99 protein-coding genes and 2 pseudogenes (1 of these 101 running past the window's edge) are annotated in these 115,343 nt (G+C 63.7%); 42 read left to right on the forward strand and 59 right to left on the reverse strand.

All coding sequences use genetic code 11. The features are described from left to right. Nucleotides 1-241: 241 nt before the first annotated feature. The 4 genes from LB528_RS05570 (at nt 242) to LB528_RS05585 (ending at nt 5,223) form a co-directional block, all read left to right on the forward strand. Nucleotides 242-1,540 carry a M24 family metallopeptidase gene (locus LB528_RS05570; RefSeq protein WP_224714112.1) on the forward strand — a complete coding sequence of 433 codons (1,299 nt, stop codon included), beginning with the start codon at nt 242-244 and terminating at the stop codon, nt 1,538-1,540. A gap of 27 nt (nt 1,541-1,567) precedes the next feature. Further along, a complete protein-coding gene (locus tag LB528_RS05575) occupies nt 1,568-2,245 on the forward strand; it encodes an isochorismatase family protein (protein WP_224714113.1) in 678 nt (225 codons plus the stop codon). Further along, nucleotides 2,242-3,219: an alpha/beta hydrolase gene (locus tag LB528_RS05580; RefSeq protein WP_411962114.1), complete on the forward strand. Its 978-nt coding sequence runs from the start codon at nt 2,242-2,244 to the stop codon at nt 3,217-3,219. The genes LB528_RS05575 and LB528_RS05580 overlap by 4 nt, the downstream gene beginning before the upstream one ends. A gap of 363 nt (nt 3,220-3,582) precedes the next feature. Further along, entirely contained in the window at nt 3,583-5,223 is a 1,641-nt protein-coding gene (locus LB528_RS05585; protein ID WP_224714115.1) for an ABC transporter substrate-binding protein, read from the forward strand. A gap of 102 nt (nt 5,224-5,325) precedes the next feature. On the opposite strand, the gene LB528_RS05590 is transcribed toward LB528_RS05585, so the two are convergent. Beyond that, nucleotides 5,326-6,270 (reverse strand): DarT ssDNA thymidine ADP-ribosyltransferase family protein, encoded by a 945-nt coding sequence (locus LB528_RS05590; protein ID WP_224714116.1) that lies wholly within the window; start codon nt 6,268-6,270, stop codon nt 5,326-5,328. Further along, nucleotides 6,255-7,139 carry a macro domain-containing protein gene (locus LB528_RS05595; RefSeq protein WP_224714117.1) on the reverse strand — a complete coding sequence of 295 codons (885 nt, stop codon included), beginning with the start codon at nt 7,137-7,139 and terminating at the stop codon, nt 6,255-6,257. Before LB528_RS05595 ends, LB528_RS05590 begins: the two co-directional genes overlap by 16 nt. Before the next feature lie 220 nt (nt 7,140-7,359). On the opposite strand from LB528_RS05595, the gene LB528_RS05600 reads away from it, so the two are divergent. After that, nucleotides 7,360-7,533 carry a hypothetical protein gene (locus LB528_RS05600; protein WP_318012275.1) on the forward strand — a complete coding sequence of 58 codons (174 nt, stop codon included), beginning with the start codon at nt 7,360-7,362 and terminating at the stop codon, nt 7,531-7,533. Between the two features lie 339 nt (nt 7,534-7,872). Here LB528_RS05600 and LB528_RS05605 read toward each other — a convergent pair whose 3' ends face one another. After that, the gene (locus tag LB528_RS05605) at nt 7,873-8,736 is read right to left on the reverse strand and encodes a hypothetical protein (RefSeq protein WP_224714118.1); all 864 of its coding nucleotides are present in this window, start codon (nt 8,734-8,736) and stop codon (nt 7,873-7,875) included. A 141-nt stretch (nt 8,737-8,877) separates the two neighbouring features. On the opposite strand from LB528_RS05605, the gene LB528_RS05610 reads away from it, so the two are divergent. From LB528_RS05610 to LB528_RS05635, 6 genes are read left to right on the forward strand one after another with little or no spacing between them, the layout of a single operon-like run. Further along, the gene (locus tag LB528_RS05610; protein ID WP_224714119.1) at nt 8,878-9,504 is read left to right on the forward strand and encodes a DUF4129 domain-containing protein; all 627 of its coding nucleotides are present in this window, start codon (nt 8,878-8,880) and stop codon (nt 9,502-9,504) included. After that, nucleotides 9,501-10,715 carry a DUF4350 domain-containing protein gene (locus LB528_RS05615; protein ID WP_224714120.1) on the forward strand — a complete coding sequence of 405 codons (1,215 nt, stop codon included), beginning with the start codon at nt 9,501-9,503 and terminating at the stop codon, nt 10,713-10,715. Before LB528_RS05610 ends, LB528_RS05615 begins: the two co-directional genes overlap by 4 nt. Then, a complete protein-coding gene (locus LB528_RS05620; RefSeq protein WP_224714121.1) occupies nt 10,702-11,658 on the forward strand; it encodes an AAA family ATPase in 957 nt (318 codons plus the stop codon). The genes LB528_RS05615 and LB528_RS05620 overlap by 14 nt, the downstream gene beginning before the upstream one ends. Continuing rightward, entirely contained in the window at nt 11,655-12,959 is a 1,305-nt protein-coding gene (locus tag LB528_RS05625) for a DUF58 domain-containing protein (RefSeq protein WP_224714122.1), read from the forward strand. The genes LB528_RS05620 and LB528_RS05625 overlap by 4 nt, the downstream gene beginning before the upstream one ends. Next, nucleotides 12,956-13,972, forward strand: a complete 1,017-nt coding sequence (locus LB528_RS05630) for a stage II sporulation protein M (RefSeq protein WP_224714123.1) — start codon at nt 12,956-12,958, stop codon at nt 13,970-13,972. Before LB528_RS05625 ends, LB528_RS05630 begins: the two co-directional genes overlap by 4 nt. Next, nucleotides 13,959-14,837, forward strand: a complete 879-nt coding sequence (locus tag LB528_RS05635) for an RDD family protein (protein ID WP_224714124.1) — start codon at nt 13,959-13,961, stop codon at nt 14,835-14,837. Before LB528_RS05630 ends, LB528_RS05635 begins: the two co-directional genes overlap by 14 nt. A gap of 205 nt (nt 14,838-15,042) precedes the next feature. Here LB528_RS05635 and LB528_RS05640 read toward each other — a convergent pair whose 3' ends face one another. Next, complete coding sequence (locus LB528_RS05640) at nt 15,043-16,233, reverse strand: integrase core domain-containing protein (protein ID WP_224714125.1); 1,191 nt, start codon at nt 16,231-16,233, stop codon at nt 15,043-15,045. A 171-nt stretch (nt 16,234-16,404) separates the two neighbouring features. After that, nucleotides 16,405-17,091: a D-lyxose/D-mannose family sugar isomerase gene (locus LB528_RS05645; RefSeq protein ID WP_224714126.1), complete on the reverse strand. Its 687-nt coding sequence runs from the start codon at nt 17,089-17,091 to the stop codon at nt 16,405-16,407. A 202-nt stretch (nt 17,092-17,293) separates the two neighbouring features. Here LB528_RS05645 and LB528_RS05650 point away from each other — a divergent pair, with 202 nt between their 5' ends. Next, on the forward strand, nt 17,294-18,352 hold the full coding sequence (locus LB528_RS05650) for a D-TA family PLP-dependent enzyme (protein ID WP_224714127.1): 1,059 nt from the start codon (nt 17,294-17,296) through the stop codon (nt 18,350-18,352). A gap of 3 nt (nt 18,353-18,355) precedes the next feature. Here LB528_RS05650 and LB528_RS05655 read toward each other — a convergent pair whose 3' ends face one another. From LB528_RS05655 to hutI, 8 genes are all read right to left on the reverse strand, one after another. Next, the gene (locus LB528_RS05655) at nt 18,356-19,114 is read right to left on the reverse strand and encodes a heme ABC transporter permease (protein ID WP_224714128.1); all 759 of its coding nucleotides are present in this window, start codon (nt 19,112-19,114) and stop codon (nt 18,356-18,358) included. A gap of 271 nt (nt 19,115-19,385) precedes the next feature. Continuing rightward, entirely contained in the window at nt 19,386-21,155 is a 1,770-nt protein-coding gene (locus LB528_RS05660; RefSeq protein ID WP_224714129.1) for a glucan ABC transporter ATP-binding protein/ permease, read from the reverse strand. A gap of 372 nt (nt 21,156-21,527) precedes the next feature. Further along, on the reverse strand, nt 21,528-30,107 hold the full coding sequence (locus LB528_RS05665) for a GH36-type glycosyl hydrolase domain-containing protein (RefSeq protein WP_224714130.1): 8,580 nt from the start codon (nt 30,105-30,107) through the stop codon (nt 21,528-21,530). A gap of 270 nt (nt 30,108-30,377) precedes the next feature. Continuing rightward, the gene (locus tag LB528_RS05670; RefSeq protein ID WP_224714131.1) at nt 30,378-30,965 is read right to left on the reverse strand and encodes a HutD family protein; all 588 of its coding nucleotides are present in this window, start codon (nt 30,963-30,965) and stop codon (nt 30,378-30,380) included. Between the two features lie 5 nt (nt 30,966-30,970). Continuing rightward, nucleotides 30,971-32,644, reverse strand: coding sequence for a urocanate hydratase (gene hutU / locus LB528_RS05675; protein ID WP_224714132.1), 1,674 nt, complete (start codon nt 32,642-32,644; stop codon nt 30,971-30,973). Between the two features lie 31 nt (nt 32,645-32,675). After that, nucleotides 32,676-33,497, reverse strand: coding sequence for an N-formylglutamate deformylase (hutG, locus tag LB528_RS05680; protein WP_224714133.1), 822 nt, complete (start codon nt 33,495-33,497; stop codon nt 32,676-32,678). Continuing rightward, complete coding sequence (gene hutH, locus LB528_RS05685) at nt 33,494-35,035, reverse strand: histidine ammonia-lyase (RefSeq protein ID WP_224714134.1); 1,542 nt, start codon at nt 35,033-35,035, stop codon at nt 33,494-33,496. The genes hutG and hutH overlap by 4 nt, the downstream gene beginning before the upstream one ends. Further along, on the reverse strand, nt 35,032-36,261 hold the full coding sequence (gene hutI, locus LB528_RS05690) for an imidazolonepropionase (RefSeq protein ID WP_224518508.1): 1,230 nt from the start codon (nt 36,259-36,261) through the stop codon (nt 35,032-35,034). The genes hutH and hutI overlap by 4 nt, the downstream gene beginning before the upstream one ends. A gap of 97 nt (nt 36,262-36,358) precedes the next feature. On the opposite strand from hutI, the gene LB528_RS05695 reads away from it, so the two are divergent. After that, nucleotides 36,359-37,714, forward strand: a complete 1,356-nt coding sequence (locus tag LB528_RS05695) for a formimidoylglutamate deiminase (protein ID WP_224714135.1) — start codon at nt 36,359-36,361, stop codon at nt 37,712-37,714. 13 nt (nt 37,715-37,727) lie between these two features. Then, nucleotides 37,728-38,474 (forward strand): histidine utilization repressor, encoded by a 747-nt coding sequence (gene hutC / locus LB528_RS05700; protein WP_224714136.1) that lies wholly within the window; start codon nt 37,728-37,730, stop codon nt 38,472-38,474. A gap of 137 nt (nt 38,475-38,611) precedes the next feature. Here the strand turns inward: hutC and LB528_RS05705 are convergent, their stop codons facing one another. Further along, nucleotides 38,612-38,956, reverse strand: a complete 345-nt coding sequence (locus tag LB528_RS05705; protein ID WP_140697768.1) for a RidA family protein — start codon at nt 38,954-38,956, stop codon at nt 38,612-38,614. Between the two features lie 221 nt (nt 38,957-39,177). Here LB528_RS05705 and aztA point away from each other — a divergent pair, with 221 nt between their 5' ends. From aztA to LB528_RS05725, 4 genes are all read left to right on the forward strand, one after another. After that, nucleotides 39,178-40,002 carry a zinc ABC transporter ATP-binding protein AztA gene (gene aztA, locus LB528_RS05710; protein WP_224518505.1) on the forward strand — a complete coding sequence of 275 codons (825 nt, stop codon included), beginning with the start codon at nt 39,178-39,180 and terminating at the stop codon, nt 40,000-40,002. Beyond that, nucleotides 40,002-40,874, forward strand: a complete 873-nt coding sequence (aztB, locus tag LB528_RS05715; protein ID WP_224714280.1) for a zinc ABC transporter permease AztB — start codon at nt 40,002-40,004, stop codon at nt 40,872-40,874. Before aztA ends, aztB begins: the two co-directional genes overlap by 1 nt. A gap of 31 nt (nt 40,875-40,905) precedes the next feature. Then, nucleotides 40,906-41,847: a zinc ABC transporter substrate-binding protein AztC gene (aztC, locus tag LB528_RS05720; protein WP_224714137.1), complete on the forward strand. Its 942-nt coding sequence runs from the start codon at nt 40,906-40,908 to the stop codon at nt 41,845-41,847. A gap of 148 nt (nt 41,848-41,995) precedes the next feature. Further along, entirely contained in the window at nt 41,996-42,334 is a 339-nt protein-coding gene (locus LB528_RS05725) for a TIGR01244 family sulfur transferase (RefSeq protein ID WP_224518503.1), read from the forward strand. A gap of 88 nt (nt 42,335-42,422) precedes the next feature. Here the strand turns inward: LB528_RS05725 and LB528_RS05730 are convergent, their stop codons facing one another. Beyond that, nucleotides 42,423-42,890 carry an Lrp/AsnC family transcriptional regulator gene (locus tag LB528_RS05730; protein ID WP_224714138.1) on the reverse strand — a complete coding sequence of 156 codons (468 nt, stop codon included), beginning with the start codon at nt 42,888-42,890 and terminating at the stop codon, nt 42,423-42,425. A 137-nt stretch (nt 42,891-43,027) separates the two neighbouring features. On the opposite strand from LB528_RS05730, the gene hppD reads away from it, so the two are divergent. The 3 genes from hppD (at nt 43,028) to LB528_RS05745 (ending at nt 44,794) form a co-directional block, all read left to right on the forward strand. Beyond that, nucleotides 43,028-44,143, forward strand: coding sequence for a 4-hydroxyphenylpyruvate dioxygenase (hppD, locus tag LB528_RS05735; RefSeq protein ID WP_224714139.1), 1,116 nt, complete (start codon nt 43,028-43,030; stop codon nt 44,141-44,143). 54 nt (nt 44,144-44,197) lie between these two features. Next, the gene (locus tag LB528_RS05740; protein ID WP_224714140.1) at nt 44,198-44,356 is read left to right on the forward strand and encodes a type II toxin-antitoxin system Phd/YefM family antitoxin; all 159 of its coding nucleotides are present in this window, start codon (nt 44,198-44,200) and stop codon (nt 44,354-44,356) included. A gap of 147 nt (nt 44,357-44,503) precedes the next feature. Then, entirely contained in the window at nt 44,504-44,794 is a 291-nt protein-coding gene (locus tag LB528_RS05745) for a type II toxin-antitoxin system VapC family toxin (RefSeq protein WP_318012278.1), read from the forward strand. A gap of 128 nt (nt 44,795-44,922) precedes the next feature. Here LB528_RS05745 and LB528_RS05750 read toward each other — a convergent pair whose 3' ends face one another. From LB528_RS05750 to hmgA, 6 genes and pseudogenes are all read right to left on the reverse strand, one after another. Beyond that, the gene (locus LB528_RS05750) at nt 44,923-45,249 is read right to left on the reverse strand and encodes a BrnA antitoxin family protein (protein WP_224518500.1); all 327 of its coding nucleotides are present in this window, start codon (nt 45,247-45,249) and stop codon (nt 44,923-44,925) included. Further along, nucleotides 45,236-45,494, reverse strand: a pseudogene (locus tag LB528_RS05755) (BrnT family toxin). Before LB528_RS05755 ends, LB528_RS05750 begins: the two are co-directional and overlap by 14 nt. A 63-nt stretch (nt 45,495-45,557) precedes the next feature. Further along, a complete protein-coding gene (locus tag LB528_RS05760) occupies nt 45,558-46,094 on the reverse strand; it encodes a DinB family protein (protein ID WP_224714141.1) in 537 nt (178 codons plus the stop codon). A 15-nt stretch (nt 46,095-46,109) separates the two neighbouring features. Continuing rightward, nucleotides 46,110-47,123 (reverse strand): fumarylacetoacetate hydrolase family protein, encoded by a 1,014-nt coding sequence (locus LB528_RS05765; RefSeq protein ID WP_224518498.1) that lies wholly within the window; start codon nt 47,121-47,123, stop codon nt 46,110-46,112. Beyond that, nucleotides 47,120-48,006: pseudogene (locus tag LB528_RS05770) on the reverse strand (MBL fold metallo-hydrolase). Before LB528_RS05770 ends, LB528_RS05765 begins: the two are co-directional and overlap by 4 nt. A gap of 10 nt (nt 48,007-48,016) precedes the next feature. Next, nucleotides 48,017-49,330: a homogentisate 1,2-dioxygenase gene (hmgA, locus tag LB528_RS05775; protein WP_224518496.1), complete on the reverse strand. Its 1,314-nt coding sequence runs from the start codon at nt 49,328-49,330 to the stop codon at nt 48,017-48,019. 131 nt (nt 49,331-49,461) lie between these two features. On the opposite strand from hmgA, the gene LB528_RS05780 reads away from it, so the two are divergent. Then, the gene (locus tag LB528_RS05780; RefSeq protein ID WP_224714142.1) at nt 49,462-49,905 is read left to right on the forward strand and encodes a MarR family winged helix-turn-helix transcriptional regulator; all 444 of its coding nucleotides are present in this window, start codon (nt 49,462-49,464) and stop codon (nt 49,903-49,905) included. A 43-nt stretch (nt 49,906-49,948) separates the two neighbouring features. On the opposite strand, the gene tdh is transcribed toward LB528_RS05780, so the two are convergent. From tdh to LB528_RS05795, 3 genes are read right to left on the reverse strand one after another with little or no spacing between them, the layout of a single operon-like run. Then, entirely contained in the window at nt 49,949-50,983 is a 1,035-nt protein-coding gene (tdh, locus tag LB528_RS05785) for an L-threonine 3-dehydrogenase (protein WP_224516572.1), read from the reverse strand. Between the two features lie 46 nt (nt 50,984-51,029). Continuing rightward, on the reverse strand, nt 51,030-51,473 hold the full coding sequence (locus LB528_RS05790) for an SRPBCC family protein (protein ID WP_224714143.1): 444 nt from the start codon (nt 51,471-51,473) through the stop codon (nt 51,030-51,032). A gap of 28 nt (nt 51,474-51,501) precedes the next feature. After that, nucleotides 51,502-52,689: a glycine C-acetyltransferase gene (locus LB528_RS05795; RefSeq protein WP_224714144.1), complete on the reverse strand. Its 1,188-nt coding sequence runs from the start codon at nt 52,687-52,689 to the stop codon at nt 51,502-51,504. Between the two features lie 289 nt (nt 52,690-52,978). Here LB528_RS05795 and LB528_RS05800 point away from each other — a divergent pair, with 289 nt between their 5' ends. Next, nucleotides 52,979-55,048, forward strand: a complete 2,070-nt coding sequence (locus LB528_RS05800) for a putative bifunctional diguanylate cyclase/phosphodiesterase (protein ID WP_224714145.1) — start codon at nt 52,979-52,981, stop codon at nt 55,046-55,048. A gap of 33 nt (nt 55,049-55,081) precedes the next feature. Further along, nucleotides 55,082-55,219, forward strand: coding sequence for a hypothetical protein (locus tag LB528_RS05805; RefSeq protein ID WP_224714146.1), 138 nt, complete (start codon nt 55,082-55,084; stop codon nt 55,217-55,219). Here the strand turns inward: LB528_RS05805 and LB528_RS05810 are convergent. Continuing rightward, a complete protein-coding gene (locus LB528_RS05810) occupies nt 55,210-55,647 on the reverse strand; it encodes a MarR family winged helix-turn-helix transcriptional regulator (protein WP_224714147.1) in 438 nt (145 codons plus the stop codon). The two genes, LB528_RS05805 and LB528_RS05810, sit on opposite strands and share 10 nt — an antisense overlap. A gap of 139 nt (nt 55,648-55,786) precedes the next feature. On the opposite strand from LB528_RS05810, the gene LB528_RS05815 reads away from it, so the two are divergent. Continuing rightward, nucleotides 55,787-56,194: a hypothetical protein gene (locus LB528_RS05815; RefSeq protein ID WP_224714148.1), complete on the forward strand. Its 408-nt coding sequence runs from the start codon at nt 55,787-55,789 to the stop codon at nt 56,192-56,194. A gap of 96 nt (nt 56,195-56,290) precedes the next feature. Here the strand turns inward: LB528_RS05815 and LB528_RS05820 are convergent, their stop codons facing one another. Beyond that, nucleotides 56,291-58,336 carry an FAD-dependent oxidoreductase gene (locus tag LB528_RS05820; RefSeq protein WP_224714149.1) on the reverse strand — a complete coding sequence of 682 codons (2,046 nt, stop codon included), beginning with the start codon at nt 58,334-58,336 and terminating at the stop codon, nt 56,291-56,293. A gap of 217 nt (nt 58,337-58,553) precedes the next feature. Between LB528_RS05820 and queF the strand changes: the two genes are divergently transcribed. Then, on the forward strand, nt 58,554-59,015 hold the full coding sequence (queF, locus tag LB528_RS05825) for a preQ(1) synthase (RefSeq protein WP_224714150.1): 462 nt from the start codon (nt 58,554-58,556) through the stop codon (nt 59,013-59,015). A gap of 221 nt (nt 59,016-59,236) precedes the next feature. Here the strand turns inward: queF and LB528_RS05830 are convergent, their stop codons facing one another. The 4 genes from LB528_RS05830 to LB528_RS05845 form a co-directional block, all read right to left on the reverse strand. Further along, nucleotides 59,237-59,830 carry a hypothetical protein gene (locus LB528_RS05830; RefSeq protein WP_224714151.1) on the reverse strand — a complete coding sequence of 198 codons (594 nt, stop codon included), beginning with the start codon at nt 59,828-59,830 and terminating at the stop codon, nt 59,237-59,239. Nucleotides 59,831-59,834: 4 nt separating this feature from the next. Then, nucleotides 59,835-60,308 (reverse strand): DUF3828 domain-containing protein, encoded by a 474-nt coding sequence (locus LB528_RS05835; protein WP_224714152.1) that lies wholly within the window; start codon nt 60,306-60,308, stop codon nt 59,835-59,837. A gap of 92 nt (nt 60,309-60,400) precedes the next feature. Then, complete coding sequence (locus tag LB528_RS05840) at nt 60,401-62,050, reverse strand: ABC transporter substrate-binding protein (RefSeq protein ID WP_224714153.1); 1,650 nt, start codon at nt 62,048-62,050, stop codon at nt 60,401-60,403. A 58-nt stretch (nt 62,051-62,108) separates the two neighbouring features. Beyond that, nucleotides 62,109-63,659, reverse strand: a complete 1,551-nt coding sequence (locus LB528_RS05845; protein ID WP_224714154.1) for a trimethylamine methyltransferase family protein — start codon at nt 63,657-63,659, stop codon at nt 62,109-62,111. An 89-nt stretch (nt 63,660-63,748) separates the two neighbouring features. Between LB528_RS05845 and LB528_RS05850 the strand changes: the two genes are divergently transcribed. Together LB528_RS05850 and mutL are read left to right on the forward strand one after the other, a co-directional pair. Beyond that, entirely contained in the window at nt 63,749-64,651 is a 903-nt protein-coding gene (locus tag LB528_RS05850) for a LysR substrate-binding domain-containing protein (RefSeq protein ID WP_140634096.1), read from the forward strand. Between the two features lie 45 nt (nt 64,652-64,696). Next, entirely contained in the window at nt 64,697-66,571 is a 1,875-nt protein-coding gene (mutL, locus tag LB528_RS05855) for a DNA mismatch repair endonuclease MutL (protein ID WP_224714155.1), read from the forward strand. Between the two features lie 50 nt (nt 66,572-66,621). On the opposite strand, the gene LB528_RS05860 is transcribed toward mutL, so the two are convergent. Together LB528_RS05860 and LB528_RS05865 are read right to left on the reverse strand one after the other, a co-directional pair. Further along, nucleotides 66,622-67,380 (reverse strand): hypothetical protein, encoded by a 759-nt coding sequence (locus LB528_RS05860; protein WP_224714156.1) that lies wholly within the window; start codon nt 67,378-67,380, stop codon nt 66,622-66,624. Nucleotides 67,381-67,501: 121 nt separating this feature from the next. Further along, entirely contained in the window at nt 67,502-68,395 is an 894-nt protein-coding gene (locus LB528_RS05865) for a DMT family transporter (RefSeq protein WP_224516556.1), read from the reverse strand. Between the two features lie 90 nt (nt 68,396-68,485). Here LB528_RS05865 and LB528_RS05870 point away from each other — a divergent pair, with 90 nt between their 5' ends. Continuing rightward, nucleotides 68,486-69,412: a LysR family transcriptional regulator gene (locus tag LB528_RS05870; RefSeq protein WP_224714157.1), complete on the forward strand. Its 927-nt coding sequence runs from the start codon at nt 68,486-68,488 to the stop codon at nt 69,410-69,412. 6 nt (nt 69,413-69,418) lie between these two features. On the opposite strand, the gene LB528_RS05875 is transcribed toward LB528_RS05870, so the two are convergent. Beyond that, nucleotides 69,419-70,018, reverse strand: coding sequence for a hypothetical protein (locus tag LB528_RS05875; RefSeq protein WP_224714158.1), 600 nt, complete (start codon nt 70,016-70,018; stop codon nt 69,419-69,421). Between the two features lie 114 nt (nt 70,019-70,132). On the opposite strand from LB528_RS05875, the gene LB528_RS05880 reads away from it, so the two are divergent. Together LB528_RS05880 and LB528_RS05885 are read left to right on the forward strand one after the other, a co-directional pair. Next, a complete protein-coding gene (locus LB528_RS05880) occupies nt 70,133-70,366 on the forward strand; it encodes a DUF2093 domain-containing protein (protein WP_040986608.1) in 234 nt (77 codons plus the stop codon). Nucleotides 70,367-70,499: 133 nt separating this feature from the next. Beyond that, complete coding sequence (locus tag LB528_RS05885) at nt 70,500-71,264, forward strand: glycosyltransferase family 92 protein (protein WP_224714159.1); 765 nt, start codon at nt 70,500-70,502, stop codon at nt 71,262-71,264. A gap of 33 nt (nt 71,265-71,297) precedes the next feature. Here the strand turns inward: LB528_RS05885 and lpxK are convergent, their stop codons facing one another. From lpxK to epmA, 7 genes are all read right to left on the reverse strand, one after another. Then, on the reverse strand, nt 71,298-72,326 hold the full coding sequence (gene lpxK, locus LB528_RS05890; RefSeq protein ID WP_224714282.1) for a tetraacyldisaccharide 4'-kinase: 1,029 nt from the start codon (nt 72,324-72,326) through the stop codon (nt 71,298-71,300). A 74-nt stretch (nt 72,327-72,400) separates the two neighbouring features. Next, nucleotides 72,401-73,717 carry a lipid IV(A) 3-deoxy-D-manno-octulosonic acid transferase gene (waaA, locus tag LB528_RS05895; protein WP_224714160.1) on the reverse strand — a complete coding sequence of 439 codons (1,317 nt, stop codon included), beginning with the start codon at nt 73,715-73,717 and terminating at the stop codon, nt 72,401-72,403. After that, on the reverse strand, nt 73,714-74,493 hold the full coding sequence (locus LB528_RS05900) for a lysophospholipid acyltransferase family protein (protein WP_224714161.1): 780 nt from the start codon (nt 74,491-74,493) through the stop codon (nt 73,714-73,716). Before LB528_RS05900 ends, waaA begins: the two co-directional genes overlap by 4 nt. A gap of 5 nt (nt 74,494-74,498) precedes the next feature. Next, the gene (locus LB528_RS05905; RefSeq protein ID WP_041002569.1) at nt 74,499-74,744 is read right to left on the reverse strand and encodes a DUF4170 domain-containing protein; all 246 of its coding nucleotides are present in this window, start codon (nt 74,742-74,744) and stop codon (nt 74,499-74,501) included. 86 nt (nt 74,745-74,830) lie between these two features. Then, the gene (locus LB528_RS05910; RefSeq protein WP_224714162.1) at nt 74,831-75,631 is read right to left on the reverse strand and encodes a 3'(2'),5'-bisphosphate nucleotidase CysQ; all 801 of its coding nucleotides are present in this window, start codon (nt 75,629-75,631) and stop codon (nt 74,831-74,833) included. Beyond that, nucleotides 75,618-76,961, reverse strand: a complete 1,344-nt coding sequence (locus tag LB528_RS05915) for a TldD/PmbA family protein (RefSeq protein ID WP_224714163.1) — start codon at nt 76,959-76,961, stop codon at nt 75,618-75,620. Before LB528_RS05915 ends, LB528_RS05910 begins: the two co-directional genes overlap by 14 nt. A gap of 208 nt (nt 76,962-77,169) precedes the next feature. After that, complete coding sequence (gene epmA, locus LB528_RS05920; protein WP_224714164.1) at nt 77,170-78,213, reverse strand: EF-P lysine aminoacylase EpmA; 1,044 nt, start codon at nt 78,211-78,213, stop codon at nt 77,170-77,172. Between the two features lie 129 nt (nt 78,214-78,342). On the opposite strand from epmA, the gene efp reads away from it, so the two are divergent. After that, the gene (efp, locus tag LB528_RS05925) at nt 78,343-78,912 is read left to right on the forward strand and encodes an elongation factor P (protein WP_224516547.1); all 570 of its coding nucleotides are present in this window, start codon (nt 78,343-78,345) and stop codon (nt 78,910-78,912) included. A 183-nt stretch (nt 78,913-79,095) separates the two neighbouring features. Here the strand turns inward: efp and LB528_RS05930 are convergent, their stop codons facing one another. Together LB528_RS05930 and LB528_RS05935 are read right to left on the reverse strand one after the other, a co-directional pair. Then, nucleotides 79,096-79,932 (reverse strand): class I SAM-dependent methyltransferase, encoded by an 837-nt coding sequence (locus LB528_RS05930; RefSeq protein WP_224714165.1) that lies wholly within the window; start codon nt 79,930-79,932, stop codon nt 79,096-79,098. Between the two features lie 283 nt (nt 79,933-80,215). Then, entirely contained in the window at nt 80,216-80,896 is a 681-nt protein-coding gene (locus LB528_RS05935) for an ArsR/SmtB family transcription factor (RefSeq protein WP_224714166.1), read from the reverse strand. Between the two features lie 107 nt (nt 80,897-81,003). Between LB528_RS05935 and LB528_RS05940 the strand changes: the two genes are divergently transcribed. The 3 genes from LB528_RS05940 (at nt 81,004) to LB528_RS05950 (ending at nt 84,190) form a co-directional block, all read left to right on the forward strand. Next, a complete protein-coding gene (locus tag LB528_RS05940; protein WP_224714167.1) occupies nt 81,004-81,735 on the forward strand; it encodes an MBL fold metallo-hydrolase in 732 nt (243 codons plus the stop codon). Beyond that, nucleotides 81,732-82,994 carry an MFS transporter gene (locus tag LB528_RS05945; RefSeq protein WP_224714168.1) on the forward strand — a complete coding sequence of 421 codons (1,263 nt, stop codon included), beginning with the start codon at nt 81,732-81,734 and terminating at the stop codon, nt 82,992-82,994. The genes LB528_RS05940 and LB528_RS05945 overlap by 4 nt, the downstream gene beginning before the upstream one ends. 107 nt (nt 82,995-83,101) lie before the next feature. After that, the gene (locus tag LB528_RS05950) at nt 83,102-84,190 is read left to right on the forward strand and encodes an acyltransferase family protein (RefSeq protein ID WP_224714169.1); all 1,089 of its coding nucleotides are present in this window, start codon (nt 83,102-83,104) and stop codon (nt 84,188-84,190) included. A gap of 24 nt (nt 84,191-84,214) precedes the next feature. Here LB528_RS05950 and LB528_RS05955 read toward each other — a convergent pair whose 3' ends face one another. Together LB528_RS05955 and LB528_RS05960 are read right to left on the reverse strand one after the other, a co-directional pair. After that, nucleotides 84,215-84,856 (reverse strand): DUF6923 family protein, encoded by a 642-nt coding sequence (locus LB528_RS05955; protein WP_224714170.1) that lies wholly within the window; start codon nt 84,854-84,856, stop codon nt 84,215-84,217. Between the two features lie 31 nt (nt 84,857-84,887). Further along, the gene (locus tag LB528_RS05960; RefSeq protein WP_224714171.1) at nt 84,888-86,108 is read right to left on the reverse strand and encodes a helix-turn-helix domain-containing protein; all 1,221 of its coding nucleotides are present in this window, start codon (nt 86,106-86,108) and stop codon (nt 84,888-84,890) included. 120 nt (nt 86,109-86,228) lie between these two features. Between LB528_RS05960 and LB528_RS05965 the strand changes: the two genes are divergently transcribed. Beyond that, on the forward strand, nt 86,229-86,978 hold the full coding sequence (locus LB528_RS05965; protein ID WP_224714172.1) for a DUF899 domain-containing protein: 750 nt from the start codon (nt 86,229-86,231) through the stop codon (nt 86,976-86,978). A gap of 107 nt (nt 86,979-87,085) precedes the next feature. After that, entirely contained in the window at nt 87,086-87,319 is a 234-nt protein-coding gene (locus LB528_RS05970; RefSeq protein ID WP_224582010.1) for a hypothetical protein, read from the forward strand. Nucleotides 87,320-87,345: 26 nt separating this feature from the next. Here the strand turns inward: LB528_RS05970 and LB528_RS05975 are convergent, their stop codons facing one another. After that, nucleotides 87,346-89,391: a response regulator gene (locus tag LB528_RS05975; RefSeq protein WP_224516536.1), complete on the reverse strand. Its 2,046-nt coding sequence runs from the start codon at nt 89,389-89,391 to the stop codon at nt 87,346-87,348. A gap of 19 nt (nt 89,392-89,410) precedes the next feature. Further along, nucleotides 89,411-95,062 carry a HAMP domain-containing protein gene (locus LB528_RS05980; protein ID WP_318012276.1) on the reverse strand — a complete coding sequence of 1,884 codons (5,652 nt, stop codon included), beginning with the start codon at nt 95,060-95,062 and terminating at the stop codon, nt 89,411-89,413. Between the two features lie 361 nt (nt 95,063-95,423). Here LB528_RS05980 and LB528_RS05985 point away from each other — a divergent pair, with 361 nt between their 5' ends. From LB528_RS05985 to LB528_RS06000, 4 genes are all read left to right on the forward strand, one after another. Then, a complete protein-coding gene (locus LB528_RS05985) occupies nt 95,424-96,464 on the forward strand; it encodes an aminopeptidase (protein ID WP_224714174.1) in 1,041 nt (346 codons plus the stop codon). A gap of 37 nt (nt 96,465-96,501) precedes the next feature. After that, the gene (locus LB528_RS05990; protein ID WP_224714175.1) at nt 96,502-97,149 is read left to right on the forward strand and encodes a class I SAM-dependent methyltransferase; all 648 of its coding nucleotides are present in this window, start codon (nt 96,502-96,504) and stop codon (nt 97,147-97,149) included. A gap of 157 nt (nt 97,150-97,306) precedes the next feature. Then, nucleotides 97,307-98,767 carry a phospholipase D-like domain-containing protein gene (locus LB528_RS05995; RefSeq protein WP_224714176.1) on the forward strand — a complete coding sequence of 487 codons (1,461 nt, stop codon included), beginning with the start codon at nt 97,307-97,309 and terminating at the stop codon, nt 98,765-98,767. 24 nt (nt 98,768-98,791) lie between these two features. After that, nucleotides 98,792-99,598 (forward strand): endonuclease/exonuclease/phosphatase family protein, encoded by an 807-nt coding sequence (locus LB528_RS06000; protein WP_224516531.1) that lies wholly within the window; start codon nt 98,792-98,794, stop codon nt 99,596-99,598. A 12-nt stretch (nt 99,599-99,610) separates the two neighbouring features. Here the strand turns inward: LB528_RS06000 and LB528_RS06005 are convergent, their stop codons facing one another. From LB528_RS06005 to LB528_RS06035, 7 genes are all read right to left on the reverse strand, one after another. After that, the gene (locus LB528_RS06005) at nt 99,611-101,575 is read right to left on the reverse strand and encodes a glycoside hydrolase family 127 protein (RefSeq protein ID WP_224714177.1); all 1,965 of its coding nucleotides are present in this window, start codon (nt 101,573-101,575) and stop codon (nt 99,611-99,613) included. A gap of 18 nt (nt 101,576-101,593) precedes the next feature. Beyond that, a complete protein-coding gene (locus tag LB528_RS06010) occupies nt 101,594-102,451 on the reverse strand; it encodes a carbohydrate ABC transporter permease (RefSeq protein WP_224714178.1) in 858 nt (285 codons plus the stop codon). Then, entirely contained in the window at nt 102,451-103,371 is a 921-nt protein-coding gene (locus LB528_RS06015; protein WP_224714179.1) for a carbohydrate ABC transporter permease, read from the reverse strand. The genes LB528_RS06010 and LB528_RS06015 overlap by 1 nt, the downstream gene beginning before the upstream one ends. Nucleotides 103,372-103,701: 330 nt before the next feature. Next, nucleotides 103,702-104,949 carry an ABC transporter substrate-binding protein gene (locus LB528_RS06020; protein ID WP_224714180.1) on the reverse strand — a complete coding sequence of 416 codons (1,248 nt, stop codon included), beginning with the start codon at nt 104,947-104,949 and terminating at the stop codon, nt 103,702-103,704. A gap of 75 nt (nt 104,950-105,024) precedes the next feature. After that, entirely contained in the window at nt 105,025-106,074 is a 1,050-nt protein-coding gene (locus LB528_RS06025) for a LacI family DNA-binding transcriptional regulator (protein ID WP_224714181.1), read from the reverse strand. A gap of 282 nt (nt 106,075-106,356) precedes the next feature. Further along, nucleotides 106,357-107,214: an alpha/beta fold hydrolase gene (locus LB528_RS06030; RefSeq protein ID WP_224714182.1), complete on the reverse strand. Its 858-nt coding sequence runs from the start codon at nt 107,212-107,214 to the stop codon at nt 106,357-106,359. 18 nt (nt 107,215-107,232) lie between these two features. Next, on the reverse strand, nt 107,233-108,087 hold the full coding sequence (locus tag LB528_RS06035) for an Lpg1974 family pore-forming outer membrane protein (RefSeq protein ID WP_224714183.1): 855 nt from the start codon (nt 108,085-108,087) through the stop codon (nt 107,233-107,235). On the opposite strand from LB528_RS06035, the gene LB528_RS06040 reads away from it, so the two are divergent. Then, nucleotides 108,073-109,542 (forward strand): cytochrome P450, encoded by a 1,470-nt coding sequence (locus LB528_RS06040; protein ID WP_224714184.1) that lies wholly within the window; start codon nt 108,073-108,075, stop codon nt 109,540-109,542. The genes LB528_RS06035 and LB528_RS06040 overlap by 15 nt on opposite strands. A 137-nt stretch (nt 109,543-109,679) precedes the next feature. Here the strand turns inward: LB528_RS06040 and LB528_RS06045 are convergent, their stop codons facing one another. The 6 genes from LB528_RS06045 to rsmD form a co-directional block, all read right to left on the reverse strand. Then, nucleotides 109,680-110,546, reverse strand: coding sequence for an alpha/beta hydrolase (locus tag LB528_RS06045; protein WP_224714185.1), 867 nt, complete (start codon nt 110,544-110,546; stop codon nt 109,680-109,682). Further along, complete coding sequence (locus LB528_RS06050; RefSeq protein ID WP_224714186.1) at nt 110,546-110,977, reverse strand: hypothetical protein; 432 nt, start codon at nt 110,975-110,977, stop codon at nt 110,546-110,548. The genes LB528_RS06045 and LB528_RS06050 overlap by 1 nt, the downstream gene beginning before the upstream one ends. Nucleotides 110,978-111,097: 120 nt before the next feature. Then, entirely contained in the window at nt 111,098-111,961 is an 864-nt protein-coding gene (locus LB528_RS06055; protein ID WP_224714187.1) for a patatin-like phospholipase family protein, read from the reverse strand. Further along, nucleotides 111,958-113,355 carry a M16 family metallopeptidase gene (locus LB528_RS06060; protein WP_411962104.1) on the reverse strand — a complete coding sequence of 466 codons (1,398 nt, stop codon included), beginning with the start codon at nt 113,353-113,355 and terminating at the stop codon, nt 111,958-111,960. The genes LB528_RS06055 and LB528_RS06060 overlap by 4 nt, the downstream gene beginning before the upstream one ends. Next, nucleotides 113,355-114,713 carry a M16 family metallopeptidase gene (locus LB528_RS06065; protein ID WP_224714189.1) on the reverse strand — a complete coding sequence of 453 codons (1,359 nt, stop codon included), beginning with the start codon at nt 114,711-114,713 and terminating at the stop codon, nt 113,355-113,357. Before LB528_RS06065 ends, LB528_RS06060 begins: the two co-directional genes overlap by 1 nt. 128 nt (nt 114,714-114,841) lie before the next feature. Continuing rightward, nucleotides 114,842-115,343 carry the 3' portion of a 16S rRNA (guanine(966)-N(2))-methyltransferase RsmD gene (gene rsmD, locus LB528_RS06070; protein WP_224714190.1) on the reverse strand. 53 nt of this gene lie beyond the right edge of the window, so only the last 502 of its 555 coding nucleotides appear in the window; its start codon lies off the right edge, out of view; its stop codon occupies nt 114,842-114,844.

Consider the following 115,343-nt stretch of genomic DNA (forward strand, 5'->3'; position numbering starts at 1 on the left):
AACAAGCGATTCGTGTGTCATCTCCAGCGTAGAATCACAACCGATTCCGCGCCGCAATACCTATCTTAGCGCCTATGCCCTTGCGGGGGAGATGGCCGGCAGGCCAGAGGGGGGTGCTGTCCCGCCGACGCTGTACCTTGACGACGATTCGAAACTTGCGGCGTCCGGCACGACATTTGCGGGAATCCGCACACACTTTGTGTGGCGTATAGATCATGTTCTCCACAACAGGAGGCCGCGCATGAGCATCGTCGTATTCGACCCCGAAAGCACCGAGGATGTGGACTTCAAGGACCGCATGCGCCACCCAGCCGCGGCCGATCCCGCCGGCGGCATGTGGCTGTCCGACACCGAGCCGTCCTTCATCGACGCTGACGCGCTGCGCAAGGGGCGACTGGCGAAACTGCGCGCCTGGATGCGCGAGGCGGGTTATGGCGGCGTCGTTTTGTTCGATCCCTACAACCAGCGCTACGCCACCGGCTCGCGCAACATGTTCGGCTATTTCCTGCGCAACTCGACCCGCTACTTCTTCGTGCCCACCGAGGGGCCCATCGTGCTGTTCGAATATCCGCAGAGCTATCATGTCTCGATGGTGCTCGACACGATCGACGAGGCGCGGCCATCGAAGCTGGTGTGGTCCTCCGTCTCGGGCCGTGACGACAAGACCGCCGGGCCGTTCGCCGACGAGATCGCCGAGTTGCTCAAGAAGCATGGCGGCGGCTCGATGAAGCTTGGGCTCGACCGCTGCAGCCATCTGCAGGCGCTGGCGCTGGAAAAGCGCGGCTGCGAGGTGAAGGACTGCCAGGGCGAAATCCTCGCCGTGCGTGCGGTGAAGACGCCGGAGGAAGTGAAATGCCTGCTGGCCTCGATGGCGGGGGCCGAGGCCGCAGTGGCGGCCGTGCGCGAGGCGATCAAGCCCGGCGTTTCCGAGAACGAGCTGTTCGCCATAATGTATGGTGAGGTGATCCGGCAAGGCGGCGAGTTCATCGAGACCCGGCTGCTCACTTCGGGACAGCGCACCAATCCATGGTTCAACGAGGCGAGCGGGCGCAAGATCAGGCCGGGCGAGTTGCTGGCGCTCGATACCGATACGATCGGCTGCTACGGCTATTATTCCGACTTCTCGCGCACCTTTCGCTGCGGTCCGGGCAAGCCGACACCCTACCAGAAGTCGCTCTACCGCATGGCGCACGACCAGGTGCAGCACAATATCAGCATCGTGAAGCCGGGCATGGCGTTCCGCGAGATCGCCGAGAAGGCGTGGAAGATCCCGGACCACTTCGTCGACCAGCGCTACACCTCGGTCATGCACGGCGTCGGCATGCATGGCGAAACGCCTTTCATCGCGCATGCGATGGACTACGAGACCTATGGCCGCGACGGCATCATCGTGCCCGGCATGGTGGTGAGTGTGGAAAGCTATATCGGCGAGAAGGGCGGCCGAGAGGGCGTCAAGCTGGAGGATGAGATCCTGATCACCGAGACCGGCACGGAATTGCTTTCGCGCTTCCCGTATGAAGACGAGTTTCTTGACAATTAACGCCGACGCATCGACAGCACATTTCGCATGAAAACGCCCATTTCCATCCGGCGCGGCACGGTGGCCGCTGTGTTCATCGATCTCCAGGAGGAGCATCGCAAGGACAAACGCTATCTGGTCGAGGGCTTTGCCGACATCCTCGCCAATGTGCGGCGCCTGCAGGAGGCGGCGCGGCGCAATTTCGTGCCGCTCTACCACTGGGCCTATATCGTCGATCTCGCCGAGGCGCGGCCTTTCCATCCGGTCGACGAAAGCGGCAAGTCGGCCTTTTCCGACAAGGACGATCCGCTGACCGCGATCTGCCATGAAGTGGCGCCGCAAGATAGCGAAGCCATGCTGGTCAAGCAGGAAGCCAGCGCCTTCGCCAAGAACGATTTTGGCGACATGCTCAAGGCCTCCGGCATCGAATCGCTGGTGATTGCCGGCGTCTGGACCGAGGCCTGCGTCGACGCCACGGTGAAGGACGCGGTGGCGCGCGGTTTTCGCGTGCTTTTGGTCAAGGATGCCTGCGGCAGCGCCAGTGCCGCTATGCACCAGACCGGCATCTTCAACCTCGCCAACCGTCTCTATGGCGGTGCCGTCACCAACACGCTCGACGCCTGCCGGCTGATGGCGGGAGACACCGTGAAGGTGTGGCAGGTCGAGGGTTCGGTGCCGTTGCGTTTCACCTTCGAGAACGCGGCGCAGCTCTACGCCGAGCTCTGACGGCAGTGGCCAGCGCCCCGACCGATCCGGCGATCCGCGGCAAATATGCCGACCGGCTCGATCCGGACTTGTGGAACTATATCGACACGATCAACGGTTGGTATCCGCCGGAGATCGTCGCCGCGCCCATTGCCGAGCAACGCGCGGTCTATGACCGGATGTGCCTCGCGTTTCACCAAGGCCATCCGGAAGGCGTGACGACCGGCGACGGCCTCGTATCGACGACCGCGCATGCGATCCCGATCCGATACTACCGCATGGCCGACAAGACGGCGCCGGCGATCGTCGTCTATTACCATGGCGGCGGTTTTGTTCTTGGCGACCTCGACAGCCACGACGACATTTGCGCCGAGATCTGCGCCGGCACCGGTTTCGAGGTGGTCTCGGCCGATTACCGGCTGGCGCCGGAGCATCTGCATCCAGCCTCCTTCGACGATGCGCTGGCCCTGTTCGAATGGGTCGCGGCGACCAGCACGCTGCCGATCGTGCTTTGCGGCGAAAGCGCCGGCGGCAATCTCGCTGCCGCCGTGGCGCAAGCGACGCGGCGCCGTGAACGGCACGCTGTTGGCCAGATGTTGATCTATCCGGAGCTGGGCGGCGACGAGACCGGGCGCTCTTATGTCGAGCATGCCGAAGCGCCGCTGCTCAGCGTCAGCGACATCGAGTTCTACCGCCGTATCCGGTCCGCGCCCGGGCAAGCTTTGGACGACCCGAAATTCTCGCCGCTCAGGGATAGCGACCTCTCCGGCCTACCGCCGACGATCATCGTCACCGCCGAATGCGATCCGCTGTCCTCCGACGGCGAAGTCTATCGCGACCGCATCCTCGCCGCCGGCGGACAAGCGTGGTGGCGCGAGGAACCGCGGCTGGTGCACAGCTTTCTGCGGGCAAGGCCGACCGTTCCGCGCGCGGCGGAGGCGTTCGCGAGGATTGTTGCTGATGTTCACGCGCTCGGCGCAGCGACGGAGCGCTGATCTTTCCCCCGAAGTCTTGAAGAGATCCTGCAGGGCAGAGGGCCGGTGAAGGATCGCGGCCCCGGAAGATCAAGGTTCCTCGCCCCACGTAAGTGGGGAGAGGTGGCTCGGCGAAGCCGAGACGGAGAGGGCAGCGCCCTACGAAGGCCCCCTCTCCGTCCGCTTCGCGGCCACCTCTCCCCACCTTCGGCGGGGGCGAGGAACCTAAGCTTGGTTACCTGCGGAACAGCGCACAAGAACTGCGGAAACCCAACCATTTCGCTGCGGAAAGCGGACCTATCATTCCCTTGCAGCAACGGCGCTCCGGCGGTCGCATCCGCCCCGCATGGCGGCCCGGAGCGCCCAACAACAGAGGGAACGACGATGAAATTCATGCTGACCGACAGAAAACTGCACCCGCGTGCCAGGCCGATCGCCGACGATTTCAAGAAGGGCGCGATCAACCGGCGCGAATATCTGGCTTTGATGGCCGGCTTTGGCGTTAGCGCCGCCGGCGCGATGGCGCTGGGCGGGATCGCTCCCTCGCCTGCCCGCGCCGCCGAGCCGAAAAAGGGCGGCGTGCTGCGCGTCGCGATGAACGTCAAGGGCTTCAAGGATCCGCGCACTTTCGACGGTGTCGAGATGTCGAATGTCGCGCGCCAGTGCAACGAATATCTGGTGCGCTGGAAAACCGACTTTTCTTTCGAGCCCTGGCTGTTGGAAAGCTGGGAGACCAGCGACGACGCCAAGACGATCACGCTTCACGTGCGCAAGGGCATCACATGGTCGAACGGCGACACTTTCAACGTCGACGACGTGATCCACAACCTCAACCGCTGGTGCGATGCCTCGGTCGCGGGCAATTCTGTCGCGGCGCGCATGGGCGCGCTGGTCAATGCCGACACCAAGAAACCCGTCGACGGCGGCATCCAGAAGATCGACGACTACACCGTCAAGCTCAACCTGCCAAAGCCCGACATCTCGCTGATCGCCGGCATGGCCGACTATCCGGCGCTGATCATGCACCGCTCCTATGAGGGCGATGCCGATCCGAAGAAGGCTTTGGCCATCACCACCGGCCCTTGCGAGCTGGTCAGTTGGGATGCCGAGACGGGCGCCGAGGTGAAGCGCAAGGACAAGCCCTGGTGGAAGGGCGAGTTCTATCTCGACGGCATCAAATGGGTCGACTACGGTTCCGATCCCAACGCCATGCTGTCGGCCTTCGAATCCGGCGAGATCGACACCGACCACGAAACCGCGTCGGATGCCGTGTCGCAGACCGAGCAAATGGGCCTGCAGAATTCCGAGATCGCCACCGGCTCGACGATCGTCGCGCGTTTCAATGTCTCCAACGCGCCCTATGACGACGCCAAGGTGCGCCGCGCCGCCCAGTTTGCCGTCGACAATGCGGCGGTGCTAAAGCTCGGGCTCGACGGCCGCGGCAAGCCCGCCGACAACCACCATGTCGGTCCCATGCATCCGGAATTCGCCGATATCGGCCCGGCCAAGCGCGATGTCGAACAGGCCAAGAAGCTGATTTCGGAAGCCGGCAAGGCCGACCATGAATTTGAGCTGATCTCGGTCGACGTCGAATGGCAGAAGAGCACCGCCGACGCGATCGCAGCGCAAATCCGAGAGGCCGGCCTCAAGATCAAGCGCACCGTGCTGCCGGCCGCGACCTTCTGGAACGACTGGGCCAAGTTCCCTTATTCCTGCACCGAATGGCTCGGCCGCCCGCTCGGCGTGCAGGTGCTGGCTCTGGCCTACAAATCGGGCGGTGCCTGGAACGAAAGCGCCTATGCGAACAAGGAGTTCGACGAGCTTCTCGACAAGGCGCTGGCAACGCCGGACGCCGCCCAGCGCAAGGAGATCATGGCCAAGATCGAGACCAACCTGCGCGACTCCGGCATCATCATCCAGCCCTATTGGCGTTCGGTCTACCGCACCTATCGCAAGGGCGTGCAGGGCTGCGAACAGCACCAGGCGCTCGAGCAGCATTTCGAGAAAGTCTGGCTGGAGTCCTGAAATCAGTCTGCGGTGCCGCACGATTTGCTAGACGAGCACGTCAAGCAAATCGTGGGGCCCGCAATGACGCCGAACCGAGATAGATTGTCGACTGAAACAGAGCTAAGCCACGACTGGGCCAGCAGCTGGGACGACTCCCTCGTATGCCGTGCACCCTTCGATCTCGATCTTCCAAATGGCATTAGGATTTGAATTTACGATGGCTGGAATTCGCCACCTACTTGGCGCTAACTCGTATCGGAAATGCTCGTTACCGCAGGTCACCTTCACTTCATATTGTGGCCTCGGGGCAGAGACAGGTGAGCTGAAATCGAAATGTAGTTCCCCGTTTTGAGTATAAAGCTCACCAACAAACATACCGCGACGAAAGAAGACCGACCCGCCTTTTTCTACCGCAAAATTGTAATTCCAAACTCCCGGTCCAAGCAGCGTCTTCAAATAGCGCTCTTCATGGATAGTTCGGCACACCACATAGTTCAGAGCTCCAAGACTTAACCTCTCAGGAACAATAACCTCAGACATTCGCATATTTTGAATATGCTGCATTTCATCCTGCGAGACAGCCGAGTCGTGATAAATATGTTCAAAGTTAAGCTGATCAAAATGAGCGTCGCCACCTCTCGGCATCTGATTGGAATTCGCAAAGTTTCCGGCCACAAAGCGGCTAGCTGGTTGAGTAAGAACTGATTTTAGGTCGAAGACCAGCATCACGGGAATGCTCATGTGAGGATCCACCCTGTTAGGGTCACCTCGAGCCTTTATGCCTTCCGTCTTCAGATGGAATCTGTTCTTTGGCCTGAAATACAGTCTTACATAGTTATGAGCGGCGGGATTGTTATGTAGGGCGCCCTGATTGGCGACGTCACATAGCAAAGCCGGCACCCCATTGCGGCATAAAACCTCGCCACCACGCAAGATCTCTGCTGCAACCTCGATTTGGCACGCGTGGTAGAGGGACCTGCCCCAACCCTTCCTTGATGCGAACCGATCCAGGCGAGGCCCCCACAATGCGACGTGCTGATCGGCCCTTGCTATTGAAATAGCCATCCTTGCGCCGGCTTCGCCACAGTGTAGGGAGCATATTGGTCGCGATCTAAGAAAAGCGCTTCTGCACGAGATGCGGTCGAAGAGCCTGTTCGAGATTTGACCGAGCAGATGTAAGGCAGCTCGGATAATATCGGAAAAAGGTAACTCTTTAGTCGCTGCGATTTTGCGTCGGAGAAGCTATCTATTGAAAGTATCCTCTCCCGCAATCTGACCCAAGAAGCTTGGAGCAACTCTTCATCAATTCGCTCCTTCTTCCCTGACTGATGTTCTACAACAAGCGAGTTATCGGTTTGCATCTGCACCGTGAATTGAGACTCTTTGGAAGTCGCGAAAATGTGATCTTTGGCCAGCTTCCTAAGATCTTCAGAGAATTCTGCAAAATCCTCAGGAACCCGTGCTTGTTGCTTGTGCTCCGCTACAAAATCCGCTGGAACTTGTACGTCATGGATGTATACGGGGATACTAACTTGAGCTAGATGGCTTTCCATTAGAGGACGAACGTCATCCCAATTCAAATTGCCGTTGCCGCAGCCTAGAGGCGGAAACGAAACCGAGGTGATCCCTAGATCTTTGTAAGTCGCGACAAATTTCCGGAGACCACGTTCGATGTACTCCATCTTCGAAGGCAATTTCCACGTGGTTTTAGTTGGAAAATTCAACACCCATCGCGTATCGGATCGCCAAAGGTGGAGATTGCCAACCTGAAATGCGTGCGCCTCGCAAAGGCCGCGATACTCCCGAAACATTCGCGGGTACCTGCTTTTGAACTCCTTCGCGATTCCCTTACCCATGACGCCCACCGTATTGACGGTGTTCACCAGCGTCTGTGCGGGAGATTCAAACACACTGCTTTCAAGAAAAGTGATCATTCGCTTAGGCGCCCCAGGTCAGAACGAATGAGAACATATACAGAACATTTTGCAAGCTTTCTAGCACGATTCTGCAGCGCTGTCGTTGGCAGCGCGGCATTCGGCTTAATGTTATACACACTTCCAGATCCCTACTAACAACGCACGGCACCCGCCGGCGATCCATAAGTGACCAGCGCTAGCTGGCTCCATGGCATGGAAGTGCATAAGAAATATGCAAATGGACCAGTTCGACCTCGGCACATACCGCCGTCCGATCTCCACCTCCTCCATCGAGACGCAGCGCTGGTTCGATATCGGGCTGAATTGGTGCTACGGCTTCATCCACGAGGAAGGCATCAAATGCTTCGAAAAGGCGCTGGAGAGCGATCCCGGCCGCGCCTTCGTGCATTAGGCATCGCCTATGCCGCCGGGCCATTCTACAATCTGACCTGGAAGGAGCATGGCAAGGCCGAGGCCGACCATGTCGCCAAGCGCTGCTTCGGCGCCGCGAGAAAGAGGAACTGCCGGGACTGCAGGCGAAGCTTGCTGTGGCGCTGGCCAAAGCCGATGTGCCGATCACCTCGTCCTGCCTCTGCCGGACGAGCGTGCGGGCAGACCATTGCTGCTGTCAGTGAGGCAGGAGGTCGGCGCCGCTCGATCGAGCGCGGTGCTGGGCGTTCCTTACGAGTGCCCGGCCGGAATCTTCCGGCCGCGCCAGGATTGCCCAATCCTTGAAGCCGGTCCTGATGGTCTAGGAGAAGATCTCCGCCAGTTCGTCGACACTGGTGCCTTCCTTGACCCGGCGCAGCTCGACATAGGTGACCGCGATAGCCACCGACATCACCGCGGAGAAGATGGTCGACAGTAGACTGCTGCCGACCGCGCCGACGATGATCCCCCTGGTGGTAATTCCGCCGCCCAGCACGGCGGCTTGGAACAGCAAGGTGAAAATCACCTGAAGCGCCATTGCCGCTATGCCGATGACCAGAAACAGGAAGAATATCCGCCAGCGGCTCCCCTTCGTCAGAGTTCTGCTTCGTGAAATCGCGGCGAAGACACCGGGTCTTTCCTGGACCACGACGGGCACAGCGACCGATATGCTGATCAACCACATAGCTATGGGAATCATGGCCAGAAGCGCGATAATTCCGCCAGCGATCGGTATGACCATTGCGACGACACCGAGCACTAACACCGCCAAAACCAATGCAAGAATGATTACGAGGCCAGTTCCAAGCGTGGGAAAGAAACTGCGCAGCGCGATCTGTATGCAGTCGCCAATTGCCGGGCGTTTGCCGTTCAGATCCTCGATTGTGGCTCGCACCAGCGCAGCTTGCGCGAGAAAAGCCAGCGCCAGAAGGACCGGACCAGCGACCAGCGAAACAACACCGTAAGTCCCTATGGTCGACCTTTCGAAGGTGACGATATCGCCACTGCCTGTCATCCTGGCAACCTGCGTGAAGTTCCAGATATTGTATAGCAGCGCAGGCAGCATCGAAAAAAGGCCAACGATAGCCGCTAGCGTAGCGAAGCTGCGACCGATAACCGAAAAAGTATTGCTGAAAGCCCGGCCGATGCTGAATGTCTCCGAGCGGCCGCTCGCTATGGAAGCCATCTTGTATCCCCCGCTAATTCAAATCGAAAAATTGGAAAGTATAAACCACCTACATTGATACTTGCGGTTGGGCCCGCTTGCAATTGTCATGGCGTATTGCCAGTGTCGGCCCGAACCGCAGGTTGCAGGGGGAACGAGCGGGTGACAGCCGCAGGGACGGAAGAGGCCGGACGGCTGGCGCAGTTGCACAAGCAACTGCTGGCCGACGATACGATCCAGTTCGGGCTGCCGGCCTATGTGCAGCCCGAGCCGCCGGAATGGCTGAAGCCGTTTCTGGACGGCTTGGCAAAACTCGGTCCCTATATGATCTATCTGTTCTGGGGCGCGGTGATCATCGGCGTCGCGATCATCGCTTTTCTGCTTTTCCTCGAGGCGAAAGGCGTTGCCTGGCGCCTGCCATGGCGGCGAAAACGCGAAGAGACCGAAGCGAAGAAAGAGTGGCGCCCGGACGCGGGGGCGGCCCAGGTCCTGCTCTCCGAGGCCGATGCGCTCGCCGCGCGCGGCGAGTATGACGAGGCGGTGCATCTACTGTTGCGTCGCAGCGTCGCCGACATCGCCACCCGGCTCCCCGATTTCCTGCGCCCATCGCTCACCGCGCGCGACATCGCCGCCGCCGGTTCGATCCCCACCCGCCCGCGCGCCGCCTTCAGCGAGATCGCCCGCATCGTCGAGGCAGCTTTGTTTGCCCGCCGACCCGTCGGGGTCGAAGGCTGGCGGCAGGCGCGCGGCGCCTATGAGCGTTTCGCCTTTCGGGACGCCTGGGCATGAGCGCGCAACCGACCGAGGCAGCCGCGGAGCCGTTCAGCCGCAAAACCCTGTTCTGGGGCATTTTCGCCAGCCTGCTGGCGGCGGCCGGATTTTTTCTTCTGTCCACCTACGCGCCGGATTTTCGCCAGCCCCAAGGCGGCGCCACGCCGCTTTCGAAAGGCGGCACCGGCTATGCCGGGCTTGTCGAATGGCTGAAGCTGACCAACGGACAGGCGCCGCCGATGGAACGTGGCGAGAAGGACCTTGCCTCCCCACTGGCATCGACTTTCCTGCTTGTCGTCACCATCGCGCCGGGCAGCGACCCGGCCGCGCTCGATCGCCTCATCAAGCTGCGCTCGGGCAAGGATACGCTGTTCGTCCTGCCGAAGTGGCAGACCTTTCCCTTGTTCGGCCATGACGGCTGGGAGACCAAGATCGAGCGGCTGCCCAACCACGTCGTCAACGACTGGCTGGGCCGCATCGCCAAGGCGAAGCTCGGCGAGGCAAAGAGCACGCTCTCGCAAATCAACATCGCCGGCCGCATGGTACCCGCGCCGGGCGAGCTGCAATGGGTGGCGGACGAGCATCCGCTGATCGCGGCGGGCGACGGCAGGGCTATCCTGACCGAACTCGAAAACGAACCCTTCTATATCCTCACCGACCCCGATTTCATCAACAACTTCGCGCTGAAGGACGAGCAGACGGCAGCGGCCGCGCTCGACCTGATCGCCATGCTGGAGCCCGCCAAGGGCGCCGTCATGTTCGACCTGGCGCTGCACGGTATCGGCGGTAACTTCGATCTCGCCAAGCTGCTGATCGAACCGCCCTTCCTGGCTTTGACGCTCTCGGTGCTGGTGGCGGCCGCGCTTGCCTTCCTGCATGGGCTCGGCCGCTTCGGTCCGCCGCGCGCCGAAGAGCGTGCCATCGCCTTCGGCAAGCGGGCGCTGGTCGATACCACGGCGATGCTGTTGAAGCGCGCCGGGCGGCTGCAGGGGCTCGGCGGCCGTTATGCAACGCTGATGCGCCAGCGCGCCGCTGCGCTGCTTGGCGCGCCGCATGGGCTGCAGGGCGAGGCGCTCGACCGCTGGCTCGATTCCCGCGACAGGGGCGAAGCGCAAGGCTTCACCGCGCGGTTCAAGGCAGTTAACGATTCCAACAGTTTGGCCGGAATGCATGAAGCAGCGGAGAAGCTGCATGACTGGACGGCAAGGAGGCTCGGTGAACGTCGATGAAGTGAAGGCCCTGGCGAGCGCGATCAGGGAAGAAGTCGCGAAAGCGATTACCGGACAGCGCGACACGGTCGATTTGATGCTGACGGCGCTGTTTGCTGGCGGGCATATCCTGCTCGAAGGCCCGCCTGGCACGGCCAAGACGATGACGGCGCGCTGCTTCGCCCAGGCTCTCGGCGTCGCCTATGGTCGTATCCAGTTCACGCCCGACCTGATGCCCGGCGATATCGTCGGCGCCAACATCTATAATTTCCAGACCGGGCAGTTCACGCTGACGCGCGGCCCGATCTTCTGCGACTTGCTGCTCGCCGACGAAATCAACCGCACGCCGCCAAAGACCCAGGCAGCCCTGCTCGAGGCCATGCAGGAGCATGCCGTTACCTTCGACGGCACCACCCATTCGCTGGGTCGGAATTTCATGGTGGTGGCGACGCAGAACCCGATCGAGCATCAGGGCGTCTATCCGCTGCCCGAAGCGCAGCTCGACCGCTTCCTGTTCAAGCATCGGGTGAGCTATCCGGACCTGAGGGAAGAGCGCGCCATCATCGTCCATCACGGCGGCAGCTCGGCCTCGCACGATATCGGGCAATACGGCATCAAGGCGCAGACCGACCGCAAGACGCTGGAAGCTGCTCTCGCCACGGTCGGCGACGTCACGCTGGTCGACGATGTCGTCGGCTATATCGCGGCCCTTGTGCGCGGCACGCGCGAAAGCCCCGACCTCGAGGTCGGCGCCAGCCCGCGCGCGGGCGCCATGCTGGCGAGAGCCGCGCGCGCCAGGGCGGCGCTCGACGGCCGCAACTACGTCATCCCGGACGACGTCAAGGCTTTGGCCGTGCCGGCGTTGCGCCACCGCGTCGTGCTTTCGCCGGCCGCGCAGATCGACGGGCGGCTGGTTGAGCAGATCGTGTCCGACCTCGTCGACCATACGGAAGCGCCGCGTTGATCTATCCGAGCGGGCGAGCGGTCTGGGCAGCGGCGGCGGGGGCAATCCCCGCCTTCCTGATCGCGCTCGCTTTGCCGCATGTCTGGTATCTCGGCCTGTTGTGGATCTGCGTGCTTCTCGCCTTCCTGGCGGTGGACGCCGCCGCGGGCAGAGGCCGCGCCTCGCTCAACGCCACACTGACGGCACCGCCGCAGGTGGGTATCGGCGGGCGCTTCACGTTGCACATCGCGGCCGGTCTCGGCGCGAGGCTACGGCGCCTGCAGGCGCGTGTCGGCCATGACCAGCGGCTGCAGCCAGTAGCGGGCACCGGCGGCGCGATGCCGGCCAATGGCGGCACACTTGATCTCGAATTCGAGGCGATCCGCCGCGGCATCGCCAGCTTCGACCGGCTGTGGCTGCGCTGGCAGGGCCCGTTCGGTCTGATGTGGAACCAGGTCATGTTGCGGGTCGACCGCAAGGTTGCGGTGCTGCCCAACGTCAACAGCGCACGCGACGAGGCGATCACGCTCTTGCAGCGCTCGGCCCTTGCCGATGGCCATGCGCAGAAGCGTGCCGGCCAGGGCCGCGAGTTCGAGTCGCTGAAGGATTACCAGCCCGGCATGGGCCGGCGCATGATCGACTGGAAGCGCAGCGCCCGCCACGGCAAGCTGCTGGCGCGCGAGTTCCGGATCGAGGAGAACAACAACATCGTTCTGGCCATCGATAGCGGCCGGCTGATGTGCGAGCCGGTCGATGGCGTGCCGAAGGTCGACCGCGCGGTGACGGCGGCGCTTCTGTCGGCCTTCATCGCGCTAAAAGGCGGCGATCTCGTCAGCCTGTTTTCCTTCGATGCCAGGCCGCGCGTGTCGAGCGGCGCGGTGCGCGGCTCACCGAGCTTCACCATGATCCAGAAGCGCGCCGCCGAGATCGACTATTCGACCGAGGAGACCAACTTCACGCTGGCGCTGACTACGCTGTCGGCGAGGCTCGACCGGCGCTCGCTGGTCATCGTCTTCACCGATTTCGTCGATCCGATCAGCGCCGAACTGATGCTGCGCACCGTGGGCCGGCTGACCGAGCGGCATCTGGTGCTGTTCATGCTGATGAAGGATGTGGAGCTTGAAACGCTGGCCGACATGGCGCCGGCGGCGCCCGAGGATGTCGCCCGCTCGGTCACCGCCGGCGACCTCTTGCGGCAGCGGCAGGTGGTGATCGGGCGCCTCAGGCTGCTTGGCGCGCATGTCATCGAGGCCGACCACCAGCGGCTCGGTCCGGCGCTGGTCGAGCGCTATATCCAGCTCAAGGAGGAGAACCTTCTATGACGCTGTCTGCCGGAACCGACGCGGTTCGCCAGTCGCTGGCAAGCTTCCGCCAGGAGCGCGAGGCCGACTGGAAAGCCTTCGAGGCGCTGCTTGCGCGCGTCGAAAAACGCGCGCCGCGCGCGCTTTCGGAAGACGAATTACTGTCGCTGCCCCTGCTCTACCGCTCGGCCCTGTCCTCGCTCTCGGTGGCGCGCGCGACCTCGCTCGACAGCGCGCTGATCGCCTATCTCGAGGCGCTGTGCCTGCGCGGCTATTTCTATCTCTATGGCGCGCGGCGGAGCTTGAGAACGCGCATCGGCGACTTCTTCCTGCACGATTGGCCGGCTGCGATCCGCGACCTTTGGCGCGAGGTATGGACATCGGTCGGGTTGACGGTGATCGGCGCGATCGCCGGCTATTGGCTGGTCGCCGCCGACAAGCGCTGGTACGACGCCATCATCGCGCCGAGCCTGGCGGGCGGGCGCAACCCGGATTCGTCGGCCGAAACGCTGCGCAGCGTGCTTTATGGCGGCGGCGACCATTTCCTGTCCGGGTTCGCCGCCTATCTCTTCACCCACAACACGCAGGTCTCGATCCTGGCCTTCGCGCTGGGCTTCGCCTTCGCCGTGCCGAGCGTGCTGATCATCCTGATGAATGGCTGCATGCTCGGCGCCATTTTCCAGATCTATGCCGCCAAGGGCCTAGGGTTCGAGCTCGGCGGCTGGCTTTCGATCCACGGCACGACGGAGCTGTTCGCCATCGCCATCGCGGGAGCTGCCGGCATGCGCATCGGCACCAGCATCGCCTTTCCCGGCGAGCTGACCCGCATGGCTGCCGCAGCACAGGCCGGACGCGTCGCGGCGACCGCCATGATCGGCGTCACGGTGATGCTGCTTTTCGCCGGACTGTTGGAAGGCATCGGCCGGCAGACGATCACCAGCGACCTCGCCCGCTATTCGATCGGCGGCGGCATGCTGGCCTTGTGGATCTGCTATTTCTATCTGTTCCGGATGGTGCGGCATGGCGACCGCTAGGACAGCGAAGGTCAAGAACCCGGCAGCGCTCATACGCCCGCTGGTCACGCCGGAAGGCGTCGACCTCAGGGTCAAGCTGGCGGATGCCGGCACCCGGGCTTCGGGCTTCCTGCTCGACGTGGTGATCATCATTGTGGCGGCGGTGGTGGTAAGCCTCATCGCGCTGTTCGGCCTTGGCGGGCTTGGTATACAGGATGCCGAACCGCTGTTCATCGTCTGGATCATCTTCATCTTCTTCCTGCGCAACGTCTATTTCATCGCCTTCGAGGCGGGACGGCGGGCAGCCACACCGGGCAAGCGCATGGTTGGCGTCAGGGTCGCGTCGCGCAGCGGCGCCGGCCTTACGCTCGACCAGGTCATCGCGCGCAACCTGATGCGCGAGATCGAAGTGTTCCTGCCGCTGTCGATCCTCGCCGCGCGCGCCAGCGCCGATGTCGCCGACACGCTGACGACCATCTTCGGCCTCGTCTGGGCGCTGCTGTTCTCGCTGTTCCCGCTGTTCAACCGCGACCGGCTGAGGATCGGCGACCTGCTTGCGGGCACCTGGGTGGTCGAGGCGCCGAAAGTAGCGCTGGTCGAAGACCTTTCGCAGCGCAAGGACCCGATCGCGGCCCGCTTCCAGTTCAGCCCCGCGCAGCTCGACGCCTATGGAATCGCCGAGCTGCAGAAGCTTGAGGAAGTGCTGCGCCGCGACGACTATTCAGCGCTCAAGGCGGTGGCGGAGACCATCGCCCGCAAGATCGGCGCCAAGGTCGAGCCGATAGATTCAAAGGCTTTCCTCACCGCCTATTACGGCGAGCTGCGCGCGCATCTGGAGCGCAAGCTGCTGCTTGGGAATAGGAAGGCGGATAAGTACGCGCGGTAGGCCCGTGGCGATTGCTGAGAAAACGTCGGCGCTGCCCCTCATTGCCCTGCCGGACATTTCTCCCCGTATAGTGACGGGGAGAAAGACGCTGTCGCGGGCGATTTCGCCAATCTCAAATGTTGCAGAGGGCGATGAGATCGCGGCTATTGTCCAGCCGATAGATGGGTAACACTTTGAACCGGATACATAGGTAACAGTTCTCTCCCTATGGGTCCGTCGCAGCGCCAAGCGGATTGGTTGGCGCGGCGCTGCGACGGACAAGCTTCATGCGTCTGGTGTCGATGATGCCGAGCGGATGGGCATGGAAGGAAAGTGCCCATTGACCGTCCTTGGTTTCGGTAGCGGCGGCGGCTTCACCGGCCAGTGATTGTGAGACATAGATAAAGCCGCCATTCCATCTGATCTCGCCATTGTGGCGCACGCGGCGGACCGCGGCCTCGGCCGCATAGTTGGGTTCGGCTGGCGTTCTGGGCATGGTGCGCTGTGAGGGTCGGTAGCGCTGTGCGGGGGTGTCCATGCCCAGCGCCTCATGGGGACGTTCTTCATTGTAGCTGCGCCGAAAGGCCTCGAAGGCCTGGCTCTGGGCCGCTTTGTCGGCCGCCGGTTCCTTGGCCAGCGGCAGCATGGTCAGATGAAAGCGCTCATGACGTCCGTTCTGCTGAGGCTTGCCGGGCGCGATCCGCTCCAGCGTAATGCCGAGCTTGATGAAGCGCACCGCAAGCGGCGTCAGCCCGGTAACGCCGGCCGATGCGAAGGGCACACCATTGTCACTTCTGAACCGATCCGGCAGGCCATGCTCCTCAAACAGCCGTTCGAACACCGGCCAGGCCTCGCTATCGGCTGTCGATCCCGTCGCTTCGAGCGCCAGAAGGTAGCGGCTCGACGCATCCATCACCGTCAACGGTTCGCAACGCCATTTGTCGGCGGTTCGGAACCAGCCTTTGTGGTCGCCAGTCCATACAGCGTTCGGCTCTTGCGGCTCCAGCCACGGTCCGTTGCCGCAGGCCCGCAGGCGTGGTCGCTTGCGCGCGCTGACAAGCCCATGCCGCGCAAGGATGGCACCTACTGTTGAGGCCGACGGCCAGACCAGTTCGGGAGCCATGCGCTTGAGCCGCGCCACGATCTTCTTGGGTCCCCACAGCGGATGCGTTTCCTTCGTCGCGACGATCCGCTCCACCAGATCCAGAGCTGTTGCCCGACCATGATTGAGCGGTGCTCGCGGCAGATCATGCAAACCTTCCGGGCCGAACTCCCGATAGCGACCAAGCCATTTGTAGCCGCACTTGCGCGATATGCCGTAGGTCGCACAAAGCGCGCTCATCGTCTCCTCGCCAGCCAGGCAATCCACTACAAACCGAAGCCGCTCGTCCATGATGCCAGTCTCTCGCCAAACCATCGCCGGTCCTCCGGCGGACGAGAAAACTGTCACCTATGCTATCGGTCCATTCTGTTACCTATCTATCCGGTTCGGACACTATTCCCTTCTCCCCGTCACTATACGGGGAGAAGGTGCCGGCAGGCGGATGAGGGGCGGCGCCAGCTTACGAAATGAGTTTGCGCGAAGCGCCTACCCCACCCACTTCTCGTAATCCGACACCAGAAGGTGCAGCGGGGCGACGTCCTCGTCGATGTTGGAGAAGCGGCCGATCGGATCGCGGAAGACATTGTCGGTGAGGTCGTCATTGACGGTCGAGACCTCGCCGATCAGCACGTCCTTGCCCTCGGCCCAGAAGGCGTGCCAGACGCCGGGCAGCAGCGTCACACTCTGGCCCGGATCGAGCTTCAGCAGCCCGCCCGCCGGCAATCTGGTGATGGTGCCGTCGACCGGCACCGAGACCTCGGCTTTCGGGTCGATGCCGCCGTCGCGGTCGTGCATGAACAGTTCCAGCACCAGCTTGCCGCCGCCGCGGTTGATGATGTCCTCGGCCTTGATGTTGTGGCGGTGCATCGGCGAGAGTTGGTCCTTGCGCGAGATCATGATCTTTTCGGCATAGAGCATGCCCATGCCGAGCTTCATGTCCTCGTAACGGCCGTTGCGCACGGTGAACAGGAACAGGCCCAGTTCGTCGAACTTCTCTTGGCCGTAGTCGGTGATGTCCCAGCCGAGACGCGAGGTGAAGATCGCCGCGGAATCGGCCTTGTGCGCCTTCAGCTCTTCCGGCGACCAATAGGCGAAGGGCGGCATGATATAGCCGAAGGAGCGGATGAAGGCGTCGGCTTCGCGGATGATGTCGTTGATCTTGGAGCGCTTCATGGGTTCTCTTCCTTCCGGCCGCCTGCTGAAATCTGTACTTCCGAATAGCCCAATGCCGGTCCTCTGTCGACGCAAACCGACGGGTCTGGCCCCGTGACATGGGCCGCGTTCGGGGCCATAAACCCAGCTGATTTATTTTAACGCAATGTCTTTGTCCCACAGCGGATCGCCGCTCGGAAGACATGCTCGGACGGGTGATCTCATGGCAAGCATAGACGACCTCGACACACCCGCGATCCTCATCGATGCAGCCCGCGCCGAGGCGAACATCAAGAAAGCGCAGGCCCATGCGGACGCTCACGGTCTGAAGCTCCGCCCGCATATCAAGACGCACAAGCTGCCTTACTGGGCGAAGAAGCAGGTGGCGGCGGGCGCCGTCGGCATTACCTGCCAGAAGATCGGCGAGGCCGAGGTGATGGCCGATGCCGGGCTGACCGACATTTTTCTCCCTTACAACATCCTTGGTCGCGCCAAGCTGGAGCGGCTGAAGGCGCTGCATGGGCGCGTGACGCTATCGGTGACGGCGGACAGCCGTGACACTTTGGAGGGCCTTGCCGCCACATTCACCGACGCCGGCCATCCGCTGCAGGTGTTGGTCGAGTGCGACACCGGCATGGGCCGCTGCGGCGTGCAGAGCGCCGACGAAGCGCTGACGCTGGGGAAAGTGATCGACCAGGCCAACGGCCTCGCCTTCGGCGGGTTGATGACCTATCCGGCGGCCGGGTGCGCCGCCGAGGCGGACGCCTGGCTGAAGACCGCGCGCGGCGCGCTTGCCGCGGCGGGGCTCGAATGCGAACGCATCTCCAGCGGCGGCACGCCGGACATGTGGCGCTCCGGCGAGGACAGCGTCGTCACCGAATACCGGCCCGGCACCTATATCTATCTCGACCGCTACCAGGTCGCCAAAGGCGTCGGCACGCTGGACGACTGCGCGCTGACCGTGCTCGCCACGGTGGTCAGTCATCCTACGCCAATCCGCGCCATCCTCGACAGCGGCAGCAAGGCGCTGTCCTCCGATACGCTCGGCCTGCCGGAATTCGGCGAGCTGCTCGGCGTGCCGGGCGCCCGCGTCACCGGCTTGAGCGAAGAGCACGGCACCGTCACGCTCTCCGACGGCGCCAAGCTGCGCATCGGCGACCGCGTGCGCGTCGTTCCCGATCATTGCTGCGTGGTGACGAATTTGTTCGACCAGGTGCATCTGGTCGACGGTGACAAGGTGCTGGAAACGCTGCCGGTGGCGGCGCGCGGACGAATGGGGTGAGCCCTACTGTCGCTCGGCCTGCCTCGCGGCAACTCTGCGCATAGCGGTCACGCGCCGCCTGAAAATCTCCGTGCGCATGGCCATCAGGTGCAGGGCGAAGAACAGCACCGTGAAGCCGAGCGCCATTACGGCCAATGGCCACAGCATCGAAGGGTCGATGGTCGGGCCGCCGAGGCGGAAGACCGAGGCCGGCTGGTGCAACGTGTTCCACCAGTCGACCGAGAATTTGATGATCGGGATGTTGATGAAGCCGACCAGCGTGATGATGGCGGCGGCCCAGGCGGCGCGGCCGGGATCGTCTAGCGCGCGGGTCAGCGCGATAATGCCGAGATACATCAGGAAAAGCACGAAGACCGAGGTCAGCCGCGCGTCCCACACCCACCAGGTGCCCCACATCGGCTTGCCCCAGATCGAGCCGGTGATCAGCGCCAGCGCGGTGAAGACGGCACCAATGGGCGCCGCCGCTTTCAGGGCGACATCGGCCAGCGGATGACGCCAGACCAGCGTGCCCAGCGCCGAGATCGCCATGATCGTGTAGCACATCATGGCGAGCCAGGCGAAAGGCACGTGGATATACATGATGCGCACCGTGATGCCTTGCTGGAAATCCTCCGGCGCGGTGAAGCTCATATAGAGGCCAACGCCAAGCAGGATCGCTGCGACTGCGGCGAGCCACGGAATGACCTTATCGGCCAGCCCGACGAAGCGCGTCGGGTTGGCGAGATCGGTCCAGCCGGCAAGGCGTGAGGTGGTGTCACTCATGCCGACTTAAATAGACCGGAGATGGGTCTGGGGCAATCGGGGGAAGGCGTCGCAGGAAGAGGCACCCTGCCTTCTCCCCGTGTGGGAGAAGGTGGATCGGCGCGCAGCGCCGAGACGGATGAGGGGTGTTCCAGCGAAATGAGACGCCGAACAGTGCGGCAGCAATGCACCCGGCTGTCGATCGGATGCTAGTACCAAGCTGGAGCACCCCTCATCCGGCCGCTTCGCGGCCACCTTCTCCCACAAGGGGAGAAGGGGGAAGCGTTCTGCCTTACGCTGCTTCGTTCACCGCACGGCTGAGGCGGCGGACCTCTTCGTCGTTGAGCAGGCCGCCGGCGCGCAGCAGGGCGGCGAAACGGCCGTTGCGCAGCGACAGCTCGGTGAAGCCGCCCATCTCGACCACCCTGCCCTTGTCCATGAAGACGACGAGGTCGGCGTCGCGGACCGTGGTCAGGCGGTGAGCGATGATGAAGGTCGTGCGGTTGCGGCGCAGCTCGTCTATAGCCTCCTTGACGCGGTCCTCGGTTTCGACGTCGAGCGCGCTGGTCGCCTCGTCGAGCACCAGGATCGGTGCATCCTTGAGCACAGCGCGGGCGATGGCGATACGCTGGCGCTCGCCGCCCGAGAGCTGGCCGCCGCGCTCGCCGACGACGGTGTCGTAACCGCCGCTCTTAGCGAGGATGAAGTCCTGCGCGGCGGCGGCATTGGCGGCGGCGTGGATTTCGTCATTGCTCGCATCGGCGCGGCCGACGCGGATGTTGTCTTCGATCGAACGGTTGAGCAGGCCGGCGTCCTGGAAGACGGTGGCGATCGAATGGCGCAGCGACTTGCGGGTCACCGAGCGCGTATCGATGCCGTCGATCAGGATGCGGCCGCTGGCCGGCGTGAAGACCCGCTGCAACAGATTGATCAGCGTCGTCTTGCCGGCGCCGGTCGGGCCGACGATGGCGACCGTCTGGCCGGCCTGGACCTCGAAGGAGACGTCCTCGATGCCATGGCCCGAATTGGCGAACTCGAAGCTGACATTCTCGAAGCGGACATGGCCGGTGACATTGGTCAACTCGCGCAATCCGTCCGGCTCGGCGGTCTCGGCAGCCGAGTCCTCGAGATGATAGAAGTCCTCGAGCTTGGCGCGGGCCTCGGAAATCTGCGTGGTGAAGGCCGACATCTGGTCGAGACGGGCGATCAGCATTCCTGCAAAGCCGGTGAACGCCACGACGTCGCCGACGCGGAGCTGACCACGGGTGACGAGATAAGCGCCGATCGAGAGCACGATCATCATCGAGATGGTCGACGACAGGCGGTTCAGCGCATTGGCGATTGCCCACCAATCGAGCACCGGGTTCTGCGCGTCGAGCAAATCCTTCACATAGCGCTTCAGCGTCGCCGTCTCGTGACCGATGCGGTTGTAGCTCTGCAGCACGGCAACGTTGCTGACGCTGTCGGTCACGTGGGCAAACACGGTGTGGTAATGGCGTTCGACGGCAGTCTGCCCCGACTTGGTGCGGCGCATGACGAGGCGGCCGATACCGACATAGAGCACGCCCAGGCCAAGCAGCACGACGGACATGCGGATGTCCATGGATAGCGCGGTCGGAACCAGCAGCACCAGCGCGATAGCGGTCGAGAGATGCACGCGCATGAATTCGAGCCACAGGCTGAACAGGGTCTCGACCGCGCGCAGCAGCGTGTGGAGGGAATTGGATGTGCCGCGCTGATGGTGCCAGGCAAGCGGCATGGTGATGACGCGCTCGAAGGACTGGCACAGCACTTCGGAGCGGCGGGCGTGGGCGAAGCGATCGGCGCCGCGCGCCACCAGCACGAAGGCGACGACGTTGAAGGCACCGAGAGCGGCCCAGACGGCGAGCGTCGAAAACACCGCGCCCTTTTCGGAGATGGCACCGATCACGCGGCCCAGCAGGATGGGCTCGAGGATCGCGATCGCCGCGAGCGCCACGTTGGCGCCGCAAATCAGCGCAACGCGCTTCTTGTCGGACGCCAGATAACCCAGCGCTCTAAAGTAGATCTGCAGAAGTGACACTTCAGCTACTCCGCCAAACTCTTGCTGTGCTCAATGCCCGAATTGTGCACCGCACCATTTTCTGACACGTATCGGTTAACGTGTCGCGAAACAATGCGTCGTCTATCGCTTCCGTTCCCATTTAGCGAACAAAAGATGACGACGGTACGAAATCTGACGTGATCACCTAACGGTTTGAGATAAAAGGTGAAATGTCAGGCTTGCGGCAAAATAATGGCACCTGCCACGCGCTGCCACATTTTTAATCACAAGCCGCTTACTTAGCCAGTCCTAAGGAAGGCGCGCGATCGGACGCGAGAGCTGCGCCAAGTAAAAATGGCGATCGGCCGCGCACCCCGAGGGATGCGCGGCCGACAAGCCAAACCTTTGATTTTACGCAGGTATCCTGACGACGACCTCGGTCTTGTCGCCGGCTTTCGGCTCGAAAGAGGCCGATTTTTTCTTTAAACCATCGACTTCTAGCGAGATCGACTTGGTCTTTTTGTCGCGGATGACGCGAAGCTTGATCTCGCCGTCGAACATCTTGAGCGTCGCGGCGTAGCCGTCCCAGTGTCCGGGCAGCTTCGGCCTAAACGTGATCTCCTTGCCTCGCCGCTCGATACCGAGAATGCCCTCCACCGCGGCGCGGTAAAGCCAGCCGGCCGAGCCCGTGTACCAGGTCCAGCCGCCACGGCCGCCCTTGCCTTCGCCGGCATAGATGTCGGCGGCCACGACATAGGGTTCGACTCGATAGTGCTCGGCCGCCGCCTCGTCCGAAGCGTGGTTGACTGGGTTCAGCATCGAGAAGCAGCGATAAGCCTCGTCGGTGCGGCCCATTTCAGCCAGCGCGATGACGAACCAGGTGGCGGCATGGGTGTATTGACCGCCATTCTCGCGCACGCCCGGCGGATAGCTCTTGATATAGCCGGGATCCTTCTCGCTTTTCGAGAATGGCGGCGTGAACAGCTTGACGATCTTGAGCTCATCATCGACCAGCATATTGGTTGCCTGTTCCATGGCCGTTGTCGAACGGGCAGGATCGCCCTCGCCCGACAGCACGCTCCAGGACTGGGCGATGGAGTCGATCTTGCACTCGTCCGAATTGTGCGAGCCGAGCGGCGTACCGTCGTCGAAGCTGCCGCGCCGGTACCATTGGCCGTCCCAGGCGGTGCTTTCCAGGGCCCGCTTCAGCGCGTCCGCATGCTTGGTCCAGGCCTGTGCCCGCTTGGTGTCGCCCTGCCCCTTGGCGACAGGCCCAAAGTCGGTGAGCGTCTTCAACAGGAACCAGCCCAGCCACACGCTCTCGCCCTTGCCGCCCTCGCCGACACGGTTCATGCCGTCGTTCCAGTCGCCGCCGAGGATCAGCGGCAAGCCGGCAGGGCTGCTGCGCTTGATCGCGAGATCGAGCGCCCGCGCGCAATGGTCATAGAGCGGCGCGGTGTTCTTGGTGATCTCGGGCGTGAAGAAGGCGTCATGCTCGCCGTCGCCGAGCTGCTGGCCGTCGATGAAGGGCAACTGCTCCTTGAGGATGCCGGTATCGCCGGTCACCTCGATGTAGCGGGCCGTCGCATGCGCCAGCCAGACGACGTCGTCCGAGATCATGGTGCGCACCCCGGCATCGGTGCGTGGCAGCCACCAATGCTGCACGTCGCCTTCCGGGAACTGCCGGCGCGCCGCATTGAGGATCTGGTCGCGCGCCAGCTTCGGATCGTGCGCCAGAAGGGAGAGCGTGTCCTGCAACTGGTCGCGGAAGCCGAAAGCGCCGCTCGCCTGGTAGAAAGCCGAGCGCGCGCGGATGCGGCAGGCCAGGCTCTGGTAAGGCAGCCAGTGGTTGACCATGGCGTTCATCGCCACGTCCGGCGTCTCGACCTGGATGGTGTCGAGGAAGCCGCGCCAGGTCTTTTCGTTGTCGGCCAGGCGCTGATCGAAATCCTTGCCGCGATGGGCCTGCACCAGCGCGCTTGCCTCGGCGGACGTGGCCGCGTCGCCAAGCAGCCAGAGCAGCGTGACGTCGCCGCCGGCCGGAATGTCGATATCGCTGGCGACGACCGCGCAAGGATCGTCGCCGGCCTCGACACGGCCGGAAAGCGCAAGCCCGCCAAGCACGGCCTGCGGGTATTCGGTCGTGCCGTGCCTGCCGATGAACTCGCTGCGGTCGGCGGTTACCGAATGGACAGGATGGCTGGCCCCCAGGAAGGCGACACGCTCGCCGAAGTCCAGACCATAGGGGTTCTGCGCCAGCATGGCGCCGGTGGCGGCGTCGCGCGACGGCACGATGGTCGCCGCCGTGCGCGAGCGATGGCCGCCCAGCACCCATTCGGCATAGGCGTAAATGCGCAGCCGCGCCGGCGCCGGGCCGGCATTCTGGATGCGCAGCCGCGTGATCTTCACCGGATCGGTCGGATCGACCACCTGGGTCAGGTCCATCGACAGCGGCCCGCGCTTCGAGCGGAAGGTGGAAAAGCCCTGGCCGTGCCAGGTCTCATAGGTCATCGACGGATCGCGCACCATCGCGGCCATCGGCGAGAAGGCCTTGCCGCTCAACTGGTCGAAAATATAGAAGCCCTCGCCCGGCCGGTTCGACACCGGGTCGTTCGACCATGGCGTCAGCTGGTAGTCGCGGCTGTTGCGGCTCCAGGTGAAACCGGCGCCTTCCGCCGAGACGTGAAAGCCAAAGGAGGCGTTGGAGATGACGTTGATCCAGGGCTGCGGCGTCGATCGCCGCCCGGTCAGCCGCGTCACATAGTGGCGGCCGTCGCCGTCGAAGCCGCCAAAGCCGTTCCACAGGCGCAGACCGCTGCCATCGGCGGCGATATCGCCTCCACCTTGGCTTGCCGGCACCGGCAAGGGCAGCGGCGGAACAGGTTCGCGCGGTGAGCCGCCCTCCGCCTGCAGCAAGGCATCGCGGGCCTGGAGGGCCGCCGTCTCGGCGCGTTCCAGCTGGTCGAAGATCGTGCCGTTGCGGGTATGCAGAACGACACGCGCGACCGACAGCAAGGTCTTGTAGGTCGGCTCGTCCATCAGGTCGCGACGCACGGCGAAGATGTGCTGGCGAGGCCCGAGCTCGCGGCCGCGCAGGCGACTGTTCTCGCACAGCGTCTCCACGGCGCGCTGCAGGTCCTGCACATAGGACGAGGCCTGCTCGTTGACGACGACGAAGTCGATCATCATGCCACGCGCCCGCATATATTCCTGGAAGCGCAGCGCCTGGGCGACGATCTCGAGATCGGCGACGTCGCCGATGCGCACGAGGAAGATCGGGAAATCGCCGGAAATGCTGGTCGGCCACAGGCTCGACTGACGGCCGAGGCCCGACGCGATGGATTCGGCCGGCAGGCGCAGGAACGGATCGGGATAGATCAGATAGCGCGCAAGTTTCTGCACATTCGCGGCGTCGGTGAGGCTTAGCCCCAGATGACGCGTCTGCACCTGGCTGCGCGTCCAGGCCAGCATGGCCTGGCGGGCGAAGCTCTCCTGGTGGTCGAGACGGGCGATCGCCTCATCGAGCTCGCCGCGATGGGCGCCGACGGCGGTCCAGAAGGTCAGCGAGATTTTCTTGTTGGCCGGCACGCGCACCTGGCGGCGCAGCGCCGCCACCGGGTCGAGCGTGAAGCCCTGGCTGCCGGAAAGCCTGGCGCCGGGGTCGAAGGCGATAGCATCGGCGATGGTGCGGCCACGGCCGATGAAGGCGCGCCGGTCGGTCTCGGCCTCGGCGTCGCGCGACGGTCCCGACGGATCGGTGACGAAATGCACCATGGTGAGGTCGGGGTCGTTCTTGTCGCGCTTGCGCCGCGTGGCGAAGATCGCGCCGTTGTTCGGCGCGATCTCGGTCTCGACGAACATCTTGGAAAACGCCGGATGAGCGTTGTCCGAGGCCTCGTTGCCAAGCACCAGCTCGGCGAAGGACGTCACCTCGATATGCCGGTCGGTGGCGCCGTCATTGTAGAGCGTGATGCGGCGGCCTTCGCCATTGCCCTCGGAAATGACGATGCATTCGACCTCGGAACGCAGCGAGCCAACCGATTTGGTGAAGCTCGCCTTGTCGTCGGCAAACAGCGTCTGCACGCGCTCTCCCTCGGCGCGCTTCGGCTCGGCCGTGGCCGACCACCAGTCGCCGGTCGCGGTGTCGCGCAGGAAGATATAGGAGCCGAGACGATCCTCGCTGGGATCCGGCTGCCAGCGGGTCACGGCAAGTTCGCCGAAGCGGCTGTAGCCGGAGCCGGTCGCGGTGACCATGACCGAATAGCGGCCATTGGACATGACGTTGGTCGCCCGCAGCGCCTTGATCGGGTCGAGGATGATGCGGCTGTCCGGGCTCTCCGTCTCGGCCGCGTCCTTGGAGCGCTCGTCGGCTTCCGTCCTGACGGTTGCGGTCGGAATGTCGCGCGGCGCCTTCTCCTGCAAGAGAAGCTCGGCCGACTCGATCACTGGGTCGCTGTGGAAACGCTCGCGCAGCCGGCCCTCGAAAATGGCGTCGGCGACTGCCGCGATCGACATGCCGGAATGGTGCGCCATGTAGTTCTGCACCACCGCGTGGTCGGCGCCTTCGGGCACGCGCTGCGGCGTGAAATCGACCGCGTCATAGAAGCCATGACGGCCAAGCGCGCCGATCGAGCGCAACCGCTGCAGATTCTGCACCGCCTCGCGCGGGCTGAATTGCGCGGCCAGGATCGTCGCGTAAGGCGCAATCACGGTGTTCTGGCCAAGACCACGCTTCAGGCCGAGGCCGGGCACGCCGAAATTGGTGTATTGATAGGTGAGCTCGCGATCGCGGGCATTGTAGGCCGCTTCCGAAATGCCCCACGGCACGTTCTTGGAACGCGCATACTGGATCTGGCGCTTGATGATGAGCTTGCTGGTCTGGTTGAGGATCGAGCCCTGCGGCTCTTTCATCACAAGCGGCGGCATCAGATACTCGAACATCGAGCCCGACCAGGACATCAGCGCGCCCTGGAAGCCGATCTCGACAATCGGGCGTCCCAGACGGAACCAATGCTCGGTCGGCAGGTCGCCCTTGGCGATGGCGAACAGGCTGGTGAGACGCGCCTCGGAGGCGAGAAGGTCATAGCAGCTCTCGTCGAGCTGGCGGTCTTCGACGCGGTAGCCGATCGAGAGCAGCTTGCGCTCCTGGCGCATCAGGAAAGAGAAATCCATCTCGAAGGCATAGCGGCGGCAGCGCTCGCGCAGAGCCAGCAGCTTGGCGCGCAGTGCGGCGACGGCGCTCTCGTCATTGTGCGAATCGTGCACATGCGCCTCGCAGGTTGCCTCCAGCCTGGCCGCCCAGTCGGCGATAACATCGCTTTTCGGCGAAGTTGCCTCGGTGTGGATGGCGGTGGCGAGCTTGCGTATCTCGCCCGCGAGCACGGCAAGATTGATGGTGCGGATCGACGCCATCTCAGGCTGCGCCTTGATGGTCGCCACCGCCCGGCGCATGCCGTCCAGGCGATCGGCCAGGCGCTGGCGCAGCGGCCGCAACTGCCGGCGGTCGTCCGGCAGCTCGTCCAGGCTTTCGTCGAGAATGGTGACGGTGTCGATGATGCCTTCGAAATCGCCCTGCAGATGCACGGAAGGCGCCTCGGCCCATTCGGCGCAGGAAGCCGCCACCGCGACCAGATGTCCGGCGAGATTGCCGCTGTCGACAGCGGAGATGTAGAGGGGATAAAGCGGCTTCAGTGTCGTCGTGTCGTACCAGTTGTAGAGATGACCGCGATCGCGCGGCATGTTCTCGATCGTCGTCATCGTGGCGTCGATGCGGGTGATGGCGTCCGACAGGCTGATCCAGCCGAAATCGCGCGCCGACACCACCGAGAGCAGATAGACGCCGATATTGGTCGGCGAGGTGCGCGGCGCCACCACCGGCGCCGGGCTCTCCTGGAAATTGTCCGGCGGCAGGTGATGCTGCTCGGCCGTCACAAAGGTCTCGAAATAGTGCCAGGTGCGGCGCGCGAAGGTGCGCAGCGCGTGAATGTCGGCGGGCGAGATGCGCAGCCTGTCCTCGGTCTCGGCCGAACGGCTGATCCAGCAGGCGACGGCGGGCGAGGCGATCCAGAAGATGGCGAAGAAGAAGGCGACAAAGGCGCCGGTGGAATCGGCCAGCACGGGAATGGCGAGGCCGACGACGCCGATGATCACCGCGCCGTACATCATGCCGTAATATGCGCCGAGATCGTTGCCGCCCTTGGCGGCTTGCGAGGCGGTGCGCCATTCCAGAAGATTCTGCCGGCTGACGAATAGCCGGTAGAGGGTGCGGATGATGGCATCGCCCATCATCCAGGCGAGATGCGCCATCAGAAGCACCTTGAGCGCCACAAGTGCCGTGCCGAAGACGGTGTCGCGGGCCAAAGCGGAGAAGTGGCCGCGCGGCGTCTGGTCGCCGCTCTTAGGCAGGATGCCGTTCACGATGTCGAAGGTCGGCGCCATGAACAGGCTGAGGATCATAAGAGCCTGCCACTGCGCCGCCTGGGTGAAGGGCAGCAGCGTCCAGCCGGCGACGCAGGCCATGACCCAAAAGATCGGGGTGACCGAGCGGCGCAGATTGTCGACCATCTTCCAGCGCGACAGCGCCGGCACGCCGGAGCGCGGGTCGAAGATATAGCCGAGCAACTGCCAGTCACCTCGCGCCCAGCGATGGTGGCGCGAGGCGTCGACCGAGTAGCGGGTCGGATAATCCTCGACCAGCTCGACATCGGTGACCAGCGCGGCGCGCGCGAGCGCGCCTTCGAGCAGATCGTGGCTGAGGATGGTGTTTTCGTCGATGCGGTTCTTCAGCGCCGCCTCGAAGGCGTCGACATGGTAAAGGCCCTTGCCGGTGAAGGACCCGTCGCCGAAGACGTCCTGATAGACGTCGGAGACGGCGAACACATAGGGGTCGAGCCCGCGATTGGCCGAGAAGACGCGCTGGAAGAAGGATGCATCGTCCCCGCTGGTGAGCGAAGCCGTGATGCGCGGCTGCAGGATGGTGTAGCCGGCTGTGACGACGTGCTTGACCGGATCGAAATGCGGACGGTTGAGCGGATGGGCAAGCTTGCCGACCAGGCTTGAAACCGCATCGCGCGTGGTGCGCGTGTCGGCGTCGAGCGTCATCACATACACGACCTTTTCCGGTAGCGGCACATCGAGCGGCAGGAAGGTGGTGTCGCTGTCGCCACGCAAAAGAAGGTTCAGCTCATGCAGCTTGCCGCGCTTGCGCTCCCACCCCATCCAGCAGCCCTGCGCCTGGTTGTAGAGCCGGCGCCGGTGCAGGAGGTAGAAGCGCGGCGAGCCTTCCGACGGATAGCGCGCATTAAGCCTGGCGATCTCGTCGCGGGCATATTGCAGGATCTCGATATCGGCGGCGTCGATCTCGGTCTTGGAGTCCGGCCAGTCTGACAGCAGCGCGAAATGGATTTCCTCGGCCGTATTGGCGAGGTGATGCACCTCGATGTTGCGGATGTTTTCCTCGACATCGTCGCGCGAGCCGATCAGTGACGGAACCACGACCATCGTGCGCGACTCGGCCGGTATGCCGTGCTTGTTGTAGTCGTAGCCAACAAGCCGGGTCGGCTTGAGGAACAGCGCCACCACGGTGTTGAAGAAGGCCAGCGCGCCCTCGCTGGCGGGCACGGCGAACAGCGCCAGCATCAGCGTGATCGATTCCACCGACAGGCCGAGATTGGCGAGCGCTTTGCCCGACAGCACCAGCAGCAGCACCGTCAACAGGAAGACCGGCACGACGATGCCCAGCCAGCCGGCGCTGGCAAAGCCTCGTTTGAAGCTCACATGGAAAGGCGGCCGGTAGCCGATCGCCTTTTCCAGCTCCTGCCGGCGCGGGCCGACCAGGAAGAAACCGACATCGGTGTGCACGGCGGGGTCCGCCGTTTCCGGCAGGCCGGACGCATCGGTGAGGCCGGGCGTGTGGCCGGCAAGCTCGATCGCCTTTTCGGCGACGCGGTACTCGGAGAGATGCGAGCGGCGCGCCAGCTGTTCGATCGCGGTGCGGTACTGGTCGCGCGAGAAGAAGTCGAGGTTGGCGAAGTCGGTCTTTGCACGCAGCAACGTGTCGATGCGGCTGACGCCCTCGAACCAGACCGTCCAGTCGACGTCGTTGATGAGGCGCAGACCGCGAATGATGTTGCCGGTGGTGACATTGCCCGAGGACAGCGTCTGATGCTCGGAGATGATGATCTCCTCGGCGTCGGAGCCGGTCTTCTCGAGCTCGCCTTCCAGCCATTCCAGCGCGCGGCCGGCGTTCTGCGATCCGTCGCGCAGGCGGTAGAGCAGTTGGGTGGCGAAAGTGGTGTCCTGCGCATGCGCGCTGTAGTTGGACAGAATCCTGGTGCGGTCGGCATTGTCGTCGGTCCCCAGAACCCGGTCGGCGACCTCGTTGGCGGTCTGGCGCATCTGCCTGGTGCGCTCGACGCGCACGGCGATGCGGCGCAGGTTCTCGATCAGCACGAAGCGCAGCAGCGACGGCAGCGCCCAGAGCTCGCCGATCTTCATCGGCTCGACCGACTGGAAGCCCTCGACGATCGCCTTGAACATGCTGGCCGACACGGAGCTGTCGGAATGCTCGACATAGCTCCAGGCGACGACGAAGGCGCGTGGCAGCACCGTGCCGTCGCCGAGCGTGAGCGTCGGCAACTGCCGGTAGAAGCGGCGCGGCAGGTCGCGCTTGACCTGGAAGATGGTCTCCTCGACCAGGTAATTGTTGTCGAGCAGCCATTGTGCGGCCGGCGTGATGGTCTCGCCCTTGGCCTGCGCCGCATTGGTCGAGCGGTAGACTTCGAGAATCTTCTTAGCGCTGTCGCGGATGCGTGCCTGGAACTCGAACGGGGCGAGGCCGAACAATTCCCTGACCTCGCCCTTGGCGAGCGCGACGCCCAAGGCGCGTAGCCGGTCCTCAGGCAGGAAATTGGAGCGTATCGGCGCGTCCGTCGCCGCCGGGAAGCCAGCGCTTGTCTGTTCGATCTTGTTGGGATTGGTCTGAATGTTCATTGAAAATTCCGTAAGCGGGGGCGCAATGCGGCGTCACCGCCACGGCAATGGCCCTAAAACCGGTTCAATTGCAATTGGTTGCATGACTGATCGGCCGAAAGTTTGTTTTGCGCACCACAACCGGGGCGTGCCCTTTCGACAGCTCGTAGGCGAACGCCCCTCGCTCTCCGCCCCCGGTTGGATCAGGGCAAGGATTCGGGCTTTTTCGTGATACATGCAAGGGGCAGGGCGATAATTCGCCCGAGCCGCGATCATGTTTGGCAACAGCCGTTAATGGTTGGCCGCGAGGCGGTGGAGCCCGATCACGAAAAGCAGGCCCTGCCCCTTAGGCTGAAGCCGCATTTCCGGGCTGTCGCGGTCGAGGATCAGCGTGTCGAGCGATCCGAGGCTCGGCGCATCGTCCGTGAAGAGCATGGCGCCGGCGCCGAGGGCAAGAATGAGCGTGGTGTCGGCGCGCGGCGCGATCCGAATCTCGGCGGTGAAAGACCGGCGCTCGACCTCATGGACCATGCGGCCACGGCGCGTCATGATGTTGAGATCGGTGATTGGACCGCCGATCAGCGCCGCGCCGGTGGGTATGTCGCCCGGAAAGGCGAGCGGCGCCGAAGCCGAGGTCAGCCGCACCGGAGGCCGGCCGGCAATGTCGAGGATGATCCCCTCACCTTCCAGTACCGATAATGTCCGGTCTATGCCTGCGAAGCTTGAGAACGGCCCGCTGGTCTCGACGCGGGCCATGGAGATGCGCCAGTCGAAATCGTCGAGCCCGGCGCCGTCGGGCGAAACGGCGATTTCGGTGGTCGTGCCGCCGCCATTCTTCCACGGCATTACGCGGTAATCGGCGGCACGAAGGATGAGCATTCGGCTCAGCCCAGGATGCCCGGCAGGTTGAGCTGGTGCTCCTTGGCGCACTGGATGGCGATGTCGTAGCCGGCATCGGCATGGCGCATGACGCCGGTCGCCGGGTCGTTCCACAGCACGCGCTCCAGGCGCTTTGCCGCCTCGGGCGTGCCGTCGGCAACGATCACCATGCCGGCATGCTGCGAGAAGCCCATGCCGACGCCGCCGCCATGGTGCAGCGACACCCAGGTGGCGCCGGACGCGGTGTTGAGGAGCGCGTTGAGCAGCGGCCAGTCGGAAATGGCGTCGGAGCCGTCCTTCATCGCTTCGGTCTCGCGGTTCGGCGAGGCGACAGAGCCGGAATCGAGATGGTCGCGGCCGATGACGACCGGCGCCTTGAGCTCGCCCTTGGCGACCATCTCGTTGAAGGCGAGACCGAGCCGGTGGCGGTCGCCGAGGCCAACCCAGCAGATGCGCGCCGGCAGGCCCTGGAAGGAGATGCGCTTGCGCGCCATGTCGAGCCAATTGTGCAGATGGGTGTTGCCTGGGGTGAGCTCGCGCACCTTGGCGTCGGTCTTGTAGATATCTTCCGGATCGCCCGAGAGCGCGGCCCAGCGGAACGGACCGATACCACGGCAAAACAGCGGCCGGATATAGGCCGGCACGAAGCCCGGGAAGGCGAAGGCGTTCTCGAAACCCTCGTCCTTGGCGACCTGGCGGATGTTGTTGCCGTAGTCGAGCGTCGGCACGCCGGCGTTCCAGAACGCCACCATCGCCTCGACATGCTCGCGCATCGAGGCCCGGGCGGCCTTTTCGACGGCCTTCGGATCCGAGATGCGCTTCTCGCGCCACTCGGCCGTCGTCCAGCCCTTGGGCAGATAGCCGTTGATCGGGTCGTGCGCCGAAGTCTGGTCGGTGAGGATGTCGGGGCGGATGCCGCGCCTGAACATCTCCGGCACGATCTCGGCGGCGTTGCCGAGCAGTCCGACCGACTTTGCTTCGCCGGCCATGGTCCAGCGATTAATCATCTCCATGGCTTCGTCGAGCGTCTCGGCCTTCTCGTCGAGATAGCGGGTGCGCAGGCGAAAATCGATCGAGTCCGGATTGCACTCGATGGCAAGGCAGGAAGCGCCGGCCATGACGGCTGCCAAGGGCTGGGCGCCACCCATGCCGCCGAGGCCGCCGGTCAGGATCCACTTGCCCTTGAGGTCGCCGTTATAGTGCTGGCGGCCGGCCTCGACGAAGGTCTCGTAGGTGCCCTGCACGATGCCCTGTGTGCCGATATAGATCCAGGAGCCGGCCGTCATCTGGCCGTACATCATCAGGCCCTTCCTATCGAGCTCGTTGAACTTCTCCCAGGTTGCCCAATGCGGTACGATGTTGGAGTTGGCGATGAGCACGCGCGGGGCGTTGGAATGTGTCTTGAAGACGCCGACCGGCTTGCCGGACTGGACGAGCAGCGTCTCGTCCTCGCCCAGCGTCTTCAGCGAAGCGACGATGCGGTCGAAATCGTTCCAGGTGCGCGCCGCCCTGCCGATGCCGCCATAGACGACGAGCTCGTTCGGGTTCTCGGCGACCTCCGGGTCGAGATTGTTCATCAGCATGCGCAGCGGCGCTTCCGTCGTCCAGTAACGGGCGTTGAGCTTGTCGCCGCGCGGGGCGCGCACTTCACGTATGTTGTGACGAGGATCGGTCATCATTGTCCCTTTCAGGCAAGGCGGGCGGCGCGGGTCAGCGCCCGGCCCAGTCAATGGCGGTTTCGAGGATTGTTTTCAGCGTGGCGCGGATCGGCGCGGCATAGGTGGCATCGTAAGGCACCGGCCAATTTTCCGGCGAGCCCTTCCCTGCCGGCTCGCGCATGTAGCCGCGGTTGGAAAGCTCCATCTGGAGAGCGTGGACGCCGTTTTGAGGCTGGCCGAAGCTTCTGGTGATCCAGCCGCCCTTGAAGCGGCCATTGACCACCCAGGTCTCGCCGGTCGCGGCGAGGATGGCGGCCACTTTTTCCTGCAGCACGGGATCGGTGCTCTTGCCGTCATTGGTGCCAAGGTTGAAGACCGGCAGCGTGCCTTCGAACAGGCGCGGCAGCACCGAACGGATCGAATGGCAGTCGTAGAGCACGATTTTGTCGTGCATGCCGCGCAGCCGGTCGATCTCGGCCTGCAGGGCGGCGTGGTAGGGAACGAAATAGGTCTCGCGGCGCTGGTCGATCTCAGCCGGCGTCGGCTCCTCGCCCATGCGGTAGAGCGGGTCGCCGTCAAAGGTGTCCGTCGGGCAAAGGGTTGTCGTCGCCTGGCCGGGATAAAGCGAAACGCCCGATGGATCGCGATTGACGTCGATAACGGTGCGCGAGATGGCGGTGTGGACGACCGTGGCGCCGAGGTCGGCGGCGAAATCATAGAGCTTGTAGATCCACCAGTCGCAGTCGCGCCGGCCGAGCCAAGGCGAAACGAGGCGCGAGTCGAGGCCGGCAAGGTCGATGCCGGTGTGCGGGATCGAGACCAGCAGCGGTGCGGTGCCCTGGGTGACGGTGAGCCAGCTTGGCGAGGCCATCATGCCGCTCCCGCGATCGACGGCAGCTTCACGGCACCCGCCGCCTTCACCGCGGCGCCGCTGCGGACCATGGCGATCGCCTTTTCCATGTCGGGGTGGAAATGGCGGTCATTGTCGAGATGCGGGACTTCGGCTCGCACCAGCTTGCGCACCGCCTCCAGCGCTTCGCTGGACGCAAGCGGCGCGTGAAAATCGCAGCCTTGCGCGGCGGCCAGCAATTCGATGCCGATGACAGCGGTCGCATTCTCGATCATGCCGAGCAGCCGGCGCGCGCCGTGCGCCGCCATCGAGACATGATCTTCCTGGTTGGCCGAGGTCGGAATGGAATCGACGCTCGCCGGATAGGCCTTCTGCTTGTTTTCCGAAACAAGCGCCGCCGCCGTCACCTGCGGGATCATGAAACCGGAGTTCAGACCCGGCTTCGGCGTCAGGAAGGCCGGCATGCCGGACAATGCCGGATCGACCAGCATGGCGATGCGGCGTTCCGACAGCGAGCCGATCTCGCAGACGGCAAGCGCGATCATGTCGGCCGCGAAGGCCACCGGCTCGGCGTGGAAATTGCCGCCCGAAAGCGCGGTGTCGTCCTCGGCGAAGATCAGCGGGTTGTCGGTGACGCCATTGGCTTCCGTCTGAAGCGTGTCCGCCGCCTTGCGCAGCACGTCGAGCGCGGCGCCCATCACCTGCGGCTGGCAGCGCAGGCAATACGGGTCCTGCACGCGCTCGTCGCCGACGCGGTGCGATTCGCGAATGGCGCTGCCGGCCATGAGATTTCGCAGGGCATCAGCCGTCTCGATCTGGCCGCGATGCTTTCTCAAAAGATGGATGCGTGGGTCGAAGGGTGCGTCGGAGCCCTTGGCTGCGTCGGTCGACAGCGCGCCGGCGACCAGCGCCGACTGGTAGAGAATCTCGGCCTCGAACAGGCCGGCCAGCGCGAAGGCGGTCGAGAACTGCGTGCCGTTGAGCAGCGCCAGGCCCTCCTTGGCGCCGAGCGTTACCGGCTCCAGCCCATGCGAGACGAAGGCGACCTTGGCCGGGAACCGGCCATGCGGGGTAAAGCATTCGCCGACGCCGATCATCACGGCGGTCATATGCGAAAGCGGCGCGAGGTCGCCGGAAGCGCCGACCGAACCTTGCGCCGGCACTACCGGAATGACGTCGTTGGCGAGCATTGCTTCCAGAAATTCGATGGTCTGGGACCGCACGCCGGATGCGCCCTGGGCCAGGCTGGCGAGCTTCAGTGCCATCATCAGCCGCACCACGGCGACGGGCATCGGCTCGCCGACGCCGGCGGCATGCGACAGTACGATGTTGCGCTGGAGGGTTTCGAGATCATCAGCCGGGATGCGGACGCTGGCCAATTTGCCGAAGCCGGTGTTGATGCCATAGACCGGCTCGCCCTTGGCGAGGATGCGGGCGACCGCCTCGGCGCTGGCCTTGATCTTCGGCCGGCAGGCATCGTCGAGCTTCGGCACGGCGCCGCGATAGATGGCGCGCCAGTCGGCAAGCGTGACGTTGCCGGGCGTCAGGGTAAGTTCCGTCATTGTCCTCTCCAGATACGGGCATGGAGCGGGTTGAAGCCCATGCGGTAGACGAGTTCGGCCGGGCGCTCGATGTCCCAGATGGCGAGGTCGGCCGATTTGCCGGCTTCCAACGTGCCGGTCTGGCCCAACAGGCCAAGGGCGCGCGCAGCCTCGCGGGTGACGCCAGCCAGGCATTCGTCGACAGTCATGCCGAACAGCGTCGCGGCCATGTTCATGGTGAGCAGCAGCGAGGTGAGCGGTGAGGTGCCGGGATTGGAGTCGGTGGCGACAGCCATCTTCACGCCGTGGCGGCGAAAGAGATCGACCGGCGGCTTCTTCGTCTCGCGGATGAAGTAGTAGGCGCCGGGCAGGATGGTCGCCACGGTGCCGGCCTTGGCCATCGCTTCGGCGCCGGCTTCGTCCGTATATTCAAGATGGTCGGCAGAAAGCGCGCCATAGCGGGCGGCAAGTGCCGCGCCATGCAGGTTGGAAAGCTGGTCGGCGTGGAGTTTTACGGGTAGGCCGAGCGCCTTCGCCTTGTCGAACACGCGCGCCATTTGCTCCGCCGAGAAGGCGATGCCCTCGCAAAAGCCGTCGACCGCGTCGGCGAGTTTTTCAGCGGCAACCTCGGGGAGGATCGTGCCGGCGACGAGATCAATGAAGGCGTCCTTGTCGCCCTTGGCTTCCGGCGGCAGCGCGTGCGCGGCAAGACATGTCGTGCGGACCGTGACGGGGCGCTCATTGGCCAGATGTCGGGCGGCGCGCAACGACTTTTTCTCATTCTCGGCATCGAGGCCGTAGCCGGACTTGACCTCGACGGCGGTGACGCCTTCGGCGATCAGCGCATCGAGCCGCGGCAGCGTCTGGGCAACAAGCTCGTCTTCGCTCGCGGCGCGCAGCGACTTGACCGAGGAGACGATGCCACCGCCGGCGCGCGCCACTTCTTCATAGGTGGCGCCGGCCAGACGCATCTCGAATTCGTTGGCGCGGTTGCCGGCATAGACAAGATGGGTATGGCAGTCGATCAGGCCGGGCGTGATCCAGCGTCCAGAGCAATCGACGGTCTCGGCGCCCTGCCCGACCGAAGCCGGCATGTCGGCCTCGGGACCGGCATAAAGAATAAGCCTGTCGCGCACGGCGATCGCGCCTTTTTCGACGATACCGAGACCGGCCGCACCCTCGGCCATGGTCGCCAGGCGCGCATTGCGCCAGATCCGATGACCGCTCTCCTTATTCGCTCCACCCATCATCTTTTCCGTTTGCTTGGATGGCGATTATGTATATACATATTGGGACGCGACGCAAGTGATAATGTCGCATGGGCATTCAGATTCGGAGATGGACGTGACGGCGATCTTTGCGGAACAGGCGCTTCTGCCCGAGGGCTGGCAAAGGAATGTCAGGCTCGTGTTCGAGAACGGCCGCATCTCGAAGGTCGAGACCGGCGCTGCCGCTCGGGCCGGCGACGAACGGCACGCCATCGTCCTGCCGGGCATGCCCAATTTGCACAGCCACGCCTTCCAGCGCGGCATGGCCGGTTTGGCCGAATTGCGCGGCCCCTCGGCCGACAGTTTTTGGAGCTGGCGCGAGGTGATGTACCGCTTCGCGCTGTCGATGACGCCGGACCAGGTCGAAGCGGTAGCGTCCCAGCTCTATGTCGAAATGCTGGAGGCCGGCTTTTCGCGTGTCGGCGAGTTCCACTATCTCCACCATGATCGCGACGGACAGCCTTACGCCAATATCGCTGAAATGGCAGAGCGGATCGCGGCTGCCGCCGCAGGCACCGGCATTGGCCTGACACTGCTGCCGGTCTTCTATGCCCGTTCTGCCTTCGGGGGCGCTGCTCCCAACGAAGGCCAGCGGCGATTCATCAATGATGTCGATCGCTTCGGACGTCTGCTTGAGAAAAGCCGCGAGGGCGTTCGTTCGCTGGAGCAGGCCGTCCTCGGCGTTGCGCCGCACAGCCTGCGCGCCGCAACACCGGACGAGCTCAATGCGGTCGCCGCGATGGCGCCGGACGGACCGATTCATATCCATGTCGCCGAACAGGTGAAGGAAGTCGAGGACTGCGTCGCATGGTCGGGCAAGCGCCCGGTCGAATTTCTGCTCGCCAACGCCAAGGTGGACAATCGCTGGTGCCTGATCCACGCCACGCATATGACCGACGCGGAAACAGCCGCGATGGCGAAGAGCGGCGCGATTGCCGGGCTCTGTCCGATCACCGAAGCCAATCTCGGCGACGGCACTTTCGCGGCCCCATTCTTCGCCGAGCATGGCGGGCGCTTCGGCATCGGTTCCGATTCCAATGTGCTGATCGGCCTGCCGGACGAGCTGAGGCAGCTCGAATATTCGCAGCGCCTCGCCCACCGCGCCCGCAATGTGCTGGCCCGCGCCGGCGGCTCGACGGGGCGCGCGCTGTTCGACGCCTCGCTCGACGGGGGCAGCCGGGCGCTCGGCGCCGGCCAGTCGCGGATTGCCGCCGGCGGCCCTGCCGATTTGGTCTCGCTCGACGCCGGTCATCCCTCGCTTGCCGGCAAGGCGGGCGACGCGATCCTCGACGCCTGGATCTTTGCCAATGGCACCAAGGTCGATTGCCTCTGGGTACATGGCAAGAAGCAGGTCAGCGGCGGCAGGCATGCGAAGCGCGAGGCGGTCGCCAAGCGGTTCCGCGAAGTCATGACAGCATTGTCGCAGGGCTGAACAGGAACTTCCGATGAGCCTGAGCGAGACAGATGACATCGAAGGCGGCGAGATCCTCTCGCTGCATCAACGCATTCTGTCGGACATCCGCGAGAAGATCCTGTCGGGCGCCTGGGCGCCGGGCCATCGCATCCCCTTCGAGCACGAGTTGACGGCTCACTATAATTGCTCGCGCATGACGGTGAACAAGGCGCTGTCGCAGCTCGCCAAAGCCGGATTGATCGAGCGCCGCCGCCGTTCAGGCAGTTTCGTGCGCCAGCCGCAGTCGCAGGCGGCGGTGCTGGAGCTGCACGACATCAGGATCGAGGTCGAGGCGCTCGGCCTGCCCTATCGCTATGAGCGGCTCGAGCGCCTGAAACGGCGCAGCAGTGCCGAGGATCGCGCGCGGCTCGGGCTTTCCCAATCAGGTCCGGTGCTCGCGCTGGAGGGCATGCATTTTGCCGGCGAACGGCCATTCGCCCTTGAGCAGCGGCTGATCAATCTTTCAGCCGTGGCCGAGGCTGCCGAGGAGGAATTTCTCCAGATCGCGCCGGGGCCCTGGCTGATCGGCCGCGTGCCATGGAGCGAGGCCGAGCACCGCATCCGCGCCATGGCCGCCGACGAGACGATCGCCGATGCGCTCGACATCGACGCGAGCGCGCCCTGCCTGGTGGTCGAACGCCGCACCTGGAGCGCCGAACACTCGGTGACCCATGTACGGTTCATCTACCCGGCGGAGAGCCACACGCTGGTGGCGCGGTTTACGCCTTCGCAGGGGTGACTCCCCTCACCCAGCCCCCGCTTCGCTCGGCTGACCTCTCCCCAAGGGGAGAGGAACGGTCAGCGCCGGCGCAAATCTCTTCTCCCCACCGGGGACAAGGTGGCCGCGAAGCGGCCGGATGAAGGGGGAGTGCCGCCTCAGATCGCCGCAGTCACAATGATCTCGACCAGATATTCCGGAGCGGCGAGCTTGGCTTCGCCGGTGGCGCGCGCCGGGGTGTGGCCCTGCGGCACCCACTTGTCCCATTCCGAATTCATCTCGGCGAAGGTGCCCATGTCAGCCAGCCAGATGATCGCCTGGACGATCTTGGTCTTGTCGGTGCCGGCCTTGGCCAGCAATTCGTCGATGGTCTTGAGGATATCGCGGGTCTGCGAAGCGACGTTGCCGCCGGGCTCGCCGACCTGGCCGGCCAGATAGACGGTGTTGCCGTGGATGACGATCTGGCTCATGCGCGGGCCGACATCGATGCGACGAATGCTCATTGGAGGTTCCTTCATTGTGGGAGTCGCTGCTCTTTAGAGTCCGGGTCGACTTGGGGCAAGGCCGGCAGGCGCGAAACCAATTGAGCCAAATGTCTGGTCTATGCCCATCCGCCTACACGCCGAGTTGACCGGCGCGACACAATTCCGCCTGATCGCCATGTTGACTAATGTAATAACATCACATATCGACGACAAACTCGATTTCGCGGACCGACTGTCTGATGACCAATGCCTGCCTGACCTTCCGCGACCTGACGCTGGGCTACGGCAGCCATCCGGCGATCCATCATCTCAACGGCATCGTCCGCAAAGGCTCGCTGACCGCCGTGGTCGGCGCCAACGGCTCGGGCAAGTCGACGCTGATGAAGGGCATCGTCGGCGTTTTGAAGCCGATGGAAGGCGCGGTGGTCCGCATGCCGGGCGTCCGCACCGCCTATCTACCACAGCAGTCGGAGCTCGACCGCTCCTTTCCGGCGCGGGTGGTCGATCTGGTCTCGCTCGGCCTGTGGCCAAAGCGTGGCATGCTCGGGCGCTACACCAAAGAGGACCGAGAATCCGTCAGCAAGGCGCTGATGGCGGTCGGGCTCGGCGGCTTCGAGAAGCGGCCGATCGACACGCTGTCCGGCGGACAGCTGCAGCGCACGCTGTTTGCCCGCGTGCTTCTGCAGGACGCCGACCTCATCCTGCTCGACGAGCCGTTCAATGCGGTCGACTCCAAGACGGTGGGCGATCTCATCCAGTTGATAAAGCGCTGGCATGGCGAGGAGCGCACGATCATGGTCGTGATTCACGACCTCGACCTGGTGCGGCAGAATTTCCCGGAAACGCTGCTGCTTGCCCGCCAGCCCGTCGCCTGGGGCGACACCAAGGAAACGCTGCGGCCGGAAAATCTGCTCAAGGCAAGGCGCTTCCACGAGGCGTGGGAAGAAAATGCGCCGTGGTGCGAGCCGGACGATAACGACCATGGCCATGATCACGCGCACCCCGATCACGCGCATGATCACCATCATGACCATCAGCATGGCTCCGGACCGAGGGCGGCGTGATGGATCTCTACGGCCTGTTCATCGCGCCCTTTGCCGATTTCGCCTTCATGCAACGGGCGCTGTTCGGCTCGCTGATGCTGTCGCTCGGCGCCTGCCCGGTCGGCGTCTTCCTGATGCTCAGGCGCATGAGCCTGTCCGGCGACGCGATGGCACATGCCATCCTGCCGGGCGCCGCCGCCGGCTTCCTGCTCTATGGGCTCGAAATCCTGCCGATGACCGTCGGCGGGCTGATCGCCGGCATCATCGTTGCTCTCGGCGCTGGCGCCGTCTCTCGCTTCACCATCCAGCGCGAGGACGCCTCGATGGCGGCCTTCTATCTCATCTCGCTTGCCGTCGGCGTGCTGATGGTGTCGATCCGCGGCTCCAGCGTCGATCTCATGCATGTGCTGTTCGGCACGGTGCTGGCGCTAAACAATGATGCGCTTATCCTGATCGGCGGCATCGTGGCGGTGACGCTCGCCTGTCTCGCCATCTTCTGGCGCGCGCTTGTCGCCGAGTGCCTCGACCCGCTGTTTCTGCGCTCGGTGAGCCGCATGGGCAGCCCGGTGCATTTCATCTTCTTAGGCCTTGTCGTGCTCAACCTGGTCGGCGGTTTCCAGGCGCTGGGCACGCTGCTCTCGGTCGGGCTGATGATGCTGCCTGCCGCCGCCGCCCGCTTCTGGACAGTGCGCGTCGAACCGATGTGCGTGCTCGCCGTGCTGATCGGCTTTGCCTCCTGCATTGCCGGGCTGCTTCTGTCCTACCACGCCTCGCTGCCCTCCGGCCCGGCGATCATCCTTTCGGCCGGTGTCGTCTATTTCTGCTCGATCCTGTTCGGCACGCGCGGCGTGCTGCGCGCACGCATCGTTCATCACCGCCACCGCACCGCCTGATCCCAATTCCCAAAGCAAGGAGACCTACCTGATGCTGAAATCCTTCCGTGCCGCGCTGGCGTTGAGCGTTATAACATTAAGCACTTTGGCAACCTCTTCCGCTTTCGCGGCGCCGTTGAAAGTAGTGGCGAGCTTCACCGTCATTGCCGACTTCGCGAAAAATGTCGGCGGCGACCGGGTCAACATCACCACCATCGTCGGGCCGGACGGCGACGCGCATGTCTATGAACCGAGCCCGGCGGACGCAGTGGCGATGGCCAAAGCCGACGTCGTGCTGGTCAACGGCCTGCATTTCGAGGGTTTCCTCCAGCGCCTGGTCGATGCCAGCGCCACAAAGGCCGCGATCGTGACGCTGACCAAGGGCGTGACGCCGATCGACTTCAAGCCGGAATTCGCCGATGCGGATGCCGCCGAAGGCGCAGGCACCGGCGGCGGCAAGACCGTCACCGATCCGCACGCCTTCCAGTCGATCGCCAACGCCAAAATCTATGTGAAGAACATCGCCGACGCGTTCTGCGCCGCCGACAGCGAAGGCTGCGACAGCTACAAGGCCAATGCCGCCGCCTACACCATCAAGCTCGATGCGCTGGAGGGCGAAGTCAAAGCGGCGATCCAGTCAATCCCCGAAGCCAAGCGCGTCGTCATTACCTCGCATGACGCCTTCGGCTATTTCGAGCACGAATACGGCCTGACCTTCCTGGCGCCGCAGGGCATCTCGACCGATTCCGAACCGTCGGCCGCCGATGTCGCCAAGCTGGTTAGCCAAGTCAAGCAGGACAAGGCGGCGGCGATTTTCTTGGAAAACATCACCAATCCGCGGCTGATCGAGCAGATCGCCGGCGAGACCGGCATCAAGGTCGGCGGCACGCTCTATTCGGACGCGCTGTCTCAGCCCGATGGCCCCGCCTCGACCTATATCGACATGATGCACAACAATATCACGCAGATCAAAGGCGCGATCCTCGGAAGCTGAGCGACGCGGCATCCAACCGGGCCGACACCGGCCCGGTTGGATTTTTCGATCGGTCGTCGCTATTTGGCAGAGAATTCTTTCAATGCGGATTGCCGCCTCTCTCCCGGAGTGGCAAGACAGCCGCCAGAGAGTTCGCGAGGACCACATCATGGAATACCGCCAGATCAGCGACGACTATTCGGTCTCCGGCCAGATCCAGCCTGAGGATATCGCCGCCATCAAGGACGCCGGCTTCAAAAGCGTGATCTGCAACCGGCCGGACGACGAACAGCCCGGCCAGCCTTCGGCCGGGAGCGTTCAGGCCGCGGCCGAGGCGGCCGGCCTCGGCTTCCGCTACATTCCGGTCATCAGCGGCCAGATCACGCTGAACAATGTCGAGGAACAGGCCGCCGCGCTGGATGAACTCGAAGGGCCGGTGTTTGCCTACTGCCGCTCAGGCGCGCGTTGCACCAACCTTTATGGGCTGATCCAGCAGCAGCGAGGGTGACGGATTAGTTATGCCGTGCGGACCCCCTCCGGCCTGCCGACCAGAGGGGGGTGCTGTCCCTCCAACATAGCCGGCGAGGTCCGCTGAGCTAAATCGGCAGCGCCGCGGTTTCCTTCAACGTCTCCAGCACGATCGCTGTCTTCACATGCTGCACGGATTCATGCGGCAGGAGCACGCCGTTGACGAACTCGGACAGTGACTTGAGGTCGGGCGTCACCACCTTCAGGATATAGTCCATCTCGCCGGTCAACGCGTGCGCCTCCTGCACCTCGGGCAGGCGGGCCACCAGCTCGCCGAAGCGGCGGGCATTGTCGCGGTTGTGGGTGGCTAAAGTCACCGAGATGACGTTGACCAGCGAAAAGCCAAGACGATCGCGGTCGAGCACAGCGCGGTAGCCTTGGATGTAGCCATCATCCTCCAACCGCTGGCGGCGGCGCGAGCATTGCGAGGGCGAAAGGTTCACACGCTCGGAAAGATCGTTGTTGGTGAAGCGCGCATCCTCCTGCAGAAGCGCCATTATCTTGCGGTCAAAGTGATCGAGACGCGTATCATTCACAAAAAGCCCTCCGTTCATGCACAATTTGCGCACATGATGAGCATTTCAAGTGGTTGAATGCAAGCACCGTGCGGCAGCTCCGCGCTATCATGGTGAAAGATGGCCAAGCTTGGCCGCACAGCTTTCGGAGGACTGCCATGGGCCCCTTCCCGCACGACGCCCCGCCTGCCAGGATCAGCAAGCAAAACCCCGCCGGCACCGACGGCTTCGAATTCGTCGAGTTCGCGCATTCAGAGCCGGCAAAACTCGCCGAGCTCTTTGCCCGCATGGGCTATGTCGCGGTGGCCAAGCATCGCAGCAAGGACATCACCGTCTGGCGCCAGGGCGACATCAACTATGTCGTCAATGCCGAGCCCGGCTCGCATGCGATGAAGTTCGTGGAGAAGCACGGCCCCTGCGCCGCCTCGATGGCGTGGCGCGTGGTCGATGCCAAACATGCCTTCGATCATGCCGTCTCAAAGGGTGCCACGCCCTATGAGGGCACCGACAAAGCGCTCGACGTGCCGGCCATCGTCGGCATCGGCGGCTCGGTGCTTTATTTCATCGAAGCCTATGGCGAGAAAGGCTCGGCCTATGACGCCGAGTTCGAATGGCTGGGCGAGCGCGACCCCAAGCCCGAAGGCGTCGGCTTCTATTATCTCGACCACCTCACCCACAATGTCTATCGCGGCAACATGGACAAGTGGTGGGATTTCTATCGCGACCTCTTCGGTTTCAAGCAGATCCATTTCTTCGACATCGACGGCAAGATCACCGGCCTTGTCAGCCGGGCGATCACCTCCCCCTGCGGCAAGATCCGCATTCCGCTGAACGAGTCCAAGGACGAGACCAGCCAGATCGCCGAATACCTCAAGAAGTATAATGGCGAGGGCATCCAGCATATCGCGGTCGGCACCGACGCCATCTACGAGGCGACCGACAAGCTCGCTGCCAACGGGCTAAAATTCATGCCCGGCCCGCCCGACACCTATTACGAGATGTCGCATGAGCGCGTGCACGGCCATGACGAGCCTATCGAGCGCATGAAGAAGCACGGCATCCTGATCGACGGCGAAGGGGTGGTCGATGGCGGCATGACGAAGATCCTGCTGCAGATATTCTCCAAGACTGTGATCGGGCCGATCTTCTTCGAGTTCATCCAGCGCAAGGGCGACGAGGGCTTTGGCGAGGGCAATTTCCGGGCGCTGTTCGAATCGATCGAGCAGGATCAGATCAAGCGCGGCGTCATCAAGCTGGACGGCAAGGCGGCGTAAGCCGGTTGCGGCTTTGACCTCTTATGACCTAAATTCTGGTGATAGGAGGTCGATATGAATATACCGATAGCCAAAGCGAAGGCCCAGCTCTCTGAGTTGGTGAAGCGTGCCCAGGCAGGTGAAGAGATCAACCTGACCCGGCAGGGGGAGATTGTGGCAACCTTAAGCGCCCCTGCTCGGCCCGGCGGAAGCAAAGGCCTTTTGGGGCCTTGAAAGGCCAAATTTGCGTATCGGACGATTTTGATGAACTCGGTCCCGAACGGGACGAGTAGATTAAATGAGCCGTAAATATCTGGTCGATACCTTATTTTACTCTGGGTACTCAACGCGGACTCACGACTTTCTGGCCACCATCGCGACATCTTTCTTGCGGGCGCGGATGTGGTCGTCAGCGCAATCTCGCTAGCAGAGATCGCCATCAAGAAGTCGCTCGGCAAAGTCACGCTCATAGGCAATATCGTCGAAATCTTGCGGTCGAACGGTATTCCGATCCTCGGCGTCAATGAATTGCACGCCGCGAGGCTTGAGCATCTGCCGCTTCATCATCGTGATCCATTCGACCGTCTGCTCATCGCGCAGGCTCAAATTGGAGGTCTGACGATGGTCACTGCGGATCGGCACTTCGCAGCCTACGACGTTTCGTTGGTCTAAGCATCCAGTGCAGCCCGACCTCAGCCTTCCTCGGCTTAGCTTAATATCGTAGTCGAGCGGGAATCGTCCTTGGGGCGCCATGACCAAAGCAAGTAGCGCCGCACCATCTGGCGTCGATGCTGGGCGAGCTACTTTTGGAGGCCGGCGGCTTTGCGCAGGATATCGTTGATCCGGCTCTGCCAGCCGGGCCCGCCGGCGCGGAAGCGGGCAATCACGTCGCTATCGAGGCGCAGCGTCACCTGCTTCTTCGGGTTGTCGAGTGCCGGCCGACCGCGTGAGCGGCGAATGCTTTCGGCAAAATCGGGGAAGACCTCGGTGAAGGGACGAGCGTTTCGAAAATCTTCCTCGGTCCACTCGGGATTGTCGGAAACGGCATCCCAATCTTCCTTCGTGAAGCCCTTGCCTGGCTGGAATTCCTTGTCTGGTTTCGTGATGCTCAGCTTAGACTTCGCCATCGAACAATCTCCTTTCCGCCTGGTTGGCCGGCCGCATCGAAATTATCGAAATGCCCTCAGAGCCAAGCCGGGCAAAGATCACCGCTACGACTCCGCCAACAAGCCGACCGATCGCCATGAAGCGCCCGGCCTTGGCCCTCCGGGATTGTCGACGCGAGAAAGAAGCCGTCATCCAGAGCGGCAAAATCCAGCCCGTGCTTCTCGATATTGGCCAGCCGCTTCGGCTCATCCCAAATGATCTTCACAATTTATGTACCTACAATAATTAAGTCAATAATTTTGTAACTACAATTTTCAGGTCGTCTCGTTCACAACCCCAGTTGCTCGACTTCATTCTTCCTGAGCTTCAGGTCGTAGTCGAGCAGGAACTCATCCAGTTGCGGCGGCGGAACGGAAGTGCCGGAAAGCATGGCGTGCACCTGGCCACGATGATGGATGTCGTGCAGGAAGAGATGGGCGAGGATATCGCCGATGCGCTCGGGGATCATGCCGTCCTCGCGCCTGTCGGTGATGACACGGCGGTCGAGATCGGCTTCGGACAAGTAATCGCAGAAGGCAATCAGCCGGCGGTCGAAATCGGCTTGTGCCTCCGCCAAGGTCGCCGCATCGTCGAACGGCACGTAGTCGTCGTAGGCTGCGGCACCACGGCCTCCATCCGTCAGGAAGTCGAGATAGAGAAGGTCGACCGCGAGGATGTGGTTGAGAGTCTCCCTGATCGAGGGAAAGAAACTTGTGCGTTCGGCCGCGAACTCGCCGGGCTGAAGCGCAAGCACCGCGCGGTAGAGCCGGTCATTCGACCAGAGGTTGTTGCGGGCCATGCGGCGCAGGTGATCGAGCAGGGTCACCGTTCGGGTTCTCCCTCACCTCTCGTATTTCTCGACCTTCTGCTCGATGGCGCCGAAGATCGAGTGGCCGGTTCTGTCCTTCATCTCGATGCGCACCGTGTCGCCGAAACGCAGGAAGGGAGTCTTCGGCTCTCCTGACTCGATGGTCTCGATCATGCGCAACTCGGCGATGCAGGAATAGCCGGCGCCGCCGGCCGAGACGGGCTTGCCCGGCCCGCCATCGAGCTTGTTGGAGACCGTGCCCGAGCCGATGATGGTGCCTGCGGCGAGCGGTCGGGTTTTAGTGGCATGCGCGATCAGGGCGGGAAAATCGAAGGTCATGTCGACGCCGGCATTGGCGCGGCCAAACGGCTTGCCGTTGACGTCGACCAACAGCGCGAGACTGACCTTGCCGCCGTCCCAGGCATCGCCCAGTTCATCCGTCGTGACCGCGACCGGCGAGAAAGCGGAAGACGGCTTCGATTGGAAGAAACCGAAACCTTTTGCCAGTTCCGGCCCGGTGACGGCGCGCAGCGTGACGTCGTTGACCAGCATAATTAGGCGGATTGCCTCCTTCGCTTCTTCCAGGCTGGCGCCCATCGGCACATCGTCGACGATGACCGCGACCTCCGCCTCCAGGTCGATGCCGAAGGCCTCGTCGGCCATCCGGATCGGATCGCGTGGGGCAACAAAGGAATCGGAACCGCCCTGGTAGATCAGCGGGTCGGTCCAGAAGCTCGCCGGCATCTCGGCGCCGCGCGCTTTGCGCACCAGCTCGACATGGTTCACATAGGCCGAGCCGTCCGCCCATTGATAGGCGCGCGGCAGCGGCGAATGCGCGTCATGCTCATGAAAGCGCGCCGAAGGCACCGCGTTGGCCTCCAGCGATTCCGCCATGGCCGCCAGATGCGGCGCGATGCGCCGCCAGTCGTCCAGCGCGGCCTGCAGCGTCGGCACCAGGAAGGAGGCATCCGTGAACCGCGTCAGATCGCGCGAGACCACGACCAGCTTCCCGTCGCGCGTCCCGTTCTTCAGTGTGGCAAGCTTCATGCGGTTTCCTCTCCTGACGCGGCGTGTTCGCCGCTTAGCGGTACAACAAGGCCGTCGCGGGCAATCGTCAAGTCGCCGGCCCAAGTTTTCCTGACGGCGTCGATCCAGTCGGCTTCGCCGATCGCCGGGTCGTCGGCTGGAATGAGATGGTTGAGCACAAGCCGCTTCACCCCGGCATCGCTAGCGATGCGGCCTGCTTCCCCGGCCAGGCTGTGGCTGGCGAAGAGATGCTCGCGCAGCCGCGCGCCGTTGCCGGTCCGGGCGACCAGCCTTTCCACGCCGGCCTCCAGCATGGCTTCATGGACGAGGATGTTGGCGCCGCGCGCAAACTCGGCCAGTGGCGGAAAAAAGGCGGTATCGGCGGAGAACACCACGCTCCTGTCGCCATGCTCGAAACGCAGCGCAAAACAGTCGGTGACCGGCGGATGATCGACACGCAATGCCGTTACCGTCAGGCCCCGCTCGTCCAGAACAGACCCCTCGCCGAACTCCTCGACCGTGATCAGGTCGCGGATGTCCGGCCTGCCTTCGTCGACGATGCGGATCTCGATGTCGAATCCATCGCCTGGCAGAAGCGTTGCCAGTAATGGCTGGTGCCAGGTGGGCCGAAAATGGTCACCGGCGTCGCCAGCCCCGCCGTCCAGGCGGTGTGGGTAAGCGGCCCGAGTTCCAGAACGTGGTCCGAATGAAGGTGCGTGATGAAGATCAGGTCGAGCGCCTTCAGGCTTATGCCGGCATCGACCAGGCCGCGCGTGACGCCAAGCCCGCAATCGACAACAATGGTTCGTCCACCGAGTTCCAGCAGGGAGGAGGTCGGCCAGGGACCGCCCGGCCGCAACGCCGGGCCGCCCTTGGAGCCCAGAAGTACCAGCCGGTCATTCATCGGGCGTGCCTCAAGACCAATCGCCTTCCGGGGTGCCGTTGAAGCGCTTCTTCAGGTCTGCCCAGCAGTCGATATAGTTCTCCTGCAAGGTGCCGGTCTCGGCGGCGTAGCGCGTCAGCATCTGCGGAAAGCGCGTCTCGAACATGAAGGCCATGGTGTTGTCGAGCTTGACCGGCTTCAGGTCGGCGCGCGTCGCCTTCTCGAAGCCGGACGCGTCCGGCCCATGCGCCAGCATCTGATTGTGCAGGCTGATGCCGCCAGGAACAAAACCCTCTTCTTTGGCGTCGTACTGGCCGTGGATCAGGCCCATGAACTCACTCATGATATTGCGGTGGTACCAGGGCGGCCGAAAGGTGTTTTCCGCCACCAGCCAGCGCGGCGGGAAGATGACGAAATCGACATTGGCCGTGCCCTCCTCGCCGCTCGGCGCCGTCAGCACGGTAAAGATCGACGGGTCCGGGTGGTCGAACAGGATGGCGCCGACCGGGGAAAACGTCGCCAGATCATATTTGTAGGGCGCGTAGTTGCCATGCCAGGCGACGACGTCGAGCGGTGAATGGCCGAGTTCGGTGACATGGAAGGTGCCGCACCATTTGACGATCAGCCGGCAGGGCGTCTCCTTCTCCTCGAACCAGGCGCAGGGCGTCTTGAAGTCGCGTGGATTGGCCAGGCAATTGGCGCCGATCGGGCCGCGGTCGGGCATGGTGAACTTGGCGCCATAGTTCTCGCAGACATAGCCGCGCGCCTCCTTGTCGGCGAGCTCGACCTTGAAGACGAGACCGCGCGGCAGCACCGCGATCTCGCCGGGCCGAAGCTCGATCACCCCCATCTCGGTGACGAAGCGCAGCGCGCCGAGCTGCGGCACAACCAGCAATTCGCCGTCGGCGTTGAAGAAATGGTCATCCACCATCGAGCGATTGGCGACATAGACATGCGCGGCCATGCCGGATTGGCCGACCGCGTCGCCGGCCGTGGTGAAGGTACGCATGCCGGAGATGAAGTCGGTCGGCTCTGTCGGCATCGGCGTCGGGTTCCAGCGGTATTGGCCGAGCGCCAGCTCGTGGTCGCCGATATTGGGGCCTGTCTTCCACAAAGGGTAGCTGGCGCCCTTGAAGCGGCCGGTGTGCTTTACGCTCGGGCGGATGCGGTAGAGCCAGGAGCGCTCGTTGGTGCCGCGCGGCGCGGTGAAGGGCGAGCCAGACAGCTGCTCGGCGTAAAGCCCGTAGGCGGGCCGCTGCGGCGAGTTGCGGCCCTGCGGCAGCGATCCGGGCAGCGTCTCGGTCTCGAAGTCATTGCCGAAGCCCGGCATGTAGGAAAAGCCCATCCGATCCTCCCTGATCCCGGCTTACAAGCGTCCCAAGACGCGGCCTGCCGGCGATGTTGACCAAACTGGTTTCATTTGTAACCATCGAAAATGTAACTATCAACGGCCGCGATGCGGCCCGGGAGCGCTTCATGGAACCGGATATCCTTGAGCTGGAAAGCTTCCTGCCCTACCGGCTCTATCGGCTTGCCGACACCGTCAGTCGCGAGTTCTCGCGCATCTACAAGGAGCGCCACGGCCTGACGCGGCCGGAATGGCGCACGCTTTCCGGGCTGGGTGAACGCGGAACGATGACGGCGACGGAACTCGGCGAGCAATCGGCCATGCACAAGACGAAGGTGTCGCGGGCGGTGGCGGAGTTGGAACGGCGGCGTTGGCTGACGCGCACGCCGGATGAGAGCGATCGGCGTGTCGAGCATCTGGCGCTGACCAGGGCGGGGCTCGCCGCCTATCGCGAGATGGTGCCGCTGGCGAAGGCGTTTGAGAGGGAGTTGCTGGGGAAGCTGAGTGTGGAGGAGCGGGCGGCGATCGTCAGGGGGGTGGCGGCGCTGGAGGGGGCGTTATCCGCAACGTAGCGATCCTTCACACCCCCCTCTGTCCCGCCGACATTCTAATCAGCTACCAATCCATCACCACCTTGCCCGAGCTGCCGCTGCGCATCGCGTCGAATCCGACCTGGAAATTGTCGATCCCGATCCGATGCGTGATCAGCCCGGAAACATCCAGTGGCCCCTGCACCAAAGCGATCATCTTGTACCAGGTCTCGAACATCTCGCGGCCGTAGATGCCCTTCAGATGCAGCATCTTGAAGATGACCTTGTTCCAGTCGATCTCGAAGCCGGTGGGCGCGATGCCGAGGATGGCGATCTTGCCGCCATTGTTCATGGTGTCGATCATGTCGCGGAAGGCGGGGGCGGCGCCCGACATCTCCAACCCGACATCGAAACCTTCGGTCATGCCGATCGACGGCATGACGTCGCGCAGCTTTTCCTTCGAGGCGTCGACGACATGCTGGACGCCGAGTTTTCGCGCCAGATCCAACCGCACCGGGTTGATATCGGTGATGACGACCTTTCGCGCGCCGACGCATTGCGCCACGAGCGCGCCCATGATGCCGATCGGGCCGGCGCCGGTGACCAGCACGTCCTCGCCGACGAGATCAAAGGACAAGGCCGTGTGCACGGCATTGCCGAGTGGATCGAAGATCGCCGCGATCTCGTCCGGCACGTCATCGGGGATCGGCACGACATTGTGCTGCGGGATGGCCACATACTCGCCGAAGGCGCCGGGGCGGTTAACGCCGACGCCGAGCGTATTACGGCAGAGATGCCCCCTGCCCGCGCGGCAGTTGCGGCAATGGCCGCAGACGATATGGCCTTCGCCCGAGACGCGCTGGCCGACCTTGTATTCGGTGACCGCGGCGCCGTAGTCGGCGACGGTGCCGACGAATTCGTGGCCCGTCACCATCGGCACCGGCACGGTCTTCTGCGCCCACTGATCCCAATTGTAGATATGGACGTCGGTGCCGCAGATCGCGGTCTTCTTGACCTTGATCAGCACATCGTTGGGGCCGATCTCCGGCACCGGCACCTCTTCCATCCAGATGCCCGGCTCGGCCTTGGCTTTCACCAGCGCCTTCATCATGTTCGACATCAGACGCTCCTCAAAAGTCTTACCTGTCTTGATGGGATCGGTTTCATCAGTGCGCCGCCTCCAGAATGTTCTTCAGCCGGAGCAAGTCTCGATCGGTCGAACGCCGAACGGCCAGGGCGATAAACGGTGCCACGAGACGGGAAAAGCCTGTCGGGGTGCCGCGGTTCCGGAGCGCCATATGGGTAGCGCCTTCTTGGGTATCGCGCCATGCATAAGTCGTTTCCATGGGAAACGGTCCTTCGGCGGTTCGCATCACCAGCCGCTCGCCCTGCACGAGATCGACAATTTCGTAGGTGTAAACAAGCCGCCGTCCGAGGAACTGCGCTACGAATGCAATTCTCGATCCTACCTGGGCCGGTCGGGGCGTCTTCCATTCGACCGATTTGATATTGACGTACCAGCGGGGCACGTTGTCCGGATCGGCGGAAAAGGCGGCGACGACGGCGCGTGGCCTGGCGATCTCGATCCTGCTCGTGACATCGATCGTCATGGCCGACTTCTGTTTTCCACGGCGTGGGTCAAGCGATTACACCCAGTTCTTTTCCCACGTCGCCGAACGCTTCGACCGCCCTGTCGATATCGGGGCTGGAATGGGCGGCAGACATCTGCGTGCGGATCCGGGCCCGGCCCTTCGGCACCACCGGAAAGGAGAAGCCGATGACATAAATGCCGCGCTTCAGCATGCGCGCGGCCATCTCCTGCGCCAGCGCCGCGTCGCCCAGCATCACCGGGATGATCGGATGATCGGCGCCAGCCAGCGTGAAGCCGAGCTTGCCCATCTTGGAGCGGAACCGGTCCGCATTGGCATATAGGCGCTGGCGCAGCGCGTCGCCATGACGGATCAGGTCGAATACCTTGATCGAGGCGCCGGCGATCGCCGGCATCAGAGTGTTGGAGAAGAGATAGGGCCGCGAGCGCTGGCGCAGCCAGTCAACCACCTGGCTTTTGCCCGACGTATAGCCGCCCGAGGCACCGCCCAGCGCCTTGCCAAGCGTGCCGGTGATGATGTCAACCCTGCCCTCGACGCCGCAATGCTCGGCCGAGCCGCGGCCGTTCTTGCCGACGAAGCCGACCGCATGGCTGTCGTCGACCATGACCATGGCATCGTATTTCTCGGCGAGATCGCAGACGCCCTTGAGATTGGCGATGATGCCGTCCATCGAGAACACGCCGTCGGTGGCAATCAGCCGGAAGCGGCAGTCCTTCGCCTCCTTCAGACGGGCTTCGAGATCGGCCATGTCGTTGTTGACGTAGCGGAAGCGCTTGGCCTTGGAAAGCCTAACACCGTCGATGATCGAGGCGTGGTTGAGCGCATCGGAGATGATGGCGTCCTGCTCGCCGAGCAGCGTTTCGAACAGGCCGCCATTGGCGTCGAAGCATGAAGAATAGAGGATAGTGTCCTCCATGCCGAGGAAGGAGGAGATCGTCGCCTCGAGTTCCTTATGCTCCTCCTGCGTGCCGCAAATGAAGCGCACCGAGGCCATGCCGTAGCCGTAGCGGTCGAGCGCGTGCTTTGCCGCGTCGCGCAGATCCGGGCTGTCGGCGAGACCGAGATAGTTGTTGGCGCAAAAATTCAGCACCCTCTCGCCGCCGACCTCGATCTCGGCGGACTGCATGGAGGAAATGACCCGCTCGGACTTGTAGAGCCCGGCCGATTTCAGGCCCTGGAGCTCGCTGTCGATGTGGGAAAGGAATGCTTTGCTCATGGTCCGGCCCTGTTCGGTTCGAGGCCGGACTGTCGCGCCATGGCTGCAAAAAATCCATCGCAAAAGCGACCGCTTCGGTGGCGTCGCGAAAGCTCGATCGCAATCCTTTGCGATGGTGCGACGGCAATGCGGTCAAAAATGGGGTGTGCGGGAAAGGACGTGATAACCATCTTGCGAGCTTTGCCGCGTTGCCGCGATCGCCCTTGCCGGCCTGTTAACCCTTTCAACGTAATCGTTTTCCCGTCACGAAATCCCTGGCAGGATCCGTCGACCGGAGGGTCAGTAAGTTATGTCGCAGCAGCCCGTGCAGAGCGTTTCGCGCAAGCTGATCCTGCTCATCAAGACCGGCTACTGGCTGGCGCTGACGATCATTGCCGCCATGGTGATCGCCTCCTTCATCCTTCTGCAGCAGTTGATGGCGCAGCAACAGCACAATGACGCGCTGCTCGACATCGTCCAGACGCAGAAGGCGCTGTCGCAGCGCATCGTCTTCCTGGCCAGCGCCACGGGTGCTGCCGCGCGCGACAAGCAGCCGGCGCTGGTCACTGCGCTCAAGCAGGCGACGGGCGAGTTCGAGACCAATTACGACCGGTTGCTCAAGAAGACCGGCGCCGATCCGCTCTCGCCGGCGCGCAACGACCCGAAGTCGATCGAATATGTGCTGTTCAGCAAGCCTTTTCACCTCGACTACTTCTCGGTCGGCCTCGTCGCCAATGGCGACAGGCTGGTCTCGTCTTTTGCGTCGCAGCTCGGCATGCAAAGCGACGGCTATAAGGGCGGCGGCGACCGCGTCGGCCTCGACGCTTCCGTCGCCAACGCCACCATGTCCGGCTATGCCGCTCTCGGCCAGCGCATCAGCGCCTTCGCCGATGAAAAATCCAGCAACATCCTCGACTTGCACCGCAAGCTGTTTTTTGCCACGCTCAGCGTCATCGTGCTGGTGGCGCTGTTCATCTTCCGGCCGATGTCCAACGCTATCCTGCGCAAGACGCGCGAGCTGGTCGACGCGCGCAACTCGATGGCTTTCATCGCGGTGCATGACGGCCTGACGGGGCTGCACAACCGCACCTTCCTCACCGACCATTTCGACACGCTGATCAAGGGAGCGCACCGCCGCCGCGAGCGCCTGGCGGTGATCCAGCTCGATCTCGACCGCTTCAAGCAGATCAACGATACGCTTGGCCATGCCGCCGGCGACTATGTGCTGGTGGTGACCGCCCAGCGCATGCGCGATTCCTGCCGGGCCTCGGATCTCTGCGCGCGGCTCGGCGGCGACGAGTTCGTCATGATCCTCAATGGCGCCGGCACGACCGAGGACATCCATGCGCTCGCCAAGCGCATCCTCGACGAGATCAACGAGCCGATCACCTTCCAGGGCACGACCATCATGCCCGGCGCCAGCGCCGGCATCGCGGTCTATCCGGTCGACGCCGACAATGCGCAGGACCTGCTCGTCCATGCCGACCTGGCGCTCTATTCGGCCAAGAAGCTCGGTGGCGGCAATTTCTCCTTCTTCTCCGAGGAACTGCGGCGCGAGCTCGACTATCGCAAGCAGCTCGAACAGGACATCCGCACGGCGATCGCCGATCGGAGCTTCGAGGTCTATTTCCAGCCGCAAGTGTCGCTGACCAGCGGCAAGATCAGCGGCATCGAGGCGCTGGTGCGCTGGAAGCACGCGACACGCGGCATGATCTCGCCCGGCGAGTTCATTCCCGTCGCCGAGAAATGCGGCTTCATGCCGGATATCGGCCGCATCGTCATCGGCAAGGCGATCAACGAGGCCGCCGAATGGGACCGCGCCGGCATCGATTTCGGACGCATCGCCGTCAACGTCTCGGGCACGGAGCTGCGCGAGCCCGATTTCGACAGCTTCCTGTTCGGCACGCTGGAGCGCGCCGGACTGCCGCCGCAGAAGCTTGCCCTGGAGATCGTCGAATCCGTCATCCTCGACGACGAGAAGACCGGGATCGCCGCGAAGCTCCGCCATATCCGCGCCGCGGGCGTGCATCTCGAACTCGACGATTTCGGCACCGGCTATGCCTCGCTCAGCCACGTCAACCCGAACGAGATCGACCGGCTGAAGATCGACCGCCGCTTCGTCCAGAACATCAACGAGAATGGCGACAACAGCAAGATCGTGCGCGCCATCACCGAGCTTGCCCGCGGGCTCGGCATCTCGATCGTCGCCGAGGGCGCCGAAACCGAGGCCGAGCTCGACTCGCTGATGGCGATCGGCTGCGACCAGGTGCAGGGCTATTCCATCGCCTTCCCGATGCCGCAGGACAGGGCACGCGAATGGCTGACGGCACGCAGCCCGAAGAAGGCGAAGCTGAAGGTGCTGCAGGGCAACTTGGCTTGAGATGCGCCGATATTCAGGTGAGGCCGGCCTGCAATGGCGAACAGGCTGATCCTGCTCATGCATGACGAGATGTTCCAGGACGCCTTCGACGGCAAGGCGAAACTGTCGGCGTTGATCGCGGCGCTCAGGCTGCGCCATTACGCCTTCGGCGCAATCCCCGGTTACGACTGAGGCGGCTCAGCGTTCCGCCTAAGTGCCGCAAGCACCTCGGCGAATTCGGCCAGCCTGTCGTGGGGAATGCCGGCCCGCAGCCGCTTGTCGAAGGCGATGGCCGCGAGGCGCAATTTCTCGAACAGCGCTTCGCCGGCCTCGGTCAGCGCCACCTGATGGACCCTGCGGTTTTCCGGATCGCGGCGGCGCGTCAGCAAGCCTTGCGCTTCCATGGCGTTGAGGTGATGGGTGAGCGTCGCGCCCTGGATGCCGATCATGCCGGCAAGCTCGCGCTGGTTCGCGAGTTCCTTCGACTTGACTGACAGCAAGGTCAGCCAGACCGGCAGCGTGCCGCCGGCCTCGGCCATGGCGGCATCGAAAGCCTGCGCCACCACTTTCGAGGTGCGGGCGAGATTCATGCCGACGGGCGGGCGATCAAACGGTGTCATGACCTGACAGTAGAGCAAAGCGATTGGAACATGAAACTTGGCTTCATGATTGACATCTAACCGTTAGATATCTAACTTTGTCTTATTGATGGCGTCGCCATGCTGCGGCGCGCGGCGGGCGGCAGAGAGGAATGCGGTCATGCAATTCGTCTATATCGTCACCATCGGCCTGCACGTCATGGCCGGCGTGTTCTGGGCCGGCACGACCATTGCGGTTGCCCGCGATCCGGAGATCAGGGCGGAGCGGTTCATCCGACCGCAGCTTGGCGCCTCCGGCCTGGCGTTCCTGACCGGCATACTGCTCTGGTATTTCTTCCACGAGGGTGCTTTCGGGTCGATGGAGAAGGTGTTGGCGCTGGGCATTTTGACGGCGCTGATCGCCGCCGGCGTGCAGGGCGCGCTTGTCGCCTCGGCCAGCAGGCGGCTGGCTGGCGCCGACGCTGCGACTCAGACCCAGTTGCGGGCGAAGATGACCAGAGGCGAACGCATCGCGGGCGGGCTGCTAGTCATCACCGTATTTTGCATGGCGACAGCCAAGCTGTTTTGACATCGCACGGCCGGCGAAGCCGACCGGGCGCGGCGCGCAACGGACCGAAGCGGCAGGTGGCTCTCCTTGCAAAGGTCCGTTGCGCGTCACCAACCCTCAAATCCTGATCCCGAACCGGATGCCGTCATAGATGGCGGCGTGGATGTTGCGCGACGCGACCGCGTCGCCGATGCGAAACAGCACGAAGCCACCTTCGGGATGGCGTGCGGGGAAGATGTCGCCGCCACTCACCAGCCGCTCATAGTCGACCGCGCCGCCATTCTTCGACAAAGGCTTAAGCGCAAGGTAGAGATCGTCGAGCGGCGCAGTGCCGTGCTCGACCACCACCTGGTCGACGCGCCGCTCGCCGCGCCAGCCATCGGCGAAGTCCGATGCCAGCTCGGCAATGAGCTGATTGCCCTCGCGCCGCACCGAGCGCAGGCGAGTGTTGATAGTGACGGTGACGCCCTTTTCGTGGAAGGCGCGCATATAGGGCACGTGGTTCATGCCGCCCATTTCGGGCGCGAAGAAACGCTCCGGCGAGACCAACTCCAGCCTGGAGCCGCTGTTGGCGATGAGTTCGGCGGCGCCCATGCCCTGATGGCCGCCATTGTCGTCGTAGAGCAGCACGTTCTCGGCCGGCTTGACGCTGCCGGCCATGATATCCCAGCTCGAGGTGACAAGATTGTCGCCAGCGGTCAGCGGCGGGTTCTGCGGCATGCCGCCGGTGGCCACGATCACCACATCCGGCGACAGCGCCAGTACATCGTCCTTCTCGGCCCAGGTGTCGTAACGGATCTCGACGCCGAGCCGGTCGAGCTCGGCCAACCGCCAGTCGATGATGCCGATCAGTTCCTTGCGGCGCGGATTCTGGGTCGCCAAGCGCACCTGTCCTCCGGCCTGGCTGGAGGCTTCGAGCACCGTCACCTGATGGCCACGCTCGGCCGCGACGCGGGCGGCCTCCAGGCCGCCGGCGCCCGCGCCCACCACCACGACTTTCTTCTTCGGTCCCTCGCTCTTGGCGATGACGTGCGGAATGGTCGCCTCGCGGCCGGTCGCGGCGTTGTGGACGCACAGCGCCTCACCGCCTTCATAGATGCGGTCAAGGCAATAGGTGGCGCCGACGCAGGGGCGGATCTCGTGCTCGCGGCCCTCCATCACTTTGCGGATGATATGCGGATCGGCGATATGGGCGCGGGTCATGCCGACCATGTCGAGCTTGCCGGTGGCGATGGCGTGGCGGGCGGTGGCGACATCGGAAATGCGCGCCGCATGGAAGGTCGGGAATTTCGTCGCCGCCCTCACCTCGCCGGCGAAATCGAGATGCGGCGAGGAGCGCATGCCGGTCACCGGGATGACCTTGGTCAGCGACGCATCGGTCTCAATCGTGCCGCGGATGATGTTCAGGAAATCGACCTTGCCGGAATTGGCGAGCCGCCTAGCGATCTCGACGCCCGCTTCCTTCGAGATGCCGTTTTCGATGTCCTCGTCGGCGACCATGCGGATGCCGACGATGAATTTCTCGCCGACGGCGGCGCCCACCGCATCCAGCACCATGTCGGTGAAGCGCAGCCGGTTGTCGAGCGAGCCGCCATACTCGTCGTCGCGGTGGTTGGTCAAAGGCGACCAGAAGCCATCCATCAGATGGCCGTAGGATTCGAACTCGATGCCATCGAGGCCGGCTGCCTGGCAGCGCTGCGCGGCCGACGCATAGTCGGCGACGATGCGCTCGATGTCCCATTCCTCGATCGCCTTCGGGAAGGCGCGATGCGCCGGCTCGCGCACCGGCGAGGCCGAAAGCACCGGCAGCCAGTCGGCCTTGTTCCAGCCCGTGCGGCGGCCGAGATGGGTGATCTGGATCATAACCTTGCAGTCATGCTCATGACAGGCGTCCGCCAGTTCGGCCAGCCACGGAACGATGCGGTCGTCATAGACATGCAGATTGCCGAAGGCGGCCGGGCTGTCGCGCGAGACGATCGCCGAGCCGGCCGTCATGGTCAGCGCCATGCCGCCCTTGGCCTTCTCGGCATGGTAGAGCCGGTAGCGCTCCTTCGGCATGCCGTCCTCCGAATAGGCCGGCTCATGGCTGGTCGACATCACCCGGTTCTTCAGCGTCAGGTGCTTGAGCTGATAGGGTTGGAGAAGCGGGTCGTTGCTGGTCATTGTCTTCCTGCCGTTTCAAATTGTGCGGGAGCAGAGCGCTCCCGCTTCCATTTCACGCATCGGATTCATCCGAAAACCGCTGCGCACTTTTCGGTCCGATGCTAATGAGCGGTCAAACGCGCTGCGCCCGTGAGGACTGCAACGCTTCTTTCAACCTTCGTTTCGCGCCCGCCGCATTGAACTGCGCTTCCAACGGCCGGGAGCAAGGAGCCCGCCTATGACCGACGCCAAAAACCTCACCCAGCTCGGCAAGCACGTCGAGACGCCACAGAGCCCCGAACAGGCGGTCCTGGAAACCGTGCCTTTCAATCGCGGCGACGGCCCGCCGGCGATCGTGCGCTTCACCTGCCCGGAATTCACCTCGCTGTGTCCGGTCACCGGCCAGCCGGATTTCGCCCACATCGTCATCGACTACGCGCCCGACAAGACGCTGGTGGAATCGAAGTCGCTGAAGCTGTTCATGACCTCGTTCCGCAACCACGGCGCCTTCCATGAGGAGTGCACGGTGATGATCGGCCGCCGTATCGTGGAGTCCACGAAACCGCTCTGGCTGCGCGTCGGCGGCTACTGGTTCCCGCGCGGCGGCATCCCGATCGACGTCTTCTGGCAGACCGGCGCGCCGCCCAAGGAGGTATGGCTGCCGGATACCGGCGTTGCGCCTTATCGCGGTAGGGGTTGAGATTTGTTGCGAAAGGCCGGCGGGACAGCGCCCCGCTCTGTCCTGCCGGACATCTCCCCTGCAAGGGGGGAGATTGGCAGCTTCGGCGCCCCGCTTATCCTGCGACATCGGAGATTGGCGAAAGCCGGCGCGGCATCTGATCTCCCCCCAAGCGGGGGAGATGGCCGGCAAGCCAGAGGGGGGCGCGAAGGATCGCCAGCCCTGGTCTTCAATCACCACCATCACTCGCACTGGTACTGGCTGAGCGCCCACTCGCCGGTGACCGACAGAAGATCGGAGACCTTCCAAGCGCCACCGACCTTCCTCAGCTTCCATTCGAGGCGGTGCTGGTGGCCCTCGACGACGAAGGCGACGACTACCTTGGCCTCGTCGCCATTGACCGCCGCGATGGTGCGCAAGCTCCGGTCGATGGCGAGCTTGTCGTAATCCGCATTGTCGAGCGCCATGTTGGGGTCGAGGCATTCCCCCTGCCCCGAAGCGCGCAACGCGTCGCTCTTGTCGAGCACAGTTTTCGCCGGATCGATGAAGTTCTTCCGCTGGGCGGGATCGAGCTCGAGCCCAACATGCTCGTAAAACGGCCTGACCACCGCCGTCGGCGATCCGGGTAGGACGGGCGCGGCAGGCGCCGGTTCGGCCGGCGTGGTTTGCGGCGCCGGGGTTGTGGCAGGCGGCGCCGCACCATACGCCGGCGCTTTCTCGTCGGGTGAGACTTTTGGCGGCGGCGAGCCGAAGAGCCCCTGCGCCGAGGCTCCGCCGCTCAGCCCCGCGGCCAGCATCGACAAGCTCGACAGCGCGAGGACGAGAGGGCGAAGCACGGTATCACTCCGTCGAGGCGCCGCATTCCAGCGCGCTGAGCTTCCAGTCGCTGGTCTTGGAGCTGATGTCGGCGATCTTCCACTTTCCGTCCACTTTCTTCAGCGACCACACCATTTCGCGTTTGGAGTCATCGCCTTCCGGGAAAAGATTGAAGCTTGCCGTCACCTCGGCAGTGTCGCCATTGACGGCCTCGGTGAGCTTCAGCGTCTTCGACAGGGTCTTCTGGTCGAAATCCTGGGCGTCGAGCCCGGGATCGAAGTCGATGCAGGACACCTCGTCGGGCTTCTCCTTCTGCGCCTTGTCGTTGGCTTCGAACAGCCTGGTTACCGGCTCGGTGAAACGGTCGCGGTATTTGGCGTCCGCCTCGAACTTCACCGCAGGCACATAGAAGAACTTCACGGCGTTGGACGCGGGCCCGGCAAGCGCGGCGCCGGGCAAGGCAATCGAAAGGACAGCGGCAAGCACTATCGGCTTCATGCAGGATCTCCGGAGTTCGGTGCGTGGCGGCAAGCTCGCCGCCACGCATCCTGCATATCGCCTTTTTTGCGGCTCATGAAGTCCAGGCGCGCTCAGGCATCCAGCCAGACGTTCTGGAAGTCCATTTCGTAGGTCTGGTGCATCGAATAGTTCTTCACCTTCTTGTTCATGTGGCAGTAGAGCTTCTGCCAGAAGGGCTGGATGATGACGCCGGAATCCTGCAGGATCGCCTCGACATCCTTCATCACCTCCTTGCGCTTGGCGACGTCGATCTGCGACAGCGCCTCCTTGAGCTTGGCGTCGAACTCCGGATTGGAATAGGCCGTCTCGTTCCAGGCCTCGCCGGTGCGGTAGCCGAGCGCCAGCACCTGCACGCCAAGCGGGCGCATGTACCAGATGGTCATGGAATAGGGATATTTCGTCCAGTCGTTCCAGAAGGTCGAGCCCGGTAGCACCGTGCGCTTCACCTTGATACCGGCGTCGCGCAACTGGCCGGCAATCGCATCGCCGGTGTTCTTCTGCCATTCGTCCTCGACCGTGATCAGCTCATGCTCGAAGTCAGCTTGGCCTGCCTCCGCCATCAGCTTCTTGGCGCCGGCGGCATCGCGCTGCTTCTTGGGCAGCGGGTAGTATTCGGGATGGATCGGGGCGACATGATGATTCTCGCCGACCGTGCCGCGGCCATTATAGCCGAGCTGCATCACCTGGTTGTTGTCGACCGCCATCTGCAGCGCGTTGCGCACCCGCTTGTCGTCATAGGGTTTATGCGTGATGTTGGTGCGTGCAACTAGCGTGGTCGCGGTCGCCACCTCGGATTTCACTAAGTCCATCTTGTCCAGCGGGTCGATGAAGTCGGCCGGCGTTTCGAAGTCGAGGTCGATCTCGCCGGAATCGAAGGCATTCAGCGTGGCGTTGAAGTCGGTGCCGTAGTCGATGAACTCCACCCCGTCGAGCGGCGCTTCGCCGCCCCACCACTTGCCGTTCTCGCGTCGCTTGACGACCGCCTTCTGACCAACCGAATAGGACACCAGCTCGAAAGCTCCGGTGCCGATCGGCTTCTTGATCGGATCGGCGCCATCCTTGTCGAAGTCGCGGTGCACGACCAGGGCCGGATAGTCGGTGAAGCCGGGGATGATGGCGATATCGGCTTGGTTGAGCTTCAGCTTGACCGTGTGGTCGTCGACCTTGGTGATCGCGCCGTCCTTGGCCTTGCCGGTTTTTGTGTCGATCAGCGCGCCGACACGGGCGGCCATGGAGTTGCCGGAAGCACCCTTCTCGCACCAGCGGTTCAGATTGGCGACCACATCATCGGCGTTGAAGGCGTCGCCATTGTTCCAGGTGACGCCCTTGCGCAGATGCAGCGTGTATTCGGTGGCGTCGTCATTGACGTCCCAGCTTTCGAGCAGGACCGGCTCGAAGGTGAACTGGTGCGTGTAGCGCACCAGCGGCTCCAACCACGTGCGGGTGACGTTCGCCATCTCCGTCCAGTCATAAGTGCGCGGATCCTTCTGCGCCTTGACCGACATCGCGACATGCAGCGTTCCGCCCTTCTTGGGCTCCTCGGCGAGCGCCTTGGTCGGCGCGGCAAGGCCGAGCATGCCATAGGCGAAAGCCGTCGATGCGCCGAAGGCGCTTGCCAGGGCCAGGAATTCGCGCCGGTCGACACGCCCCGCGCGCGCCTCCTCGGCCATCGCTTCGATAGCGGCCGGGACCCGGTCACCATTGCTTCTGAACAGTGTCATTCTCGTTCTCCCATTGGTTTGAGCGGGTCTTTTGCCCTTTTGCTTGAACTATCCTCTATCAACTAACGCTGTCCGGCAGCTTTTCCTCACGCCGGGCGATCAAATCCCTGAGACCTTCGGCGATGCCCTCGTCGAGCTTCGGCTCCTGGTAGTCGGCGAGCATGGCGCGCGCCTTTTCGAGGCCGCGCGTATCGTGGTCCTTGGCGCCTTCGGCGCTCCACTGCTCGAAGGAATTGAAGTCCATGATGTTGGGCATGAAGAAGGCGCTCTCGAAATGCTCGAGCGTATGCTGCGTGCCGAGGAAATGCCCTTGCGGGCCGACCTCGCGGATTGCCGCCATCGCTTCCTTGAAATCGTCGAAGGGAACGCCGCCGGCATATTTGTACCAGCCGACCAGCTGTTCGCTGTCGGTGGCGAATTTCGAATAGCCGCAGGTGAGGCCCGCCTCCAGCCAGCCGGCAGAATGCCAGATGTAGTTGGCTCCGGAAAGGATCGCGGCATGCATCAGCATGTTCGCCTCATATCCCGCCTGGGCGTCGTTGAGCTTGGAGCCGACATGGAAGCCGGAGGTGCGCCACGGCAGCTTGTATTTCCTGGCCAGCGCGCCCATCAGATACATCATCTGCGCCGCCTCGGGCGTGCCGCCCATCGGCGCGCCGGTCTTCATGTCGACGGTCACCATGAACTGGCCGTAGAGCTGCGGCGAGCCTGGCCGGATGAGCTGGGTCAAAGCCACGCCGGCGAGCGCCTCGGCGTTGACCTGCGCCACCGCGCCGACGGCGGAGGCCGAGGTCGAGGCGCCGCACAGCGCGAAAGGCGCCAGAATCAGCGGCTGATTGTGGCTCGCATAGACCCGCATGGCGTCGATCATGGTGGCATCCCACACCAGCGGCGAATTACAGTTGGTGATCGCCACCAGCACAGGGTTGTCGCGCACGAACTCCTCGCCGAAGACGATTGCAGCCATCGCCATCGTGTCCTCGGCGCGCTCCTTCGACGTCACGATGCCCATGAACGGCTTGTCTGAATGTTTCAGCGCCGAATGGATGATGTGCAGGTGCCGCTTCGGCACCGCGATTTCCATCGGCTCGCAGATGACGGAGCTCGACGAATGCAGCGCCGGCGCCATGTAGGCCATCTTGTGGAAATTGTTGAGGTCGGCGAGCGTGCCGTAACGCCGCTTGTTGTCGAGGTCGCGGACATAGGGCGCGCCATACATCGGCACGAAAATCGAGTTCTTGCCGCCGACCCGCACGGTGCGCTGCGGATTGCGCGCGTTGAGCGTGAACTCCGCCGGAACCTTCGAGACCAGCTCCATCAACAGCGCGCGGTCGATGCGGACACGCGTTTGCCTGACATCGGCGCCGGCCGCTTTCCAGAGCTCGATGGCCCCGTCGTCGCGGAATTCGCAACCCACTTCTTCGAGGATCTTGAGCGATTCCTCGTGGATCAGCTCCACCGCCTCGTCGGGGACGATCTCGTAGGCGGGGATCTTGCGCACAAGGGTCGGGAAGGACGCGATCGGCGCGCTTCTCAGCGCCTTGCGGCCAAGACGGCCGCCGCCGCGGCGGTGGGTCTGTTCGGTCAATTCAACGGCCGGTGCGTTCATGGAGGCTCCTTCTTCCCGCCACTCACGTTAGCGGGGCAAAATATGGCTGTGACGCTGGAAAATCCTGATCTTCTGTATAAGTTCACCTTATGCGAAGCCTGCGCCACCTCCTGCCCTCGGCCGGCAGCCTCATCGTCTTCGAAGCCGCTGGCCGGCTGTCGAGCTTCACCGCCGCCGGGCGCGAGCTCGGCATGACGCAGGCCGCCGTTTCCTATGCCGTGCGCGGACTGGAGGAGCAGCTCGGCGCCAAGCTTTTCCAGCGGCGCCATCGCCAGGTGCTTCTGACGGAAGCCGGCGAGCGCTTCCATGCCGATGTCTCGCTCGGCCTGTCGCACATCCGCAAGTCGGCGGAGGACCTGCGTCTGCAGGCGACCGGCGGGCACGTGACGTTAGCCGCCTCGACGGCGTTCGGCTCGTTCTGGATGATGCCGCGCCTGCAGCAGTTCCGCGACGAACTGCCGGGCATCGACCTGCGCATCCAGACCGCCGACCGCGACCTCGACATCATCGCCGAGGGGATTCCGCTCGGGGTGCGCGGCGGCGTACCGCGCGACTGGCCGGACTATCACTCGCTGTCACTCTCCGATGAAGAGATCTTCCCGGTCGCCGGCCCGAGCTATCTCGCCAAATTCGGCAAGCCGAAGACGGTCGAGGAACTAGCCACGCACCGGCTGATCCATCTCGAGGAGCCCTATCGCGAGGCGCCGAACTGGGACGAATGGTTCGCTTCGGCCGGAACCAGCCTGCGCAATGCCGAACGTGGCCTGCGCATCAACGATTACGCCCTGGTCATCCAGGCGGTGATGGAGGGACAAGGCATCTCGCTTGGATGGCGGCACCTGGTCGAGCGTCTGGTGGCATCAGGACTGCTGGTGCCGGTGACCGATCATGTCATGCGGACCGGCATCGGCTTCCACGTCATCTGGCCGAAAAACCGCGACCTCAGCGAGAATGCCCGCAGGGTGAGGGACTGGCTTGTGGCGCAGGCATGAACTGACCCCTCCCCCACAAGGCTCGAATCCGCCTATAATCGCCTGATGCCCATCCGCCAGCTTTCCGAAACGATGATCAACCAGATCGCTGCGGGCGAGGTCATCGAGCGTCCGGCGAGCGTGGTGAAGGAGCTGGTCGAGAACGCGCTTGATGCCGGCGCATCGCGCATCGAGGTCGTTACGGCGGGCGGCGGGCTCAATCTCATCCGCGTCACCGATGACGGCTCGGGCATTCCCGAGCAGGAACTGGCGCTGGCGGTCGCGCGGCACTGCACCTCCAAGCTGTCCGACAGCATCCACGACATCCGCTCGCTCGGCTTCCGCGGCGAGGCGCTGCCCTCGATCGGCTCGGTGGCGCGGCTGTCGATCCGCTCGCGCACGGCCGGCGGCGACAGCGCGGCCGAGATCGGCATCGACGGCGGGCGTGTCTCGGCGGTGAAGCCGGCGGCGGCGAACCGGGGCACCACGGTCGAGGTGCGTGACCTCTTCTTCGCCACGCCGGCCAGGCTGAAATTCATGAAAGGCGAGCGCGCCGAAAGCTCGGCCACCAGCGACGTGGTGAAACGCATTGCCATCGCATTTCCCGCTGTCCGCTTCACGCTGGCCGGCGCCGACCGTTCGACGCTGGAACTGCCGGCAACCAGCGACACGCCGGAGGGCCGGCTTGCCCGCGTCGCGCAGGTGATGGGCAAGGATTTCCCGGACAACGCCATCGCCATCGATGCCCTGCGCGACGGCGTGCATCTTGCCGGTCACGTCTCGATTCCGTCCTACACGCGCGCCAACGCGCTGCAGCAATACGCCTATGTCAATGGACGGCCGGTGCGCGACAAGCTGATCGCCGGCGCGATCCGCGGCGCCTTCGCCGACGTGCTGCCGCGAGACCGGCATGCGGTGACGGTGCTCTTCCTGTCGCTCGATCCCTCGACGGTCGACGTCAACGTCCATCCCGCCAAGGCCGATGTGCGATTCCGGGACCCAGGCCTGGTGCGCGGGCTGATCGTCGGCGCCATCCGCGAGGCGCTGGCCGGCGCCGGCATCCGTGCGGCGACGACGGGCGCCGCCGGCATGATGGCGGCATTCCGGCCGGGCGCGGCGCCCCACTCGCATGCCGGCCCGGCCAACGGCCGTCGCAGCTACGAGGCCGCTTATCACGCTTCCGTGTCCGGAGGCTTCGACCCGTTGCGCTCGGCGCAGCGGCCGCTCGACATGGGCTATGGCGAAGCGAAGCATCAACGCAACGGCTTTGCGGAGAACGACCAGGCGGCCTTCGACACCGGGCCAATGGCCAGCGCTGATGTCCGCGCCGGCATGGCCGAGCCGACTGAGGCGCTGCTCGGCATGGTGCTGGGCGCGGCGCGCGCGCAGGTGCATGAGAACTATATCGTCGCCCAGACGCGGGATTCGCTCGTCATCGTCGACCAGCATGCCGCGCATGAGCGGCTGGTCTACGAGGCGCTGAAGAATGCGCTGCATTCGCGCGCGGTGCCGTCGCAGATGCTGCTTTTGCCCGAGATCGTCGACCTGCCGGAAGAGGATGCAGAGCGGCTGGCGATGCATTCCGAGACGCTCGCCAAATTCGGCCTCGGCCTCGAACGTTTCGGCCCGGGCGCGGTGGCGGTGCGCGAGACGCCGTCTATGCTGGGCGAGACCAATGTGCCGCAGCTGGTGCGCGACCTTGCCGACGAGATTGCCGACAACGATACGGTCGAGACGTTGAAGGAGCGGCTGGACAAGATCGCCGCGACCATGGCCTGCCACGGTTCGGTGCGGTCAGGGCGGCTGCTCAAGGCCGAGGAGATGAACGCGCTGCTGCGCCAGATGGAGGCGACGCCCGGCTCCGGCACCTGCAATCACGGCCGCCCGACCTATATCGAGCTCAAGCTCGCCGATATCGAAAGGCTGTTCGGGCGGCGGTGAGCGTCCCCTGGCTCGTTGCAACAGCAAGGGTCGGCGCCATACGCTAAATATCATTTCTTGAGGTGGTATTTTCCTGTCTTCGGATTGAGAACATAGTCGTTCGCGCCTGCGAATTTGCCGCCTCCAAATTCCACCGAAATGATGTCCTTGCCTGCCTCCACCCATTTTTGCACGTTCATATAAATGGGCGTCGTCGAAATACCGGCGTTGCAGTCCTCATCGTCGAAGCCGATCTCCTGAACGGCCGTCTTTTTCTTCTTGTTGATCACCAGCATTTTCGTCATGCAGATGCCGGCGTCGGACTTCGTGTAAATCCCCGCAAATCTGTCGCGGGTCGTCTCAGCCCAAAAGGGAATTTCGACGGTCCCGTCGATCTTCAGGTCGCCTGTATCGTCAAGACTCGCGACCTTCCTGAGCGTAACGGGAAATTTGTCCACGCCTTTGCTCCAGCTTCCCGCCGCGCCGCTTTCACTGATCTGGATAGAGAAAGGACATCCGGTGGTGTCGACGGGTGTTTTCGACCCCATGACGAGGACGCGTTGAAATTCCTGGTCATCCGCGATCTCGCACAGCGTGAGCTTTGAACCCTCCGCCTTGCCATAGATCGCGATTGGGCTTTGCTTGGCGTCGTAGAAATAGCTTCCCTTGACACTGATGCCGCTGCCGAAGCTGGCATAGCGCTGCAGGGAGACGTGAACCGAGTTCGGTCCGATGGAGCCTTCGTAGTTTTCCACCTGGTACCAGCCCGCGAAGGCTTTCCCGCTTAGCATCAGCAGGCAGAAAACCGTGGCAATGAAGCCTCTTCCCATCCCGATCCCCTCCATCAAAGGCGGATCAGGATAGCTTGCCTCACGTCCGCATCACAGGGGGCGCCCGGTTACCGAGTCCAACTTGTGAATTTGAGTCTGGAAACGATCGCAACCCGTTGATTTACCGCTTCAAATTCACAACGATCACGCCGCCCAGCGCCAGCGCGCCGCCGAGGATGCCGAGCAGCGACGGCACTTCGCCCAGCCAGAAGAAGCCGATCAGAGCGGAGGTCGGTGAGACGAGATAGAGAAAGTTCGAGGCGCGCGCGGCAGGCAGGCGGGACAGTGCGGTCGCCCAGGCGGCATAGGCGATCAACGAGGGCACGATGCCGAGATAGATGACGGCGCCGAGACCGGCGCTGTCGGCGACCGCTGCCTGCGAAAAAGCCTCCGGCAGGAAGGGCGACAGGCAGAGCGCGCCGAGCACCATGTTGGAAGCGGATATCGTCAGCGGATGATGACGGGCAAAGAGCGGCTTTTGCACGATGGTGTTGACGGCGGAACAAAGTGCTGAGCCCAGCACCAGCAGCGCGCCGGCGTTGAAATGCAGGCCGTGCCCGTCGGCAACCGCGATGATGCCGATGCCGGCGAAGGAAATGACCGTGCCCAGCCAGGCAAGCACCGAGAAGCGCTCGCCAAGCAGGGCCATGGCCATGATGGCGGTGAAGATCGGGCTGACATTGATGATGAAGCCAGCCGCACCCGCCGAAACGGTAAGCTCGCCGAAATTGAGCATGGCGGTGTAGAGCGCGACGAAGATGGCGCCACCGAAGGCGAAGCGCCACAGCTCGCCGATCCTGGGCAGCGCCGGGCGCTTCACCGCGAGGAAAATGGCGGCCGGGACCGCCGCGATGGCAAAGCGTAGCGCACCTAACTCCAGCGGCTGGAAGGCGGCAAGACCGGCGCGGATCGCCGGGAAAGCCGAGGCCCAGCCGATGACCGTCAGCGTCACCGCGACCGCAGCGGTCGTGTCCATGCGCTGTGTCTCATTCAACGTGCCGGTGTAAGCGCTCATCGCCGTAGCCTCGTCTTTCTGCGTCATGGATGCAGAAAACGCCATTCCCGGCCAATTGACAAACGACCAATTCGAGGGTCAGCTGTGAGCATGGATCACAGCTCTGACCAGATACTGCCGCTCGAAACCCTGCGCGCCTTCGATGCGGCGGCGCGCACGGGGAGCTTTTCCGCGGCGGCCGAAAAACTCAACCTCACCCATGGCGCGGTGAGCCGCCAGATCGCCAAGCTGGAGGACTGGCTTGGCTTGAAAGTGTTCGAGCGCAACGCGCGCGGCGTGACGCTGACGATCGAGGGCAACCGCCTGCATTTGAGGACCGCCGAGGCCTTCGCGCTGATCTCGTTCAACTCCGACCGCTGGGTCGAGCCGCGCGGCACCGCCGTAGTGCGGCTGGCTTCGATCCCGTCGGTGAGCGGGCTATGGCTGATGCCGCGCATGGCCGTGCTGGAGAACCATCCGACCAAGCTGTGCATCGTGCTCGACGTCGACAACCGCCAGGCCGATCTCGCCGACGAAGGTATCGACCTTTCGGTGCGCTGCGGGCGCGGCCGCATTCCGGGCCGGGTGTCGGTACAGCTTTTCGAGGAGCATATTTTCCCGATCGCCTCGCCGGAGCTGGCGAAGGAGATCGGACGAGGCGATCCAGCACGGCTGCTGAAGTTCCCGCTGATCAACGATTCCGACGCGTCCGCATGGCGCGCGTGGTTCGCAGCGCAGGACATGGACTACCGTCCCCGGCCGCAGGACAGGCGTTTCGAAGACTATAATCTGGTGCTGGACGCAGCGGCGCACGGGCTGGGCATCGCGCTGGCGCGGCCGCCGCTGACGGCAGACCAGCTCCAATCCGGCCGTATCGTTGGCGTCGATGAGCGGACTGCGCTCAATCCGGTGTCTTACTGGATGGACCGCCCGGTCGGCCGGCTGCGCGCGGCGGCGGCTGACCTTGCCAGGCGCATCGCCGAACAGGCTGGGCTTGCTCCGGAAAAGCTTGAGGCTTTCCTTCAGGACGACGGCTGAGCGGGCTTATCGAAGCAACAGCAGTATGATCGTCGCGGTCACGGCCGAGACGATCGCCGTGACGACCGAAATCGTCCAGAGCGACACCGCGACGGAATCGGAGCGCGGCGCGTGACCAGCCGGACGGACCGCGGCACCGCGAGGCTGCGGCGCATTGGCGTTGGCCGCGACCAGCATCGCGGCGGAAGCGACGGCTGGCGAAAATGTGGATAATGCCGGCGCAACCGCGGGCCTGGGCGTATTGTCGGCGACCGCTGCTTGCGGCGAGGCGAAGCCGCGCTGAGCCTGATCGGTATCCATCGCCGCCCTGCCCGTCGAGGGTCTTGCCGGCGCATCGTCGGTGGCGGCATCGGGCTCCATGACGGCGCGGTAGGCATCCTCGACCTCGGAGGACAGGCGTTGCGATGCCTGCGCGGCAGGGCGCGGCTGCGCGCTTTGCAGCGACTGGGCCGCGATTTGCGCCGCCTGCCCGGTCGAGGGCGCCGGCGGCTGGACCTGCGTCCTGATCAAAGCCGCCGTCGCCGGATCGGCCTTGGGCAACGGCACCGCCTGCGGCGTGAGCGCCTGATTGATTAGAGTATTCAAGCGGGTCGTGGTGATGTCCATGCCGGTTTCCGGAAACCATTTTACCGCTCAGCCATACTGCATGAGCATTGCGTCAAGCTTGACGTTGCTTGCGATTTGTGGCGATTGAAACCCGATGAACGCAAGCGCCCTTTCATGATGAACCGTTTCGAAGGCCCGGGCGGCAGGGAAGCCCGGATCCGCTATCTCGACGGCGACTTCCAGGTCACCAGTCCCGGCTCTTTCGTGCGCTGCGCGGTGACGGGCGAGAACATTCCCCTCGACGAGCTCAAATATTGGAGCGTCGCCCGGCAGGAGCCCTATGTGAACGCGGCGGTCTCGCTTGCCCGCGAGATCGAGATGCATCCGGAATTGCGCAAGCGGGGATAGGCCTGGCGAGCCCATGGCGCCGTGGCGGCCAAGCTCGACCGCTTAGGGTACTGCATTGAAAAACTTCAAGAAATCTCTCAAGACCCTTGTTCGCATGCCGCTTATCATACGCGCAAGATGGCGCGATCGGGCGGTGTCGAGGGCGCCCCGATTCAAGCTGACGGCCTGCGCCATCTTCCGCGAGGAAGCGCCGTTCCTGGCAGAATGGATCAGGTTCCACCAGAATGTGGGATTTGAGCATTTCTATCTCTACAACAACTTCTCGACCGACGACTTCAAAGCGGTGTTGGAGCCGTTCATCCAGGAGGGGCTGGTTACGCTGGTGGACTGGCCGCGGCCGGTGGGGCAGCTGTCGGCTTATAGGGACTGCATCCGCAGGCGCTGGCGTGAAGCGTTGTGGATCGGATTCTTCGACATCGACGAGTTTCTTTTCGCGCCCGACGGACGTGACGTACCTTCGGTTCTGAGTGAGTATCGCGATCTGCCAGGCGTTTGCGTCTGGCAAGCCTTCTATGGCTCGTCCGGCCATGTCCAGCGACCGGAACGGCCGGTGGTCGAGGCCTATATGATGCGAACCGGGCCGGACATCACGACGGTCAAGACAGTCCTCAATCCGCGCATGGTCTACAGGGTGGGCGTCCATCAGTCGAAATTCCTGTCCGGTGAAGGGATGGATACCCGTCGACGGACCATCAGCCCCGGCATGCCTCCGCAGTTCGACATCCTGAGGATCAACCACTATTGGTCGCGATCGCTCGCCGACCTCGACCAGAAAATCCGGCGCGGCGACGCCTCGACTTCCGCGCTGCGCGACAGGGATCGGCATTTCGACTTCGAAAGCAAGCTCAATGTCGAGCGCGACGAGACGATCCTGAAGGCTATGCAACGCGCAGGGTAGCCGCGGCCACCCCTTCGCTTCCCCTCATCATGCTCAGCCCCGCATCTTGCGCTGGCGCCAGGCGTCGAGCGTCTCGTCAACGATGCGTTCGGGCACATGACCGAGCTCGAAGACGGCCTCGATATCGAGCACATCCAGTCGATCGAGGAAACCGGCGGGCGTGTCGCCGTGGCGCAGCCGTGCTGCGTCCTTGGCCGTGGTGACAAGCCGCAGCCCCTGCTGCCGGGCAAGCGTCAGGAGATCGGCTAGCTCGTCCTGGGCGTAGAAATGATGGTCCGGAAAGGCGCGCGACTGAGCCACTTCGCCGCCCGCCCCGCGCACGGTGTCGAAGAATTTCTCCGGATGGCCGATGCCGGCGAAGGCAAGGAAGCGGCCACCCGCGAAGCGCGACGGGTTCGCCGGCTCGACATGCGCCAGGAAAATCGGCCGCCCGGCACGCGCCGCCTGGCGCACGACGCCGTCGGCGGCTGTCCCCTCGCCCATCTTCAGCAAGCCGCTGGTGAACACCAATTGGTCGACGACCTTGGCGCGCAGCGGCCCGCCCGGGATGACGCGGCCGTTGCCGATGCCGAAGCGGGCCTCGACCACCACCAGCGCGTAGTCGATATGGACGCGCGCCGACTGGAAGCCGTCATCCATGATCAGAAAGTCGCAGCCATGTTTTTCGATGAGCAGCTTCGCGCCGGCAGCGCGGTTCGCCGTCACCGCGACCGGGGCATGTTCGGCCAGAAGCAGCGGCTCGTCGCCGACATGCTTGGCGGCATCGTGATGCGCGTCGACGACATGCGGCTTCGCAAACGAGCCGCCATGGCCGCGCGACAGGAAGCCTGGCGTGAGCTGCATGCGCTTGGCCTGCTTGGCCAAAGCGATGGCGACCGGCGTCTTGCCGCTGCCGCCGACGGTAAGGTTGCCGACGCAAAGCACCGGTGCTGCGACCTTCTCGCGCGGAGCATGGCGCATGCGGCGGCCGGCGACCAGCCCATAGATCGCCGATGCGGGCGACAGCGCAAGCACCCGCCAGTCCGGCTTTTCCCACCAGAAGGGTGGCGCTTCGCTGGTCATCGCGCCTGCCCCATGCGTCGCGGCCTCGCGCATGGACTTTTCCAAAAACCGGTCCCGATTTTTGGCATCATGATCTAGCGCCCGTTTGCGCCTTTCAGGCGCGCCTTGACGACCAGCGGCTGGATGTATGGCTCCAGCGATTTCAGCGTGCGTGCGAGCGCGCCGCGCATCTCGTCGACGGTGGCGGCACCCGCCGCCATCATTTCGTGGCGCGCCGCTTCGTTGGTCAAAAGGAAATTGACGGCGCCGGTCAGCATGTCGCGGTCGCGCACCAGCTTTGCGCCGCCGCTGTCGAGCAGGCGCTGATAGGCCTCGCGGAAATTCTGCACGTTACGGCCGGCCAGCACAGCGGTTTCGAGCATCGCCGGCTCGAGCGGGTTCTGGCCGCCTTGCGAAGTCAACGAGCGGCCGACGAAAGCGATCTCGGTCAGCCTCAGGTAAAGACCCATTTCGCCGATCGTGTCGCCGAGAAGGATGTCGGTATCGTGGGAGATGCGGTCGCCCTTGCTGCGCCTTGCCACGGACAGGCCCATGCCGGAAATCTGCGCAGCCAGCGCATCGGCGCGATCGGGGTGACGCGGCACGACGATGGTCAAGAGCCCGTGATGACGCCTGTGCAGGCTAGCATGGACCTCCGCGGCCACGACCTCCTCGCCATCATGGGTCGAGATCGCAGCCCAGGTCGGACGGCCGCCGATCTGGCGCTGCAGGGTGGCTAAGGCCCGCTCGTCGACCGGCGGCGGGTTGGTGTCCACCTTGAGGTTGCCGGAAACGGTGACCGGCCGGGCCCCCAGCGCGCGGAACCGTTCGCCGTCGATATCCGACTGGGCGATGACATGGGCGAGGTTTTCGAACAGCGCCTCGGCAACGCCGGCGCGCTTCTTCCAGGACATGAAAGAGCGGTCCGACAGCCGGCCGTTGACCAGAACCTGGGGCACATTGCGGGCGCCAAGTTCCAGGATGGTCATCGGCCAGATTTCCGATTCGGCGATGATCGCCAGTTCCGGCCGCCAGTGATCAAGAAAACGGCTTACCGCCGGCTTGAGATCGAGCGGCACATATTGGTGGATGATGCGGCTGCCGAGGCGCTCTTCGGCGACCTTGGCCGAGGTCACGGTGCCGGTGGTCAAAACGATGTTGACGCCATGGTCGAGGATGCTCTCGACCAGCGGCACCACCGCGATCGTCTCGCCGACGCTTGCCGCATGGATCCAGATCACCGGCCCTTCCGGCCGCGGACGGCCGGCAACGCCGTAGCGCTCGCGCCGGCGGGCGCGGTCCTCCTTGCCGCGCGAGGCGCGCCAGGCGACATAGGGGCCGATGAGCGGATAGGCGACCGCCCCCGCATAGCGATAGGCCGTGAGGGCAGCGCGCGCCCAACGCTCGCTCATTTGCCGCCATCCACGAGGCGATAAGCCTCGGCCGTCGCGGCATTAAGGGAGGCCGTGACCTCCTGCCGCTTGCGCTCCATCTCGGCATCATCGGCGTCGGCAGGCACGAAGACAGGCTGGCCTACGATGACCGCCGAGCGGCCGAAAGGCAGGTTGATGGTGGTCTTGTCCCAGCTCTTCTCCAACACCTTGCGGCGGCTTGTGGCGATAGCCGAGGGCAGGATCGGCCGGCCGGAAAGCCTTGCCAGAAGAACGATGCCGAGCCCGGCATCGCGCGGCGTGCTGTTCGGAATGTCAGCGATCATGGCGACGTTCTTGCCCGCGACGAGCGACCTCTTCAGCGCGATCAGGGCCTTGGCGCCGCCTTTGTCGAGATGCCTCGAGCTGTTGCGGCCGCCGGAACCGCGTACTGCCTCGATGCCGAATTTCTCGATCATCAGCGCCTGGAGCTCCGCATCGGCGCTGCGCGAGACCATGGCAACCAGCGGCCGGCCCTTGGGATAATAGGCAGGGGTGAGAAGATGCTGGCCGTGCCAGAGCGCGATGATGCCGGGCTCGAGATGCGCATGAGCCCCGCCCGCAACCTGGGTCGAGCCCTCGACCAACGGGCTGGTGACGCGAATCAGACGAACGAACCAGGCGAACAGGCTGGCGATGAAGTTCTTGACGAAACTCGACTGCGCCAACGGCTCGCGGATGCGCCTCCACAGCGTGCGCGTTCCGCCGCGCCTGGCGGCGCGCCGCCTAGTCGCCCCTTTCACCGCTTCATGCTCCATCGACGTCAACCGCCGACCTTCGATTCTGGATCGAGCAAACGGTGCAGATGAACAACGAAGTAACGCATGTGGGCATTGTCGACACTGGCTTGCGCCTTCGCCTTCCAAGCGGCGTGGGCCGATTGATAGTCGGGGTAGATGCCGACGATGTCGAGCGCGTCCAGGTCGCGAAACTCGGTTCCACCCAGCTTTTTCAGCTCGCCACCGAACACCAGGTGCAAAAGCTGCTTCTTTCCGTCTTCCACGGCCATGCCGATCCTTCGCAGATTCATGAGTTTTGTGAAACGTTTAGCCCAAAGCAGCCGATTTTGGAACTGCGGGGCCGACTCACCCTTGGTCAATCCCCTGCGATGACCCTGGCGAGCACGCCGAGCAGTTCGCCGCTGCCCGCGGCAAGCGCACCATGGTTGATCACCTCGCCGGCATAGCGCGGCGGCTTGCCGCGGCGGTCCAGCAATGCGCCGCCGGCCTCGGTGAGGATGAGATCGGCGGCGGCGATGTCCCAGTCATGCGCGTTAGGCTTGACGAAGGTCGCGTCGAGCTTGCCGGCGGCGATCATCGCCAGCCGATAGGCAAGCGAGGGAATGTAGGCTGTCCGCCGCAGCCTGTCGTGCCAGGCTTGCGGCATCAGGTCGACCAGCGGCTTGGGTCCACCGATATCGGCGCTTTCGCCCAGCGGACGCACGTGGATCCGCTTGTCGTTGAGATAGGCGCCCTCGCCCGGCAGCGCCCAATAGGTCTCGCGCTTGGCCGGGCATTCGAGGACGCCGGCGAGCGAGCGCCCGTCCTCCACCACGGCGACGCTGACGCACCAGGAATGCAGGCCATCGAGAAAGCCGCGCGTGCCGTCGATCGGGTCGACGACGAAGGTGCGGCGAGCCGACAGCCTGGCATGATCGTCGGCGGTCTCCTCCGACAACCAGCCGTAATCCGGCCGCGCCTTGAGCAGGGTCTCGCGCAGATAGGCGTCCGCCGCATGGTCGGCCTCACTGACCGGCGAGGTGCCGCCCTTCATCCACACCTGCGGGTTGTTGCCGAAATAGCGCATGGCGATGGCGCCGGCCTCGCGCGCGGCCTCGCGCAGCAAAGCGAGATCGTCGCGGGCGGCGCTCGATGTCAATTGGTCAAGCGCCGGCAAGGGTCATCCCTTCAATCAGGAGCGTCGGCGCCGCCGTGCCGAAATTGCGGTCGAGATCGTTCGCCGGCACCATGTTGAGGAACATGGTCTTCAGGTTCGACGCGATCGTCACCTCGGCCACCGGATAGGCCAGCGCGCCGTTCTCGATCCAGTAGCCGGAGGCGCCGCGGCTGTATTCGCCGGTCACCATGTCGACGCCCTGGCCGACGACCTCGGTGACATAGAAGCCGCGCTTCAACGAGGAGATCAAATCTTCCGGCGAACGCTCGCCGGGCTCGATGGCAAGGTTGGTCGAGGACGGTGAAACGGACGAGCCGCTGCGCGAGCCGCGCCCATTGGTGACAAGGCCGAGCTCGCGCGCGGCCGAGGTCGACAGGAACCAGTGGTTCAAGATGCCCTTCTCGACCATCAGCAGTTTCTCACCCTCGACGCCTTCGCCGTCAAAGGGACGCGAGGCCTGGCCGCGCCGACGCAAGGGCTCGTCGGTGACGGTGATTGCGGCCGAGGCCACCTGCTTGCCCATCATGTCGCGCAGGAAGCTGGTCTTGCGGGCGACCGCGGCACCGTTGATGGCGCCGGCGAGATGGCCGGCTATGCCACGCGCCACGCGCGGATCGAACACCACGTCGACCGGGCCGGTCGCCGCCTTGCGGGCGCCGATGCGGCGCACCGCGCGTTCGCCCGCCTTGCGGCCGATCTCTTCCGGCGCGTCGAGGTCGGCGAAATGTTGGCGCGACGAAAACTCGTAGTCGCGCTCCATCGCGGTTCCCTCACCGGCAATGACGCTGGTCGAGCGCGAGAAACGCGAGGCGACATACTGGCCGACAAAGCCATGCGAGGTGGCGAGAACCATACCGCCAAAGCCGGCACTGGCGCTGCTGCCCGAGGAATTGGTGACGCCCTTGACGGCCAATGCGGCCGCTTCGGCGGCAAGCGCTGCCTCCTTCAACTGATCCGCCGACACCTCGGTCGGGTCGAAAAGATCGAGATCGCGCAAATTGCGGGCGAGTAGCGCGGGATCGGCAAGACCTTGGAATGGATCCTCGGGCGAGACCTTCGCCATCGCCACCGCGCGTTCGGCGAGCGCCTTCGGATCGGACGCGGCGGTGGCCGAGACGCTCGCCACGCGCTGGCCGACGAAGACGCGCAGCGAGACATCCTCGCTCTCCGACGATTCGGTTCCTTCGACCTTGCCCAACCGAACCGAGACGCCGGTCGAGCGGCCGCGAACCGCCACCGCGTCGGCGGCATCAGCGCCGGCGCGCTTGGCCGCCTCGACGAGCGCCGCGACGCGATCGGTCAATTTCGCTGCGTGGAGCTTATCGGTCATAAGCTTGTTCCTGTTTGTTCAAGCAATCCGTCAGGTGGACCCTGCCGGCTAATGGATGCTGACGGACCCCGATAGACGCTGCGCCCCAACATGGACGCTTTCGCACCATCTATTGTTCCACCGACGCTTGTGCAATGGCGGATGCGGCAATCTCAAGGCAATCGCTGTGGTTCACGCGGGATGCTTTCCCGCAGCGTCGCGAAGAGCATCAGTTGGCCACCGGCGCCCAGATCACGTCATCGATCCTCGTTGCCCCCGTCGCCAGCATTACCAGCCGGTCGAAGCCCAGTGCCGAGCCGCTCGCTTGCGGCATGACGGCCAAAGCCGCGAGGAAATCCTCGTCCAGCGGATAGCGCTCGCCATAGACGCGTTCTTTCTCGTCCATCTCGGCGGCGAAGCGGCGGCGCTGCTCGGCCGCGTCGGTGAGCTCGCCAAAGGCGTTGGCAAGCTCGACGCCGCAGCAATAGAGCTCGAAGCGCTCGGCGACGCGCGGATCGTCAGCGCTCGGCCGGGCGAGCGCCGCCTCCGAGATCGGATAGCCGTAAAGGATGGTGGCCCGGCCCTGCCCCAGCGCCGGCTCGATCTTTTCCACCATCACCCGGCTGAACAGGTCGGCCCAATTGTCGTCGGGCGCAGTGCGCAGGCCGGCTCCGGCCAGCGCCTCGTAAAGCGCGTCTCGGTCGGTGCTGCCGTCGACTGAGACGGTCGCGAGCAGATCGATGCCGGCACGGCGCGTGAAAGCCTCCGCCACGCTCAGCCGCTCGGGCTCGGCGAACGGATCGGCCTCGCGGCCGCGAAAACGGAAACTCTTGGCGCCGGCCTTTTCCGCGGCGAGCGCCAGGAATTCGGCGCAGTCGTCCATCAGGCATTCATAGCTCTCGCCGACGCGATACCATTCGAGCATCGTGAATTCAGGATGATGCAGCGGCCCGCGCTCGCGGTTGCGCCAGACGGGGCCGAGGCTGAAGATGCGCTCCTCGCCGGCGGCAAGCAGCTTCTTGCAGGCGAATTCCGGCGAGGTGTGGAGATAGAGGGGCCGGCGCGACGCGTCGGGCCCGATGGCCTCGGTGGCGAAGGCGGCGAGATGCGCCTCGTTGCCGGGCGAAACCTGCAGCGCCGAGGTCGTCACCTCGATAAAATCGCGTTGCGCGAACCAGCCGCGAAGCGCCGCGGCGATGCCGTTGCGCGCCATCAGCCGGGGCCGGCGATCGGCATGGATATCAGGCGTCCACCAGGGCGAAGCGGCTGTCATGGGCAGGAAAATCGCTGGGAAGGCTGGCGGTTCGGCGCAAGATGCGCTAGGGCGCACGCGATGGCCGCCGTCGCCGCTTCTCGGAAATCGACGCCCGCAGGCCGAAAAACTCGAACGGGATCGAATATCGTGGTCAAGGTCATCGCCAGTTCCTTACGCAAAGGCAACGTCGTCGATAAGGACGGCAAGCTCTATGTCATCCTCTTTGCCGAAAACATCCACCCTGGCAAGGGCACGCCGGTGACCCAACTCGACATGCGCCGCATCGGCGACGGGGTGAAAATCTCGGAGCGCTACCGCACGACCGAAATGGTCGAGCGCGCCTATGTCGAGGAACGCGAGCACACCTTCCTCTATTCCGACGGCGAAGGTTTCCATTTCATGAACCCGGAAAGCTACGATCAGGTCGTGGCTTCCGAAGCCGTGGTCGGCGACATGGCGCCCTATCTGCAGGAAGGCATGGCCGTGCAGCTCGCGCAGTTCAACGGCGTGCCGATCTCGCTGACGCTGCCGCAGCGCGCCACCTTCGAGGTTGTGGAGACCGAGCCGGTCACCAAGGGCCAGACCGCATCGTCCTCCTACAAGCCCGCCGTGCTCTCCAACGGCGTGCGCACCGCTGTGCCGCCGCACATCTCCGCCGGCACGCGCGTGGTGGTGATGACTGCCGACGGCTCCTATGTAGAGCGCGCCAAGGACTAGACCAGAGTCCGGGTCTGCGCGGCCATCCAATTACCTGATCCGCCTGTGACCAGCGGCGGCCGTTGAGGTCAGCGCTGCTGCTTACCAAAAGCGGGCGTGCACGGCGGTCGCGTTGGTTCGAGTCCTGACCCGGAGCAGACGTTGCGTTTCCTGCCAGAGCCAGATCGAACTCGAACGCAGGAATCACCGCCTTCGGGCAATAATCTCGATCGGTGCAAGCTGGCCCGCTGAAATACTCTCGATCATATTTCGGACCATCTGGGGTCGCCGCGCTCCCATGAGTGTCTGGACCCCCAGTGCTGCCTGCCCTGTGGCCGCCTGGGCGCGCTGCCGCGCGAAATGGTCAAGCGCAACATCGCGCCGCTCGCGTTCCGACAATATCTCGAACCCTGCCGCGGAAAGCGCGTCGCGGTACTGCTCCGGCGCGGCGAGCGCGTTCGTATCTGCAGTACTCGCCCATGGCAGTGGATAAGACAGCTCGCCGGCTCCAGTGCGCATGACGTCGAAGACACCGAAACGCGCATCCGCGCGCAGGACCCGCGCAATCTCCGAAAATAGTGCGCTCTTGTCGGCAACGTTCATTCCAACGTGCAGCATGTAAGCGGCGGTGAACGATCCATCCGTGAAGGGCAGCGCCAAAGCATCGCCTTGCCGCAAAGAGACGCGCTCCTCGAGATGCAGCCAACTGGAAAGCACATTGCCGGCTTCGACGTAGTCGCGAGTGAGATCGATGCCGGTCACCTGGCAGCCGTACCGCGCAGCGATCTGCCGCGCCGGTCCGCCGAGGCCGCAGCCGATGTCGAGCACTCGATCCTTGGCAGTAAGCGCAAGTTGCCCTGCCAACTCTCCCGTGGCGGCGCGGCCGCCAATGTGAAACTCGTCCACCGGCGAGAGGTCCTCGGCGGTGACCGTGCTTTCGGTCTTCCCCATGGCGGCAAGACCATCACGAATATCTGCGATCAGGGTGCCTCGCGCGTAGTGGTCAGCAACCTGTGAACGCGGCGCCGCTTCCATGATCATCGCCCCTTTGGTGCAAGCTCGCGGATCATCACCGTCCTACAATCGCTCGACAGCGCCACCGGACATTCCCCGGCTCAGTCGATGCGCCTGTCATAGCATTTGAACCGTATTCGAGCCACCATGTGGCAGGCGTCCACGTCATAAACTTCATTCGCTTGTGGCAGCTTTTCCGCCGCTTGGCCTGAAAGGCAGCTTGTCAGAAGCCGGCCCACTCAAGGCATTCGCCATTGTAATCAAGCGTCACGATTGACTCTCAGTGGGCTTCGGATCGCGCGCATTCCGATCAATCAGCCGCAATATCGGCCACCGCTTCCACCGGCAAACCTGCGGCCTGCCACTCTGGCATGCCGTCCTCCAGCCGGCGCGCGGCATGCCCGAGCGAGCGCAGCGCGGCCACCGCCTCGAAGGACATCACGCACCACGGTCCACGGCAATAGGCGACGATTTCGCGGCCGACAGTGGCGTCGGCTGACCAGGCCTTGACCTCCCCCAGCGGGACGTTGATGGCGCCCGGCACATGGCCGAGCGCGAACTCGTCCGCCGGGCGGACGTCGATCAGCGTCACCAGCCCATCGCGCATCAGCGTCTGGAGCTCCTCGCGCGTGACCGGTCGCATGTCGTCGCGCGCGTCGAAATAGCCGCGCACGATGCGGTCGACCTCGGCAAGCTGCCGCTCGGCGACGCCGCGCACGGCGGCGAAGGCGGAAAGCACGCTTGCATCGGCGAGCGAATAGTGCACGAATTTTCCATCCCGGTCGGCCGAGACGATGCCGGCGCGGCGCAGCGCCTGCAGATGTTGGGAGATGTTGGCGACCGGCTGGCCTAGCTTCGCGGCGAGCGCCTCGACGCTGCGCGCACCTTGCGCGATGTGCTCGATCAACTCCAGGCGCAGCGGGTGGCCGAGCGCCTTGGCGACGATCGCGAACTGTTCGTAGAGCGCCTGTTTCGGATTGCGGATTGACATCGACCTTTCTGCCGTCATTCAATGTAATAATTGAATGACGGTTTCGACCATTGCTGTCAAGCGGAGCGGCTTGCCCGCGGCGCAGTTGCTCGTTCGGAGGGGAAGCGATGATTCTCAGGCAGTTCCTGCACACCGACCCGGTGGCCGCTTCCTATCTGTTCGGCTGCGGCGGCAAGGCTTCGGCAGCGGTCGTCGACCCGGTCGGCGGTATCGGGCCCTACATCGAGGCGGCGAATGCCGCGGGCATGCGCATCCTCTATGTCGTCGACACGCACATCCATGCCGACCATATCTCGGTGGGACGCGCGCTAGCCGAGACGACCGGCGCCGAATACGTGCTGTTCGAAGGTGCTGCAGCCGACTTCCCGTTCCGGCGGGTCAAGGATGGCGAGGTGCTGGAGCTCGGCAATGTGACGGCGACGGTGATGCACACGCCTGGCCACACGCCGGAGCATCTGAGCCTTCTGGTCACCGACCGGACGCGATCGAGCGAACCCTGGTTCGTGCTCACCGGGCACACGCTGATGGTCGGCGATCTCGGCCGCACCGAGCTTGCTTCAAGCGTGGAGGACGGGGCGCGTGCGCTCTATACCAGCGTGCGGCGGCTAAAAGAACTGGCGGATCACATCGAGGTGCTGCCCGGCGCCTATTCGGGCTCGGTCTGCGGTCGTTCGCTGAGCGGCAAGCCGACATCGACCATCGGCTTCGAGCGGCGCTTCAACAAGGTCTTCCGGATCGAGGACGAGGGTGAGTTCGTCGCCGCCATGACCGCCGACATCCCTCCCCCGCCGCCGGAGGCTGCCCGGACCCGGGCCGTCAACGCCGGAGCGAAACCTTGAGCACAGCGGCGTCCGCCGTCGCGCTCGGCCTCAAGGCCAACTGGAAGCAGTTTTCGCTCCTGGTGCTGATCAACGCCTTTGTCGGCGGCATGGTCGGCATCGAACGAACCGTCGTGCCGCTGATCGGCGCGGAGGAATTCGGCGTCGCTTCCACCACGCTGGTCGTCTCCTTCATCGTCAGCTTCGGTGTGGTCAAGGCCTGCGCCAACCTCGTCTCCGGCCAGCTTGCCGACAAATGGGGCCGCAAGCGCGTGCTGATCCTCGGCTGGCTATTCGGCCTGCCGGTGCCGTTCATCATCATCTGGGCGCCGCGCTGGGGCTGGATCGTCGCCGCCAACGCGCTGCTCGGCATCAACCAGGGCTTCGCCTGGTCGATGACCGTGATCATGAAGGTCGACTTGGTCGGGCCGAAATCGCGTGGGCTCGCCGTCGGCCTCAACGAGTTCGCCGGCTACCTCGCGGTCGGGGTCACCGCTTTCCTCACCGGCTATCTGGCGAGCCGCTACGGGCTGCGTCCGGTGCCGATCTATCTCGGCGTCGGCTATGCGATCCTGGGTGCGGCGCTGTCGATCCTGCTCGTGCGTGACACGCGCGAGCATGTGCGGCTGGAGCTGGCGAACCACCCGAAAGCAGCTTCGCCGCTGAGCTTCCGAGAGATCTTCATGCTGACCTCGTTCGGCGACCGCAATTTGTTCGCCGCCTCGCAGGCCGGCCTGGTCAACAACCTGAACGACGGCATGAGTTGGGGGCTGTTTCCGCTCTTCTTCGCCGCCAATGGGCTGGGCATCGAGCGCATCGGCATCCTCAAGGCGATCTATCCGGCGGTGTGGGGCATCCTTCAGGTTGCGACCGGGCCATTGAGCGACCGCTGGGGCCGTAAGGGGCTGATCGTCGCCGGCATGTGGGTGCAGGCGGCAGGGCTTCTCACCACCGCACTGACGCGCGATTTCGGCTGGTGGCTGCTTGCCAGCCTTTTGCTCGGCCTCGGCACGGCGATGGTTTATCCGAGCCTGATCGCGGCCGTGTCGGACGCGTCGCATCCCTCCTGGCGGGCACGCTCGCTCAGCGTCTATCGCTTCTGGCGCGACCTGGGCTATGCGATCGGGGCGCTGTCCGCCGGCCTGATCGCCGACTTCTTCGGCTTCGTCGCAGCGATCGCGGCCATTGCCGCACTGACCTTCCTGTCGGGCGCGATCGTCGCGGTGACGATGCGTGGGCCGCGTTCCGCCGCCGCGGTTCCGACATCGCGCGATAGTTGAGATCGCCTGCGAAACGAGGGCCGCGTTTACGTTAATGGAAGCTTGATGCTGCGCGGGACGTACCTGTCCGCTACAATCTGGACAGGTAAATTTCCTCGAGATCGTTCATGAGCAATCCGAACCGCATGCCGTGGGTGGACACGGCAAAGGGCCTTTCCATCATCCTGGTGGTGATGATGTATTCGGCCTACAACACCGGCGAATATACCGGCGGCGTCGGATTCCTGCATTATGTCATCGGCTTCGCCACGCCCTTCCGCATGCCGGAATTCTTCCTGATCTCGGGCCTGTTCCTGTCGCAGGTGATCGACCGGCCGTGGCGGCGCTATGTCGACCGCCGCGTCATCCACTACCTCTATTTCTACGTGCTGTGGGCGATCATCTCGATCGGACTGAAGATCGGCATCTTCAGCCGCGATCCGGCCGGCATGCTGCACGACCTTGCGATGGCGGTCATCCAACCCTATGGCGTCTTGTGGTTCATCTACATGCTTGCGGTCTTCGGGATCGCCATCCGCGTGCTGCGCGAGCTTCGCGTGCCGCACTGGATCGTCATCCCGCTCGCCGCCGCGCTGCAGATGTGGGCGCCGAAGCCGGACAGCTACGCGCTCGAGCAGTTCGCGGCGTATTTCGTGTTCTTCTATCTCGGCTTCGTGCTGGCGCCGGTGATCTTCCGGCTGGTGGAGTGGACGCAGGCGCGGCCGGCGATCGCCGTTGCGGGCCTGCTCGCCTGGGCCCTCGTCAACGGCCTGCTCGTCTATTCGCCGGGCTATGCGATGCAACCGGTCGGCATGCAGATGGGCCTGGCGGCATGGCCGCCGCTGCATCTGGCGCTGGCTGTCGCCGGCGCCGTGGCGCTCTGCGTTGCCGGCGGTTTCCTGTCGAGATTCGCCTCGATGGAATGGCTGCGCTGGCTGGGCGAGCATTCGCTGGTCGTCTATGTCGCCTTCACCATCCCGATGTCGATCTTTCGCGGGCTCATGCTGGCGAGCGGCCTTCTGACCGACACCGGCGTGCTGAGCCTGGCGGTGCTGCTCGTCTCGGTCATCAGCCCGGTGGTGCTCTACTTCATCGTCAAGCGCGTCGGCTTCGGCACCTTCCTGTTCGAGCGGCCGGCCTGGGCGCATGTCGACGGGCCGAACGCCGCGAAGGCCTCCAGCAAGCCTATGACGCGGCCGGCACGCGAGGCGGCCTGATCGGGCCACGCCTCCAGCAGTCCGTTACTTGCCGCCGCCGTGTTCCGGACGCCGCGCGGCCTTGATCTTGCCGCTGCTCCCGCCGCCGCAGAAAAAGCAGCCGCCGCCGTCGGATTCCAGCCCCGACACGCCTGAGGGCATCGCCAATTCCTGCAGCACATCGCCTGTTTCGGGATCGACGCGCACCAGATCGCCCTCCTCGCCCTCCCAGGTGGCATGCCAGAGCTCGCCATCGACCCACGTGACCCCGGTAACGACGCGCTTCGATTCGATCGTGCGGATCACCTTGCCCGTTTCGGGATCGATCTGATGGATCTTATGCGCCCGGTATTCGCCCACCCAGAGCGAACCCTCGGCCCAGGCGAGCCCCGAGTCACCCCCGTTGCCGGGAGCGGGAATGGTTGCAACGACCTTGCCGATCTTCGGGTCCACCTTGTGGATGCGATCCTCGGCAATCTGGTAGAGATACTCGCCGTCAAAGGCGGTGCCGGCATGCGAGGCGACATCGATCGTACGCACGATCATGCCGCTGTCGGGATCGAGCGCGTTCAGCTTGTCGCCACTCGCGAACCAGACATTTTCGCCGTCATAAGTAACGCCGTTGACGCGCTCGACGCCGGGGAACGGCCCGTATTCACGCAGGATCTCGGCGGCGGCTCTTTTCATTTTCGATCTCCATTCGAACAATGGCCGCAGACTAGTCGCTCGGCAGCGGACCCGGGAGTAACAAGACAGTCGGGAATCCGGTCATCGGCGGCATCATCCAGCGGCGCGCCCGGCCGCGGCCGACCGCCTGCACTTTGTGCTCGGCCGACAACTGCTCCAGCGCCCGCTGCACGGTCCGCGCGCTGGCGCCAAGCGCGATCGCCAGCGCCGAGCTCGACCAGGCCTCGCCATCGGTCAGGAAGGCGAGCACAGCGCCATGTTCGTCCTCGACCGGCGGCGCCAGCACGACGACTTCGGCAGCGTTGAGCGGCGTCAACGCGAAGCCGCCGGCGGTCGCATTGATCTCGGCAAGCTCGGCGAGCTCGGCGCGCAGCCGACCCATTTCGACCCTGAGCCGCGCACGATGCGATTCATCGGCGTGCTTCGCCCGGAAGGCGCGCTTAAGCAGCGTCTCGCGCGATGCGTCGGCCGGCCATGCCTCGGCAAGCGTGCGCGCCAGCGCGAACAGCACCGGCCGGGTCGCCAGCGAAACGACCGCATCGGTTTCGCGCACGACGTTGCGGCAAGCATCGATGACCAGCGCGCCCGAGTTCAGCAACGCCTCGACTTCGTCGAGCAGCAGTTCCTTCTCGGTGCCGCGCGCGATCAGCCGGCCGACCGGCGTGTTCAACACCAGGGACGCCGCTTCGACTTCGGCCTTCAACGCCGGGATGTTGGCTTCATAAGCGGCAAGCGACGCCCGGCCGAAGGCCGAGCGCGCCGCCTTTGTCCTCAGTCGCCTGACCGCAATGCCGGCCGCGGCGAGTTCATGTGCGACGCGCGCCACCGGCGGCAGCGGCGCCGGATCGAAGTCCGACAGCAGGCGCTCGGCCTCGTCGAGCCGGCCGATCAGGATGAGGCGGCGCGCCTCGAGGCTGCCCGCATAAGCGGCGTTCAAGCGGTCCCCACGCGATTGAAGCGTCGCCCTTGCGGCACGCAGCGCCTTCTCCGGCCAGCCGAGGTCGCGCGAGACCAGCGCGATCTCTGCCTCGGCGACGACGCAGCGCGCACGCGCCACTGCTTCCCTAGGGCTGAAGGCGCGGGCGGCGTCCTTCAGCAGCGCCTTGGCCTTGGCGAAATCACCGAGCTGCGCCATCGCGATGCCGCGGAGCGCCAGCGCCGGCGCGTCGTCACGCAGCGCGACGCGTTTCAAGGCGCCGAGCGGATCGCCCGCGGCAAGCGCGCGGCCGGCGGCCTTGATCAGCGAATCCATGCCACCGTCTCAGCGCCCGCCGTAGCAAATCGCGTCACACTTGTAACTCTCACCATTGCAGGGCGCTGTCCTATGTCTGTCCTCGTCACCCCAACCAAACCCAAGAACGGGACAAGAGCAATGACCCAACACATGAAGACACCGCCGGTCGTTTCGCAGGAAGCGTGGGAAGGCGCCTATGAAGAGATGCTGGTGAAGGAAAAGGCGCTCACCCGCGCCCGCGACGCTTTGGCCGCCGAACGCCGCCGCATGCCGTGGATGGAAGTCAAGAAGGACTATGTGTTCGAAGGCCCGAACGGCAAGATGAGCCTGCTCGACCTCTTCGAAGGCCGCCGCCAGTTGGTCATCTACCGCGCCTTTTTCGAGCCCGGCGTCTATGGCTGGCCCGAACATGCCTGCCGCGGCTGCTCGCTCGGCGCCGACCAGGTCGGCAACCTCGCCCATCTCAATGCCCGCGACACCACGCTTGCCTATGCCTCCCGCGCGCCGCAGGCCGATATCCAGCGGCTGAAGCAGCGGATGGACTGGAAAATGCCCTGGTACACCATCACCGACAGCTGGGATAAGGATTTCGGCGTCGACGAATGGCACGGCCACAACGTCTTCATCCATGACGGCCAACGCATCTTCCGCACCTATTTCGTCAACAACCGCGGCGACGAGGCGTTCGGCACCGTCTGGAGCTATCTCGACGTCACACCGCTCGGCCGCCAGGAGGTGTGGGAGGATTCGCCCGAGGGCTATCCGCAGACCCAGACCTACAAATGGTGGAACTGGCACGACAATTACGATGAAGGCGCCGCGCCCGACCAGAGATGGGTCGAGGTGTCGGATGTCGGCGAAGCGGCTTTCCGCAACAAGAACGCCTGAACGTGAAGCGACTCCGGTGGCGCTACCCGCCCCGCCGGAGCCGATCTCGCCAAGCCCTTCCCTCTCTCCTGCGCTTGCAAACCTGACCGCTTCAGAAGGTGGACACCATGAGCATCGACAATCCCGCCCCTCGCCTGAGCGGCTTCGGCCTCGCCGACTGGCTTTGCCTCGCCGCGGCGCCGACCTTCGCAGCAATGGCCCTGCTGACAGTTGCCTATGACGGCCACGACATGATGTGCATGCCGGGCGCCTCGGTGCTCAGCGGCATGGCGCCGATGTATCTCCTGATGGCGGCTTTCCATCTTGCGCCATGGCTGCGGCTGGTGGCGAGGCGGGGGTGAAATCGACGATATCGCCGGTCTCCATCTCAGCTCCGGCCAAACGTCTGTTTCGCCAGCAGGATAGAGTTGACCAGCTCCTGGTCTTTGTAGGGTTTCGCGAGCAAAGGAACATCCGCCGGCAGATCGCCGATTGCCTTGGTGTCGGCGTATCCGGTGATGATGACCGCAGGCCAATCCGCCTTGAGGTTGCGCGCAAATCGGATCACGTCCAGACCTGAAACGAGCGGCATGGCAAAATCGGTGACGATCACGTCGAAATCCTGCGGCGCCTTCTCGATCCTGGCCAGCGCCTCGGCGCCGCCGGCTGCGCATGTTACATCGAAGCCGCTTTGCCTCAACGACGCCGCCGTCAACTCGCGCAAGGCATCGCTGTCGTCGACCAACAGGATCGACGGCTGGGCGCCGTTGCCGTTCATGCGAGGTTGGCTGACCTGGCGCTGCTCGACCGACCGGGCCGGTTGCTTCAATGATCGCGGCAGCCACAGGTGCATCGCCGTGCCTCGCCCGACAACGCTCTCGATCCGAAGCGTGCCGCCCGACTGCTTCGCAAACCCGTAGACCGTACTCAGGCCCAGGCCGGTGCCCTTGCCGACGGCTTTCGTCGTGAAGAAGGGCTCAATGACTTTCGCCACGAGATCGGCCGGAATGCCCGAGCCGGTATCGATGACCGAGATGACGACATAGTCGCCCGCCCCCAGTTCGTCGGAGCGACCGTCGGTCGTGCGATTTTCAGCGCATATCGTGATCGAACCGCCTGTGGGCATTGCGTCGCGCGCGTTGAAAACCAGGTTCATGAGGGCGAGTTCGAGCTGGCCTGCGTCCACCAGCACCGGCCAAACCGAATTGTCGATTTGCCATTCGAAACGAACCAGGCCTCCGAGCACCGGCCCGACGAGCCCGTAGAGCGGCTCCACCAGCGTCGCCAGTTGCAAAGGTTCGGGCTTCAGATGCTGACGCCGGGAGAAGGCGAGCATGCGATTAACCAGGTCGGCGCCTTGTTTGGCCGAGCGCCTTGTAAGGTCGAGCACTTTTTTTCCCTGCTCGTCGAGCGCGGTGCTGCGCTCGAGCAGCCCGAGCCCGCTGAGGATTGCCGCAAGCAGGTTGTTGAAATCATGGGCAAGTCCGCCGGTAAGCTTGCCGATGGCGTCAAGACGCTGCGCCTTGAGCAGCCTGTCTTCCAGCTCGCGCCGCTCGGTGATGTCGAGCAGCGTGCCAACAATTTCGTCCGTATTTTCCAGGGGATTATGCAGGATGATGCCCTGGTCCAGGAAACTTCGGTATTTGCCATCCGCGCACTGCCATCGGAATTCGCAGCTATAGGAGCCGGCCGCTTTGGCGCCACGCAGCGCGGCCTCGACATCGGGCAAGTCGTCCGGATGCACACGACTAAGGCCAAAGCCGGGTTCCGATGTTAGCCGCTCGGGAGAAAATCCCGTCAATCGCTCGATCCCGCTGGTGACGAAGCTGGCGTCAAAAGGCGGTTCGAGGGATCGCGCATGAAAACATACCGGCACCGATTGCAGGATGGCCTCCTGGCGCTGCTCGGCGGCACGCAAGGCTCGTTCCGCCTCGAGCCTCGACTTTTGCGACTCCAGGGCCCGCTCCAGCAGTTTCTGCTCCACAATCGCCTTGCGCTGGATTTCCAGGGTCTTCTCGTGCAACTCGACGAACACGGCCACCTTCGAGCGCAGCATGACCGAATCGAAGGGCTTGAAGACGAAGTCGACCGCGCCGGCACCATAACCGCGCAGCATGTGCGCTTCTTCCTTGTTGATCGCGGTCAGGAAGATGATGGGGGTGCGTCTCGACTGCTCGCGTTGGCGGATCAATGAGGCGGTCTCGTATCCGTCCAGCCCCGGCATCAGCACATCCAGCAGGATGACGGCGAAGTCTTCTTTCAGAAGGAACCGCAGCGCCTCCTCGCCAGTGTGCGCACAAACGACTTCGCCCACTCCGGCCAAGACTTCGCTGATCGCCATGAGATTTCGATCGTCATCGTCAACGGCGAGGATCCGGGCGCCTTCTGTGACCTCCGGCAAGGCTGGCTGATGCTCGGGCTTGGTCTTCAGCATTCTTTGCATCGACGAACCGTCACATGACCGCCAGGAGCTTTTCCGATGGCTGCGCGTGTTGTCTCGACCGCCCGATCCAGACCCGGAGCAGCGCGAGCAGAAGGTCGAGATCCACGGGCTTGGCTATGTAATCTGAAGCACCCGCATCAAGGCACTTTTGCCGGTCGCCTTTCATGGCCTTGGCGGTCACCGAGATCAGAGGGACGTGCGCGATTGGCGGCATGCCCCGTATCTGCCGCATGGTCTCATAACCGTCCATCTCAGGCATCATGATGTCGATGAGCGCGACGTCCATGTCTGGATTTTGCTCGAGCAGCGCTATGCCGTCGCGACCCCGCTCGGCATGCAAAACCTGGATGCCATATGTTTCGAGCACGCTGGTCAGCGAATAGATGTTGCGAATGTCGTCGTCGACGATGAGAACTTTGGCGCCGGCAAGATCGGACCTATCCGATCGTGGGGAGGCTGCAGCCCCGTTGGTACGACTATCCCGCGGCAGGGTTGCCGACATCAGCAGCGCCAACTGGCTAAAATTCTCGGCACGGGCAACATCCGCCAACTCCGGTCTCAGCCCGATCAGTTGCTCGAGGGCTTCCGGATACGGTGCGAAGAACACAAGCTTGGATGACAGGCTCTCGAGCGAGGCCGCGATTCCCTCGATCATCTTGGCGTTGTCCTTGCCCGACCTCCCGAAGCCCAGCACGATCGCGTCATAGGTGTCGAAGTCTATTCCCCGGCCATTTGCGGCGATCCGGCCGACAGGCGTGACGGACGTGACGCCATCGCGGATCGCTTCGACCAAGGCAAGCCGCCGCTCGGGATCGGCATCCACGATCAGGACATTGCGCTGCAGGCGCAATTTGCTCGAATGAATGTCCTCGAACACCTTCATGAGGTCGTCCGATGATGCCGGCTTTGTCGAGACGCTGGCGGCGCCATTGCGCAACAGGCCCGCCGTATCTTCCGCACCCGAGATGACGTGTATCGGGATGCCTGCGGTCTTGGGGTCGTGCCGCAGAAGATCGAACAGCACCCAGCCATCTATATCCGAAAGGCCGAGGTCCAGAGTGATTGCATCCGGCACCAGCTTCCTCGCCAGCGCCACCGTCCCGGAGCCCGCGGTGGACAAGACGCCCTTGAGGCCTGCCGAGCGCGCCATGCCCAGTAACAGTCCCGCAAAGGTGGGATCGTCCTCGACGATCAGCACGACCCGGTCTTCAGGAGAAAGCGCATCCCGGTCGTCGATCAGTTCGGGAACCGAAACACTGCCCGTGGGAACCATCACGTCCTGTTCGACGATCACGGGTTGCGGAACCGCCCGCGGACCTTCGATGGGGATGACGAGCGTGAATGTCGAACCCTTGCCGGGGGTGCTCTCAACCCTCAGTTCGCCTCCCAGCAGCCGCGCGATCTCACGGCTGATAGACAGGCCAAGCCCGGTGCCGCCATATTTTCGGCTGGTGGTGCCGTCGGCTTGCTGGAAAGCCTCGAAAATCAGCTTCTGCTTGTCCTCGGGAATGCCGATGCCGGTATCCGTGACCGCGATGGCCACCGCCTTGGGCGCCTGGACACCGTTGCGCCGCCCGGTCTTCTCGGGCCTGAAGGTGAGGCTGACCTCGCCCATCGACGTGAATTTGAATGCATTCGACAACAGGTTGAGCACGATTTGCTGCAGCCGCTTCTCGTCGGTGCGCACCGTCTCCGGAAGGCCCGGATCAAGTTCTATGGTGAAGCCCAGTCCCTTGTCGGCGGCCAACTGACGGAATGTACGTTCCATGTGCTGACGAAGATGCGCCAGCGGCATATCATTGATCTCGACGGAAACAGTACCGGACTCGATCTTCGACAGATCGAGAATGTCGTTGATGAGGCTAAGCAGGTCAGTTCCGGCCGAATTGATGGTCCGGGCAAACTCGACTTGCTTGTCGTTAAGATTGCCCTGCTGATTGCTGGCCAGCAGATTCGAGAGGATGAGCAGCGAGTTCAGCGGTGTGCGCAGCTCGTGGCTCATATTGGCCAGAAATTCGGATTTGTACTTGGAGGTCAGCGCGAGCTGTTCGGCTTTCTCCTCGAGCGCCCGCCGAGCCATTTCGATTTCCAGATTCTTGTTCTCCACCTGCTTCTTTTCGTTTTCGAGCAGCTGGGCCTTTTCCTGGAGTTCTTCGTTGGTGGCGTGCAGTTCCTCCTGCTTCTTCGTCAGTTCCGTCTGGCGCGCCTGCAATTCAGAGGTCAGAAGCTGCGACTGTTTGAGCAGACCTTCGGTGCGCATCGTCGCCGCGATCGTGTTGAGCACGATGCCGACCGATTCCATCAGCTGATTGAGGAACGACTGGTGCGTATCGCGAAATTCGCTGAAGGAGGCGAGCTCGATCACCGCCTTGACCTCGTCTTCGAAGAGCGCGGGCAGGATGATGACATTGGCCGGCGCGGCGTTGCCGAGGCCGGTTGTGATGCGCAGGAAGTCGGGCGGCACATTGTCGAGGACGATCGCACGCTTGTCGGCAGCGCTTTGGCCGATGAGGCCCTCGCGCAGGTCAAGCCGCTGTTTCATTGAGGCCTTGCTCTCGGCGCCATAGGACGCCGCGAGCTCGAGATAGGACTCGTCCTCTTCCCGGTTGGTCACGTAGAACACGCCGTATTGCGCGTTCACCAGTGGCGCCAGCTCAGACATGATCAGGCGCGACACCGTCGCCAGATCGCGCTCGCCCTGCAGCATGCGCGAGAACCGCGCCAGATTGGTCTTCAGCCAGTCCTGTTCGGCATTCTTGAGCGTCTGATCCTTGAGGTTGCGGATCATCTCGTTGATGTTGTCCTTGAGTGCCGCCACCTCGCCTGACGCCTGGACGCTGATCGAGCGCGTCAGATCACCCTTGGTCACCGCGGTCGACACTTCAGCGATGGCGCGCACCTGGGTCGTGAGATTGGCTGCGAGCTGATTGACATTGTCCGTCAGGTCGCGCCAGAGCCCGGCCGCGCCCGGCACGCGAGCCTGGCCGCCAAGCTTGCCTTCGATGCCGACCTCACGCGCGACGTTGGTGACCTGGTCGGCAAAGGTAGCGAGCGTCTCGATCATGCCGTTTATGGTATCGGCCAGTGAGGCGATCTCGCCCTTGGCATCGACAGTGAGCTTGCGGCGCAGATTTCCCTGCGCCACCGCGGTCACGACATCGGCGATGCCGCGCACCTGGTTCGTGAGGTTGGTGGCCATCAGGTTGACGTTGTCGGTAAGGTCCTTCCAGGTGCCGGCAACGCCCTCGACGCGAGCCTGGCCGCCGAGCTTGCCCTCGGTGCCGACCTCGCGCGCCACGCGCGTCACCTCCCCGGCAAAAGAGTTCAGCTGATCGACCATGGTGTTGATCGTCGATTTCAGCTCCAAAATCTCGCCCTTGACGTCCACGGTGATCTTTTTCGACAGATCGCCGCGTGCGACGGCGGTGGTCACTTCGGCGATGTTACGCACCTGGCCGGTGAGGTTTTCGGCCATGGAATTCACGTTATCGGTGAGGTCCTTCCAGGTGCCGGCGACGCCGCGGACCTGGGCCTGGCCGCCCAATTTGCCCTCGGTGCCGACCTCTCGGGCGACTCGGGTCACCTCTCCGGCAAATGAGTTCAACTGGTCGACCATGGTGTTGATCGTCGACTTCAGCTCCAGAATCTCACCCTTGACGTCGACGGTGATCTTCTTCGACAGATCGCCAAGGGCGACGGCGGTGGTCACCTCTGCGATGTTGCGCACCTGACCGGTCAAATTCGCGGCCATGGCATTCACATTGTCGGTCAGATCCTTCCATGTGCCGGCTACGCCGCGGACCTGCGCTTGCCCACCCAGCTTGCCATCCGAGCCGACCTCGCGCGCAACACGCGTCACTTCCGACGCGAACGAGTTGAGCTGGTCGACCATCGTGTTGATAACGTCCTTGATCTGCAGGATCTCGCCCAGCGCATCGACCGTGATCTTCTGGGTCAGGTCGCCGGTGGCAATCGCGGTCGCGACCTTGGAGACGTCACGCAGCTGGACCGTGAGATTGCCGGCCATTGCGTTCACATTGTCGGTCAAATCCTTCCAGGTGCCGCCGACGCCTTCGACGTGGGCCTGTCCGCCAAGCTTGCCTTCCGAGCCGACTTCGCGCGCCACGCGCGTCACTTCCGAGGCGAAGGAGTTGAGCTGATCCACCATCGTATTGACGGTGTCTTTCAATTCCAGAATTTCGCCCTTGACGTCGACAGTGATCTTCTTCGACAGGTCGCCGCGCGCGACGGCCGTGGTGACTTCGGCGATATTGCGCACCTGGCCTGTAAGATTGGCAGCCATCAGGTTGACGCTGTCGGTCAGGTCCTTCCAGGTGCCGCCGACGCCTTTCACGTCGGCTTGGCCGCCAAGCTTGCCTTCGGTGCCAACTTCGCGGGCAACGCGCGTCACCTCCGATGCGAAAGAATTGAGCTGATCTACCATGGTGTTGATGGTGTCCTTGAGCTCCAGGATCTCGCCCTGGACCGCCACCGTGATCTTCTTCGACAAATCGCCAGACGCGACCGCCGTCGTCACTTCGGCGATGTTGCGAACCTGCCCGGTCAGGTTTTCGGCCATCGAGTTCACATTGTCAGTCAGATCCTTCCACGTGCCGGCGACACCACGTACCTGGGCCTGGCCGCCCAGCTTGCCCTCGGAACCGACCTCGCGCGCCACGCGCGTCACTTCCGAAGCAAACGAGTTGAGCTGGTCCACCATCGTGTTGATGGTGTTCTTCAGTTCGAGAATTTCACCCTTCACGTCGACGGTGATCTTCTTCGACAGGTCGCCGAGCGCGACGGCCGTTGTCACTTCGGCGATGTTGCGAACCTGCCCGGTCAGATTTTCGGCCATCGAATTGACGTTGTCGGTAAGGTCCTTCCAGGTGCCACCGACACCCTCCACGCGGGCCTGACCGCCGAGCTTGCCTTCGGTGCCGACCTCGCGCGCCACGCGCGTCACTTCCGAGGCGAATGAATTGAGCTGGTCCACCATCGTGTTGATGGTGTTCTTGAGCTCCAGGATCTCGCCCTTCACGTCGACGGTGATTTTCTTCGACAAATCGCCCGAGGCGACGGCCGTGGTGACCTCGGCGATATTGCGGACCTGCCCTGTGAGATTGGTCGCCATGGCATTGACGTTGTCCGTCAGGTCTTTCCAGGTGCCGGCCACGCCCTTCACCCGCGCCTGGCCACCCAGCTTGCCTTCGGTGCCCACCTCGCGGGCAACGCGCGTAACCTCCGAAGCGAAGGACCCCAACTGCCCGACCATCGTGTTGACGACCTTGCCGATACGGAGAAACTCGCCTCGCAGAGGCCGACCGTCGATCTCCACCATCATGGTTTGTGACAGATCGCCCTTGGCAACCGCACCAATGACGCGAGCCACCTCCGTGGTCGGTTGGACCATGTCCTCGATCAGATCGTTGACGGAGCGGACGCTTTTTTCCCAGCTGCCTGTGGCATTGCGCACATGGCCGCGCTCACCGATCCGCCCATCCTTGCCGACCATCCTGCTCAGCCGCTCGAACTCGCGCGTGACCTGATCGTTGATCTCCACGATCTGGTTGAAGGTCTCTGCGATATCGGAATCGAGCCCTTCATAGACATTGTCGATGCGCACAGAGAAGTCGCCCCGCCGGAAGGCTTTGAGGGCGTTCAAAATCTGGCGGCGGTCCAACTGCGGTTTGGATCTCAGCGTACTCACAGCGCCCCCTCACAGCCCTGGCGGATAACGATCAAGACTTGTCGTGAATGAAAAATTCCCCTCGCGGACACACTCCCGCGAGGGCCACAACGCCCGAACCGTATTTCGGTTCCATTTTATGAGCGGCGACATCTTCGTTGAGCGCCGCGTGGCGAATAGACGGACGCCGATCCTGCCAAAATCGAAAATCGGGCCGCTGCTCCCTCCAGGTCTTGACGAAAATAGGCGCGCCTGTTGAGACATTGGAGCAAATGGAGACATTGGCTCCATCGGAGATGAGCAGGCGGGTGGGCAGGCTTTGAATGGCGTTTTTCGATTGCTTGCCGCGGCGATCCTGGCCTCCGCCGCGACCGGATGCACGAGCATTTCCTATTATGCGCAGTCGTTGGAGGGCCAGGTTGAGATCATGGCGGCGCGCAAGAATGTTGCGAAGCTAATCCGTGACCCCTCGACGCCGGAACCGTTGCGCGCCAAGTTGACGTCGGCCAGCGCCATACGCCGCTTTGCCACGGAAGAACTGGCGCTGCCCGATAACAATAGCTACCGCAGTTATGTCGACGTCGGTCGGAACGATGTGACGTTGGCGGTCTTCGCCGCGCCGCAATTCTCGCTTGCGCCGGTAACATGGTGCTTTCCGGTATTCGGCTGCGTTCCCTACAAGGGTTATTTTTCGCGGAAAGACGCGCTCGAAAATGCTGCTGAGCTGCAGCGACAGGGGCTGGACGTCTATGTGACAGGTATCACGGCGTACTCCACGCTGGGCTGGTTCAGTGATCCGCTGCTGAGCACCATGCTGCGTCAGAACGACACCTACCTGGCAAGTCTTATCTTCCACGAGCTGGCGCATCAGAAAATCTATGTGAACGGCGACTCCGCGTTCAACGAGGCTTTCGCGGTTTCCGTCGAAACCACCGGTACGAGGAAATGGCTCCGTGCCACCGGCAATCGCGCCGGATTGCGCAGCTACGAAGCCGATCGCAAGCGCAAGGCAGATTTTCTCGAACTGATATCGAAAACGCAGGACGAGCTGAGGCAGGTCTACGGGAGCCCGCGTAGTAAGGAGCAGATGGCCGCAGCCAAGGCAGCCACGATCGACAGGCTGCGGGCGCGCTACCGGCAAATGCGCGACAGGCGATGGGCCGGATACCGCGGATACGACGCCTGGTTCGACAGCCCCATCAACAACGCGAAGCTTGCCGCGACGGCCGTCTACGGCGAAGAGGTTCCGGCGTTTCTCCGCTTGTTCGACTTGTGCTCCGGCGATTATCCAAGATTCTATGCTTCCGTTCGGCGGATTGGGAATTTGCCTGCACCTTCCCGAGCCGAAGCGCTTAGGACCGTGGCTGCGTGTCATTGATCATGTAAGGGATCGGCATTCGGAGGCCGCGCGGGCAATGTTGGACAATTATGAGGTGGACAGGTTCGGCGTGATCCACCAGATCGATTTCACACCGATCAAATACGACAAGAAATACATCTCCTATTACGAGGACCTGAGCGACCGCACCATCAAGCTCGGCTATCAGCGGCTTGGCTGGGTGCTCGGCATCACCGGCGAGATTCCTCGCTCGGTGCTGGAAATCGGATATGGCACGGGCACGTTCATCGAAGCCGCGAAGATAACCGGAGTCGCCGACTGCGCCGGCTGCGATATCGCCGAGTTTCCCCTGCCCAAGGGTGTCCGCTTTGTCGATTGGCATGAGGCGCTCGCCGGCACCTGGGACCTCGTCGCCATGTTCGACGTGCTGGAGCATATCCCGGATCTCGGTTTCCTTTCCCGCCTTCAGACCCGCCACCTGGCTGTCGCCGTCCCTTATTGCCGCTGGCGCGAGCTCGGCGCCGACGGCGACGCGTGGTTCCGGACGTGGCGCATGCGCCTGCCCAACGAGCATCTGCACCATTTCGACCGTGACTCGCTGGTAGCGCTCCTAGCGCATAGCGGCTTCGAATGCGTGACGCTGAACTGTTTCGAGGACGGGATTAGGCTGCGGCTGGGAGAAGCGGGTCCGAACATTTTGTCGGGCTTCTTCAGGAAGTCGTAGGCCGGCGGCCCTGCCGATATATCTTCTGATGAACCCGGTCGCGGAACTGGCCGAGCGGATAACGGCGGTTCTTGCCGTCCGGTTTCAACCATCCGAATGAGCGCGGGATGACCTATCCGCATTGCCTTCCGCGCCGGCTCGCACAATAGTCGGGCCGATGTTCGAGGCGATTGCGAGTCACTGGTCGACGCTTATCCTGATCCTGTCGCTGGCGATGGCGGCGGTGGGCAGCGTGCATGCCATCATGACGAAGGAAGACGTGCGCGCGGCCACCGGCTGGGTGGGCGTGATGCTTTTGTCGCCTTTCCTCGGCGCGATCATCTACGCCATTGCCGGCATCAACCGCATCCGCCGCGCGACGATCAGCGCCATGCGGCCAGTCTCGCCGGAGGCCGCCGCCGCCAGGCACGACCGCGACGTTGCGCTGGAAGCCTTGATCAACGCCGAATTCGGCCAGCGTTTCACCGGGCTGAAGACGCTGGGCGACAGGGTCGCGCGGCGCCCGCTCACCTCGGGAAACACCATTGCGGTGCTCAAGACCGGCGACGAGGCCTATACGGCGATGTGCCGTGCGATCGACGCGGCGCAACGGAGCGTGCTTCTGGAAACCTATATCTTCGACAATGACGCGGTCGGGGCGCTTTTCGTCCAGTCGCTCGGCAACGCCGTCAAGCGCGGCGTCACTGTGCGCGTGCTGATCGACGCCGTCGGCGTGCGCTACTCGGTGCCCAGCATCCTAAAGCAGCTCAGGGAGGCCGATGTCACCGTCGACCTCTTCAACGGCAACATCGTCATGGGCCTGAGACTTCCCTATGCCAATCTCAGGACCCACAGGAAAATCCTGGTCGTCGACGGCAGGGTGGCGTTCACGGGAGGCATGAACATCCGCAAGGGATTCTCGGCCGAATTGGCCGGTTCCGACAGTTCGCGCGACACCCATTTCGAGGTCACCGGGCCGGTGGTGGCCGATCTGTTCTCGGTTACCGCCGAGGACTGGCGCTTCGCCGGCAACGAGGCGTTGAAAGACGGACCCTGGCAGGTCGAGCGCGCCGTGCCGCCACCGGGGCAGCCGATGCTGGTGCGCGCGGTGGCGACCGGGCCAGACGCGTCCAACGAAACCAACCTGAAGCTGCTGATGGGCGCGTTCTCGGTCGCCCGCAAGTCGATCCGCATCATGTCGCCCTATTTCCTGCCGGACCGGGAGTTCATCAGCGCATTGACCACCGCCGGCCGGCGCGGCGTCGAAATCGATATCGTCGTGCCGGCGGTGAACAATCTTTTCCTCGTCGACCATGCGATGACGGCGCAGTTCGACCAGGTTTTGAAGCACTATTGCCGCGTCTGGCGCCATGAAGGCTCGTTCGACCATTCGAAGCTGATGGCAATCGACGGCGTGTGGGCCTACGTCGGCTCTTCCAATCTGGACGCCCGCTCGCTGAGGCTGAATTTCGAGATCGACATGGAAGTGCTGGATAAAAATTTCGCCGCCCAGATCGACGCCCGCATCGCGGCCGCCATCTCGACCGCTCAGCCGGTGACGCTGCAGACGCTGAAGGCAAGGCCGTTCGCAATCCGCGTCTTCGACCGTTTGCTGTGGCTGGGATCGCCCTATCTTTAGAGCAGGAAATCGAGCAGCAGGATCATGGAGATAGACGACATCAAAGGACGCAGCCTCCCCGAGACCGTGCTGCTCTCGATCCGCAGCAGAAGCGCGCGCAAGGCGAAGGCGACGCCGCGCAAGCGCGTCAACGACACGGAAATCGTCGTTGCCTCCTACAACGTCCACAAATGCGTCGGCACCGACCGCAAATTCGACCCTGAAAGAACGGCGCGCGTCATCCGCGAAATCAGCCCCGACGTGATTGCGCTACAGGAGGCCGACAATCGCTTCGGCGACCGGGCCGGGCTGCTCGACCTGGCCCGCCTGGAGCTGGAAACGGGGCTGGTGCCGGTGCCGGTCAGCGGCAACGGCAAGGGGCATGGCTGGCGCGGCAATGTGCTGTTGTTCAAGCGCGGCACCGTGCGCGACGTCCACCAGATCAAGCTGCCGGGGCTGGAGCCGCGCGGCGCGCTGGTCGCCGAGATCGATCTGGACGAGAAACGGGCGCTGCGGGTCATCGCCGCCCATCTCGGCTTGCTGCGCCGCTCGCGTTCGGAACAGGCCCGGGTCGTGCTCGACATCATGAGCAGCGCCGACGAGAGGCCGACGCTGCTTCTGGGCGACCTCAACGAGTGGCGGCTCGGCAACCGCTCGGCGCTGAACACGCTGCACACGACCTTCGGCCCGACGCCGGCGGTCCCTACTTTCCCGTCGGGCCTGCCGCTACTGGCGCTCGACCGCATCATGGGCAACCGGCACGACCTGGTTTCAGGCGTCGAGGCGCATGACACGCCGCTGTCGCGGGTCGCCTCCGACCACCTGCCGCTGACGGCCTTCGTGCATCTTTGAGAGAGGCCGCCTTCACCCTTCCCGCAGCCAGACCAGCATCTCGCCGGGGTCGCGATTGTCCCAGGCGAAGTAGGGAACGGCCTTGAGTTTCGTTTCCCGCGTCGCCGGCGGTTCGGGGCGGTAGAGATCGGCGCCCCAGTTTTCCGCCTCGGCCCTGTTGCCGATGGCCGAAAGGGTGACGATGCCGCCGAGCAGGTTCGGCTCCTTATGGGCCTCGAGCCTTGCCTCGCGCGGCAAGGCGATGCGATGCAGCCCGCCGCCATTGTCGGTTTCCTCGACGCAGTAGATCAGCGGGCCGCGCGCGAGCGCCACGCGGCCGATGTCCTGGTGCACCTGCGGATTGGCGAAGAGGCGCGCCATCGACATTTTGAGGTCGAGCTCGACCTTGTCGCCCTGGCGCCATTCGCGGCGGATCGCGGCATAGCCGTCGACTGTCGCCGCTTCGAGATCGGCCAGCTTGCCGTTCACTTTCAACACAGCGTTGCGACACCATGCTGGTATGCGCAAGTGAAGCGTGAACTCTACGGGCGCCTCCGGCCCGATCTCGATCGCAATCGCGCCGTCCCAGGGATAGCTGCTGGTCTGGACGAGCGCCACCTGCCGGCCGGCGATCTCGAAGCGCGCAGTCGAATCGCCATAGAGGTGCACCGCCAGCGCATCGTCGGCGAGGCCGTAGAAATAGCTGCCGATGGACGCCACCATGCGGCCGATATTGGGCGGGCAGCATGGGCAGCGGTGCCATTTCCAGCGATGATGGCCGCCGCGGCTCTCCAGCGGGTTCTCGTAGAAGAACAGCGAGCCGTCGAGCGACAGGCCCGAGATCGAGCCGTTGTATAAAGCGCGCTCCATCATGTCGGCGTAGCGGGCGTTCGGGCCCATGCCCAGCATGCGGCTTGCCCAGAACACCAGGCCGACCGAAGCGCAGGTCTCGGCATAGGCGGTCTCGTTGGGCAGGTCGTAGTCGTTGGTGAAGCCCTCATTGTCGGCCGACGGGCCGAGGCCGCCGGTGACGTAGAGGCTCTTCGTCGTGAGATCGTCCCAGAGTCTCTCGAGCGCGACCTTCAGCGTATCGTCACCATACTCGGTCGCGATATCGGCCATGCCGGAATAGAGATACATCGCCCTCACCGCATGGCCGACGACCTTGTCCTGCTCGCGCACCGGCCTGTGCGACTGGTTGTATTCATAGGTCTTGAAGTGGAAATCCTTGGGATCGGCGCCGCGCGCCAGCGCCTCCTCGTCGAAATAATGCGGCTGCTGGCCGCGCTGGTCGATGAAATACTTAGCCAGCTTCATATATTTGCCGTTGCCGGTGGCGCGCGCAAGCCGGACCAGCGCCAGCTCGATCTCCTCATGGCCGCAATAGCCCTTCCGCTTGCCGGGCTCCGGGCCAAAAGTGTCGGCGATGTGGTCGGCATAGCGGCTCATGATGTCGAGCAGCTTGCGTTTGCCGGTCGCTTGGTAGTAGGCGACCGCGCCCTCGATCAGATGGCCGGCGCAATAAAGCTCGTGGCAGTCGCGCAGATTGGTCCAGCGCAGGCCGGGCTGGATGCGCTGGTACCAGCTGGAGAGATAGCCGTCCTCCTGCTGCAGCTTGCCGTACATGTCGATGACGGCGTCGATTTTCTTCTCGAGATCGGGATTGCGGCGGCGGTAGAGCGAATAGGCGGCGGTTTCGATCGTCTTGCCCCAATCTGAATCCCAAAACATCTGCGTCGTCACGGTCCGAGCGGTGAAACCGTCGCTGACATGGAAAGGAATAACGACGCCCGGCGACGGCACGTCCGGATCGATCTGTTCCAGCATGCGCGCCTCGACGCAGCGGTCGTAGAGGATGCCGGCGGTCTTGGCGGCGACCGCGTCGACCCGGTCGCCCCAGAAGCCGCGGACATCGACCTGCGGCACTGGCAACGGCCGGAAGGCGAGCTTCGGCCTGGCGGAGGTGCCGGTCTGCGCGGCGGGCTGCGATGCGGTCATGATTTCACTCCATTCGAATTACTTGACGGCCCCGGCCATGAGGCCGCGAATGTAGAAGCGCTGCAGCGCCAGGAAGAGGATCAGGCAAGGCACCATCATCACCGTGACGCCGGCCTGCACCGCGCCCCAGTCGATGGCGCCGAAGCGGCCGGACTGAAGTGCGGTCATCATCACCGGCAAAGTGAATTTGGACTGGTCGGTCATCAGCACGAGCGCGGCCAGGAACTCGTTCCAGGCGCCGAGGAAGGCGAACAGCGCGATGGTGACGACACCCGGCCAGACCAGCGGCAGCATAACCTTGACCAGCATGGTGACGTTGTTGGCGCCGTCCATACGCGCCGCCTCCTCGATCTCGCGCGGCACGGCGTCGAAGGCGTTGCGCATCATGAAGATCGAGAAGGGCAGCTGCAGGGTGACATAGACGCAGACCAGGCCGGTCAGCGTGTTGTGCAGGCCAAGCTTCGTCAACACCAGGAAGATCGGCGTCAGGATCGACTGGAACGGGATCATGATCGTCGACAGGATCAGGACGAAGAAGAAATCCCGCAACGGGAAGCGGAAGCGCGAGAAACCGTAGCCGGCAAGCACGCTGACCAGCACCGAGAGCAGCACCGTCATAACCGAGACATAGATGCTGTTCTGCGCCGAGACCCAGAGCCCGTCGCCGAAGGAGTTCAGCGTCTGATAATTCTCGATCGAGAAACCGGTGGTCGGCCAGGGCGGCAGCGGCGGCTGGCGCGCCTCCTGCGCCGGCTTGAAGGTCGACAGCACGGTCCAGACGATCGGCGCCAGGAACAGCACCGAGGCTATGATGCCGGTGGAGTGCCTGGCCAGGCTGAAGCCGACTTTGCGGTTATGCGACATCGCCTCGGCCATCAGTCGAGCCCCTCCGGCTTGCGCAGCAGCCAGAGCTGGATGAGGCTGAGCGCCACCAGGATGACCAAAAGCACCATGGAAAGTGCCGCGCCGTAGCCAAGCTTGAACGAGACGAAGGACTGGTTGAAGATCCAGTAGACCGCCGTCAGCGTCTGGTTGCGCGGGCCGCCGCGCAGGATGATGTAGAACTGGTCGAAGGCGAGGATCGAGCCCGCCACCGACAGGATCAGCGCCAGCGCCAGCGTGCGGCGCATCAAGGGTAGCGTGATCGCCCTGAACCTGGCGAACGGCCCTGCCCCGTCGATGACGGCCGCCTCCTGCAGATCCTGCGGGATCGATTGCAGGCCGGTCATCAGGATGATCATGGTGAAGCCGGCGACCTTCCACACCACCATGGCGATGATCGACCAGAAGGCCGGCTGGAAGGTGGCGAGAAGATTGACCTTCTTCGCGGTCAGACCGAGGTGGTAAGCGGCCGGGCTGAACAGGCCGGAATCGACATTGAGCAGCCAGGACCAGAGCAGGCTCGCCGAGGCGAAGCCGACCACCGCCGGCATGAAGAAGGCGGTGCGGTAGAGATTGGTGAGCGGGCGCGGCTTTTCGATGAAGATCGCCAGCGGAAAGGCGACGGCGAAGATCGCGATGGTAACGATCACCGTGTAGTAGAAGGTGAATTTGAGCGCATTCCAGAAGCGCGTGTCGCGCAGGATCGCGAAATAATTGTCGAGCCCAATGAAGGCATGCTCGCCCATCAGCGGCCAGTTATGCAGCGACATCCACGCCGTCATGCCGAGCGGGATGACGAAGAAGACGGTGACCAGGGCGACGGCCGGCAGGACATAGAGCAGGCCGACCCATTGCCGGCGGCTGACACCGGCGTGCGAGCGGGCGCGAGCGGAGGTTGCGGCGATGGAAGTCATGGCTGCGCCTCCCCTTCCCCCCTTGTGGGGGAAGGTGGCCGCGAAGCGGCCGGATGAGGGGCGTTCCAGCGGAGTGAGACGCCGGCGTTCCCTGGAACACCCCTCATCCGTCTCGGCGCTGCGCGCCGATCCACCTTCTCCCACAAGGGGAGAAGGGAAGGCGAACCTCGCGGCGCCTCAAATTCGTGAGTGAGCTTTCTCAACGCGTCAGTCCCTAACCATTCAGCGATACAGTCCCCGGCCGCCCGGCCAGGGAGACGGGGCGGGCGGCCGGTCAGAGCCTTGGCGGCGAGGCGTTGCGCTATCCTCGCCGCCGGCTGGCCCTGGTGTCTACTTGTTCGGCGCCTGGTCGATAATCGACTGCATCGTCTCCTGCGCGTTCTTTATGGCGCCGTCGACATCGTCACCGAAGAACACCTCGTTGATCATCTGCGTCCACGGCCCGTTGGCGGAGTTGATCAGGTCGTTGAACACCACCGAATAGGGCGTCCTGCCCTTGGCCATCGCTTCGGCCGCCACCTGATAGCGCGGGTCGAGATCCTTCAGCGCGTCCTTGGCGATGTCGTTTCGCACCGGCAGGCTGCCATATTTGGCAAGGATGGTCTGGCCCTCCAGCGAATAGGCGAAGTCCAAAAACTCCTTCACCACGGCGATCTTCTTGGTGCCCTTGGTGACGACGAAATTGTCGCCGCCGGCGAAGGACGACCAGCCGCCATCCTTGCCCGGCAGGAAGGTGATGCCGTAGTCGATGTCGGGATATTGCGTATTGAGCGCGCCGATGGCGAAGGCGCCCGACGGCGAGAGACCGATCTTGCCGCCGGCAAAGGCGGCGAAGAAATTGGCGCCGGTGTCGGTCTGCGCGCCCTCGGGCACCAGCCCCTTCTTGACCATCGAGCGGTAAAGGTCGATCGCGCCGCGCAGCTGCGGGCTGTCGAGCGTCGCCTTCGAGCCGTCCTCGGACAGGATATCCCCGCCCGAGGCCCAGATCAGCGGCGTGAAGGTGAAGATGTTGCAGCCGCCGCAATTGCCGGAAAAGTAGAAGCCCTTGATGTCGCCGCCGAGCGCGTTGACCTTTTCGGCATCGGCCTCGATCTCGGCCCAGTTGGTCGGGCCCTTCTCGGGGTCCAGCCCCGCCTGCTTGAACAGCTTCTTGTTCCAGATCAGCACCGAGGCGTCGGCCGAGAACGGCAGGCCGTAGATGCGGTCCTTATAGGTGCCGGTCTTCACATGCGCCGGCGACAGGCTCGAAAAATAGGGCAAGGATTTCGCCCAGTCGGTGATGTCCTCCAACTGGCCGGCGGCGGCGAAGGACGGCGTGTAGATCAGGTCGAGCGAGAGCGCGTCGGGCGCGGTGCCGCCGGCGGCGGCGGCGCCATATTTCGGGATGATCTCGGCATTGGGAATAATGTCGAGCTTGATCTGGTCCTTATGCGCCTTGTTGAAGGCGTCGACGATGCGCGGCATGAAGTTCGAGCCGTCGGCGCGCACCCAGATGTTGGCGGTCTCGGCGGACGCCGCCTGCAGGCCGCCGCCGATGACAGCAGCGGCTAAAGCCAGCTTGGCAAACATAGTCTTCATTTTACTCCTCCTCATGGTTCTCCTCCCTGTTTTGGCCACGCCGCCCAGCGGATCCGGGCGCGTAGCCTTGTTGCTTCATGGCGGCGGACTGCCGCATGACTGACGCACCACCAGCCGGCACGGCAGTTTCCTGATGCCCGGCGCGGCCGGCCGGCCGTCGACGAGCGAAAGCAGGGCGAGCCCGGCGTCGCGGCCGAGGCTTGCCAGGTTCATGTCGATCGAGGTCAGCGGCGGGCGCGTCGCCTCGGCCACGATCTCCCAATTATCGAAGCCGATGACGCCGACATCCTCGGGCACGCTAATGCCGCGTTCGCGCAGCGCGTCAATGACGCCGCGGGCGATCTGGTCGTTGCCGCAGAAGACGGCGTCCGGCCATCCTTCCCTGCCCGCCTTGTCGAACAGTTTTGCCACCGCATCGTGGCCCCAGGCTTCGGACCAGGCGCCGAGCAGCGGCTCGGCTGCGACCAAGCCATTCTCCCTCAGGACGTCGCGGTAGGCCCCTGCCCGCGCATGCACCACGGCGAAGCTCGCCGGGCCGCTGACATGGGCGATGCGCCGGCGCCCGAGCCGCAAAAAATGCTCGACCGCCAGCCGCGCGCCGCCGGCGTCGTCGGAGACCAGGCCGACCGCGCCGGGATCCGGCTGGGTGAAGGCGTAGACGACCGGAATGCGCAGATTGGAGAGATCGACCGGCAGATGGCGGTCTATGCGTTTTCCGGTGGCGACGATGCCGTCGACGCGCTTGTCGAGCATGGCCTCGACATGCATCTGGCCGAGCCGCTGATCGTCCTCGACATTGCACAGGAACACCGACACGCCCTTGTCGACCAGCGCATCCGAAACGCCGGCCATCAGCGGCAGCGAGAAGCGGCCATAGGTATCGTTGGTGAGCAGGCCGACGGTGAAGGAGCGCTTGCGCAACAGGCTCTGCGCCAGGCTGTTCGGCCGGAAGCCGAGCAGCCGCGCCGTCTCGCGGATGCGCTCGCGCGTCTCCGCCGTCATGCGCCCCTGCCCGTTCAGCGCCTTGGATGCCGTCGCCACGCTGACGCCGGCGGCGGCAGCGACCTCACGCAGGGTGACCGGCGGCTTGGCAAAGACAGACGCTGATTCGGCGTCAGAAACCATCTTCGGCGCAGGACCTCCCAGTTGAGAAAACCTTTGCTCACAAAGGCCTGCAGCATTCGAACCGGGGGCGGATGTCGAAAGCAATAATGTGGGAAAAGGTTTTCTCAAGCAGAGAGTAGGGCGAAGATGAGCATGAAGGCAAGAATTTTTTTGTGACAATCGGGCCCGCGAAGGGCATCAATCGGACGGGCTTCGGAACGTCGCAGATCAACCACTTTGAACGGAATGGGCAAACGGCGACGCACCTGCGGTAGCTAGCGCGCGCCTTCCAACCGGACGGCCCTACCCCAAAGAGCGAAAGCTGGACGGCGGCCGCGACACCCACGCCTCTATCTCGCGGCTTACCAAACCGGCGGCTTGGTGGTGGATGAAATGCCCCGCGCCAGGGATGGCTATAAGCGACGTGACGTTATCGACTTCGCGGAAGGTGCCGTCATAGGCGTTGGTCGGAACATAGGGATCGTGGGCGCCGAACATGACCAAAGTCGGCGCCTTGACCAGGGGCAATTGGCCGATATCTGGCACCCTGCCGAGCGGAATGTTGGCTCTGTAGTAACCCAGCATCGCCTCCGGATCGGAAAGCCGGAGCGACTCTGCAAGCGCCTGCCTGTCGACTTCATCGTCGACCCATTCAGCAAGCTTCTCCGGCGCCGGCATGGCCGATGCTCCTGCCTCCTGGAAAAGGCGCATATAGGCGAAAAACCGGGCATTGGTCGGATCGGCGATAGCGCGCAGGTAGTTGCGCGGATGAGGGGTGGAAAGGACGACCAGATGGCGAATCACCTGCGGCACCCGCATAGCCAGCCACCAAGCAATGGTACCACCCCAGTCGTGACCGACGATCGAGGCCTGGGACAGTTGTTCGGCCACGAGCACTGAAAGCACGTCCTCGACCAGATGCGGCAGCAGCGTGTATTGGGCATGCCCCCGCGGCGCGTCGCTTCGCCCGAACCCGCGCAAATCCGGTGCCAGCACCCTGAAACTGCCGCACAGAGCCTCGATCTGCCAGCGCCAACCCAGGCTATAGTCGGGAAAGCCATGCAGGAAAAGAAGTGGCGGGCCGGAGCCCGCCGCGACGTAGTGCAGTTTGACGTTTCTGTTCGATGCGAACCTAGACTCGAAACGTGTCTTCGAAGTCACCCTGACCGGCCGCCGCGATCACATTTTGACTTCGAGGCGCAGGAACGGACCTTGGAACACCTGATTCTTGTGGTCTGCGTTCACAAGCAGATTGTGCCACGCTTCGACCTTGTAACCAGCGGTGAAGGTAGTGTTCGTTATCGGCGTCCAGCTCAGGCCGAGCGATGCGTCGAGATTCGAGACCGTCTCGTTCGAGCCCTGACTGGCCACCGTTTCGGAAAAGTGTTCGTCAGGGTTTGTGGAGGAGATATTGAAACCGAGACGCTCGGTGCGGCGGCCCCACATGACGGCGCCTGAAGCTGAACCCGTCAGGCCCCAGTTTTCGCCAACGGGATAGTAAGCTTCCGCACCAACGCGCGGACCGATGCCCCAGTACTCGGCCGTACCGATCTTGTCAGCGGCGATACCCTTGTCGGCGGGATTGGTAGGAGTGAACTTCTCTGAAAAGTCGCCTAATGTTTCGTCGGAATGCACCAGTCGCAAGCCGCCGAAGAAACGGACGTCGGCCTGTTGCGCCTTGACGTGCTTGCCGATGTCGAAATCGAAAGCCTGGAAGCTGTAACCGTCGCCGAAATTAACGCTCACCATGCCGTTTGAAGGACTGGTCACAGGTCCCTCGCCGAGAAGGACCGACCGGTCCTTGCCGAGATGGAAGGCGCCGGCAAGTCGCCAATCAAGGTCCGGAGAAATCTGCTTGGTCAGCGCCACCGATCCGGAGATATCGCCGTTGCTGTTGCCCAGCTTATCGCTGCTGAGCTTGTCGTCGTTGTGGACATTGTTCCAAAAGTACGCGCCTTCAAATGCGAGCTTGACGCGCGAATCGATGACCGCCTGATCCGAAGGCTGCTCCTCGGTGGCTTGAGCCGTGCCCACGCCTATTGCCGTTACGGAGGCAGCCGACGCCGCCACCGTAGCCAAAAATTTACCCTTGCCCTGCGAATGCATTTAAGTCCCCACCCAGATTCCAGCCGGGGTCGTTATTGCAGACAAGTTTATAAACGCATATTGCCGCTGCGGGATGCCAACGACTTTGCGGCGCCGCTGTCGCATTTTTGCAACAATAAGGGACATCGTTGGCTGAACGAATACCAAGGTGGTCGGGCGTTCAGACATGGAGGTAAGGTGAGCGATCCAGCGCAAATTGAAGGCATGCTCAACAATCTCGTCTACAACCTATTCGCGCGGAGCGGGCAGGATGATGGACGAGCAACCCGCGCTAAGGAAATCGGCAATCTCGTCGTCTTCGACCATCCGGAGGCCGTGGACAGGATCGCCAAGACTCCCGCCCTTTTTCGCAAGAATTTCTCTCTGATCTCGGCGCTCGGCTTCAGCCGCTTCAACACCAACGACGAGGAATGGGCTACCAGGCGCGCGATCACCCAGGACCGCTACCTCGCGGCGGCGAAGCCCGCCCATGAGCAAGGCGTGGCTGAAGTCTTCGGTAACTGTCTTGCCGGCTGCGAGACCTCGCTCGCCGGCATCCAGCAGGCGCTTTTCGCTGGTGCCATGACGATTTTCTACCAGGCGTTCGGCCTTGTCGCGCAGGCGGGGCCGACGGCCACGCTGCTTGACCGCACGCGCGAGGTGCTGCGGCGCCTGCAATATTATTCCTGGGTCACGCCCACCGATGCCGAGCGCAACAGCGCCATTCAGGATGCCCGCGCGATCATCGCCGATTTCGGCTCGCAGCTTACGGCAGACCCACGCACGGTGGCCGAAATGGCCCGCTTCTCGGAGAAGGCTGGCGGAATTGACGGTTTTTCGCCAATCGAAGAGTTTGTGATGAACCTCTTTGCCGGCGTCGAGACCACCGTGACGACGGCGCTATGGGTGATCGACCGGCTCGGCGCGAACCAAAAGGCCCAGGAGCGCGTGCATCAGGAGATCGCCGGGGACGAAGAAGAAACACCGTTCACGGACTGCTTCATCAACGAGACGATGCGCTATTTTCCGCCGATCCCGTTCCTGACCCGCGAGGTGGGCACCGATACGGTCATCGATGGCACCGCACTGAGGGCCGGACAGCTTATCATGCTGTCGATCGTCGGCGTTCACCAACATCCCGCCTTCTGGGAAAATCCGAGGACTTTCGATGCCAGCCGCAAGGAGTTCATCAACAACAGTTTCGACCGCCGCGCCTTCATCCCCTTCCTGACCGGACCGCGTATGTGCGGAGGCGCACGCCTGGGCCGACTCGAGGTGGAACAGGCGGTTCGCGCGGTCGTGCGCCAGTTCGCCTTTACCCGTGCCGACGACGTTATCCGCTTCGACTATGCGCTGGCGCTGCGCCCGGCGAGCGGCATGTCGGTCACGGTATCAAGACGCTAACGGGCGCTTGCCTGTTTCGACCGATACCTAACCAAGTGCGAAAGCCGCTATATCAATCTCCCGGCCGCCTCGTTGGGATCGAGATCGGCTGGGAGCATGCATTTTTATAAAAGTGCGATCCCGCCGTGACGGACTGCTCATATGGCGGATAGAAAGCCGAGGATGAGGAAAGCCTGATCGGGCGTCATCAACGACGGCGGGTTGCCGGCATCGATGTTGTCGACGATACAAAGATCGGGTCGGGCGCGGCGTGATTGTTCGAAGGCTTGCCTGTCGATGAACCCGCTCTCGCGGTCGTACATGAGCATGATGTGGGCCTCGAGCTTGGCGACCATTGGGAACAGGTCATATTTGCGGCCGGTCATGGCCTCGAAATTCCCGGTCGTGGCCGGATCGTAGGCCAAACGAAACCCGCCAGCCCCCGCGGCAATTCTGCTCTCGATGAACCGGTCGAGGACCCGCGTCTCCACCCGCCCCATACCCGGATTTGCCGCACGCAGATATTGCCCTGCCTGGGCGCGCGTCCGGAATAAAAGCGCTGCTTCGCGGATGGCCTCGTTTCGCAAAGCATCGACCTTCGGTCCGCCAACCAGGGGAACATCGTTGAGGACAATCCTGTCGACGCGGCTGCGGTTCGCATAGAGGAACAGAACGAGGATCAGCCCGCCCCATGACGTGCCGACGAAATGGTTCTCCTTGCCGGAAAACTGACCGAGCGCGCGCAGGCACCTGGAATAGAGATCAATATCGTAGCCGGAGCCGAGATAGGCGCTGCGCCCCCGTCCGAGCAGGTCGGGGCAGATCACCAGATAGCCGTTGCGGCAAAGGAACGCCGCGAGATAATCGAAATCGGAGCCATTGCCGGCAAAGCCGTGCAGGCAGAACACGGTGCCGCGCGATTGTCCGGTCGGCTGCCAGATGCGCACAAACATCGAGGCATAACGATCGCCAAGACGGATGAGGATTTCCTGCGTCAACACCTTGGCGTGACTGGCCTTGTCCATCAGGCGTCCCGCTTGCGGACGGCGCGTTTCATTGCACCACGGGCATCGATGAAATCGCGCTTCCAGTAGACCGACTTATCGAGGTTGAGCAGTTTCGCCTCCTTGATAAGCGGCAGGATGTGCGAGGACGAGCGCGTGGCCATAATGGTCGCGGCAATGGCGGTGCCGCCGGGATCGGGATTGAGCGGCCCCCTGTTTGCAACCCACGTTTCGGCAATTTCGCGGTTGGTCACGATCCAGCCGACGTAAGCGACGATCGCATCGTCGATGGAACCGATAAGATGCGTCTGCTGCTCGATCTGGTAGCGCAAGGACTTCACCATCTGTCCAAACTCGTAGCCGTCAAAGGGCGGATAGTGCGCAATGAAATTGCAGACGAGCCCGAGAGAGACCGGGTTGAAAGGAACTCGGGTAAACAGGAGTTTGCTCATGCGGATTCGGGCGTTTCCAATGGGTCGCGACAATATGATGTGTGGCCGGCTCCGGGCTAGTGGGCAAAAAGGAGCTTCCCCAAAAGTCACGGGAGCCATGGGGTACCGCGATGCACGGGCCTAGAACGTCGTCACCGCCTTCTCGCCCCGCCTGCCGTCATGCGCTTCCACGGCCTTCTCGACGGCGCGCTTCAGCTCGTCCTTGATCTCCGCCGTCTCGGCCATCAGCGCCTCGATCTTGAGGAATTCGAGCACGCGGTATTTCGAGACATTCGGCCGGATCAGAATGTCCGGCGGGTGCTGCCTGAGCTTGTTGGCGATGATCGACTGCATCATCAGTTGCGTGGCGCCATACATCAGGTCGACGGTGGTCGGATGCCTGCGCTCGGCCTCGCTCGGCGCGCCGACGACGTCGACGGCGATGATGATGTCGGCGTCCTTCTCGATGAGATCGAAAGGCACGGGGTTGTAGATGCCGCCATCGATCAGCACGCGGCCCTCGCGCGTCACCGGACGGAAGACCGCCGGGATGGCCGCCGAAGCGGCAAGCGCCGAATGCAGGTCGCCTTCGGTAAACACCGCAAGGCTGTGGCCGAAATAATCGGTCGCCGTCACCTTGAGCGGGATTTTCAACGCCTCGAATGTCTGCGGGATCGCCTCGGGCAGGAAAGCCTTCAGGATGCGCTCGATGTTGAACTGGCTGACGCGGATGCCGCCCTGCATGGCCTCGGCGATCGTGCCCGGCCGCGAGCGCCACATGCGCGCCGCCACTTCGGCCCGGCTGCCGAGGATCAACCGGGCGTAATCGTGAATCTCGGCACCCTTCATGCCAGACGCCATGCCGGCACCCATGATGGCGCCGATCGACGAGCCGGCAATCGCCGCCGGCCTGATGCCAAGCTCGTCGAGGGCCTCGATGATATGGATATGCGCAAGACCGCGCGCGCCACCGCCGCCGAAGGCCACCCCGAAGGTTGGGCTCATCCCTTGCGGCCTCCCGCCACCTGAACCAGCGGCGGCCCGATGACCATCACCGCGGGGTCGGACGACAGGAGCTTCTTCGCCGCCGCCTTGACGTCGGCCAGCGTCACCGCATTGATGAGAGCCGCGCGCCGCTTGATGTAATCGATGCCGAGATGATCGATCTGCAGCTCCACCAGCGTCGTGGCGATGGAGCTGGAGGAATCCAGATTGTTGATGGCGTAGGCGCCGACCATGTATTTCTTGGTCGCCGCTAGTTCCTCCTCGGTCGGACCGTTCTCGGCCATGTCCTTCACCACCTGGCGCACGATGACAAGCGTTTCGGCCGCGCGGTCCGAACGCGTTGCCGTCGTCACCAGCAGCGCGTTGGAATGCTCGTGATCGACGAGATCGGAGCTGACGCTATAGGCAAGGCCGCGCTTCTCGCGCACCTGTTCGTAAAGCCGCGAGGTGAATGTCGAGCCGCCGAGAATCTCGTTCATCAGCACGGCGGCGTAGAAATCGGGATCGCTGCGCTTCACGCCCGGCCAGGCAAGCTGCAGGGACGTCTGCGGCAAGTCGTAATTCACTTCGAGCTGCTGGCCGAGCTTGGGGTCGACGTCGGCAACCGGCGCCAGCGTCTGCCTGTCCGGCAGGTCGCCGAACACCTCGTCAAGCCTGCCGCTCAACGTCGCGGCGTCGATATCGCCCACCACCGCCACATGCAGGCCGCCACGGGCGAAATTCGCTTTGTGGAAAGCCCTGAGGTCATCGGCAGTGATGGTGGCGAGGCTGTCCTTGTCGCCCTCGTCCGGCCGGGCATAGGGATGCTGGCCATAGATCGCGCGCAGCCAGCGCTGCTGGCCGATCGTGTTGGGATCCCGCTCATTGGCGAGGATGCCGGACAGTATCTGGGCGCGGATGCGGTCGATCGGGGCCTGATCGAAGCGCGGGCTGTTCACCGCCAGCTTCAGCAGGCCAAACGCCTCGTCCTTATGGTCGGACGACATGCGCATCGAGCCATAGGTGCCATCGCGGGCGGCCTGAAAACTCATCTCGGCGCCGGCATCGTCGAGCTTCACCTGGAAGGCCTCGCTGTCGAGGCCGCCGGCGCCCTCATCGAACAGCCCGGTCATCAGGTTGACCAGGCCTTCCTTGCCGGCAGGGTCCTGCGCCGTGCCGCCGTCGAAGACGAAACGTATCGCAATCAGCGGGATCGAATGGTCTTCCACCAGCCAGGCGGTGACGCCCTTCTTCGACTTCACCTCCTGGATGTTCATCTCGGCGCGCGCGGCAAGCACCGGCAAAAGCAGGAAGAACAGGGCAAAGCAAAGGGTGGCGACGGCGCGGTAGAGCTTGCCTTCCTCTCTCCCTGGGAAAGGAGAAGCGATCGTGCGGTCAAGAACCATGCTCATCATCAATTCCCCGCCTGCTGCTGCGGCAAGAGATAGCCGCTGGTGGAGCGATCGAGCACCAGATAGCGGGCGGCGACCGCCTTGACCTCAGCGGCGGTTACCTTGCGGATGCGGTCCGGCCATTCCTGGACGTCCTTGACATTGCCGCCCGTGGCAAGCGTCGAGCCGTACATGTTGGCCATGTCCTCCTGCTTGTCGCGCGCAAAGATCATGGAGCGCACATAGCGGGTCTTGGCCCGCTCCAGCTCATCGTCGCTCACGCCGTCCTTGGCGATGCGGGCGATCTCGGCATCGACCGCCGCCTCGATATCGACAAGCTTGGCGTCGCCGCGCGGTGCGCCATAGACGGTGAAGTTGGTGGCGTCGAGCATGGTGCCCTGGAAGTAGGCGCCGGCCTCGGAAGCGATACCCTGCTTGACGACGAGCTGCTGGTACAACCTGCTGCGGTTGTCGCCGCCGAGGATCTCGGCAAGCAGGTCGAGCGCCTCGGCTTCGCCGGGCTTGGCCGTATGATAGGATGGCACCACCCACTGCGTCGAAAAGCTCGGCACCGAGACGCGCGCGTCGGTGAGCGTCACCGTGCGCTTCGTGTTCTGCTCAGGCTCGACGGGACGGATGCGCGGCCGCAGGTCCGGGCCGCGGGCGACCTTCCCATAGGTCCTTTCGGCCATCGCTTTCACCGCGTCGGGATCGACATCGCCCACCACCACCAGCACGGCGTTGTTCGGCCGATAGTAGGCGTCGTAGAAGGCTTTCGCGTCCGGACGGTTCAACTGCTCCATCTCCTGCATCCAGCCAATGACCGGAATGCGGTACGGCTGGTTCTGCCAGAGCGTCGCATCGACCTCCTCGTCGAGCACCGCCTGCGGATTGCCGTCGATGCGCGAGCGGCGCTCCTCCAGGATCACGTCGCGTTCGGTCTTGATGACATCGTCAGTCAGGATGAGGTTGCGCATGCGATCGGCCTCGAAGCCCATCATCTCTTCGAGCGTGGAAGGCGGCACCGTCTCGTGGAAGGCGGTGTAATCATAGGAGGTGAAGGCATTGTTTGAGCCGCCGATCTCGGCGACGGCACGGTCGAACTCACCGGCGGCGTGATTGGTCGTGGCCTTGAACATCAAGTGCTCGAAGAAATGCGCGATGCCGGATTTGCCGGGCGGCTCGTCGGCGCTGCCGATCTTGTACCAGACCATGTGCGTGACGATCGGGGCGCGGTGGTCCGGAATGACGACCACTTCCATGCCGTTGTCGAGCAGGAAATCCTTGACCGCGCCGTCATCGGCCGCGCGGGCCGGAACCGCGGCGAGCGCCAGCGTGCCGGCGAGAAGCGCCGCACGCAGCCCAGTGCCCGTTGCTGTCATCAAGGTCTCCGGTTCCGGTTGCGCGACGATAGGCAAGGTTCGCCGGCGAGGCAAAGTGAATTGTTCGGCATTTTCGAGGCGCTTGCGCCATTTCCTTCTTCCCCCGCGGAAGAAGAGGAAGCGTCAGGTCAGCCAACGACGATAAACCGGATAACCGTTTCGCCGTAATTGCGCTCATCCATCACCGAAAAACCGGCGCCCGGTTCGAATGGCGCCGATGCCGCCTCCTCGACGACGCAGAGCGCGCCAGGCAGAAGCCAGCCGCCGGCCTTGGCCGAGCGCAGCGCGCGCTCGCCGAGCCCTTTGCCATAGGGCGGATCGGCAAAGACCAGCCCAAAGGGCGAGAGCGTGCCAGCCTCACCCAAATGAGCGGCGTCGCGACGAAAAATCTTGGTGCGACCGGTGAGCCCATAGGCCTCGACGTTTTCGCGAATCAGGCCTCGCCCTTCCGTCGATTCCTCGATAAAGACACAATAGGAGGCGCCGCGCGACAGCGCCTCGAGCCCGAGCGCGCCGGTGCCGGCGAAGAGATCGAGCACGCGGCCAGCCTCGAGCCTTTCCGCGTAGCGATGCGCCAGGACGTTGAAAACCGCCTCGCGGGTGCGGTCGGTGGTCGGGCGGATGGCATTG

Origin of the sequence: Mesorhizobium sp. CA4 (assembly GCF_020165075.1) — a bacterium.
In the GTDB taxonomy this organism is placed as follows: Bacteria; Pseudomonadota; Alphaproteobacteria; order Rhizobiales; family Rhizobiaceae; genus Mesorhizobium.

What these genes read in the sequence shown, in the direction of transcription:
- mutL (WP_224714155.1), top strand. Translation starts at nt 64,697, where the DNA reads ATGCCCATCCGCCAGCTTTCCGAAACGATGATCAACCAGATCGCTGCG.
- epmA (WP_224714164.1), bottom strand. Translation starts at nt 78,213, where the DNA reads ATGACAGCCGCTTCGCCCTGGTGGACGCCTGATATCCATGCCGATCGC.
- LB528_RS05965 (WP_224714172.1), top strand. Translation starts at nt 86,229, where the DNA reads ATGACCCAACACATGAAGACACCGCCGGTCGTTTCGCAGGAAGCGTGG.
- LB528_RS06005 (WP_224714177.1), bottom strand. Translation starts at nt 101,575, where the DNA reads ATGACCGCATCGCAGCCCGCCGCGCAGACCGGCACCTCCGCCAGGCCG.
- LB528_RS05790 (WP_224714143.1), bottom strand. Translation starts at nt 51,473, where the DNA reads ATGACGATCGATGTCACGAGCAGGATCGAGATCGCCAGGCCACGCGCC.
- LB528_RS06020 (WP_224714180.1), bottom strand. Translation starts at nt 104,949, where the DNA reads ATGAAGACTATGTTTGCCAAGCTGGCTTTAGCCGCTGCTGTCATCGGC.
- aztA (WP_224518505.1), top strand. Translation starts at nt 39,178, where the DNA reads ATGACCAATGCCTGCCTGACCTTCCGCGACCTGACGCTGGGCTACGGC.
- LB528_RS05655 (WP_224714128.1), bottom strand. Translation starts at nt 19,114, where the DNA reads ATGAGTGACACCACCTCACGCCTTGCCGGCTGGACCGATCTCGCCAAC.
- LB528_RS05810 (WP_224714147.1), bottom strand. Translation starts at nt 55,647, where the DNA reads ATGACACCGTTTGATCGCCCGCCCGTCGGCATGAATCTCGCCCGCACC.
- LB528_RS05840 (WP_224714153.1), bottom strand. Translation starts at nt 62,050, where the DNA reads ATGACACTGTTCAGAAGCAATGGTGACCGGGTCCCGGCCGCTATCGAA.
- LB528_RS05805 (WP_224714146.1), top strand. Translation starts at nt 55,082, where the DNA reads ATGGCGAACAGGCTGATCCTGCTCATGCATGACGAGATGTTCCAGGAC.
- LB528_RS05765 (WP_224518498.1), bottom strand. Translation starts at nt 47,123, where the DNA reads ATGAAGCTTGCCACACTGAAGAACGGGACGCGCGACGGGAAGCTGGTC.
- LB528_RS05835 (WP_224714152.1), bottom strand. Translation starts at nt 60,308, where the DNA reads ATGAAGCCGATAGTGCTTGCCGCTGTCCTTTCGATTGCCTTGCCCGGC.
- LB528_RS05575 (WP_224714113.1), top strand. Translation starts at nt 1,568, where the DNA reads ATGAAAACGCCCATTTCCATCCGGCGCGGCACGGTGGCCGCTGTGTTC.
- LB528_RS05815 (WP_224714148.1), top strand. Translation starts at nt 55,787, where the DNA reads ATGCAATTCGTCTATATCGTCACCATCGGCCTGCACGTCATGGCCGGC.
- LB528_RS05875 (WP_224714158.1), bottom strand. Translation starts at nt 70,018, where the DNA reads ATGGACATCACCACGACCCGCTTGAATACTCTAATCAATCAGGCGCTC.
- LB528_RS05800 (WP_224714145.1), top strand. Translation starts at nt 52,979, where the DNA reads ATGTCGCAGCAGCCCGTGCAGAGCGTTTCGCGCAAGCTGATCCTGCTC.
- LB528_RS05705 (WP_140697768.1), bottom strand. Translation starts at nt 38,956, where the DNA reads ATGAGCATTCGTCGCATCGATGTCGGCCCGCGCATGAGCCAGATCGTC.
- LB528_RS05650 (WP_224714127.1), top strand. Translation starts at nt 17,294, where the DNA reads ATGGCAAGCATAGACGACCTCGACACACCCGCGATCCTCATCGATGCA.
- LB528_RS05930 (WP_224714165.1), bottom strand. Translation starts at nt 79,932, where the DNA reads ATGATCATGGAAGCGGCGCCGCGTTCACAGGTTGCTGACCACTACGCG.
- LB528_RS05995 (WP_224714176.1), top strand. Translation starts at nt 97,307, where the DNA reads ATGTTCGAGGCGATTGCGAGTCACTGGTCGACGCTTATCCTGATCCTG.
- LB528_RS05645 (WP_224714126.1), bottom strand. Translation starts at nt 17,091, where the DNA reads ATGAAGCGCTCCAAGATCAACGACATCATCCGCGAAGCCGACGCCTTC.
- LB528_RS05845 (WP_224714154.1), bottom strand. Translation starts at nt 63,659, where the DNA reads ATGAACGCACCGGCCGTTGAATTGACCGAACAGACCCACCGCCGCGGC.
- LB528_RS06015 (WP_224714179.1), bottom strand. Translation starts at nt 103,371, where the DNA reads ATGACTTCCATCGCCGCAACCTCCGCTCGCGCCCGCTCGCACGCCGGT.
- hmgA (WP_224518496.1), bottom strand. Translation starts at nt 49,330, where the DNA reads ATGGGCTTTTCCTACATGCCGGGCTTCGGCAATGACTTCGAGACCGAG.
- LB528_RS05860 (WP_224714156.1), bottom strand. Translation starts at nt 67,380, where the DNA reads ATGGGAAGAGGCTTCATTGCCACGGTTTTCTGCCTGCTGATGCTAAGC.
- LB528_RS05935 (WP_224714166.1), bottom strand. Translation starts at nt 80,896, where the DNA reads ATGTCAATCCGCAATCCGAAACAGGCGCTCTACGAACAGTTCGCGATC.
- LB528_RS06000 (WP_224516531.1), top strand. Translation starts at nt 98,792, where the DNA reads ATGGAGATAGACGACATCAAAGGACGCAGCCTCCCCGAGACCGTGCTG.
- LB528_RS05670 (WP_224714131.1), bottom strand. Translation starts at nt 30,965, where the DNA reads ATGCTCATCCTTCGTGCCGCCGATTACCGCGTAATGCCGTGGAAGAAT.
- tdh (WP_224516572.1), bottom strand. Translation starts at nt 50,983, where the DNA reads ATGTCGAACATGATGAAGGCGCTGGTGAAAGCCAAGGCCGAGCCGGGC.
- LB528_RS05640 (WP_224714125.1), bottom strand. Translation starts at nt 16,233, where the DNA reads ATGGTTTGGCGAGAGACTGGCATCATGGACGAGCGGCTTCGGTTTGTA.
- LB528_RS05990 (WP_224714175.1), top strand. Translation starts at nt 96,502, where the DNA reads ATGTTGGACAATTATGAGGTGGACAGGTTCGGCGTGATCCACCAGATC.
- LB528_RS06050 (WP_224714186.1), bottom strand. Translation starts at nt 110,977, where the DNA reads ATGAGCAAACTCCTGTTTACCCGAGTTCCTTTCAACCCGGTCTCTCTC.
- queF (WP_224714150.1), top strand. Translation starts at nt 58,554, where the DNA reads ATGACCGACGCCAAAAACCTCACCCAGCTCGGCAAGCACGTCGAGACG.
- LB528_RS05970 (WP_224582010.1), top strand. Translation starts at nt 87,086, where the DNA reads ATGAGCATCGACAATCCCGCCCCTCGCCTGAGCGGCTTCGGCCTCGCC.
- waaA (WP_224714160.1), bottom strand. Translation starts at nt 73,717, where the DNA reads ATGAGCGAGCGTTGGGCGCGCGCTGCCCTCACGGCCTATCGCTATGCG.
- LB528_RS05600 (WP_318012275.1), top strand. Translation starts at nt 7,360, where the DNA reads ATGGACCAGTTCGACCTCGGCACATACCGCCGTCCGATCTCCACCTCC.
- LB528_RS05940 (WP_224714167.1), top strand. Translation starts at nt 81,004, where the DNA reads ATGATTCTCAGGCAGTTCCTGCACACCGACCCGGTGGCCGCTTCCTAT.
- LB528_RS06060 (WP_411962104.1), bottom strand. Translation starts at nt 113,355, where the DNA reads ATGATGAGCATGGTTCTTGACCGCACGATCGCTTCTCCTTTCCCAGGG.
- LB528_RS05950 (WP_224714169.1), top strand. Translation starts at nt 83,102, where the DNA reads ATGAGCAATCCGAACCGCATGCCGTGGGTGGACACGGCAAAGGGCCTT.
- LB528_RS05585 (WP_224714115.1), top strand. Translation starts at nt 3,583, where the DNA reads ATGAAATTCATGCTGACCGACAGAAAACTGCACCCGCGTGCCAGGCCG.
- LB528_RS05960 (WP_224714171.1), bottom strand. Translation starts at nt 86,108, where the DNA reads ATGGATTCGCTGATCAAGGCCGCCGGCCGCGCGCTTGCCGCGGGCGAT.
- LB528_RS06065 (WP_224714189.1), bottom strand. Translation starts at nt 114,713, where the DNA reads ATGACAGCAACGGGCACTGGGCTGCGTGCGGCGCTTCTCGCCGGCACG.
- LB528_RS05665 (WP_224714130.1), bottom strand. Translation starts at nt 30,107, where the DNA reads ATGAACATTCAGACCAATCCCAACAAGATCGAACAGACAAGCGCTGGC.
- LB528_RS05975 (WP_224516536.1), bottom strand. Translation starts at nt 89,391, where the DNA reads ATGCTGAAGACCAAGCCCGAGCATCAGCCAGCCTTGCCGGAGGTCACA.
- LB528_RS06025 (WP_224714181.1), bottom strand. Translation starts at nt 106,074, where the DNA reads ATGGTTTCTGACGCCGAATCAGCGTCTGTCTTTGCCAAGCCGCCGGTC.
- LB528_RS05955 (WP_224714170.1), bottom strand. Translation starts at nt 84,856, where the DNA reads ATGAAAAGAGCCGCCGCCGAGATCCTGCGTGAATACGGGCCGTTCCCC.
- LB528_RS05605 (WP_224714118.1), bottom strand. Translation starts at nt 8,736, where the DNA reads ATGGCTTCCATAGCGAGCGGCCGCTCGGAGACATTCAGCATCGGCCGG.
- LB528_RS05595 (WP_224714117.1), bottom strand. Translation starts at nt 7,139, where the DNA reads ATGATCACTTTTCTTGAAAGCAGTGTGTTTGAATCTCCCGCACAGACG.
- lpxK (WP_224714282.1), bottom strand. Translation starts at nt 72,326, where the DNA reads ATGACCAGCGAAGCGCCACCCTTCTGGTGGGAAAAGCCGGACTGGCGG.
- LB528_RS06010 (WP_224714178.1), bottom strand. Translation starts at nt 102,451, where the DNA reads ATGGCCGAGGCGATGTCGCATAACCGCAAAGTCGGCTTCAGCCTGGCC.
- LB528_RS06055 (WP_224714187.1), bottom strand. Translation starts at nt 111,961, where the DNA reads ATGAGCCCAACCTTCGGGGTGGCCTTCGGCGGCGGTGGCGCGCGCGGT.
- LB528_RS05900 (WP_224714161.1), bottom strand. Translation starts at nt 74,493, where the DNA reads ATGGAGCATGAAGCGGTGAAAGGGGCGACTAGGCGGCGCGCCGCCAGG.
- LB528_RS05725 (WP_224518503.1), top strand. Translation starts at nt 41,996, where the DNA reads ATGGAATACCGCCAGATCAGCGACGACTATTCGGTCTCCGGCCAGATC.
- LB528_RS06045 (WP_224714185.1), bottom strand. Translation starts at nt 110,546, where the DNA reads ATGGACAAGGCCAGTCACGCCAAGGTGTTGACGCAGGAAATCCTCATC.
- LB528_RS05880 (WP_040986608.1), top strand. Translation starts at nt 70,133, where the DNA reads ATGATGAACCGTTTCGAAGGCCCGGGCGGCAGGGAAGCCCGGATCCGC.
- LB528_RS05850 (WP_140634096.1), top strand. Translation starts at nt 63,749, where the DNA reads ATGCGAAGCCTGCGCCACCTCCTGCCCTCGGCCGGCAGCCTCATCGTC.
- hutU (WP_224714132.1), bottom strand. Translation starts at nt 32,644, where the DNA reads ATGATGACCGATCCTCGTCACAACATACGTGAAGTGCGCGCCCCGCGC.
- hutG (WP_224714133.1), bottom strand. Translation starts at nt 33,497, where the DNA reads ATGATGGCCTCGCCAAGCTGGCTCACCGTCACCCAGGGCACCGCACCG.
- LB528_RS05905 (WP_041002569.1), bottom strand. Translation starts at nt 74,744, where the DNA reads ATGGCCGTGGAAGACGGAAAGAAGCAGCTTTTGCACCTGGTGTTCGGT.
- aztB (WP_224714280.1), top strand. Translation starts at nt 40,002, where the DNA reads ATGGATCTCTACGGCCTGTTCATCGCGCCCTTTGCCGATTTCGCCTTC.
- aztC (WP_224714137.1), top strand. Translation starts at nt 40,906, where the DNA reads ATGCTGAAATCCTTCCGTGCCGCGCTGGCGTTGAGCGTTATAACATTA.
- LB528_RS05570 (WP_224714112.1), top strand. Translation starts at nt 242, where the DNA reads ATGAGCATCGTCGTATTCGACCCCGAAAGCACCGAGGATGTGGACTTC.
- LB528_RS05635 (WP_224714124.1), top strand. Translation starts at nt 13,959, where the DNA reads ATGGCGACCGCTAGGACAGCGAAGGTCAAGAACCCGGCAGCGCTCATA.
- hutH (WP_224714134.1), bottom strand. Translation starts at nt 35,035, where the DNA reads ATGACGGAACTTACCCTGACGCCCGGCAACGTCACGCTTGCCGACTGG.
- LB528_RS05820 (WP_224714149.1), bottom strand. Translation starts at nt 58,336, where the DNA reads ATGACCAGCAACGACCCGCTTCTCCAACCCTATCAGCTCAAGCACCTG.
- LB528_RS05630 (WP_224714123.1), top strand. Translation starts at nt 12,956, where the DNA reads ATGACGCTGTCTGCCGGAACCGACGCGGTTCGCCAGTCGCTGGCAAGC.
- LB528_RS05750 (WP_224518500.1), bottom strand. Translation starts at nt 45,249, where the DNA reads ATGGCGAAGTCTAAGCTGAGCATCACGAAACCAGACAAGGAATTCCAG.
- LB528_RS05795 (WP_224714144.1), bottom strand. Translation starts at nt 52,689, where the DNA reads ATGAGCAAAGCATTCCTTTCCCACATCGACAGCGAGCTCCAGGGCCTG.
- hppD (WP_224714139.1), top strand. Translation starts at nt 43,028, where the DNA reads ATGGGCCCCTTCCCGCACGACGCCCCGCCTGCCAGGATCAGCAAGCAA.
- hutC (WP_224714136.1), top strand. Translation starts at nt 37,728, where the DNA reads ATGAGCCTGAGCGAGACAGATGACATCGAAGGCGGCGAGATCCTCTCG.
- LB528_RS05615 (WP_224714120.1), top strand. Translation starts at nt 9,501, where the DNA reads ATGAGCGCGCAACCGACCGAGGCAGCCGCGGAGCCGTTCAGCCGCAAA.
- hutI (WP_224518508.1), bottom strand. Translation starts at nt 36,261, where the DNA reads ATGGGTGGAGCGAATAAGGAGAGCGGTCATCGGATCTGGCGCAATGCG.
- LB528_RS05915 (WP_224714163.1), bottom strand. Translation starts at nt 76,961, where the DNA reads ATGACCGATAAGCTCCACGCAGCGAAATTGACCGATCGCGTCGCGGCG.
- LB528_RS05870 (WP_224714157.1), top strand. Translation starts at nt 68,486, where the DNA reads ATGGATCACAGCTCTGACCAGATACTGCCGCTCGAAACCCTGCGCGCC.
- LB528_RS05865 (WP_224516556.1), bottom strand. Translation starts at nt 68,395, where the DNA reads ATGAGCGCTTACACCGGCACGTTGAATGAGACACAGCGCATGGACACG.
- LB528_RS05740 (WP_224714140.1), top strand. Translation starts at nt 44,198, where the DNA reads ATGAATATACCGATAGCCAAAGCGAAGGCCCAGCTCTCTGAGTTGGTG.
- LB528_RS05590 (WP_224714116.1), bottom strand. Translation starts at nt 6,270, where the DNA reads ATGGCTATTTCAATAGCAAGGGCCGATCAGCACGTCGCATTGTGGGGG.
- LB528_RS05780 (WP_224714142.1), top strand. Translation starts at nt 49,462, where the DNA reads ATGGAACCGGATATCCTTGAGCTGGAAAGCTTCCTGCCCTACCGGCTC.